Annotated in this window: 93 protein-coding genes and 1 pseudogene (1 of these 94 only partly in view); 38 read left to right on the forward strand and 56 right to left on the reverse strand. The window is 68.3% G+C overall.

Annotated elements, in window-relative coordinates; all coding sequences use genetic code 11:
• The 4 genes from LFM09_RS35365 to LFM09_RS35380 all read right to left on the reverse strand — a co-directional run.
• Positions 1 to 782 carry the beginning of an alpha-galactosidase D gene (locus LFM09_RS35365; protein WP_414100945.1) on the reverse strand. 1,195 nt of this gene lie to the left of the window's left edge, so the window shows 782 of its 1,977 coding nt (coding positions 1-782); the start codon lies at positions 780 to 782; its stop codon lies beyond the left edge, outside the window.
• 23 nt (positions 783 to 805) lie between these two features.
• Positions 806 to 1,894 carry a mandelate racemase/muconate lactonizing enzyme family protein gene (locus tag LFM09_RS35370; protein WP_414100946.1) on the reverse strand — a complete coding sequence of 363 codons (1,089 nt, stop codon included), beginning with the start codon at positions 1,892 to 1,894 and terminating at the stop codon, positions 806 to 808.
• 243 nt (positions 1,895 to 2,137) lie between these two features.
• On the reverse strand, positions 2,138 to 2,593 hold the full coding sequence (locus LFM09_RS35375; RefSeq protein ID WP_414100947.1) for an SRPBCC family protein: 456 nt from the start codon (positions 2,591 to 2,593) through the stop codon (positions 2,138 to 2,140).
• 33 nt (positions 2,594 to 2,626) lie between these two features.
• Positions 2,627 to 3,556: a D-2-hydroxyacid dehydrogenase family protein gene (locus tag LFM09_RS35380; protein ID WP_414100948.1), complete on the reverse strand. Its 930-nt coding sequence runs from the start codon at positions 3,554 to 3,556 to the stop codon at positions 2,627 to 2,629.
• Positions 3,557 to 3,581: 25 nt separating this feature from the next.
• Between LFM09_RS35380 and LFM09_RS35385 the strand changes: the two genes are divergently transcribed.
• Complete coding sequence (locus LFM09_RS35385; RefSeq protein ID WP_414100949.1) at positions 3,582 to 4,037, forward strand: DUF3291 domain-containing protein; 456 nt, start codon at positions 3,582 to 3,584, stop codon at positions 4,035 to 4,037.
• Here the strand turns inward: LFM09_RS35385 and LFM09_RS35390 are convergent.
• The gene (locus tag LFM09_RS35390) at positions 3,997 to 4,560 is read right to left on the reverse strand and encodes a TetR/AcrR family transcriptional regulator (RefSeq protein WP_414100950.1); all 564 of its coding nucleotides are present in this window, start codon (positions 4,558 to 4,560) and stop codon (positions 3,997 to 3,999) included. The two genes, LFM09_RS35385 and LFM09_RS35390, sit on opposite strands and share 41 nt — an antisense overlap.
• Before the next feature lie 53 nt (positions 4,561 to 4,613).
• Between LFM09_RS35390 and LFM09_RS35395 the strand changes: the two genes are divergently transcribed.
• On the forward strand, positions 4,614 to 5,015 hold the full coding sequence (locus tag LFM09_RS35395) for a hypothetical protein (protein WP_414100951.1): 402 nt from the start codon (positions 4,614 to 4,616) through the stop codon (positions 5,013 to 5,015).
• On the opposite strand, the gene LFM09_RS35400 is transcribed toward LFM09_RS35395, so the two are convergent.
• On the reverse strand, positions 4,996 to 6,126 hold the full coding sequence (locus LFM09_RS35400; RefSeq protein ID WP_414100952.1) for a lipase family protein: 1,131 nt from the start codon (positions 6,124 to 6,126) through the stop codon (positions 4,996 to 4,998). The two genes, LFM09_RS35395 and LFM09_RS35400, sit on opposite strands and share 20 nt — an antisense overlap.
• Before the next feature lie 108 nt (positions 6,127 to 6,234).
• Between LFM09_RS35400 and LFM09_RS35405 the strand changes: the two genes are divergently transcribed.
• On the forward strand, positions 6,235 to 7,464 hold the full coding sequence (locus LFM09_RS35405) for a GNAT family N-acetyltransferase (protein WP_414100953.1): 1,230 nt from the start codon (positions 6,235 to 6,237) through the stop codon (positions 7,462 to 7,464).
• Here the strand turns inward: LFM09_RS35405 and LFM09_RS35410 are convergent.
• The 4 genes from LFM09_RS35410 to LFM09_RS35425 all read right to left on the reverse strand — a co-directional run bounded on the left by LFM09_RS35410 (position 7,461) and on the right by LFM09_RS35425 (position 11,068).
• Positions 7,461 to 8,867, reverse strand: a complete 1,407-nt coding sequence (locus tag LFM09_RS35410; protein ID WP_414100954.1) for an FAD-binding oxidoreductase — start codon at positions 8,865 to 8,867, stop codon at positions 7,461 to 7,463. The genes LFM09_RS35405 and LFM09_RS35410 overlap by 4 nt on opposite strands.
• A 96-nt stretch (positions 8,868 to 8,963) precedes the next feature.
• Positions 8,964 to 9,326, reverse strand: coding sequence for a VOC family protein (locus LFM09_RS35415; protein WP_414100955.1), 363 nt, complete (start codon positions 9,324 to 9,326; stop codon positions 8,964 to 8,966).
• A gap of 119 nt (positions 9,327 to 9,445) precedes the next feature.
• The gene (locus LFM09_RS35420; RefSeq protein WP_414100956.1) at positions 9,446 to 10,543 is read right to left on the reverse strand and encodes a calcium:proton antiporter; all 1,098 of its coding nucleotides are present in this window, start codon (positions 10,541 to 10,543) and stop codon (positions 9,446 to 9,448) included.
• Positions 10,544 to 10,663: 120 nt separating this feature from the next.
• Positions 10,664 to 11,068 carry an SSI family serine proteinase inhibitor gene (locus tag LFM09_RS35425; protein WP_414100957.1) on the reverse strand — a complete coding sequence of 135 codons (405 nt, stop codon included), beginning with the start codon at positions 11,066 to 11,068 and terminating at the stop codon, positions 10,664 to 10,666.
• 203 nt (positions 11,069 to 11,271) lie between these two features.
• On the opposite strand from LFM09_RS35425, the gene LFM09_RS35430 reads away from it, so the two are divergent.
• The 6 genes from LFM09_RS35430 to LFM09_RS35455 all read left to right on the forward strand — a co-directional run bounded on the left by LFM09_RS35430 (position 11,272) and on the right by LFM09_RS35455 (position 18,324).
• The gene (locus LFM09_RS35430; RefSeq protein ID WP_414100958.1) at positions 11,272 to 11,898 is read left to right on the forward strand and encodes a D-alanyl-D-alanine carboxypeptidase family protein; all 627 of its coding nucleotides are present in this window, start codon (positions 11,272 to 11,274) and stop codon (positions 11,896 to 11,898) included.
• 90 nt (positions 11,899 to 11,988) lie between these two features.
• Complete coding sequence (locus LFM09_RS35435; protein WP_414100959.1) at positions 11,989 to 12,606, forward strand: TetR/AcrR family transcriptional regulator; 618 nt, start codon at positions 11,989 to 11,991, stop codon at positions 12,604 to 12,606.
• A 61-nt stretch (positions 12,607 to 12,667) separates the two neighbouring features.
• Positions 12,668 to 13,129: a GNAT family N-acetyltransferase gene (locus tag LFM09_RS35440; protein ID WP_414100960.1), complete on the forward strand. Its 462-nt coding sequence runs from the start codon at positions 12,668 to 12,670 to the stop codon at positions 13,127 to 13,129.
• A gap of 46 nt (positions 13,130 to 13,175) precedes the next feature.
• Complete coding sequence (locus tag LFM09_RS35445) at positions 13,176 to 14,591, forward strand: hypothetical protein (protein ID WP_414100961.1); 1,416 nt, start codon at positions 13,176 to 13,178, stop codon at positions 14,589 to 14,591.
• 118 nt (positions 14,592 to 14,709) lie between these two features.
• Positions 14,710 to 17,790 carry a S8 family serine peptidase gene (locus tag LFM09_RS35450; protein ID WP_414100962.1) on the forward strand — a complete coding sequence of 1,027 codons (3,081 nt, stop codon included), beginning with the start codon at positions 14,710 to 14,712 and terminating at the stop codon, positions 17,788 to 17,790.
• Positions 17,791 to 17,826: 36 nt separating this feature from the next.
• Positions 17,827 to 18,324: a hypothetical protein gene (locus LFM09_RS35455; protein ID WP_414100963.1), complete on the forward strand. Its 498-nt coding sequence runs from the start codon at positions 17,827 to 17,829 to the stop codon at positions 18,322 to 18,324.
• On the opposite strand, the gene LFM09_RS35460 is transcribed toward LFM09_RS35455, so the two are convergent.
• Positions 18,316 to 19,461 carry an alginate lyase family protein gene (locus LFM09_RS35460; RefSeq protein WP_414100964.1) on the reverse strand — a complete coding sequence of 382 codons (1,146 nt, stop codon included), beginning with the start codon at positions 19,459 to 19,461 and terminating at the stop codon, positions 18,316 to 18,318. The two genes, LFM09_RS35455 and LFM09_RS35460, sit on opposite strands and share 9 nt — an antisense overlap.
• Positions 19,462 to 19,754: 293 nt before the next feature.
• Between LFM09_RS35460 and LFM09_RS35465 the strand changes: the two genes are divergently transcribed.
• Entirely contained in the window at positions 19,755 to 21,995 is a 2,241-nt protein-coding gene (locus LFM09_RS35465) for a glycoside hydrolase family 3 N-terminal domain-containing protein (RefSeq protein WP_414100965.1), read from the forward strand.
• Here the strand turns inward: LFM09_RS35465 and LFM09_RS35470 are convergent.
• From LFM09_RS35470 to LFM09_RS35500, 7 genes are read right to left on the reverse strand one after another with little or no spacing between them, the layout of a single operon-like run.
• On the reverse strand, positions 21,992 to 22,768 hold the full coding sequence (locus LFM09_RS35470; RefSeq protein WP_414100966.1) for a hypothetical protein: 777 nt from the start codon (positions 22,766 to 22,768) through the stop codon (positions 21,992 to 21,994). The two genes, LFM09_RS35465 and LFM09_RS35470, sit on opposite strands and share 4 nt — an antisense overlap.
• Positions 22,765 to 24,480, reverse strand: coding sequence for a methyltransferase domain-containing protein (locus LFM09_RS35475; protein ID WP_414100967.1), 1,716 nt, complete (start codon positions 24,478 to 24,480; stop codon positions 22,765 to 22,767). The genes LFM09_RS35470 and LFM09_RS35475 overlap by 4 nt, the downstream gene beginning before the upstream one ends.
• A 7-nt stretch (positions 24,481 to 24,487) precedes the next feature.
• Positions 24,488 to 25,645: a glycosyltransferase gene (locus LFM09_RS35480; RefSeq protein WP_414100968.1), complete on the reverse strand. Its 1,158-nt coding sequence runs from the start codon at positions 25,643 to 25,645 to the stop codon at positions 24,488 to 24,490.
• Entirely contained in the window at positions 25,642 to 26,409 is a 768-nt protein-coding gene (locus LFM09_RS35485) for an alpha/beta fold hydrolase (protein WP_414100969.1), read from the reverse strand. Before LFM09_RS35485 ends, LFM09_RS35480 begins: the two co-directional genes overlap by 4 nt.
• On the reverse strand, positions 26,402 to 26,662 hold the full coding sequence (locus LFM09_RS35490) for an acyl carrier protein (RefSeq protein ID WP_036014077.1): 261 nt from the start codon (positions 26,660 to 26,662) through the stop codon (positions 26,402 to 26,404). The genes LFM09_RS35485 and LFM09_RS35490 overlap by 8 nt, the downstream gene beginning before the upstream one ends.
• Entirely contained in the window at positions 26,662 to 30,327 is a 3,666-nt protein-coding gene (locus LFM09_RS35495; protein ID WP_414100970.1) for a beta-ketoacyl synthase N-terminal-like domain-containing protein, read from the reverse strand. Before LFM09_RS35495 ends, LFM09_RS35490 begins: the two co-directional genes overlap by 1 nt.
• Complete coding sequence (locus LFM09_RS35500) at positions 30,315 to 36,113, reverse strand: SDR family NAD(P)-dependent oxidoreductase (RefSeq protein ID WP_414100971.1); 5,799 nt, start codon at positions 36,111 to 36,113, stop codon at positions 30,315 to 30,317. Before LFM09_RS35500 ends, LFM09_RS35495 begins: the two co-directional genes overlap by 13 nt.
• Between LFM09_RS35500 and LFM09_RS35505 the strand changes: the two genes are divergently transcribed.
• Entirely contained in the window at positions 36,093 to 36,935 is an 843-nt protein-coding gene (locus LFM09_RS35505) for a hypothetical protein (protein WP_414100972.1), read from the forward strand. The two genes, LFM09_RS35500 and LFM09_RS35505, sit on opposite strands and share 21 nt — an antisense overlap.
• Before the next feature lie 147 nt (positions 36,936 to 37,082).
• Here the strand turns inward: LFM09_RS35505 and LFM09_RS35510 are convergent, their stop codons facing one another.
• Entirely contained in the window at positions 37,083 to 37,835 is a 753-nt protein-coding gene (locus tag LFM09_RS35510) for a nuclear transport factor 2 family protein (RefSeq protein ID WP_414100973.1), read from the reverse strand.
• 55 nt (positions 37,836 to 37,890) lie between these two features.
• On the opposite strand from LFM09_RS35510, the gene LFM09_RS35515 reads away from it, so the two are divergent.
• The 5 genes from LFM09_RS35515 (at position 37,891) to LFM09_RS35535 (ending at position 39,934) form a co-directional block, all read left to right on the forward strand.
• A complete protein-coding gene (locus LFM09_RS35515; protein WP_414100974.1) occupies positions 37,891 to 38,730 on the forward strand; it encodes an AraC family transcriptional regulator in 840 nt (279 codons plus the stop codon).
• A gap of 63 nt (positions 38,731 to 38,793) precedes the next feature.
• Positions 38,794 to 39,084, forward strand: a complete 291-nt coding sequence (locus LFM09_RS35520) for a hypothetical protein (RefSeq protein WP_414100975.1) — start codon at positions 38,794 to 38,796, stop codon at positions 39,082 to 39,084.
• Positions 39,085 to 39,165: 81 nt separating this feature from the next.
• Entirely contained in the window at positions 39,166 to 39,411 is a 246-nt protein-coding gene (locus tag LFM09_RS35525; RefSeq protein WP_414100976.1) for an RICIN domain-containing protein, read from the forward strand.
• A gap of 132 nt (positions 39,412 to 39,543) precedes the next feature.
• Complete coding sequence (locus tag LFM09_RS35530) at positions 39,544 to 39,756, forward strand: hypothetical protein (protein ID WP_414100977.1); 213 nt, start codon at positions 39,544 to 39,546, stop codon at positions 39,754 to 39,756.
• Positions 39,757 to 39,778: 22 nt separating this feature from the next.
• Positions 39,779 to 39,934, forward strand: coding sequence for a hypothetical protein (locus LFM09_RS35535; RefSeq protein WP_414100978.1), 156 nt, complete (start codon positions 39,779 to 39,781; stop codon positions 39,932 to 39,934).
• Here the strand turns inward: LFM09_RS35535 and LFM09_RS35540 are convergent.
• The 3 genes from LFM09_RS35540 to LFM09_RS35550 form a co-directional block, all read right to left on the reverse strand.
• Positions 39,892 to 40,197 carry a hypothetical protein gene (locus LFM09_RS35540; RefSeq protein ID WP_414100979.1) on the reverse strand — a complete coding sequence of 102 codons (306 nt, stop codon included), beginning with the start codon at positions 40,195 to 40,197 and terminating at the stop codon, positions 39,892 to 39,894. The genes LFM09_RS35535 and LFM09_RS35540 overlap by 43 nt on opposite strands.
• Positions 40,198 to 40,670: 473 nt before the next feature.
• Positions 40,671 to 41,288 carry a hypothetical protein gene (locus LFM09_RS35545; RefSeq protein WP_414100980.1) on the reverse strand — a complete coding sequence of 206 codons (618 nt, stop codon included), beginning with the start codon at positions 41,286 to 41,288 and terminating at the stop codon, positions 40,671 to 40,673.
• An 821-nt stretch (positions 41,289 to 42,109) separates the two neighbouring features.
• The gene (locus LFM09_RS35550; protein ID WP_414100981.1) at positions 42,110 to 42,799 is read right to left on the reverse strand and encodes a TetR/AcrR family transcriptional regulator; all 690 of its coding nucleotides are present in this window, start codon (positions 42,797 to 42,799) and stop codon (positions 42,110 to 42,112) included.
• A 113-nt stretch (positions 42,800 to 42,912) separates the two neighbouring features.
• Here LFM09_RS35550 and LFM09_RS35555 point away from each other — a divergent pair, with 113 nt between their 5' ends.
• A complete protein-coding gene (locus tag LFM09_RS35555; RefSeq protein ID WP_414100982.1) occupies positions 42,913 to 43,620 on the forward strand; it encodes a DUF4386 domain-containing protein in 708 nt (235 codons plus the stop codon).
• Positions 43,621 to 43,636: 16 nt separating this feature from the next.
• On the opposite strand, the gene LFM09_RS35560 is transcribed toward LFM09_RS35555, so the two are convergent.
• On the reverse strand, positions 43,637 to 47,197 hold the full coding sequence (locus LFM09_RS35560; protein ID WP_414100983.1) for a TIR domain-containing protein: 3,561 nt from the start codon (positions 47,195 to 47,197) through the stop codon (positions 43,637 to 43,639).
• A 135-nt stretch (positions 47,198 to 47,332) separates the two neighbouring features.
• On the opposite strand from LFM09_RS35560, the gene LFM09_RS35565 reads away from it, so the two are divergent.
• A complete protein-coding gene (locus LFM09_RS35565; protein WP_414100984.1) occupies positions 47,333 to 48,871 on the forward strand; it encodes a serine/threonine-protein kinase in 1,539 nt (512 codons plus the stop codon).
• 57 nt (positions 48,872 to 48,928) lie between these two features.
• On the opposite strand, the gene LFM09_RS35570 is transcribed toward LFM09_RS35565, so the two are convergent.
• From LFM09_RS35570 to LFM09_RS35585, 4 genes are all read right to left on the reverse strand, one after another.
• On the reverse strand, positions 48,929 to 50,236 hold the full coding sequence (locus LFM09_RS35570) for an alpha/beta fold hydrolase (protein ID WP_414100985.1): 1,308 nt from the start codon (positions 50,234 to 50,236) through the stop codon (positions 48,929 to 48,931).
• Positions 50,237 to 50,238: 2 nt separating this feature from the next.
• Positions 50,239 to 50,571 (reverse strand): ArsR/SmtB family transcription factor, encoded by a 333-nt coding sequence (locus LFM09_RS35575; protein WP_414100986.1) that lies wholly within the window; start codon positions 50,569 to 50,571, stop codon positions 50,239 to 50,241.
• A gap of 209 nt (positions 50,572 to 50,780) precedes the next feature.
• Complete coding sequence (locus LFM09_RS35580; protein ID WP_414100987.1) at positions 50,781 to 51,593, reverse strand: class I SAM-dependent methyltransferase; 813 nt, start codon at positions 51,591 to 51,593, stop codon at positions 50,781 to 50,783.
• The gene (locus LFM09_RS35585) at positions 51,593 to 52,723 is read right to left on the reverse strand and encodes a GTP-binding protein (protein WP_414100988.1); all 1,131 of its coding nucleotides are present in this window, start codon (positions 52,721 to 52,723) and stop codon (positions 51,593 to 51,595) included. Before LFM09_RS35585 ends, LFM09_RS35580 begins: the two co-directional genes overlap by 1 nt.
• A 327-nt stretch (positions 52,724 to 53,050) precedes the next feature.
• On the opposite strand from LFM09_RS35585, the gene LFM09_RS35590 reads away from it, so the two are divergent.
• From LFM09_RS35590 to LFM09_RS35600, 3 genes are read left to right on the forward strand one after another with little or no spacing between them, the layout of a single operon-like run.
• Positions 53,051 to 53,281: a hypothetical protein gene (locus tag LFM09_RS35590; protein ID WP_414100989.1), complete on the forward strand. Its 231-nt coding sequence runs from the start codon at positions 53,051 to 53,053 to the stop codon at positions 53,279 to 53,281.
• 36 nt (positions 53,282 to 53,317) lie between these two features.
• Complete coding sequence (locus tag LFM09_RS35595; protein WP_414100990.1) at positions 53,318 to 53,878, forward strand: hypothetical protein; 561 nt, start codon at positions 53,318 to 53,320, stop codon at positions 53,876 to 53,878.
• Between the two features lie 17 nt (positions 53,879 to 53,895).
• Complete coding sequence (locus LFM09_RS35600; RefSeq protein WP_414100991.1) at positions 53,896 to 54,138, forward strand: SAM-dependent methyltransferase; 243 nt, start codon at positions 53,896 to 53,898, stop codon at positions 54,136 to 54,138.
• 380 nt (positions 54,139 to 54,518) lie between these two features.
• Here the strand turns inward: LFM09_RS35600 and LFM09_RS35605 are convergent, their stop codons facing one another.
• Positions 54,519 to 55,661 (reverse strand): epoxide hydrolase family protein, encoded by a 1,143-nt coding sequence (locus tag LFM09_RS35605; RefSeq protein WP_414100992.1) that lies wholly within the window; start codon positions 55,659 to 55,661, stop codon positions 54,519 to 54,521.
• A gap of 62 nt (positions 55,662 to 55,723) precedes the next feature.
• On the opposite strand from LFM09_RS35605, the gene LFM09_RS35610 reads away from it, so the two are divergent.
• Positions 55,724 to 56,683 (forward strand): helix-turn-helix transcriptional regulator, encoded by a 960-nt coding sequence (locus LFM09_RS35610; RefSeq protein WP_414100993.1) that lies wholly within the window; start codon positions 55,724 to 55,726, stop codon positions 56,681 to 56,683.
• Positions 56,684 to 56,734: 51 nt separating this feature from the next.
• Here LFM09_RS35610 and LFM09_RS35615 read toward each other — a convergent pair whose 3' ends face one another.
• From LFM09_RS35615 to LFM09_RS35670, 12 genes are all read right to left on the reverse strand, one after another.
• On the reverse strand, positions 56,735 to 57,313 hold the full coding sequence (locus LFM09_RS35615) for a dihydrofolate reductase family protein (RefSeq protein ID WP_414100994.1): 579 nt from the start codon (positions 57,311 to 57,313) through the stop codon (positions 56,735 to 56,737).
• A gap of 73 nt (positions 57,314 to 57,386) precedes the next feature.
• Positions 57,387 to 58,067, reverse strand: a complete 681-nt coding sequence (locus LFM09_RS35620) for a GvpL/GvpF family gas vesicle protein (protein WP_414100995.1) — start codon at positions 58,065 to 58,067, stop codon at positions 57,387 to 57,389.
• On the reverse strand, positions 58,064 to 58,414 hold the full coding sequence (gene gvpJ, locus LFM09_RS35625) for a gas vesicle protein GvpJ (protein WP_414100996.1): 351 nt from the start codon (positions 58,412 to 58,414) through the stop codon (positions 58,064 to 58,066). Before gvpJ (LFM09_RS35625) ends, LFM09_RS35620 begins: the two co-directional genes overlap by 4 nt.
• Positions 58,411 to 58,680, reverse strand: a complete 270-nt coding sequence (locus LFM09_RS35630) for a gas vesicle protein K (RefSeq protein WP_414100997.1) — start codon at positions 58,678 to 58,680, stop codon at positions 58,411 to 58,413. Before LFM09_RS35630 ends, gvpJ (LFM09_RS35625) begins: the two co-directional genes overlap by 4 nt.
• Positions 58,677 to 58,865, reverse strand: a complete 189-nt coding sequence (gene gvpJ, locus LFM09_RS35635) for a gas vesicle protein GvpJ (RefSeq protein ID WP_414100998.1) — start codon at positions 58,863 to 58,865, stop codon at positions 58,677 to 58,679. The genes LFM09_RS35630 and gvpJ (LFM09_RS35635) overlap by 4 nt, the downstream gene beginning before the upstream one ends.
• Positions 58,858 to 59,541 carry a GvpL/GvpF family gas vesicle protein gene (locus tag LFM09_RS35640; protein WP_414100999.1) on the reverse strand — a complete coding sequence of 228 codons (684 nt, stop codon included), beginning with the start codon at positions 59,539 to 59,541 and terminating at the stop codon, positions 58,858 to 58,860. The genes gvpJ (LFM09_RS35635) and LFM09_RS35640 overlap by 8 nt, the downstream gene beginning before the upstream one ends.
• Positions 59,538 to 59,861 (reverse strand): gas vesicle protein, encoded by a 324-nt coding sequence (locus tag LFM09_RS35645; protein ID WP_414101000.1) that lies wholly within the window; start codon positions 59,859 to 59,861, stop codon positions 59,538 to 59,540. Before LFM09_RS35645 ends, LFM09_RS35640 begins: the two co-directional genes overlap by 4 nt.
• Complete coding sequence (locus tag LFM09_RS35650; RefSeq protein WP_414101001.1) at positions 59,858 to 60,172, reverse strand: gas vesicle protein; 315 nt, start codon at positions 60,170 to 60,172, stop codon at positions 59,858 to 59,860. Before LFM09_RS35650 ends, LFM09_RS35645 begins: the two co-directional genes overlap by 4 nt.
• 182 nt (positions 60,173 to 60,354) lie before the next feature.
• Positions 60,355 to 61,206, reverse strand: a complete 852-nt coding sequence (locus tag LFM09_RS35655; protein ID WP_414101002.1) for an aminoglycoside phosphotransferase family protein — start codon at positions 61,204 to 61,206, stop codon at positions 60,355 to 60,357.
• A 4-nt stretch (positions 61,207 to 61,210) separates the two neighbouring features.
• Complete coding sequence (locus LFM09_RS35660; RefSeq protein WP_414101003.1) at positions 61,211 to 62,194, reverse strand: methyltransferase; 984 nt, start codon at positions 62,192 to 62,194, stop codon at positions 61,211 to 61,213.
• Between the two features lies 1 nt (position 62,195).
• Positions 62,196 to 63,056, reverse strand: a complete 861-nt coding sequence (locus LFM09_RS35665; RefSeq protein WP_414101004.1) for a DUF4394 domain-containing protein — start codon at positions 63,054 to 63,056, stop codon at positions 62,196 to 62,198.
• 87 nt (positions 63,057 to 63,143) lie between these two features.
• A complete protein-coding gene (locus tag LFM09_RS35670) occupies positions 63,144 to 64,007 on the reverse strand; it encodes a DUF4394 domain-containing protein (protein ID WP_414101005.1) in 864 nt (287 codons plus the stop codon).
• A 152-nt stretch (positions 64,008 to 64,159) separates the two neighbouring features.
• On the opposite strand from LFM09_RS35670, the gene LFM09_RS35675 reads away from it, so the two are divergent.
• Entirely contained in the window at positions 64,160 to 64,597 is a 438-nt protein-coding gene (locus LFM09_RS35675; protein WP_414101006.1) for a hypothetical protein, read from the forward strand.
• Here LFM09_RS35675 and LFM09_RS35680 read toward each other — a convergent pair.
• Positions 64,584 to 67,538: a tetratricopeptide repeat protein gene (locus LFM09_RS35680; RefSeq protein ID WP_414101038.1), complete on the reverse strand. Its 2,955-nt coding sequence runs from the start codon at positions 67,536 to 67,538 to the stop codon at positions 64,584 to 64,586. The two genes, LFM09_RS35675 and LFM09_RS35680, sit on opposite strands and share 14 nt — an antisense overlap.
• A gap of 199 nt (positions 67,539 to 67,737) precedes the next feature.
• Here LFM09_RS35680 and LFM09_RS35685 point away from each other — a divergent pair, with 199 nt between their 5' ends.
• Positions 67,738 to 69,837, forward strand: coding sequence for an ATP-binding protein (locus LFM09_RS35685; protein ID WP_414101007.1), 2,100 nt, complete (start codon positions 67,738 to 67,740; stop codon positions 69,835 to 69,837).
• A gap of 27 nt (positions 69,838 to 69,864) precedes the next feature.
• On the opposite strand, the gene LFM09_RS35690 is transcribed toward LFM09_RS35685, so the two are convergent.
• The 8 genes from LFM09_RS35690 to LFM09_RS35725 all read right to left on the reverse strand — a co-directional run bounded on the left by LFM09_RS35690 (position 69,865) and on the right by LFM09_RS35725 (position 76,156).
• On the reverse strand, positions 69,865 to 70,740 hold the full coding sequence (locus LFM09_RS35690; protein ID WP_414101008.1) for an aminoglycoside phosphotransferase family protein: 876 nt from the start codon (positions 70,738 to 70,740) through the stop codon (positions 69,865 to 69,867).
• A gap of 64 nt (positions 70,741 to 70,804) precedes the next feature.
• A complete protein-coding gene (locus LFM09_RS35695; RefSeq protein ID WP_414101009.1) occupies positions 70,805 to 71,257 on the reverse strand; it encodes a winged helix-turn-helix domain-containing protein in 453 nt (150 codons plus the stop codon).
• Positions 71,258 to 71,267: 10 nt separating this feature from the next.
• Positions 71,268 to 72,197 (reverse strand): ABC transporter substrate-binding protein, encoded by a 930-nt coding sequence (locus LFM09_RS35700; RefSeq protein WP_414101010.1) that lies wholly within the window; start codon positions 72,195 to 72,197, stop codon positions 71,268 to 71,270.
• A 12-nt stretch (positions 72,198 to 72,209) separates the two neighbouring features.
• Positions 72,210 to 72,932, reverse strand: coding sequence for an amino acid ABC transporter ATP-binding protein (locus LFM09_RS35705; protein ID WP_414101011.1), 723 nt, complete (start codon positions 72,930 to 72,932; stop codon positions 72,210 to 72,212).
• A complete protein-coding gene (locus tag LFM09_RS35710) occupies positions 72,929 to 73,807 on the reverse strand; it encodes an amino acid ABC transporter permease (RefSeq protein WP_414101012.1) in 879 nt (292 codons plus the stop codon). Before LFM09_RS35710 ends, LFM09_RS35705 begins: the two co-directional genes overlap by 4 nt.
• A 39-nt stretch (positions 73,808 to 73,846) precedes the next feature.
• Positions 73,847 to 73,981, reverse strand: coding sequence for a hypothetical protein (locus LFM09_RS35715; RefSeq protein WP_414101013.1), 135 nt, complete (start codon positions 73,979 to 73,981; stop codon positions 73,847 to 73,849).
• 49 nt (positions 73,982 to 74,030) lie between these two features.
• Positions 74,031 to 75,302, reverse strand: a complete 1,272-nt coding sequence (locus LFM09_RS35720) for an LLM class flavin-dependent oxidoreductase (RefSeq protein WP_414101014.1) — start codon at positions 75,300 to 75,302, stop codon at positions 74,031 to 74,033.
• Between the two features lie 11 nt (positions 75,303 to 75,313).
• Positions 75,314 to 76,156, reverse strand: coding sequence for an LLM class flavin-dependent oxidoreductase (locus LFM09_RS35725; protein WP_414101015.1), 843 nt, complete (start codon positions 76,154 to 76,156; stop codon positions 75,314 to 75,316).
• Positions 76,157 to 76,332: 176 nt separating this feature from the next.
• Between LFM09_RS35725 and LFM09_RS35730 the strand changes: the two genes are divergently transcribed.
• The 7 genes from LFM09_RS35730 (at position 76,333) to LFM09_RS35760 (ending at position 81,826) form a co-directional block, all read left to right on the forward strand.
• Positions 76,333 to 77,256: a DUF6745 domain-containing protein gene (locus LFM09_RS35730; RefSeq protein ID WP_414101016.1), complete on the forward strand. Its 924-nt coding sequence runs from the start codon at positions 76,333 to 76,335 to the stop codon at positions 77,254 to 77,256.
• Positions 77,257 to 77,264: 8 nt separating this feature from the next.
• Entirely contained in the window at positions 77,265 to 77,663 is a 399-nt protein-coding gene (locus tag LFM09_RS35735) for a hypothetical protein (RefSeq protein WP_414101017.1), read from the forward strand.
• 42 nt (positions 77,664 to 77,705) lie between these two features.
• Positions 77,706 to 78,089 (forward strand): MerR family transcriptional regulator, encoded by a 384-nt coding sequence (locus tag LFM09_RS35740; protein WP_414101018.1) that lies wholly within the window; start codon positions 77,706 to 77,708, stop codon positions 78,087 to 78,089.
• Entirely contained in the window at positions 78,080 to 78,388 is a 309-nt protein-coding gene (gene trxA, locus LFM09_RS35745; RefSeq protein ID WP_414101019.1) for a thioredoxin, read from the forward strand. Before LFM09_RS35740 ends, trxA begins: the two co-directional genes overlap by 10 nt.
• 18 nt (positions 78,389 to 78,406) lie before the next feature.
• Positions 78,407 to 79,990 (forward strand): Na+/H+ antiporter, encoded by a 1,584-nt coding sequence (locus LFM09_RS35750; RefSeq protein WP_414101020.1) that lies wholly within the window; start codon positions 78,407 to 78,409, stop codon positions 79,988 to 79,990.
• Between the two features lie 314 nt (positions 79,991 to 80,304).
• Positions 80,305 to 81,138 (forward strand): gamma-glutamylcyclotransferase, encoded by an 834-nt coding sequence (locus LFM09_RS35755; protein ID WP_414101021.1) that lies wholly within the window; start codon positions 80,305 to 80,307, stop codon positions 81,136 to 81,138.
• Positions 81,139 to 81,142: 4 nt separating this feature from the next.
• Positions 81,143 to 81,826: a phosphotransferase gene (locus LFM09_RS35760; RefSeq protein ID WP_414101022.1), complete on the forward strand. Its 684-nt coding sequence runs from the start codon at positions 81,143 to 81,145 to the stop codon at positions 81,824 to 81,826.
• Here LFM09_RS35760 and LFM09_RS35765 read toward each other — a convergent pair.
• From LFM09_RS35765 to LFM09_RS35775, 3 genes are read right to left on the reverse strand one after another with little or no spacing between them, the layout of a single operon-like run.
• Positions 81,821 to 83,368, reverse strand: a complete 1,548-nt coding sequence (locus LFM09_RS35765) for a hypothetical protein (RefSeq protein ID WP_414101023.1) — start codon at positions 83,366 to 83,368, stop codon at positions 81,821 to 81,823. The genes LFM09_RS35760 and LFM09_RS35765 overlap by 6 nt on opposite strands.
• Before the next feature lie 59 nt (positions 83,369 to 83,427).
• Positions 83,428 to 83,601, reverse strand: coding sequence for a DUF397 domain-containing protein (locus tag LFM09_RS35770; RefSeq protein WP_414101024.1), 174 nt, complete (start codon positions 83,599 to 83,601; stop codon positions 83,428 to 83,430).
• Positions 83,576 to 84,424, reverse strand: coding sequence for a helix-turn-helix domain-containing protein (locus tag LFM09_RS35775; RefSeq protein ID WP_414101025.1), 849 nt, complete (start codon positions 84,422 to 84,424; stop codon positions 83,576 to 83,578). Before LFM09_RS35775 ends, LFM09_RS35770 begins: the two co-directional genes overlap by 26 nt.
• A 132-nt stretch (positions 84,425 to 84,556) precedes the next feature.
• On the opposite strand from LFM09_RS35775, the gene LFM09_RS35780 reads away from it, so the two are divergent.
• From LFM09_RS35780 to LFM09_RS35805, 6 genes are read left to right on the forward strand one after another with little or no spacing between them, the layout of a single operon-like run.
• Positions 84,557 to 85,624, forward strand: coding sequence for an efflux RND transporter periplasmic adaptor subunit (locus tag LFM09_RS35780; protein ID WP_414101026.1), 1,068 nt, complete (start codon positions 84,557 to 84,559; stop codon positions 85,622 to 85,624).
• On the forward strand, positions 85,621 to 86,301 hold the full coding sequence (locus tag LFM09_RS35785) for an ABC transporter ATP-binding protein (RefSeq protein WP_414101027.1): 681 nt from the start codon (positions 85,621 to 85,623) through the stop codon (positions 86,299 to 86,301). The genes LFM09_RS35780 and LFM09_RS35785 overlap by 4 nt, the downstream gene beginning before the upstream one ends.
• A complete protein-coding gene (locus tag LFM09_RS35790; protein ID WP_414101028.1) occupies positions 86,298 to 87,488 on the forward strand; it encodes an ABC transporter permease in 1,191 nt (396 codons plus the stop codon). The genes LFM09_RS35785 and LFM09_RS35790 overlap by 4 nt, the downstream gene beginning before the upstream one ends.
• 10 nt (positions 87,489 to 87,498) lie before the next feature.
• Complete coding sequence (locus LFM09_RS35795; RefSeq protein WP_414101029.1) at positions 87,499 to 87,972, forward strand: hypothetical protein; 474 nt, start codon at positions 87,499 to 87,501, stop codon at positions 87,970 to 87,972.
• Positions 87,972 to 88,661 (forward strand): response regulator transcription factor, encoded by a 690-nt coding sequence (locus tag LFM09_RS35800; RefSeq protein ID WP_414101030.1) that lies wholly within the window; start codon positions 87,972 to 87,974, stop codon positions 88,659 to 88,661. The genes LFM09_RS35795 and LFM09_RS35800 overlap by 1 nt, the downstream gene beginning before the upstream one ends.
• Entirely contained in the window at positions 88,658 to 89,929 is a 1,272-nt protein-coding gene (locus LFM09_RS35805) for a sensor histidine kinase (protein ID WP_414101031.1), read from the forward strand. Before LFM09_RS35800 ends, LFM09_RS35805 begins: the two co-directional genes overlap by 4 nt.
• Before the next feature lie 78 nt (positions 89,930 to 90,007).
• On the opposite strand, the pseudogene LFM09_RS35810 reads toward LFM09_RS35805, so the two are convergent.
• The 4 genes and pseudogenes from LFM09_RS35810 to LFM09_RS35825 all read right to left on the reverse strand — a co-directional run.
• Positions 90,008 to 90,118, reverse strand: a pseudogene (locus LFM09_RS35810) (NAD(P)-binding protein); the annotation flags it as partial.
• A 61-nt stretch (positions 90,119 to 90,179) separates the two neighbouring features.
• On the reverse strand, positions 90,180 to 91,322 hold the full coding sequence (dgoD, locus tag LFM09_RS35815) for a galactonate dehydratase (protein WP_414101032.1): 1,143 nt from the start codon (positions 91,320 to 91,322) through the stop codon (positions 90,180 to 90,182).
• Positions 91,319 to 91,999, reverse strand: coding sequence for an SDR family NAD(P)-dependent oxidoreductase (locus LFM09_RS35820; RefSeq protein WP_414101033.1), 681 nt, complete (start codon positions 91,997 to 91,999; stop codon positions 91,319 to 91,321). Before LFM09_RS35820 ends, dgoD begins: the two co-directional genes overlap by 4 nt.
• A 10-nt stretch (positions 92,000 to 92,009) precedes the next feature.
• Positions 92,010 to 94,037: a hypothetical protein gene (locus tag LFM09_RS35825; protein WP_414101034.1), complete on the reverse strand. Its 2,028-nt coding sequence runs from the start codon at positions 94,035 to 94,037 to the stop codon at positions 92,010 to 92,012.
• Between the two features lie 49 nt (positions 94,038 to 94,086).
• Between LFM09_RS35825 and LFM09_RS35830 the strand changes: the two genes are divergently transcribed.
• Entirely contained in the window at positions 94,087 to 94,680 is a 594-nt protein-coding gene (locus LFM09_RS35830; protein ID WP_414101035.1) for a bifunctional 4-hydroxy-2-oxoglutarate aldolase/2-dehydro-3-deoxy-phosphogluconate aldolase, read from the forward strand.
• Positions 94,681 to 94,706 lie beyond the last annotated feature (26 nt).

The following is a 94,706-nucleotide window of genomic DNA, read 5'->3' on the forward strand; positions in this document are numbered from 1 at the left end:
CACACGTCGGCCTGACGGTGGCTCAGCGCCCACGAGATGAGGAACTCGATCGGGCGGCCGGTGCTCTTGAGCGCGGAGTTCCACGCCTTCACGTCGCTGGTGTTGTCGTAGTTCTCACCGCCCTTGAAGCTGCCCGGGCCGACGCCGTCGAGCTTGAGGAAGTCGACGCCCCAGCCCGCGAGCACCTGCGCGATGGAGTCGATGTACTTCTGCGAGCACGGGTTGTCGAAGTTCATCTTGTAGGCCATGTCCCACCCGTTGGTCTTGCGCAGGTCCGGGTAGACGATGTCCTTGGTGGTGCAGCCGGGAGCGTTGTAGATCGGCGTCTTGCCGTCGTTGTAGGCCTTGAGGTCCAGGCCGACCGCGAGGTACGACCCGAACTTGAGGCCCTTGCCGTGCACGTACTCGCCGAGCCACTTGAAGCCGCGCGGGAACTTCTTGGCGTCGACGACCGGGCGGCCGTACTCGTCGAACGAGCCGAGCCAGCCCGCGTCGACGTTCACGTGGTTGTAGCCGTGCTTCTTGAACTTCGCCGCGAGCACGTCCGCCTGTGCCAGCACGTTCTTCTCGTTGAGCCAGCTGGCGGGACCGTCCGGGTTGACCCCGGGGTAGTTGGTCGCCTGCAGTGTCCAGCTGCTCCAGCCCATGTACGGCTTGGCCGCCGGTGCTGCGGTGTTCTGCTGGCCTGCGGTGTTCTGCTGCTGTGCTTCCGGTGCCTGAGCTGCTGCGGGAACCGCGATCAGCGACGCGAGCAGGCCGGCAACGACACCTAACGCTCTCAAGACCACTCCTTTGTGATTTGGTTTCAGGCGACCCGGAGGTCGTCCATCGCGTCGCGGTCCCAGTCGATGCCGAGACCTGGCGTGTCAGGGGCGAGCGCGTGTCCGTTGTGGACGGTCAGCTCGCCCTTGGTGATCGCCCGCAGCTGCGGGATGTGCTCGACGAACTTCCCGTTGGGCAGCGCGGCGGCAAGGCTGACGTGCAGCTCCATCAGGAAGTGCGGGCAGACGTCGGCGTTGAACGCCTCCGCGGTGTGCGCGACCTTGAGGAACGGCGTGATGCCGCCGATCCGCGCCGCGTCGACCTGGATGATCGAGGCGGCACCGCGTTCGAGGTACTCGCGGAACTGGGCCACTGAGTACAGCGACTCCCCGACCGCGATCGGGATTGTTGTCTTCTGTGCGAGTTTGACGTGCCCGCTCACGTCGTCCGCGGGCAACGGTTCCTCGAGCCAGGTCAGGTCGACGTTCTTGAACGCATCGGCCCTGCGGATGGCCTCCGCAGCCGTCATCGACTGGTTGGCGTCGACCATGATCGCGAACCGCTCGCCGACGGCTTCCCGGACCGCTTCAAGGCGTTCGACGTCCTCGGCGAGGTCGGGCTTGCCGACCTTCATCTTGATGCCCTGCCAACCCTGCTGCGCCGTCTCCTTCGCACCCTTCACGAGCTCCTCGGTGCTCAGGTGCAGCCAGCCACCCTCGGTGTCGTACAGCGGCACCTCCTGCCGGAAGCCGCCGGCCATGCGCCACAACGGTTCCCCGGCGCGCAGGCAGTGCAGGTCCCACAGCGCGGTGTCGACGGCCGCGAGCGCAAGCGAGGTGATCGCACCGACCGTGGTGCTCCGGGTGCAGGCGAACAGGTCGTGCCAGATGTGCTCGATACGGCGCGCGTCTTTCCCTGCGAGCCGTGGAAGGAGGTGGTCCCTGAGGAGCGCGAGCACGGAGCTGCCACCCGTGCCGATCGTGTACGCGTAGCCGAGTCCGGTGCGGCCGTCGTCGGTCGTGATCTCGACGAAAACGGTCTCCTGCTTGATGAACTGCTGCACCGCGTCGGTGCGCAACGTCTCCACCGGAACGTCGACCTGGAACGCCTCGGCACGCAGGACCTTTGCCACGCCAACTCCTCGGATCTCTGATCCTATAGGATATTTGCGGGCATTGAACGCGGGCGTTACGAGGGTGTCAACCGTCGTTTGGCCACGCTCCCACGCCGATGAGAGCGTTTACAACGGGCCAGGCGGACCGGATCTAGTTCCGGTCCTCCGATGTTTGCAGCTCACAGGCATGGTGGCTGCTGTTGGCGCCTGTTGGAGTGTGAGTGAAAATGTGAGCGTTTCTGTCCGGTTGTCAGGGACAGGTCAGCCGGCTTCGGCGGTCCGCTTCAGCCGCTGCAGCGTCGCCTCGATGTTGGCCTGGTTCGTCACCGCGCGGTCCCTGACCCCGGTCGCCAGCATCGTGATCGGCTTGTACCAGCCCGGCCGGCGGTCCCACGTGGACTCGGTGACCCGGCAGCCGTCAGCGGTCGGCTCGATGTCGTACTGCCAGCGCGACACCTTCAGGCCGAGCGACCGCACCTCGAACGCGAACCGCCCCGGGCCCGCGTCGGTGACCGTCGAGACGGTCGACCAGCCACGCCAGCCGCGCCGGTTGATGCCCCGGAACCGCGCGCCCACCTGCGGACCGGACGCGTTGAGCCACTTGCCGCCGGAGTACTCCTCGGCGACCTCGCACCACCTGCGCAGGTCACTGACCAGCTCGAACACGCGCTGCGGAGAGGCGGCGATGTCGATGTGCGCGGAGGCGTCCGGCGTCATGCACCAGAACTTACTACCAGTAGGTAACCGGCGCTAGAGCTCGCGGATCGGTGCGCCCGCGATGAACGCGTGGATGTCCTCCACAGCTTCCTGGAAGTACGTGCGGTAGTTCGCCTCGGTCACGTACCCGAGGTGCGGGGTGGCCAGGACGTTCGGCAACGTCCGCAGCTCGTCGGTCAGCGGCAGCGGTTCGACCTCGAACACGTCCAGCCCCGCACCGGCGATGCGCTTCTCCCGCAGCACCTCCAGCAGAGCCGCGGCGTCCACGATGGCGGCGCGGGATGTGTTGATCAGGAACGCCGAGGGCTTCAGGCACGCCAGGGCGGCGGCGTCGACCAGGCCGCGGCTGCGGTCGCTCAGCACGAGGTGGATCGAGGCGAAGTCGGCCTGCCCCAACAGGTCGTGCAGCGACGAAGCCAGCCGAACACCCTCCGGCTCAACCCGGTCGAGAGTCAGGTTGGGGCTCCACGCCACGACGTCCATGCCGAACGCCTTGCCGATGCGGCCGACGGCCCGGCCGAGGTTGCCGAAGCCGACCAGACCGAGCACACGACCGGCCAGGTCCACGCCGACGGTGCTCTGCCACGGGCCGCCGGAGTGGAAGGCCGCGTTCTCGGTGGCCAGGTGCCGGGCCAGGCCGAGGATCAACGCCCAGGTCAGCTCGGTCGGCGGGGTCTTGGCGCTGCCGGTGCCACACACCGTCACGCCGTGCGCGCGGGCGGCTTCCAGGTCGATCGAAGCGTTTCGCATGCCGCTGGTGATCAGCAACCGGAGGCGGGGCAGCCGGGCGAACAGCGCGGCGGTGAACGGGGTGCGCTCGCGCATGATCACGACGCACTCGGCGTCTGCCAGCGCCGGAGCCGGGTCGGAGAGGTGGTCGCGGACCACGGTCACGTCGAGACCCGACCAGTCGGCGTTCGTGAGAGCGACACCCTGGTAGTCGTCCAGCACCACGCACTTCATGAGGCGATCATGTCAGAGTAGGCGGATGGGGGAATTCCACCTGGCACAGGCCAACATCACGACCGGGCTCTGGGAGTTCGACCACTGGCGGATGCGCGGGTTCACCCGCCGGGTCGACCCCATCAACGAGCTCGCGCAGCAGTCCCCCGGCTTCGTGTGGCGGCCCACGTCGGACCAGATGACGCAGGACATGCTCGAACTCGGACGCGACCCGATGCTGGAGGCCTTCAACCTCAGCGTGTGGGAGTCGGTCGAGGCGTTGTGGGACTTCACCTTCCACGGCGTCCACCTCGAGGCGGTCCAGCGCAAGGCCAAGTGGTTCGACCAGGAGACGGCGCTCGACGTGATGTGGTGGGTACCAAAAGGACATCGGCCGACGACCGAGGAAGGGCTCGCGAAGCTCGAACTGGTCAGAGAAAACGGCCCGACACCGGAGGGGTTCAACTTCCGGAAGCGGTTTCCGGCGCCAGGGCTCCCCTGATGATGATCTCCAGCAGCGGGCGCGGGTCGATCACCTCGCCGCGGGCGAACTGCTGCAGGAACAGGCCCTGCACGGCCGCTCCGAGCGTGTCCGAGACGGCCACCGGGTCGCGCATGCCGAGACTTGCGAGAGCCGGGATCAGCATCGAGGTCATGGTGGCCCGGCCGCGCAGCAACGCCTCGCGCACCTGGAGGTTGGTCGCGGCTTCCACCCACAGCACCATGCGCGCCTTGACCGTGACGACGTTCGGGCCGGTCATGAACTCGTAGAGCCGGCACAGCTCGTCGATCAGGTCTTCGGGTGAGGAGGGTTTGAGCGTCGCCTCGACCGTCGGGGTCTCCTGGCGCAGCATCCAGTCCATGACCCCGTCGAGCAGAGCGGCCCGGCTGCGGAAGTAGTTCGACGCCGACCCTTTGGGCAGGCCCGCGCGGTCGTCCACCCGTGCGTGGGTCAGGCCGCGCAGCCCTTCGGTGCCGAGCAGCTCGACGGCGGCGGCGAGGACGCGTTCCCGGTTCGAGGTCACGCGTCCACTATAGACGTAGTGACTTGACACTACGATCGTAGTACCGTCGGGTCATGACAGCGACAATCGCCCTGGCCGCGTGGATCCTCAACACCGTGATCGGACTGGTGATGCTGCTGCGCCTGCTCATCGCACGAAGACAGGTACCTCGCCTCGCCTACTACCACCTCATCACCGCACTGGTCGGGCTCGGTTTCTGGATCGGCTTCATGGCCATCGGTTCGGCCGTGCTGGCGTGGCTCGGGTTCGCAGTGCTCTTCCTGCACAACACCTTCGGGGACCGCCTGCGGGTGAGGGGCTGGCAGAAGCGCAACCCCACCACCCAGAGGAACGTCTACCTCAAATCGATGATGGCCGCGTTGAGAAGGCCACTCACGGCGGTGCACGCCACGCTCGCGGGAGTGACCTTTTTCCCCGCCCTCTTCGCCGCCGTGTTCAGCAGTTGGGGCGCGTGACCTTCCCGGCGAAGCGGTCGCCGAGCCAGTTCAGAGCTGAACTGCCCCACGCGCTGATCGCACCGATGTGGCCCGCCAGCGGCAGCGGCGTCCACTGCACGTCCGCGCCGAGCGAGCACCACTGCGAGCGCAGCTTGGAACCCACGCTGAACGGGATCAGCTCGTCGATCGTGCCGTGGTAGAGGTAGACGGGCGCGACCGGCTTCACCGCACCGAGCGTGTTCTCCTTCAACCTCTTCTGCCACAACGGGTCCTGGATCACGTCCGGCTGGGTCGTCAGCGAGTTCAGGCGCGTGAACGGTGCCACCAAAGCGATCTCGGCGACGCACGAGTTGCGGATCTGGTCGATGACCTGCTTGCCGCGGGCGTTCAGCACCGAGGACAACGGCAGTTCGGGATAGGCCGCGGCGTACCCCGCCGCCGCCGCGAAGACCAGTCCCGAACCGGCGTTGCCGTCGTTGAAGCGAGCGACCGCGTTCAGGTCGGCCGGCACGCCACCGGCTGCGACGCCGACGACGTTCAACGAAGGCGCGTAGGACTTCCACTGCTCAGCGGCGGAGGAAGCGGCCTGACCTCCCTGTGAGTAACCGAAAACGCCGACCGGTGCGGCAGCGGAAAGACCGGGCAGGGAAGCTGCGGCACGAGCGACGTCCAGCAGGGCGCGGCCTTCCGAACGGGCGACCGCGTAGGTGTGATCTCCTGGCGTGCCAAGGCCTTCGTAGTCGGTGACGGCGACCGCCCAGCCGTTGAACATCGCCTGCGCGAGGAACGCGATCTCGACCTCGGTGCCGTTCTGCAGCTGCTGCGACGGCGCGCAGCGGTCGGCGAGGCCCTGAGTACCCATCGCGTACGCCACGATCGGGCGCGGGCCGTTCGTCCACGGCAGGGGCGAGACCAGGACCATGCCGGACACGACGTTGCCCACGCCGGTCGCCGACGTGGAGCGGTAGCGGATGTCGTAGGCCTTCACGGGTGCGGGCAGCAGCCGGAGCGGCTCTGGATGCCACGCCACCTCCCGGCTGCTGACCAGTTCGCCCGGTGCGGCCGCCGAAGCGGGTGTGACCAGGGTGAATAAGAGCAGAACGGCGGCAAGCACGGCTCGGAGCTGCATCGTTGGACCCCTTTGTGGTAACCGGCGTTACCGCAATGTAGGGCCGAACGTCGTAATGTGGCAATAGGGGTTTTCGCTTTATGGATTCACCCGCACGCCGTAAATCGCTTGATCTTGACGGACGCCCGCCGCTGGACTGTGCCGATGGAGATCCGCCAGACCAGCGCCGACGACCTCGCCACGTTCGTCGAAACGTTTCACGCCGCGCTCGGCCGCTTCCCGGAGGCACCGGCGGACGCCACCGGGGTCTGGTGGGCGGGCATCGAAGCGCATCGAGGCCTGCTCGCCACGCAGGACGGGCGGCCCATCGGCACCGCGACCTCCTGCTCCTTCGAGCTCACGCTGCCCGGCGGGGTCGTCGTCCCCGCGCCCGGCGTGACCTGCGTCGGCGTCCTGCCCACGCACAGACGCCAAGGCGTGCTGACCGCGATGTCTCGCCGCCAGCTCGCCGACCTGCGCGACCAGGGTGAGTTCCTCGCCGTCCTGCTGGCCAGCGAGGCCACGATCTACGGCAGGTTCGGGTACGGGATCGCGACCTACAGCCATCGGCTGACCGTGCAACGCCACCAGGCCGCGTTCCGCACGAACACCGCGGACACCGGCTCGATCGAGCTGCTCACGAGGCCGGGCGCCACCGAGGTCCTGGAGAAGATCTACGACCGCTACCGCCGCGCCCAGCCCGGCGCGGTGTCCAGGCCGCACCGCTGGTGGGAACGCGGTGCGGGACAGCCTCCGATCGCGCCGGCGGATCGCTACGTCGCCGTCCACCGATCGAGCGACGGACTCCCGGACGGTTACGCCACCTACGCACTCGACAACGGCACGCTCACGGTCGACGAGACCATCGCCACCAACGACTCCGCGTTCACCGCGCTCGCCCGGTTCGTGCTCAGCCACGACCTGGTCACCCAGGTGGTGTTCAAGCACTTCCCGCCCGAACACCCGTTGCGCTGGCAGTTCGCGGACTTCAACGCGGGCGTGCTCGGCCCGCACATGGACTGGCTCTGGGTGCGGCTGCTCGACATCCCCCGCGCGCTGACCGCGCGCGGCTGGTTCACCGACGGCGAGCTCGTCCTCGACGTCGACGACCCGTTCCTCGGCGAGCACAACCGCTACCTGCTCACGATCCACAACGGCCACGCGGAGTGCGTCCCGACGGATCGCGAACCCGACCTGTCGCTGGACGTGCGCGACCTCGGTTCGATCTACCTCGGCGGCACCACGCCGAGCACGCTCGTGCGAGCCGGGCACATCAAGGCGCACAACGGAAACTCGGCCACAAGAGCAGATGCGATCTTCCGTGCCGAACGTCCGCCGCACTGCCTGCACTGGTTCTAGGCGAGCCCCTGTGGGAAAGCGAACACCCGGTCCGGGTCGTACTTGCGCACGACCTCCTTCAACCTGGTCAGCGAGGAGCCGTAGTAGGTGCGCGCCCAGTCCGGCATCTGCGGATCGAGGTAGTTGACGTACCCGGTGGCGCCGAACATCTTCGCGAGCTCGTCCCGTGCGACGCCCATCGCCTTGCGCGCGTTGGCTTCCCCGGCCTGCAGGCTCAGCTCGACCTGGATGCTCGCGAGCGCGGTCCGGTGCGGGAACGCCGACGCCGGACCACGGGCGACCGCGCCGCCCATCGCGTCGATCATGTTGTACGAGTTGGGCGTGCTCTTGAAGATCTCGGCGAGCCGCTGCGGGTCGGTGATCGGGCGGCTCAACATCCGGGACGTGGCAACGTAACTGCCGCGCGACTGCGTGCCGCCACCACCGTTCCAGCTCGGCTTGCAGGAGCCGTCGGTGGTCCGGCACCAGGCGAACCGCTCCATCGCGGCGAGGAAGGTCTGCTCCTGTTCACGGCGCGAGGTCGGTTGCGAGCCCACCCGGCGCACCAGGTCGTCGAGCAGCGGTTTGGCGTTCGCTGGAGTACCGACGAAACAGCCCGAGACCTCGACGTGCGGGTTCGGGCCGTTGCCGACGCCGACCGTGGTGGTCATCGCGTCGGGCGCTTTCCCCTGCCAGTCCGGCCAGGCGCTGAGCAACGAGGCCAGCGCCGCCGACGGGAACGTCAAGCTGATCGTCGTGACGTTGCGGACCGGTTCGGTGCGGAACACGAACGACGTGACGATGCCGAAGTTGCCGCCACCGCCGCCGCGCAACGCCCAATACAGGTCGGCGTGCTCGGTGGCGGAAACGTTTCGGTGCACGCCGTCCGGCGTCACGATCCGCGCGCTGACCAGCCGGTCGCAGGTGAGACCGAACTGCCGTGCGGTGACGCCGATGCCGCCGCCCAGCGTCAGACCGGAGATCCCGACCGTGGCACAGGTTCCGGCCGGCATCATCCGGCCTGCCTGCGCCAGCGCCACGTACAGGTCCATCAGCAGCACACCGGCACCGACCTCGACCGTGCCGTCCGGACGGACGTCGATCCGGTTCAGCCCGCGCACGTCGACGATCAACGCACCGTCCGCCGTGGAGTAGCCGGGATAGCTGTGCCCGCCACAACGAGCCGCGATCCGCGTCTTGTCCTGACGTGCGATCTCGATGCAGCGCTGGACGTCCGCCGGCGTGGTCACGCGGGCGATCGCGCTCGGACGTTGCCCGTCGTACTGCGTGAAGTAGCCGAGTTTCGCGTCTCTGTAGGCGGCATCGCCGGGCCGGATCAACTGGACGTCCATTGTGGACCTGCCGAGCAGACCCGTCATCGCTCCCAGCGCGACGGTCTGCAGAAGTGCCCTGCGACGCAACATGGCACGAACGTAGGAGCCGGACGAACAGGGACACAACGGATCTGCGGACCGGTCCTGTTTCCGGCGCTGGGCGTGTGCCGCAACGGATCCCGGCGGTCAGGACGACGTCAGGCAGAAGGGATGACCAGCCGGATCCAGGAGTACCCGCCAGCGTCCGTCGCCGGGCTGATGGTCCGGTTTGGCCGCGCCGAGTTCCAGCGCCAGCTCTTCCACCGCATCGAGGTCGTCAGCGCGGAAATCCAGGTGGAACTGCTGTGGCACGTCCTGACCCGGCCACTGCGGAGCCCGGTATCCGTCAACCCGCTGGAATCCCAGATCACAGCCGGAGTCGTCCGTCAGAGCGACGAACTCGCTCGTGCTGAAGAACTCGCGCATCCCGGTCAGTGCACCGTAGAAGCCCGCCAGCGTCTGCGGGTCGGCACAGTCCAGCGTCACCCCTCGCAGTTCAGCGCCTGGCACCATCGGCTCCTTCGTGTCCGCGCGTCTGTCCCTGCAAGTCGCCGCACCACACGCGATCACAGGCCACAGCCACACCGTACTTGCCGCATCCACCGCTGAAGTAGCGGTTTGTCCATGCCCTACGGGTTCACCGCGAGGAACAGGAACGCCGCCAGCAGCAGCAGGTGCACGCCACCCTGCAGCCGGGTCGCGCGTCCCGGCACGACCGTCAGCACGCTGACCAGGACCGTGAGCAGCAGGAGGATCATCTGCATCGGACCGAGCCCGAGCAGCAGCGGGCCGTCCAGCCAGATCGTGGCGAGCGCGATCGTCGGGATCGTCAGGCCGATGCTCGCGATCGCCGAGCCGTAGCCGAGGTTGAGGCTGGTCTGGATCCGGTCCCGCCACGCCGCCCGCGACGCCGCGATCGTCTCCGGCAGCAGGACGAGCAACGCGATCACGACGCCGACGAACGACGGCGGGAACCCCGCGGCCTTGACGCCGGCCTCGATCGCGGGTGACTCGATCTTCGCCAGGCCGACCACCGCGATCAGTGCGACGAGCAGCAGACCCAGCGACGCGAAGGTGGCCTTGGCGGACGGCGCCTCGGCGTGCTCCTCGGTCTCGATCACGCCGTCCTCGGTGACCGGCAGGAAGAAGTCGCGGTGCCGGACGGTCTGGGTGAAGACGAACAACGCGTACAGCGCAAGGGAAGCGAGTGCGGCGAACGCGAGCTGCGGGCCGGAGAACTCCGGGCCGGGCGTGCTCGTGGTGAACGTCGGCAGCACCAGCGTGAGCGTGGCCAGCGTCATCACCGTGGCGAGCGCGCCGCCGCTGCCCTCGGCGTTGAAGAGCGTGGTGCCGTGCTTGAGAGCGCCGAGCAGCAACGCGATGCCGACGATGCCGTTCGTCGTGATCATGACCGCGGCGAACACCGTGTCGCGCGCGAGCGACGCCGCCTCGGGCCCGCCGGACGCCATCAGCGTGACGATCAGGGCCACTTCGATGACCGTCACCGCGACCGCGAGCACGAGCGACCCGTACGGCTCCCCCACCCGCAGCGCCACGACCTCGGCGTGGTGCACGGCGGCGAGCACGGTCACGGCGAGTACCAACGCCACCAGCGCGACGAGCACTCCGCCGAGGTCACGTCCCCAGGTCAGCGCCAGCAGCAGCACGCCGAGCACGGGGGCGATGGTCGTCCAGGACAGCAGTGGGAAGCGGGAGGTGGCGGCCATGATCACACCCTCGCACGCTCGCCTGCTTGACCGCCATTCGGCGCAACACCCATTTTCGGGTACAACAAAATGTGGAGCGGAGCGCCCCTGCCGCGCCCCGCTCCACATTAATAGCCGGTGCTAGAAATCAAACACCGCACCGGTGTGCGCCAGCATGACGCACGAGTTCGGGTAGGTGTGCACCTGGTGCACGGGCTCACCTCGCCAGAAGCCGAACATCGCCACCTCGACGGGTGCGTAGATGAACGTGCAGGCGCGGCCGTCGGCCTCCATCGCCTGCAGATCTGCACCGGAGGAGGCGAGCGTCGCGCAGGCGAGGGCCCTGCGCGGGTGGCTGTCACCTCGTTCACAGGTCAGGACAGTTGCCTTGAAGGCGTTGTCCTCGATCTCCGAGTACTGGACGGTCAGCACCAACGCGGTGTCACCCCTAGATGACGACTGTGCGGCCGGGGCGGCCTGTGCGGTGCCGGTGAAGGCGAAAAGTGAAGCGAACAGAGCAACGAACGCAAAAAAGCGGCCGAACATGAAAGCGGTCCTCCTGAGACCTCATGAAAATCGGGCCGGTTCTCGGCCGCCGCAGATGTTGCCACCATGTTTCGTCGCTGCGAAAGGGGCCAGGAAACGTTCACCGATCACATTTGCCGACTCCGCCAAAAGCGTGATTGAGCCAAACGGATGTGTTCCGCGCCACGTTCACCGGGACGCAGCTGCCGACGGACTGTTACGGGTTGCTGACACACGACCTCGCACTTGGACGTATTATCCGATTCATGTCCAAGACCTCCAGACGCGTCGTGTTCGGCGTGCTGCTGATCGTCACACTCGTGGTTTCCACCGGCGCCGCGCTGGGTTACCTGGGCAGATTGACGCTCGTGTTCGACCGGCATCCCGGAAAGCCGCTCGCGATTCTCGAAGAAGTCGCCGGACCACCGGACGGACCGAACTGCTCGATCGACGCCCGCTACTTCGACGAGGACCCGGACGGTCTGCGCCCGGACGTGCTGCAGGCCTGGCTTTCCTTACGCGCCAAGGCCTCTGAGCAGGGCGTGAAGCTCTGCCTGAACGATGGCAAGCGCAGCCGCGGGCAGCAGCAGAAGGAGTTCGACGAGGCCGTCGAGAGGTTCGGTTCCGAAGAACTCGCGAAGCAGTACGTGCTGCCGCCGGACAAGTCGATGCACGTGCTCGGACTGGCGGTCGACATTCAGCCGATCGAATCAGCAAAATGGGTCGAGAAAAACGGCAGCACCCTCGGTTGGTGCCGCCGTTACGAAAACGAGCAGTGGCATTTCGAGTACGACGCCAACTACTCCACGGGCGGCTGTCCTCCGATGCTCCCCAGAGCACCCGGCACCTGACGGCCCGCGTAAAGGTCTAGACGCCTGGGGTGCGCACGAGGTTGCGCGGACGTAATCTGGCAACCCCGATTACCGGATTGGAGCACGCAGGTGGCACGTGCCTACGGCGGCATCTCACCCGAGCAGCGCAGAGCCGAGCGCCGGGCGAAGCTGCTGCAGGCCGGCCTGGCGTTGTTCACGAGCACGGGCTTCGCGGCCACCAAGATCTCCGAGCTGTGCAGCGAGGCGGGCGTCTCCACGCGCAACTTCTACGAGGAGTTCGCGACCAAGGAAGACCTGCTCCGCGAGCTGCACGACCTGATCAACGCGACGGCGTTCGCGCAGGTCCGCACAGCTTTGACGAGCCTGGAGACAGCCGACCTGGCCACCCGGATCGGCACGCTGCTCGACGTGTTCGTGCGCAGCGTGACCGCGGATCCCCGTGCGCCGCGCCTCAACTACGTGGAGGCCGTCGGGGTGAACGCGGAGATCGAGCGGCAGCACGTGCGGTGGGTGAACACGTGGGCGGAGTTCATCGAGTCCGAGGCGATGCTCGCGGCGGCTGCGGGGGTGGCGCCGCAGCGGTCGTACCGGCTCACGGCGATCGCGCTGGTGGGGGCGATCACCGGGTTGTTGCGGGAGTGGCAGGCACATGAGCCGCCGCTGGAGGCGGACGAGATCGCCGCCGAGATCCGGGAGCTGATGTTCGCGGCGATCACGCGGCCGTGAGGTGGTCGCGGAAGTCCGCGAACTGATCCCTGCCACGATCGCCCGGCCGTAACGTGAGCTCGTGCAGACCGAGCTGATCCTGCGGCGCGCCCGCTCCGACGAGGCGAGCGCCCTCACCGAACTCGCATTGGCCGCCAAGGCGTTCTGGGGCTACGACGACGACTTCATCGAGTCGTGCCGCGCCGAGATGACCTTCTCCCCCGGCGACGTCGCGCAGCGCCACATCGTGGTCGCCGAGGTCGACGGCGAGATGGTCGGCTTCTACAGCGTCGACGGCGAACCACCGACCGGCGAGCTCGGCAACATGTGGGTGCGGCCCGACCAGATCGGCACCGGGCTGGGCAAGGTGCTGTGGCAGCACGCCATGGCCACCGCCGCCGCCGCAGGTCACGAGCACCTGGACATCGACTCCGAGCCGTACGCGGAGGGCTTCTACCTCAAGATGGGCGCCGAACGCGTCGGGGAGTCGCTGTCCGGGAGCATCCCCGGCCGCGTCCTGCCGCGGCTGCGGGTCGCGGTGTGAGGGCGTGCAGACCAGGCCGATCCCTGCCGCGGCAACGGGTCGCGGTTTGAGAACCCTGACGAGTCTCGTCACGGCGGCCGCGGCCGTGGTCGGGTACGTGGCGCTGATCCTGGCGATCGCGGCGGGCATCGACCTCCGCGAGCGCCTCACCTTCCACGACGCGCCCGCGCAGTACGCCGCGTTCGTCGCCGCCCTCGACCGCGGCTCGGCGCAGGACGCCCGCGCGGTCTCCGACTGGTTCCGCGACAACGCACCCTCGCCCAGCAAGAGCCGCGCCTCGATCTCCCTCGGCGCGGACTCCGCCGAGGACGGCGACTTCGACCTCGCCCGCCGGTTCACCGACGACGTCGCCGCGAAGATCTCCGAAGACCAGGCCACGCTCGACCGGGACACCGCGGACGCGTGGTCGCTCGCCGCGCCGTGGCTGGTGATCGGCGCGATCCTCGTTGGTGTCACGGTGTTTCTGCGGCGACGCCGACGTGCGGCCAACGCCGAGGTCGTCGAACTGGTCAACCAGTTCGTGCCGCCACGACCGGTGTGGCGGCGGCCGGTGTTCATGGTGGTCACCGGGATCGGCTACACGTTGCTCATCGGCGGGTTCATGGGGCTCATCGTGGTCACCAGGGCCAACGCGATCCCTTGGGACGTCAGGGGATTCATCCTCGGCGGCGGTGTGGTCGGCCTCGTGATCTCCTACTACGTGCTGCGGTACTCACGCCCGCGATCGGCACGGGCCGCAGCGCAGGTGCTGCAGGCCGACTGGCGGAAGCCCGTGCTGTACCTGCGAGATTTCTCCCACGACCAGAGCGCGGCGGTCGTCGACGGCGTTCCCGGCGCGCTGGCGTCCGGGCTGCTGACCATCCACTCGCGAGAAGAGCAGCTGGTGGGCGCGCTCGGTGCGTTCGGGCCGGTGATCGCGGTGGGCCGCCCGGGCGAGCCGTTGCCGCACCTCGGCGCCGCACGGTTCTACCTGCCGTTCGACGACTGGCAGCCGGGCGTGCTGAAGCTCATGGACCTGTCCCAGCTGATCGTGCTGCGATTGGGTGAGGGCGAAGGGCTGTGGTGGGAGGTCGAGCAAGCGCGCACGACCCAGCCTCCTGGCAAGCTCGTCCTGCTGATTCCAGGTGGGGGTCACGGGCTGGCCGGGCGGCTCGACGAACTGCTGCCGGCGCCCACCGGGCTGGCGAAGTCGGCGCCGACCGGGCAGTGGACGTCCGCGGTCGTCGCGTTCGATCACGAGTGGCACCCGCGCGTGCACGCCGTGGGCCCCTTCCCCGGCGAGAAGAACAAGTACGGCGCACCGGTCTTCTACGTGGCCCGCGCGATGCAGGAGGCGCTCGGCGTGCGCTGGAGCGCCGTGCGGATCAACAGCGGGATGCTCAAGACGTTCGGCAAGGTGCTGCTGATCGTGCCGGCGTTCTTCCTGATCTTCTTCCTGCTGCGGCTGATCTTCGCCTGGTAGCACCGCGCGGGCCCGGAACGGTCCCGTTGTCTTCCCAGGTCAGGTTGTGTGACAACGCATCCGGAGATCGATAGCGTCGACGCGTCCGCCGCCGAGTCCTGCCAGCGAACGGACAGCCATGCGCAGATTCGTCGCCGCGTTCTCCGCGGTCGCCCTCCTCTCCCTGCCCGCACCGGCACAGGCCCAAGAGCCCCCGAAATCGCCGCAACAGCAGACCGACGTCATCACGCTGATCACCGGCGACCAGGTGTTCGTCCGCGGCACCGACGTCGAGGTGAAGGCCGCGGAGGGCCGGGAGAAGGTCGAGTTCACGCGGGTCACCGACAACGGTGACGTGCTCGTCCTGCCCGTCGACGCCATCGACGACGTGGCGTCCGGGCGGGTCGAGCAGCGGTTGTTCAACGTCAGCGAGCTCGTCAGGGAAGGCTTCGCGGGCAGGCCGTTGCCGTTGATCGTCAGCCACGACGGACCGGCGATCCTGGGCGGCCGTCACCTGAGCAGCATCAACGCCACCGCCATCACCGCGTCCGAGGCGGTCATGGCGTCGAGCTCGGTGAAGAAGATCTGGCTCGACGCCAACGCACGGCTGATCGACGACGAGAGCAACGCCCAGATCGGCGCGCCCGCCGCGTGGCTGGCGGGGTTCACCGGCAAGGGCGTCACGGTCGCCGACCTGGACACCGGCTACGACCCCGCGCACCCGGACTTCCAGGGCGTCGTCGTGGGGCACAAGGACTTCGTGACCGGCGGCGGCACGAGCGTCGACGAGCACGGCCACGGCACGCACACCGCGGGCATCATCGCCGGGTCCGGCGCGGCCAGCAGCGGCAAGTACAAGGGTGTCGCACCGGACGCGAAGCTCTTGGTGGGCAAGGTCTGCGGCCCGTCCGGCAGCTGCCCGAACTCGGCGATCATCGAAGGCATGGAGTGGGCCGCCCACAGCGGCGCCCGCGTCGTGAACCTCAGCCTCGGCGGTGGCGCAACCGACGGCACGGACCCGATGTCGCAGGCGGTCAACAACCTCACCGCGCAGACCGGCACGTTGTTCGTGATCGCGGCCGGCAACGCGGGCACCGCGGGTTCGGTGGCGAGCCCCGGTGCCGCCGATGCCGCGCTGACGGTCGGCAGCGTCACGAAGACCGACGCGCTGAGCTCGTTCTCCAGCCGTGGCCCGCGCGTCGGTGACGGCGCGATCAAGCCCGACATCGCCGCACCCGGCTCGGCGATCATCGCGGCACGGGCGGCCGGCACGTCGATGGGCGCGCCCGTGGACACGAACTACACCAGCGCTTCCGGCACGTCGATGGCCACGCCGCACGTGACCGGCGCGGCCGCGATCCTGGCCCAGCAGCACCCGGAGTGGAAGGCCGAGCAGCTCAAGGCCGCGCTGATGGCCGCGAGCAAGCCGTTGAACCTCTCGGTGTTCGCCCAGGGCGCCGGTCGGCTCGACGTCGGCAAAGCCACCAGCACCAAGCTGACTACGTCACCCGCGAGCCTGTCGTTCGGTCTCATGAAGTGGCCGCACACCGGTCCCATCACCAAGACCCTGACCTACCGCAACGACGGCGACGCACCCCTGGAGCTCGACGTCACCGTGCCCGCACCGTACACAGTGGACACCCAGAAGATCACGGTTCCGGCCAAGGGCACCGCGTCGGTCAAGGTCACGATCACGCCCGGTGCCGAGGGCGAGTTCACCGGCCGGGTCCTCGCGTCGAACAGCACGACGTCGCTGAGCACCGCGATCGGCGGCACGGTCGAGGGCGAGCGCTACGGCCTGAAGGTCACGGCAGTGGGCCGCACCGGCGTCGGCGCCTTCACCATCGGCACCGTCGTCGACACCGCCACCGGCAACGGGGTCGCGCTGATCCTCGGGACCGGCGAGTTCTCATTCCGGCTGCCCAAGGGCACCTACGACGTCCAGGTCGCGCTCGGCGACCCCTACGTCAACGGGCAGGCCGGCGCGCGGTCGATCCTCACCAAGGCCGGCGTCGGGCTGGACAAGGACGTGACGGTCGCCCTGGACGCCCGCACCGCCACGCGGGTCACCTCAGCGGTCGAAGGCGTCACCACCACGGCGGACTCCAACGAGTTCGGGGTCAGCGTCGGCCGTTCGGGCGTCACGTACATCGCCGATCCCACCGCCCCGCTCTACGCCACGCCGACCGGCCGGATCACCGACCGCGTCTACACGTTCCACTTCTCCCCCGCCCTGGTCGCGGGCACCGACCTGTACCGGCCGCTCTTCTGGGACAAGAACGGCATCCCGGACGAGCTGGACCACGTGGCGCGCAGGAAGGACTTCGCGACGGTCCGCGCCGACTACGCCTCCCAGGCACCCGGCAGCATCGGACTGCGCGGCATCCACGGGTTCTACCCCGGCTCCACCGGTGGCATCACGATCCTGCGGAACACGCCGTTGCCGTTGCAGCGCAAGGAGCACTTCTGGGCCTCGCGTGAGGCGAGCTGGAGCAACACCCTGTACTACCAGGAAACCCAGCCGGTGCTGCGCTACGAGACCGAGACCATGCTGCGCCGCACGTTCGACCGCCGCACCTACGACGTGCGGTGGAACCGGGCGCCCGTCGGGCCGGCGACCGGTCCCGTCGACATCGGGTGGGGCGCGTCCCGCAAGGACGGCAAGTTCAACTTCTACGTGCCGGTCCTGTCCACCGCGGGCAACGACACGTTCCTCCAGTCGGTCAACGCCAGGCTCACCGCGAGCACCGCGGTCACGTTGAACGGCAAGGCGATCGGGTCGTCGATCTATCCGGGCTACGGCTCCTTCACCGCGCCCGACGCCGGTGTCTACGAGGTCAAGACGCAGGCCACCCGAGCGGTGCCGTGGACCGCGCTCGGGACGTCCGTCGACGCGGTGTGGCGGATCAACGACCCCGGCGTCAACGGCCAGCTGCCGTTGCTCGTCGTTCGAACCGATTCGACGAAGGAGGCTCGCGCGGGCAGGTTGCACTGCCTGAAGGTCTTCGTGGAGAAACCTGCGAAGTCACGGATCACCAAGCTGTCGGTGGAGGTGTCGTTCGACGACGGCAAGACGTGGAAGCGCGTACCGATCGTGGCCGGGCACGCGTTGGTCACGCACCCGTCCACGCCCGGCTTCGCGTCGGTGCGCGCGGTGGCGCGTGATCAGGCAGGCAACTCGGTCAGCCAGACCGTGCTGCGTTCGTACAGCTTCAAGTGATGAACCAGGCCCCGGGCTCCGTCCGTAACCCCTGATGTGAAGCGATTCGCCGTTCTCGTGCTTGTCGTGTTGCTCGGGGCCTGCTCCTCGCCGCCGGAGGAGACCGCCTCGCTGGAGGAACTGGAGGCCGCGGCCGGTCCAGTGGCCGGCCCGACCCCGGTGCTGCCGAACGACATCGCGAAACTGCAGGTCGAGCAGTCGGCCGCGGTCGGCCCCGTCGTCGCCGACCGCGACCACTACACGCTGTACTTCCACGAGAAGGACGGCACGAACCCGCCGTCGTCGACCTGTCTCGAACCCGAGTGCACCCTGACGTGGGCCCCGCTGCTGGCCGCTGGTGGCGAGTTCGACGCACCCGCACTCGACCGCTCGTTGCTCGGCACGTTCAAGCGCCCGGACGGCACGGAACAGGTCACGGTCGGTGGCCGGCCCGTGTACCGGTACGTCGACGACGAAGAGGCCGGTGACGCCAACGGTCACGGCGTGGACGGCCGGTTCGCGATCTCACCGAGCGGGCAGAAAGCCCTACGGTGAGCCGGCGTGGGTGAGGGTCTCCCACCCGTAGAAGTAGCTCGCGCCCGCCGGCCGCATGCTCTCGGTGTAGCGCTGCGAGGTGTCCATGACCAGGCCGAGCCGGTTGCGGTAGTGGTTGACCAGCACCTCCGTGGTCGGGCCGAACCCGAGATTCACGCTGCCACCGCACAGCCACGACGGCACCGACGCGCCCAGCTGGTACCTGGAGTGGAAGTACGCCGCCTGGGTCAACCGCTGCTGCGCCTCGCCGTAGAGGTTCACGCCCTGGTGCCACGCGGTCTCGGCGACGTGCGCCATCGCCTGCACACCCCAGCCCGTGTGCCCGAAGTCGCGGCACGTCTCCTGGGCCAGGCCGTCGACGAACGTGCTCTGGTCGTGCCAGTAGTCGACGATCTCGGCCTGGGTGTCCTTCGACGGGCAGGTGGACGGCGCCTTCGGGCGTGAGCCGTCCGAGGTCAGGTAGACGTAGCCGGGCACGCGGCCGCGCCAGATCGACACGGCCTTGTCGAACGCCGGCCGGTCGTCGAGGAACACGGCGATGCCGATCGCCGCGTCCATCATGATCAGCTCCCAGTTGCCGTTCGTGCAGCCGCCGCCGTTGCTGATCTCCGGCAGGTACACGGTGCGCAGCACGGACGCGAACCTGGCGCTGTTGGGCCAGTTCCCGTAGGTGTGCTTGATGATCTCGGCCGACCTGGCGAACGACGCACCGGCCCAGCCGGTCTGCAGCCGGGCGTTGTGGTTGGTGTGATCCTTGATCACCGCGGACCACGCGTCCATCACCTCGATCGCCTTCTGCGCGTGGCGGGCGTCGCGGGTGATGTACCAGAGCAACGCCTGCGTGTAGGCCGCCAGCGCGTCGTTGCGCTCGTCGCTGCAGCCGAGGTTCGGGTTGGAGGACGGTCCGCACTCGACGACCGCGCGGGGCTTGGGCGCCCTGGTCAGCGAGGCGAGGGCGTTGGCGCGCATGGAGTCGTACGCGCCCTTCCACGGCTGCTGACCGGCGTTCACCCTCGCTCGCGCCGCGTCGAGCTGGGCTTTGCTGACCAGCACGCCGGGATGGGTGAACACCGCCGCCCGGGCGGGGGCGACCAGCAGGCCGGTGGCGAGCAGAACTACGAGCAGGAGCCGGAACATGACGGTTCTCCTCGGTGCGGAGGCAGGGGTTCACACCAGGGCTCATCCGACCATGACCGGGACCGGCCCAGCCATCAACTGGTCTGGACCAAAACTTCCCCGCCGAAATTCCGGCGCCTTGACTGAACCGGTACAGGCGACCGGTTTGTCGTGTTCAGGGGTAGTTGACCGACGACTCAACCGATCCGTTTGTACCGGAAATCCAGAAACCGGTTTCGCGCGGAACCGGTTTCAGCTAGACATTGTGAGAGCGCTCCCACACGCTGCCGCCGCACGAGCCCTCCGGAGACCACATGGATCGCGACGACGTGCCCTACCTCGATGCCGCTCTGCCGACCGCCGAACGGGTCGCCGACCTGCTCGGGCGCATGACGCTGCCCGAGAAGGTCGGGCAGATGATGCAGCTCGACTCGAGGGAGGACCTGGACGACCACGTGCTGCGCAAGCACGTCGGCTCGATCCTGCACACCTCGCCCGAACGGGTCCTGCGCGCGCATGACCTGACCACGCAGACAAGACTCCGAGTCCCGCTGCTCATCGCGGAGGACTGCATCCACGGCCACTCGTTCCACGAGGGCGCCACGATCTTCCCGACCCAGCTCGGCATGGCCGCGTCGTGGGACCCCGAGCTCGTCGAGCAGGTCGCCCGCGTCACCGCGGTCGAGGCCGCAGCGACCGGTGTGCACTGGACGTTCTCGCCGGTCCTGTGCATCGCGAGAGACTTGCGCTGGGGCCGCATCGACGAGACGTTCGGCGAGGACCCCGTTCTGATCGGTGAGCTCGCGGCGGCCATGGTCCGCGGCTACCAGGGTGACGGACTCCAGGACCCGACCGCGATCCTCGCGACCGCCAAGCACTTCGCCGGGTACTCGGAGACGCAGGGCGGCCGGGACGCGAGCGAGGCCGACCTGTCGCGCCGCAAGCTGCGGTCGTGGTTCCTGCCGCCGTTCGAACGGGTCGCGCGCGAGGGCTGTGCGACGTTCATGCTCGGCTACCAGACCACCGACGGTGTGCCGATCACGGTCAACTCGTGGCTGCTCGACGAGGTCCTGCGCGGCGAGTGGGGTTACCAGGGCACGTTGATCACGGACTGGGACAACGTCGGCCGCATGGTCTGGGAGCAGAAGCTGCAGCCCGACTACGCGCACGCCGCCGCGGCCGCTGTGAAGGCCGGCAACGACATGATCATGACGACCCCGCGGTTCTTCGAGGGCGCGCTGAAGGCCATCGAGGACGGACTGCTGACCGAGGCCGATCTCGACCGCGCGGTCACCCGCATCCTGACTTTGAAGTTCGACCTCGGCCTGTTCGAGAACCCGCGCCGCCCCGACGCCGAACGCCAGCGCGTCATGATCAACCACGCCGACCACGTGGCGCTCAACCTCCAGGTCGCGCGCCGCTCGTTGGTGCTGCTGCGCAACGACGGTGTGCTGCCGCTCGCTGACCGAACGGGCAAGATCGCCGTCGTCGGCCCGCTCGCCGACGACGCGCAGACCCAGCTCGGCGACTGGGCCGGTTCGTCCGGTCAGGCCGACTGGCTGCCCAACGGCCAGCCGCGCGAGATGATCACGACGACCCTGGACGGTCTTCGCGAACTCTCGTCCGGCGAGGTCGTCTACGCGCGCGGTGCCGACATCCTCACGATGGAGCCGGATCCCGCAGGCCCGGTGCTGCCGGACGGCCAGCCCGCGCCGCCGATCGTCACGCCGTGCGCACCGGACGCGAACCTCATCGCCGAAGCCGTCGCGGCGGCCGAGTCGGCGGACTACGTGGTGGCTGTGGTCGGCGACCGGATCGAACTGGTCGGCGAAAACCGCTCCACCGCCACGCTCGACCTGATCGGCGGCCAGATCGCGCTGCTCGACGCGCTCGCCGAGACCGGCAAGCCGCTGATCGTCGTGCTGCTGGCGTCGAAGCCGCTGGTGCTGCCCGCCTCGGCGCGCAACGCCGCCGCGCTGGTGTGGGCGGCCAACCCCGGCATGCAGGGCGGCCGGGCGATCGCCGAGCTGCTGCACGGCCTGATCGAACCCAGCGGCCGCCTGCCGATCTCGTTCGCGGGGCACGTCGGCCAGCAGCCGACGTACTACAACCAGATCCGCGGCCAGCACGGCAACCGCTACGCCGACTACACCCAGGAGCCGGCGTTCGCGTTCGGCGAGGGCCTCTCCTACACCACGGTCGAGTACGGCGACCTGCACGTGGAGACGGCGGTGCTGCGGCCGGACGAGACCGTCCAGGCGTCGATCACGCTGACGAACACAGGTTCACGGCCCGCCCGCGAGACCGTGCAGGTCTACGTCAGCGACGCCGTCACGTCGGTGAGCTGGGCGGACAAGGAGCTCAAGACGTTCCGGCAGGTCGACCTGGAGCCCGGCGAGACCGCGAAGGTGTCTCTGGAACTCCCCGTCGCCGCCTGCTCGATCGTCGACTCCGCGGGACTGCGCGTGGTCGAGCCCGGTGAGTTCGTGCTCCTGGTGGGTCCGAACTCGAAGGATCTGCGTCGGGCCGAGTTCACCGTCAAGCCTCAATTTTAGCTCACACTGAAGCTATTGAGAGAACGAGGAACGATCGTGAGGTAGCGGGGAGGCACCTCCACCGCCTTCGTGATCGCCTTCTTCACCGCCGGGACCAGGTCCGCGTCGACCAGCGCGACCGCGGGCCTGCCCGGCGGGTCGATCAGCATGCTGGCACCCCGTGCGCCGGCCGCGAGAGCCGCGTAGACCACCGCGTTCTGTTCCGGATCCGGTTCCTGAACGTGGTGGTACGCCGTCAAAGCCGCGCCGAGGTCGTCGGTGTGCGGGGTGTACGGCCGTTCCTCCTGCGGTTCCTGGCGCCGCACCCGTGTGTCGACCACGAGCAGCCGCTGCCCCTGCAGGTCCAGGTCTGGTGTTTCCGGCTCGGCGTACGTGTTGCCCGCCAGATCGCGCAGTGCCAACCCGACGGCCGTCCTGAGCGCATCACCCGCGGACAGCCCGCTCCCCTGCGGCAGATCGACGCTGCACATCAACGTCGCCCCGCCGGTGGTCCCGCTCAACGGCTTCGCCCACGCGGGAATCTCTTCGGACGGCAGCAGAGCCCGTTCGGTCGGCCGGTTCACCGACACCAGTTCGAGCTTGCCGTCCTCGCGCCTGTCCCCGGCCACGATCGCGCCCCACTTGGCGTGGACGCGCACCGCACCGCCGAGCAGGTTCAGCACGCCAGGGGCGTACCAAACGCCCTCCGCAGGCCTGCCGAACGTCTGCCGGAACGCGTGCGGCACCAGCCTGAGCTCCGGCGCGATCTCAGGCCGATCCGCGATGTCCATCATGCTTTCTGGGCCAGCAGCCGGTAAGCGTTGCCGCGGTCACTGCGGTGCGCCAGGAACCGGTTCACCGTCTGGTCCAGCGCCATCGCGACGAAGAACGCCGGAATCCCCAGCGACCACACCAGGAAGCTGCGGGTTCGTCGCAGCCGTACCCGTTCCGGACGCCACGGCGCGGGTGTGCGGGGTGCGATGTTGCCGAGGAACAGCAGCACCGCGAGCATGAAGTCGTTGCACAGGTGGGCTTTCGACCGTTCCTTGGCCACGGTGGTCAGGCCGCGGTCGGCCAGCGCGTGCTCCAGGTTGTCGATCGGCATCATGTGCTGGTGCTGCGGCTGGAACCACGGCATCCAGTACTTCCCGAACAGCCTGCCGAGCCGCCACTCCGGGTCCGGCAGCTCGATCAGCAGGTAACCGCCGTCCGCCAGCACGTCCGCGGCGATGTCGAGCTCCTCCCACGGGTCGCGCACGTGCTCCAGGTAGTGGTGCATGCTGATCACGTCGTAGCGGCCCTTGAGCTCGCCCGCGAATTCCTTGAAGCTGCCCCGATAAGCCTGTTCGATCCGGCCGAGCTTGGCCGCGTCCTCGATGGCCGCGCCCTGGTCGAGCCCGTCGAACGTCGTCTGGGGCAGAACCTCCTTGGCTCCCAGGCAGAAGTGCGCGTGCCCGGAGCCGACGTCCAGCCACCGTTCGGGCTTGGTGAACGGCTCGACCATGCGCGCCCGGCCGTAGTACGGGTCGGTCTTGCCGGAGAACACCGCTTCCGCCGACGTCTCGCCGAGACCGTCGTAGAAGTCGCGGTAGTAGAAACCGAGGCCCTCTTCGGACAGCCGCGGGTTCTGCCAGACGTGTCCACATCGGACACAGCGGTCCATCGTGAACGTGCCGGGCTTGCGCTGCACCAGATCCGTGGCGGTGACCCACAGGCGGAGGTCGGTGCTGCCGCAGGACGGGCAGTTGTCGCGCCGCGCCTCGTGGAAGTTCTTGGTGCGGTTCTCCTCGTACCAGGGCGTTGCCTGCTTGAGGTGCTCGGCCTGGCGGCGTTCGGCCGTGGACTTCTTGCCACCGGCGGTCTTCAGCCACAGGTACGGCGTGCGCAGGAACCTCGGCACCCACAGATCACGCGGCTTGAGCGGCGTTCCCGCGAACACCAGGATCGGGTGCGCCCAGTACGCGGCCAGCGCCATCAGGCCCCACGGCCAGGCGGTGATCACCGCTGCGGCAACGGTCGCGTACCCGATGACCGAGCCCGCGATCCACAGCGACGGCCGCTTCCCGAGCCGCCTGAGCGTCGCCGCGCGGTACCCGAGGTCGTACGGGCCGGCCTTCAGCCCCGGCGCGACCGCGATGTCGACCTGGGCGTGCACGTGGTCCTTGACCCGGCGCACGAACGCCACGAACTCCGTCGGGTCGTCCGGGTTGATCTCCTCGACGAACTGCTCGCGCACCAACACGGCCTGGGACGCGCTGATTCCGCGTGCCCACTGGTCGTCGCGGTACTTGGCCGGGTCGAACGAGCCGAGCAGGTCCAGCGCGGCGACCGTCGGGAGGTCGCGCGGGATCAGGTCGGTGAGATCCGCGTCGGTCTGCCACGAGCCCTCGGGATGGACTCCGGTAGCGGTCAGAAGCGAGTGCTCGCCCGCGCCCGTGGCGAGCACTCGCAGCTTGGACGCGCGGGACCGCAGGCGCAGCACGTCCAGAAGGACGACGAGCACCACCAGCCCACTAAAAATTGACACTGTGAGAATCACCCGGCCCCGCTTTCTCCACCTTCTCCAGTCGGTCGGCTGCGGCCGCTGCGCCGCCTGCCGCCAAGAACGACTCCCGCACCAGTTCGGCGGCGGCCGCGTACTCCGGCTCGTCCAGCACGGATTCCAGTGCACTGCGAATATCTGCGGCCCTTGCCCGTGAATAGGTCAGCCGCACGCCTGCTCCAGCCGCCACGACCTGGGCGGCCACGGTCGGCTGGTCGTCCCGGATCGGGGCTACCACCAGCGGCAACCCGTGTGCCAACGCCTCGCAGACCGTGTTGTGGCCGCCGTGCGTGACGACTGCGTCCAGGTGTGGCATCAGCGCCAGTTGGGGCACCGATCGGAGGATGAGGACGTTGGGTGGGGCGGGCCGCGGGTCGCCGACCATCACCACCTGAACGTCGAGGTCAGCCACCGCTTCGAGGGCCTGGCTGAGGAAACGCTCGCCTGCCGGGCCGTTGAGAGTGCCGAGAGAGATGAGGACGCGCCTCTTCTCGTTCAACCTCTCCCACGGGAAGTCCACCCGTTCGACGCGGTGGCTCAGGGCAGGCCCCACAAAGGCCACCTCGTCCCCGAACTCGCCCTCCACCAGCGCCTTCGAGCTGTAGACCAGCACCAGCCGGTCGGAGAACCTGATGTCCCCGCCCGCGAAGTCGTACAGCAGATCGCGCACCCAGGCGTCGACCTTCGGCATCGTCCTCAGTGGATTGATCAGCTCGGCCGACGTGCTCGCCGAAGTGGCCCACGGCAGGTACGCGTGCTGAGCGACCAACGGCCCAGCCAGCGCCTGCTGATCCGCGACGATCATGTCCGGCTCGAACGCCGTCACGGCCTTCGAGACACCGGGCACCATCGCGTGCCCCAGCGGAATCAGGAACTCTTCCCAGAAGAACTTCAGCACCGCCATCCCGCGCAACGCGAGCCACCGCTCTCGTTTCGCGCGGATGTCCGCTTCCAGGTCGTCGTCGATCGCCGGGAACACCACGGCGTTGTCCGGCAACAGGGGCGCCAGGGTTCCGGGATGCCCGACCCACGCCACCTCGTGGCCGCGCGCCAGCAGTTCGCCTCCCACGGAGGCGGTCGGGTTGATGTGGCCGGTCAGCGGCGGCACCACGAACAGGAACCGGCTCATGACGGCAACCAGTCCAGCAGCACGTCGAGCAGCTCGGGCGTCGCCTCGCGGAGCACCGTGTGCCCCAGCCCGGAGACGACGTGCAGCCGGCACGACGGGATGCGCTCCTGCAGTTCCGCGGCTGCCCCGATCAGCTCGGACTCCGCGCCGAACACCCCGAGCACCGGGCACTGCACCTGTGTCAGGTCGAGTTTCGCGCCCGAGCCGAGGTCATCGATCAGCGTCGTGCCGTTCAGCAACGCGTTGGCGTTCACCGCAAGCCGGGCGATCTTGCGTTGGCCGAGGGCCATCAGCTGGTCCTGGGTGCGGTCGAACTCCAAGCCCAGCGCGGCGACGGTCAGCGTGTTCGTGATGTCCTCGAACCACGCGTCGCCGACCACTCCCCCGCACGCCGATTCGACCAGCACGACACCGCCGACTCGTTCGGGAGCCTGGACCGCCGCGTACATCGCGACGACGCCGCCGTAGCTGTTGCCCAGCAGGTAGACCGGCTCGGTCACGCCGATCTCGTCCAGCACCGCGACCAGGTCGAGCGCGCTTTCCTCCGGCGTGTAACCGGATGGCGGCCGTTCGGAGAGACCGTGCCCGCGCAGGTCGAACAACACGGTGCCGAAGCCGCGTGAGGCCAGCGGTGCGGCGAGCGTGTAGTAGAAGCTGGACAGGTTGTCCATCACCAGGCCGTGCACGAAGACCACGGTTGGTGCGTCGGTAGGCCCGAGCCGCTGCACGTGGAAGCGCAGCCCTCGGGCGTGAACGTCAGACACGAGCCGTGATGTGGTCGACGAGCCGTCCGACGGACATCGCCATGATCTCGTCGATGTCCATGTCCGCCAGGAACGCCACGAGGTCGACGCCGTAGTGGGCGTTGAGCTTGTCCGCCAGCGCGACGAACTCGATCGACTCCAGCCCGAGGTCGTCGCTGAACGTGGTGTCACGGGTGATCTCCACGCCCAGCAGGAAGTCCGGCCCGACCACCTCGGTGATCAGCTTGGCGACCTGCTGCAGGACCTCGTCCATCACTTCTCCGTCCTAACCCGGGCGGCGGCGTTGCCTTGTTCTGAAACGACTTCGATCGGGGGCACGGCGAACGCTCCGCGCACTCGGGCGTTGGCGTCCACGGTCAGTTCGGCCGGGTAGATCGGCCCGGCCCCGCGGTCCCACAGCCAGGCGCGCACGGCGTCCTTCACCGCGATCACGCGCAGCAGCCAGTTCCGTTGAGCGGGCACGTCCAGCCCGCCGTAGTGCAGTCTCTCGGCGGCGTTGAGATAGCGGCGCATGATCAGGTCGCGGGTGGCGCTGTCCGCCCAGTTCTCCGCTACGCGCAGCCACTCACCGTCCTGAGTGGACAGCATTTCCGTACCCGGCTTGAGCTTGACCTGCCAGATCCGGTCGTCGGTGGTGAACCGGCGGGTCGTCCAGCCGGTGATCCGGCACCACAGCACGCCGTTCACGGTCAGCTCGGCGTCGGCGACCATCTCCTGGCCGGTCACCGAGCGGATCCAGGCCGTGCACTGAACATCGTCCACAGGTGCGGGCCCGTGGAACGAGACCTGCTCGATCCCGGTCGGCAGCACGGTCTGGTCCACGGTGAGGCTGACCTGCATCCAGTGGCCGATCAGCTGCCCGGCGCTGTCCAGCAACGCGCCCGGCGCCGGCAACGGCGTCAGCACACCGGCGATCCCGTTGTCCGCCAGGCAGTCGATCTTCGTGACGCCCGCGAACGCAGGTCCGTGGAACATCCAGTTGTCCCGGTACAGCTCACCGGCGGTGACCGGTGCTTCGCGGACGCCTTCGAGTTCCTTGCCGACTCGTTGTGCGGTCACCGACGACATGAGCACGATGCCTTCGGCGTAGTCGCCGACCTTCACGACGACGCGGTCGGCACCTTCGGCGCGGGCGGTGATCTTCACGGTCGTCGCGGGCAGCGCGGTGAGCCAGCGCTTCGCCCTGACGTCGGCGAACCCGTGGACGGTGCCGCCGGTGAGCCTGCGGGCGGCGTCGGCGAACACCTCCAGCAGGCCGGTCGCGGGCACGATCGGGAAGCCGTCCGCGAGGTCCGGCCAGCCCGGCGCCTGCGGGAACACCGAGTGGTCGACGAGTTCCGGCATGGTCCTGAGCGAGAACTCGCGGGTGAACCCGGCCTCGTTGGGCCTCAGCGCGCCGACGACCTCGCGCGCCACGGCGTTGGTGTGGGCCAGGAGCTTGTTGACCGCCGCGGACATCGGGCTGTCGTCGGCGACCAGCACGGGTTCGGTGCCGAGCGGGTCGACCTTGATCTTCGGGGTGCCGAGCTGGAGCTTGACCTTGTGCGCGGTGCCGCGCTTGAGCCCGAACGCCCACAACGCCTCCGGCGCGATGTCCGCGTTCACGGCGAGGTGCGGCCGGTCGTTGAGCGTGTCGGCGACGAATCCGGGGAGACTGCCCTGTCCGATTTGGACGAACGCCCGGAAGCCGGCTCCGTGCAGGCGTTCCAGCAGGGGCCGGAACTTCACCGGTTCGACCAGGTGCCGCAGGACCAGCTCGCGGACGTCCTCGGCGGCCATGGGTTCGAGCGAGTTCGCCGACCAGACCGGGATGTCCGAGGTGCGGACCGGCAGCTGGTCGAGCATCTCCTTGGCGCGGCCGAGGTACGGGGCGAGCGCCGGGGTGTGGAAGCCGGTGCGGAACGGCATGAGCTGAGCCATGACGCCGTTGGCCTTCAACCGTTCCAGGACCAGTTCGAGCTTGTCGATCGGGCCGCAGATCACCGACTGGTGGGGGCAGTTGTCGTGACTGATCGTGACGCCGTCGACCAAGTGCGGCTCGGCCGTGTCGGCGGAGCAACCCAGTGCGGCGTAAGCGATGTCGACGACCGCGACCGCGCCGGGCCCGAGGGCGTCGACGAACTGGTCGATCGTCGGGTAGATGCCGCCGACGACCATCGCGGTCCACTCGCCCATGCTGTGGCCCGCCAGCGCGCCGGGCGTGATGCCGAGCGCCATCAGTTCGCGGGCTTCCCGGCGGCCGTCCTGGAGCAGCTGCACGGCGTGGTCGACGACCTCGCCGCTGAACTCGCGCTCGAAGCCCGGGAACAGGAACGCGACCTGATCGGTGCTGGTCAGCAGCGGTTGCGAGGCGAACCAGATGTCGTGCCGGCCGGGCCACGCCTTGCCCTGGTCGACCACGCGCTCGGCGAGCTTGAGCTTGCGGTCGTCGGGGTTGCCGATGGCGAGCCGGAACGCCCGGTCAGCGGTGGACGTGCGGCGGTGTCGAAGCGCTTCGACCAGCTCTTCGGCGGTGTCGGCGGCGAAGGTCATGACCGGCTTGCGCGGTTTCGCGAGGGTGTGGCCGTCGAGGACCGCGTGGGCGTTGATCCCGCCGAACCCGAACGCGTTCACGACCGCGCGGTGCGGGCCGCTCCACTCGCGGGCTTCCTTGACCGGCGTGAACCTGGTGCCGCTCAGCGCGTCGTGCGGGTTCTCGACGTGGAGGGTCGGTGGCAACGTGTTGTGGTGCAACGCGAGCGCGGCCTTGATCAGGCCGGCCATCCCGGCGGCGGGCATCGCGTGGCCGATCATCGACTTCACCGTGCCGATGCCGATCTCGTCGCCGTCCGCACCGAACGCGTTGATCATCGTGGCGAGTTCCGCGGCATCGCCGGCAGGGGTGGCGGTGCCGTGGGCTTCGATCAGGCCGAGCCCGTCCTGGTGCGGATCAAGCCCCGCGCTGGCCCAGGCCCGTTGCACGGCGAGGAGCTGGCCCGCGGGGTTGGGCGTCATCATGCTGGTCGCGCGGCCGTCGCTGGCCGTGCCGATGCCGCGGATCACCGCGTAGACGCGCTCGTCACCGACGTCTTCAAGGCGCTTCAACACGACCATGCCGACGCCCTCGGACAACAGCGTGCCGTCTGCGTTCGCGTCGAACGGCCGGATGCGCTCGCTCGGACTCAACGCCCTGAGCTGGGTGAATACGCTCCACAACGTCGGGTGGTGGCACACGTGCACCGCGCCGGCGAGCATGGCGTCCGCTCGGCCCTCCTGGAGTTCGCGGACGGCGTGCTCGACGGCGACCAGCCCGGACGCGCAAGCCGCGTCGACCGTGTACGCGGTGCCTTTCAGGTCGAAGCGGTTCGCGATGCGGGACGCCGCCAGGTTCGGAACCAGGCCGATCGACGACTCCGGCTGCTCCGGGCCCATGCGGTCGCGGATGGCCCGGCGGACCGTGGCGAGGTCCGCGCCGGCCAGGTTCGGGAAGAGGTCGCGGACCACCGACACGACCTCGTCCGCGAGCCGTACCTTCTGGTCGAGGCGCGCGCACCCCGGTGTGAGATAGCCGCCGCGACCAACGACGACACCGACACGTTCCCGGTTCGGGAGTGCTTGTTCGCCTCCCGCGTCCGCAATCGCTTCCGCGGCCGTGGCGAGGGCCAGCAGCTGGTCCGGCTCCGCGCCGTCCACTGTGGACGGCATGATGCCGAACCGGGTCGGGTCGAACTCCGCCAGGTCGTCGACGAACCCGCCCTTGCGGCAGTAGAACCGGTCGCCAGTGGTGCTGCCCTGGTCGTAGTAGGTGGCCGGGTCCCAGCGTCCGGCCGGGATCTGCCCGATGGCGTCGACGCCGGAGACGATGTTGCGCCAGAACGTCGCGGCATCGGGAGCGCCGGGGAAGACGGCGCCGATCCCGACGATCGCTATGCCTCCCATCGGTAGATCACCTGCACGTCCTGGCTTGAGGCGATCTCGTTCAACAACGCCTGCGCGCCCTGCTCCGGGTCGATCAGCGGGATGCCGCGGCGCGCGTACTCGTCGGCGAGCTCGACCGCCATGCCCGCACCGGCCCAGGGACCCCAGTCGACGGCGACGACCTTCCGTTGAGTGCCCCAGAACCTGGCCATCCGGTCCAGCGCGTCGTTCGCCGCCGAGTAGTCGGCCTGGCCGCGGTTGCCGAACACGCCGCTGACGCTGCCGAACAGGACGAGGAAACCGTCGGTGAACGCCTTGGCGCCGTTGACCTTCGTGGCCCAAACGCGGTCGAACGACTCCTGGGTCTTGTCCGCGATCAGCTTGTCGTCCAGCACGCCCGCGCCGTGGATGACACCGTCGATCTTCCCGAACCTTGCTTTGATGTCGTTCTGGATCTTGGCCACAGCTTCGGCGTCGGTGACGTCGCACTCGTGGTAGCGCACGCTCGACGCCTTGGCGCGCAACCGTTCCATGGTCTGCCGGACTTCGCGCTCGGCCTGGATCCTGCGTGCCTTGGCTGGGACGTCCTTGGTCTCGCCCAGCTCGAACAGCGCCTTGACCAGTTCGGGCTCGGTCGTGGCGTGGGTGAGGCGGTGATCTTCCGGCGCGATGGGGGTTCGGCCGATCAGTTCGACGTGGCAGCCGGTGCGTTCCGCGAGTGCGATCGCGGCCAACGCCGTGATGCCGCGCGCGCCACCGGTCAGCAGCACGACGCTGTCGGCGTCCAGGTTGAGGGTTTTGGGTGCGAGGTCGGCCGGAACCGCTTCGATGACCTGGCGCCTGCCCGCCTGGTAGCCGACGACCGCCGGCCCTGGGCCCATCTCGGCTTCGAGCGCGGTGGCGATGTCGCGGTGGCTTTCCTTGGGGTTGACGTCGACCGCGCGCACCACGAGGTCCGGGTACTCGAGCGCGGCCGTGCGGATCAGGCCGTGCAGCCCGATGTCCGCAGGCAGGCCGTCGGGCATGTGGTCGAAACCGAACGTGCCGCCGCCCGTGGTGACCACGACGAGGTTCACGCCGTTGGTCACGCAGGCCTTGACCTCGCTGAACGCCTCCGGCAGACGTCCGCCGAGCCGGACCACGACGTCGATGCCGGTCAGATCTGCCGGGAAGACCGGTTCGATGCGCGGACGGGTGGTGTGGCGTTCGAGCAGGTCGGCGAGTTCGAGACCGATGCCGTTGTCGTCGATGATCAGCACGGTCTTGCCGGTCAGGTCGACGGGGTCCGCAGGACCGCACGGCACGACCTGGGGAACGAGGCGGACAAGACGGCCGGGCATGGGCGCCGAGGTGGTGGGAGCCCCGGCTGCGAGTGTCAATTGCGGCGCGGCGGTGGCGAGCGCGGGCTGGGACGCGGTCGGCGAAGCACCGAACCACCCCACGATGGCCTCGATCGTCTTGAGCTGCGCCAGCTCGTCGATCTCCCCCGCCGCCCCCAACTCCTGGGCCAGCTCGCCGACGATCTCCGTCCGCTTGATCGAGTCGATCGACAGGTCCGCTTCCAGATCCAGCCCCGGCTGCAACATCTCCACCGGATAGCCGGTGCGGGTGCTGATCGTCTGGAGCACGACGGCCCTGACGTCCTTCACCGGAGCACTGACCGGCGCGGCGGAGCCGAACCAGCCGACGATCCCCTCGATCGTCTTGAGCTGCGCCAGCTCGTCCACCGACCCGGCCGCACCCAGCTCGGCCACCAGCTCGCCGACGATCTCGGTGCGCTTGATCGAGTCGATCGACAGGTCGGCTTCCAGGTCCAGGCCCGGCTGCAGCATCTCGACGGGATAGCCCGTCCGCGTGCTGATCGTCCGCAGCACGACCGCGCCCACGTCCTCCTGCGGCTTGGCCACCGCGACCGGGGCGGCGACGACAGCCTGTTCGATCACCTGCCTCGGCGCCGGGACCTCGGCGGGAGCGGTGCCGAGGTAGCTCAGCAGGACGTCGCGCTGGGCGCTGACCGCGTCGCGCATGCCGTCCAGGAACTTCTCGATGATCTCGTCGCGCCCCAGCCCCGATCCGACCTTCAAGGTCGGGAACTCGGTAGCGGGCCGCAGCCCGCCGGGCAGTGCGTCGCCGTTCGCGTCCCGCACGAGACCTCCATCCACGTACCAGCCCGGCCGTGGCGGCACGACCGTGGCGGGTTCGGCCCTGTCCTCGAACAGCGGTGCGGCGTCCACCTCGACGCCGGCGACCGCGAGTTCCGCGAGCGTGCGCAGGAACGTGACGTGGTCGTCGCAGCGCAACGCCTGGTGCGGGCGGTCGCCGAGGGTCTTGCCCACCAACGACGTCAGCACGCCACCAGGCCCGGCCTCGACGAAGATCCGCGCGCCTGCCTCGTACATCGACTCGATCTGGTCCACGAACCGGACCCGGCCCGCGAGCTGCGCGGCCAGGCCGGCCAGCACATCCATGTGGGGTTGAGCGCTGACGTTCGACCACACCGGGAAAGCCGTCTCACCAATGGAAATGGCCGACAAACGGGCCGCGAACCGGTCACGGGCACCCGCCATCAGCGGGCTGTGGAACGCGGCGGCCACCGGGATGTCCTTGACGCTCAGTCCGGCCTCTCGAAGCGCTTCGACGGCATTCTCGACCGCAGCTGTCGGGCCTGAGATGACGACCTGCTCGGGTGCGTTGTGGTTGGCCACCACGACATCCGCCGGTAGAAGCGCCTCGACATCTGCCAATGGCGCGGACACCGCCGCCATCGTGCCGGGATCCTCGCCGACCGCCTCCAGCATCGCCTCGGCCCGCGCCACACTCAACGAGAGCAGGTCGGCAGCCTCGAACACACCGGCGGCAGTGAGGGCGACGAGCTCGCCGTAGCTGTGCCCGCCGGCCAGATCCGGCCGCACCCCAACGGATTCCAGCAGAGCCGTGACCATCAGCCCGGCGATGCCGAGCGTCGGCTGGGCCATCCGCGTGTCGGTGATCGCGGCGCGTTGCGCGGCGACATCCTCCGCGGTCAAAGCAGTCGGCGGGTACATCACCCGCTCGTACTGAGGATCAACGAACTCCTGCAGCCGCGGGAAAGCCGTGACCAGGTCGAGCAGCATGCCGGGCCGCTGGCTGCCCTGACCGGGGTACAGGAACGCGATCTTCGGCCGCTCTCCCCCACGCAACCGGACGGCCTCCGAAGCTCGCCACACCTCAACATCCGCGAGCGCCGCACGCAAACCGGCGTGATCACTGACGACGAACGCCGCCTGGACCGTTCCGCTGCCACAGGCCGCGGCCAGTGAGCGCAACGGCGTGCGGTCGTCGACCAGCCCGGCGAGACGAGCGGCTTCCCGTTGTGCGGCAGCCTGATCATCACCGCGGATCAGGAACAGCTCGGCGGGCCAGACGGTTCGGCCGTGGCGCGGCTCGTCCGCACCGGCGTAGCCGGAAAGCACGGTGTGGAAGTTGGTGCCGCCGAAGCCGAACGCGCTGACACCCGCGACCCGTTGCGAGACCGGCGCGGCCCAGGTGCGGTGGCCGAAGGCGAACGGGCTGGTCTCGGCGTTCCAGAAAGCGTTGGGCTGCTTGACGTGCAACGTGCCGGGCCGCACTCCGGTGTGCACGGCCAGCGCCGCCTTGATCACGCCGGCCAGTCCCGCCGCGCACTTGGTGTGCCCGATCTGCGACTTCACCGACCCGATCGTGCAGGTGCCGGCCTCGACCCCGGCGAACATCTCGGTCAGCGACGCCAACTCGGTCCGGTCGCCCACCACGGTTCCCGTGCCGTGCGCCTCGACCAGCCCGACCGACGTGACCGGCAACCCCGCCGATGCGTAAGCTCGGCGCAGAGCCCGCTGCTGGCCTTCCGGACGCGGCGCGGTGAGCCCCATCGACCGGCCGTCACTCGACGCGCCGATGCCCTTGATCACCGCGTACACCCGGTCGCCGTCGCGTTCGGCATCGGCAAGCCGCTTCAGCACCACACACGCGACACCTTCGCCCAGAGCGATGCCATCGGCGGCCGAGTCGAACGTCGCGCAACGGCCCTTGGCCGACAACGCCTTGACCGAGGCGAACATCTGGTAGTCGTGCGCGCTGTTGTGCAGGTCGACCGCGCCGCACAGCACCATGTCGCTGGTGCCGCCGACAAGTTCCTTGCACGCCACGTCGAGCGCGGCGAGGCTGGACGCGCAGGCCGCGTCGACCGTGTAGTTCGCGCCGCCGAGGTCGAGCCGGTTGGCGACCCGGCCGGAGATGACGTTGCCCAGCACGCCGGGGAAGGAGTCCTCGGTCAGCGCCGGCAGGTGGTCGTCCAGGCCGCGAATTCCCAACGCGGGCAACGCTGTGCGGACGGTGTAAGCGTTTGCGAGGTCGGCGCCGGCCTCGGCACCGAAGATCACCGACGCACGCTCGCGGTCGAACACACGCGTCGCGTAGCCAGCATCCTTGAGTGCTTGCGCCGCCACCTCCAACGCCAGCAGCTGCGCCGGTTCGATCGAGGTCAGCGAGGCGGGCGGGATGCCGTAGACGAGCGGGTCGAACGCCGTGCGCGGGATGAACCCGCCCCACTTGAACGGGCTGTTGTAGCGCTCGGGCGACCAGCGGTCCGCGGGGATCTCGGTGATGGAGTCGGTGCCTGCCAGCACGTTCGACCAGAACTCGGCCACGTCCCGCGCGCCCGGCATGATCGCGGCCATGCCGACGATGGCGACGTCCAGCGGTTCTCGTTCGACGGTCTCCGAACTGCTCTCGGGCAGCACGCCGGAGCAGATGTCCTCGTGCAGCTGGGCGATCGTGGTGCGCTCGGATCGCAGGGTCGCGACCTGGCCGATCATGAACATGCCCTCGCGGCGCTGTTCGTCTTCGTCGACCGCGACCAGCCCGTCCTCGCCGCGAACGAGTCCGCGGCTGGCCAGCCGAAGCCGGCCCAGGTTGAGCTGTTCGAGCCGCTCCCAGCTCTCCTGCTTGGGCAGTCCCGCCAGCTCGGCCCGCGCCTGCTCGAACGTGTCCACATAGGACGTCTGTGCGCAGCGAACCGCGTGTCCCGGCGAGGTCTCCAGCAGCGCGGTGTCCTCGCACTCCAGTGCGACCTGCTGGAACACCGGCCGGATCGCACCGTGCTCAACAGCTTCCTCGGTGAACAGGTAGGCCGTGCCGACCAGCACGCCGATCGCCGCGCCGCGGGCGGCAAGCGGTGCGGTCATCGCGGAGATCATCGCGGCCGAACGGGCGTCGTGGATGCCGCCCGCGAACAAGGCGACGACGTCCTTCTCTCGGCCGCGCAGCACGTCGATCTGCTGCTGCCACAACGTGAAGCTGGTTCGAGGGCCCGTGTGCCCGCCGCACTCCGAGCCCTCGAAGACGAACTTGCGCGCACCCTCGTCGAGGAACCGGCGCAGCAATGCGGGCGACGGCACGTGGAGAAACGCTTCGATCCCAGCGGACTCCAGCTCACGTGCCTGCGCGGGCGTGCCACCGGCGACGATCGCGTACCGCGGCCGCACCGCCAGCACGGCCTCCAGTTGCCGCGCCCGCAGCTCCTGCGGCGCGAACCCCAGCAGCCCAACGCCCCACGGACGGTCGCCGAGCTTCGCGGCGGTCTCCTCCAGCAGCTCGTGAACCGCCGGACCCTCCATCAACGCGAGCGCGAGGAACGGCAGCGCACCGCCCTCCGCGACGGCCGCCGCGAACGCCGGCTGGTCGCTGACGCGGGTCATCGGCCCCTGCGCGATCGGGTACCGCAGGCCCGGCACGCGGTTGCAGAACGGCCCACCGGCCCGGATCGAGCGGTGTTCGCCCGCCTGTGCCACATTGTCCCGAATGGCGCGCTGAATCGCGCCGACCACGCCTCCGACGGTCCCAAACGAGACGCGATTGAATTCCGCGAAGGCGCCTTCCTGCCCTATTTCAAGCGTGTTCCGACGAACATGTACACGCAACCCGTCGTTCACGACGGTGTCAGCTCCGTCCATCATCCGGACGACGTTCACAATTTCTCGCGAAATGTGTTTTCGAGCCTCACCGACCAGTGCGAGCTGGCCTTCCAGCACCACCCCGCGCGCACCGCCGGCGATCGCCGCGGCAGCAGTGTCGGGACCGATCGAACCAGCCGCCCAGACCGGCAGATCGGTCACCGCGAGTACCTGTTGAAGCAGGACGAACGCGGGCGAACCACCCACTCGGCCGCCGGTCTCGGCACCCTTGGTGATCAACCCGGTGGCACCGAACTCGATCGCCGCAACGGCCTCGTCCACCGAGGTGATCATTGCCAGGATTCGACGTTCGCCCAGCTCAGTCAGGTTCGGAACATGTCGAACGAGATCAACCACCACGGTGTCGACGGCCTCGGGCAAGGCAACCGTCAACGGCCCGTGCAGGCGCACCCCGAAGGCGCGCGGGTGACGCGCGGTCACCCGCCGAAGATCGGCCGCGGCGTTCGACCCGAGGTCGAGCACGCCGAGGCCGCCCGCTCGTTCGGCCGCGACCACAAGGGCAGGGTTGGGGGTGCTGAGCGGGCTCAGGCACAGCACCCGATCTCGATCCGACGGCATGTTCACTGCGCTCGCTTCCTCACCGTGCAGGGGTGGGGAGAAAGGAATTCAGCTAGGGTTCCTACTGACCGGTACGGTTAGTGCGCGCTCACCGTACGCACAAACCGCAGGCGCCGTCGAGAGGGGTGATGAAACTTTCTCACATGCGTAACCTGACGAATGGCCCCAGATGGCGGGGCCCATTACGCCAGTTCGCGGATGGCGCGGCGTGCTATGGCCGCAGTGGGCTCAGAACAGGCCGTTGCCGTGCGGCAGTTCGGCCGGGATCGGCGCGATGACGTCCCAGTGCTCGACGATCTTCCCGTCCTGCACGCGGAACAGGTCCCAGTACGCCACCGGTTCCCCGAACTCGCCCTCCGACTGAAGCAGCACCAGATCACCTTCGGCGACAACCTTGTGAACGGTCTTGTAAACCAGGTTCTTGCCCTGCCCGGCCCACTTCGCCGCGGCGGCGCCGAACCCGGTGAGCCCGTCGGCGGCCTCCGGGTTGTGCTGCAGGTAGGTCTCGGTGGAGATGTAGTCGGTCAGCACGGTGTAGTCCGCGTCCTGCAACACACGTTGCGCGAACCCTCGGACGAACGCACGTGAGTTCTCGGTGTCGACGTTCGCCGACTGGGTCGGACCGTCCGTCTGGGACCGTCCGCTCGCCGTCTCCTCGACGACGGGCGTGAGCGCGTCCCAGTGCTCGGCGAGCTTGCCGTCCGCCACCCGGAAGAGGTCGAACGCGACCAGCGGCTCCGGCCCGAAACCGCGGTAGATGCCGTGCAGCGCAACGAGATCACCATCCGCGATCACGCGCGCCAGCTCGTAGTGGAAGCCCTCCGGCAAGTTCGCGACGAGCCCCCGCAACGCCTCAGGCCCGTCACCGATGAGTGCGCTGTGCTGGCGGTAGTCCGGTGCGACCCAGCGGTCCACAGCGGACGGATCCTTGTCACCGAAGAGTTCGCCGGCGGCCTTGAGCACGAGTTCCTTGTTGTCCATGGCTCATACGATCTCCCGGCAGCGCACCGGAAACGAGGTAGGATCACGCCTCACCATGGTCAGAAGTGGACACGTCGCCAGCTTCGGCTTCAGCAACCCCGACCGCGGCCCGCTGGGTCTCGAAGTGCTCGACCTCGCCGTGCTCCGCCGCAGGCTCACCGAAGACACGCTGACGAAGGTGCACCGCACCGACTTCCACCAGCTGTTCCTGGTCACCGCGGGCCAGGCCACCACCATGGTCGATTTCGTGGACCACCCGTGCGAACCCGGCACGTTGCTCCACATCAGCCCCGGCCGCGTGCTGCGCCTGCCCACCGGCGACGCGGAGGCGTTCATGGTCCTTTTCACCCCGGCGTTCCCGCCCCCGCTCGACGGCACCCGCCAGCTGCTCACGCCGTTCGGCCCGGCGGCCCGCACCATCCCCAAGGCGGAGCAGGCGGTCTTCACCCGCGCGGTGCGCGATCTGCTGCACGAGTACCGCCGCAACGTGCTGACGAACGAGCCACCGGACCTGCTCCGCCAGCTGCTCGGCGCGTTGCTGCTGCGCGCCGCCCGCTTGCCGATCGACGTGGAGCTGGGGCCCGGCGACGCTCGCTTCGAGCGCTTCCAACAAGAGCTGGAGCGTTCGTTCGCGACCACCCGCAACGCCGGCGACTACGCGGCCAGGATCGGTTACTCGACACGCAGCCTCAACCGCATCTGCCTCGCCGCGACCGGCCAGTCGGCGAAGGCGTTGATCGACGCCCGTGTCGTGCTGGAGGCCAAGCGCCTGCTCGTGCACACCGACCTGTCGTCGGCGGCGATCGGGCACCGGCTGGGGTTCAGCGAGGCCACCAACTTCACCAAGTTCTTCACCCGTGAGGCGGGCATCTCACCCGGCGCCTTCAGGGACTGAGGAATTGCTCTCGGAGCGATTCGGCGATAGTCGACAGGGCAACGCATGCGCTAATTTCGGCGGATGAATTTCACGCACGAGGGGGTCGTCGTGAGAGAAACACCGGATACCGCCGCACTCCTGTTGGGGAGGGTGCGGGCGGAGGTGCTCCGTTCAGCCGACCGCAATCCGACGATGGGTGAACTAGCCCACCTGACCAGCACCGCGCGGAGCGTCACGACCTATCACTGCGAGATGCTCGAGGAAGCAGGACTGCTGGTCAGAGAGCGGCAAGGGCAGTCGGTGCGGGTCCGCCGCACGATCATGGGCAGCGCACTGCTCACCCTGCTCTCGTCTCATTTCAAAGATTCTTGAAAAGCTAGCCGCGACTCGGCCCAAGAAATAAAGTGCATCGAGTTCATTTCAACCACGTCCTGGGCGACCATCGTGAGAAAAATGCTCGCACTCTTCGCCGTGCTCATCTCGGCCATCATCGCCGCGCCCGTACAGCAGTGGGACTGCGTCAACCAGGCCGGCGCCTACTGGGAGGCCTACACCGCGGGCGGCGGCTACGTCTACGTCGTCAACCGCAACAGTGGCAAGTGTCTCGAAATCCAGAGCTCGGCCACGCACAACGGAGCCCCGGCACAGCAGTACCGGTGCGAGGCCCTTCCCACCATGAACTGGGCTCTGCCTTTCTGACCGGTTGACGACACCGTCCGCGGCCCCGGACCAACCGGGGCCGCGGACGGCTGTCACAGAACCGGCCCTCGCCCGGTCTCGACTGATGACCGGACGGCAACGGACGCCTCCGGTGGGACGGGAAGGCGTGACATGAGCGGCGACTGGCGTGACCTCGAACGCGAGGTCGAGGACGAACTGAGGATGGCGAAGGCCAGCCGTCCCGACGAGGAGATGAGCGCGCCGATCGAGGACTGGCGGTTCGACCCGACGGACGTCCAGCGCTACGAGGTCGGGTTGCACAGCCTGCTCGACGCGGTGGAGGCCGAGCACGACGGCTCGCAGCAGGGTCCGCTCGCCCCGTGAACGCCAGATGGGAGATCTTGTGATGAGCAAGCACGTGCTGGAGCCCGCCGCGCAGGAGTTCGCGGACGCGACGGCGAAGCCTCCCCTGCTGTACGAGCTCGGGGCGGCCGGCGCGCGGAAGGTTCTCGACGACGTTCAGGCGGCGCCGATCGACAAGTTGCCGGTGGACGAGAAGTAGGCGGCGTCGCTCGACAGCGAGCGCAGCGGGTTGGCGACGGCCGCGACCTTGTACCCGTGCTGGTGCAGCCTCGTGATGACGTTGCTCCAGCTCGAAGCGTCCGCCCACGCTCCGTGCACGAGCACGATGGTGGGCTTCTGCACAGGCTTGTCCACCTGGGCGACAGCGCCCAGCGTCGGGCTGACGCTCAGGGTCAGCAGGACGACGGCGAGGATGCAGAGCGCCGTGGCGCGGCGAGCAGCGGAACCGAATGTGATGGTCATGGTTCTGGTCCTGTTCTGGGTGACGATCGACTCGTCCAGGAAGACCAGGCCTCCGCTCGCCGCGTGACATCTCGGCCCCGCGGACCGTTCGCGACGTGGCCGCGTACGAACATCCCGCCCTCGTTCACGTCGACGGTGATGCCACGCGCTAGGACGAGGATCCCGCGCGCATTGTCCGGCGCACCATGAAGTCCAGCATCGAGCCGCACATCGTCAAGAGCTGTAAGGCGCCGCCGGGACAAGCTCTACCTGGTCGACCAGTTGGCGCCCTTCCACGTGCTCCGGAAGCTCTAGACGGTCCGGCGATCCCGATCGGCACCGCCAGGCGAAGGGTCACCTCGAGGAGTCGGTCGAGAAGGTCAAGTGGTCGACCTTGCCCTCCGTCTCCAAACCCTTGTCACCAGTGCGCGACTGGCGAACGATCTTCATCCCGTGAACTCGTGCGGACCGGACAGCGGAGCCTGTCCGGCACCTCATTCGCAGGCCGCCAGCACCAGGCAGAGCAGGTTGCCTTTGTCGTCGACGATCTCCCAGCCCGTGACGTACTCCGCGTCGTGCACGGGGAAGACGAAGGCGTTCGCACCGGTTTCCTGGTCCAACACCACGTTCGTCCAGTTGTCCTGTCGGCGGCTCGGTCCTCTGGCCCGGATGTCGCCTCGCGCATCACGCACGAAGACGGGCGTGCCGTCCTCGTCATGCGGGAGCGACGCGCGCATGGCCTCGTCACCCCACAAGACGGCGTAGTCCTCGATGAAGTGGCTGTCGTCGTAGCCGGGGACGTTCCAGTCCGCCGCCGCGATCCTTGAGGGCTCGGTCAACGGGATCACGACCATGGTGACGGTGTGCCAGGACGCGTCGGGGTCCTCGCCGTCCGGGGTGTAGGGGCAGGAGCCCACGTGCACGGGGTGGCTGCCCGCGGGCAGGCGGTGGTTGAACCCGCCCTCGGTGCGCCACGGGGTCTCCCAGGTGATCGGGCTGTCGAGCACGACGAGATCACCGGCGTGGTCGAACCACACTGGCCTGGTCGCGACGGAGTACGCCGGCCGGGCGGGCGCGTACTTGTCGGTCAACCGCCACAGCAGTTCTTCCATTTCCATTGGTGTCGTGTTCCCTTTCGGTGTCGAAGGTCGGCGGGTAGGTCGAGCATGCGCGGCGCCCTGTGGTCACCCCGTCGCCAGATTGACGCTACGTCGACGGCGACCGGAGACTGGCGGTTGAGAAGGGGAGTATTCCTTCGCACCGATGTCGTCAACACGGACCCCGCGTCGAGCGGTCGAACCGGCTTCCGCCGCTCAGGGAAGAGGTCCCGGTGTCGGTGGCTTCGCGACTCGTTCCCGTGCACGATCAGAATTTCTCGGCGCACCACGACCATCAGCCTGCCCGCTGCCAGCATGATCATTAGCACATCACAGACCACGCTCCCGGCAAGCGCTTCGCCCGCGCTAGAGGTGCGACTGCGGCACAAGCCGTTGCCAGCGACCAGACCACTGCGACCCAGATTCTTCCTGCCGTCGTGGGGATGCAGTACTGCTTCGTCACCGCAGACGGCCGTGTTGCCTGGCCGCGTGTCAAGACCTCCACGTTGTCTTCCTTCGACGCATCTGCCTTCCTGGTCCTCCGTCTGCATGTGGCACCCGTGAGCCTTGCAAGACAGGCACTGCGGCTGTGGATGAAGCGGACACGACGGTGGCGGCTTCGGTGGAGGCTGATGGTTGGCCGGTAGCCAAGATGACCTCCAGGACTGACTTTGGCCGCAGTCCAGTTTCACTCCACTTAGTACGGTGGGCAGCGGCAGGATGCACACAAGTGCCTACGACACAAGCATCTCTCGCCCGCTCCACGTAGGCAGTTCCTGGCCGATGTGGCGAGGAGGCTGTCGCCGGGCTTCAGGTTCCCGAAGCACGTGGGCAAGCTAGCCGCGGAGGCGTTCAAGCCCGTTCAGGAGCAGGTCGAGGGTGAACTCGAACTCGATCTGGCTGTCGCACCACCCGAGGTTGGGATCGGTGCTGTCGTGGACCTCGGCTGCCATCATGGCGGTCAGGTGCGGCACGGCTGCGGCCATCGCGGCAAAGTCTGCTTCCGCGGCATCAGCCTCCATGCTCCCGCCGGCTGACTCCGGACTGAAGATCTCCTGCGCGAACCCGAGCGGCAGGCTGCCGAACGCGTGCAGCGCCCGGTGCGCGAGGTGGTAGGAGAAACCGGCACCGACGAGAGTGCCCACGATCCCGTCGTAGTAGCTGTACACGCTGGCGGGGACGGTCCGGCGCGAGCCGAGCAGCCCAGGTACCCACGGGTGACGCAACATGACCTGACGCGCCGCGAGGAACTGCCGCCGCAGCCGCGTGCGCCAGTCCTCGTCACCGCCACTCGGGTCAAGGCTGCCGACCTCGGCACCGACCTCGGCGATCACGGTCTCGACGACGCCGTCGAGCAGGGCCTCTTTGTCGGGCAGGTGGTAGTAGAGCGACATGGCCTCGACGTTGAGATCGCCGGCGAGGCGACGCATCGTCAACGCCTGAATCCCCTGTGCATCGGCCAGTGCGATCGCCGCAGCCAGCACGCGCTCGCGGCTGAGCGGCTTCCTGGACGCCTTCGCTGCCACCAGCCTCCCAACTCTTGCACTCACCTTACATCGTATGGTCACCTTACAACGTAAGAATCGCGAACCGGATTCGATCACCGCCATGAGCCGATGCGGCCTCCGAAGGAGCCACCATGCACGCGCTGATCCGTACCGCACGCACGACCGGGCTGCTCTACCTCGGCCTCGCCATCACAGGGTTGGTCGGTTTCCTGTTCATCCGGTCACAACTCTTCGTGGCCGACGATCCCGGCGCGACATTGGCCAACCTGGTCGAGCACGAGTTGCTGGCCCGGGCCGGCGTCGCCTTCGAACTGCTCATCGTCGTCACCCAGACCCTTGCCGCCGTGTGGTTCTACCGCCTTTTCCGCACCGCGGACCCGCTCGCCGCCGGCGGCATCGCCGCGTTCGGTCTCATCAACGCGGTCGTGATCCTCGTCAGCGCGGGCCTGCTGGGCACGGCGCTCCACGTCGCGCTCGATCCGGTCGGGGACGCGGCAGCCACCGTCCAACTCCTGTACCTGGTCAGCGGCGACATGTGGGGCGTGGGCGCACTGTTCTTCGGCCTGTGGCTCATCCCCATGGGCCTGTGCGTGCTCCGCTCGGGCTGGATGCCACGCGCCCTCGGCTGGATCCTCGTCGTCGGCGGCGTCGGATACCTGCTCAGCGCGTTTGTCGGATACCTCGCCCCCGACGTGCCGGTGGTCGCCGACGCTCTGGTCTTCCCCGCGACCGTCGGCGAGTTCTGGATGATCGGCTACCTGCTCGTCCGCGGGGTCCGCAGCCAAGCACTGCACGAAGCATCGTCAACCGAGCGCACGCCGACACCGGCTGCGAGCTGACCGGTCGCGCAAGACCTCATTCGCTCACGTGCCGAATCAGCTGCCGAACAGCCTCATCGTGGCCGCGGATCAGGGAGAGGTCCGCGGCCAATTCCGTGCGCAGTTCGCCAGAGACCTTCACACCTCGTGCCATAGAGAGGCCCAGGTGTGCGGCGAGAGCGCTGATTGCCACGTGTTCCGCGGTTCCCGGCTGCACTGCTCCTCTGTTCCAGGTCATCCGTTCGACGTTCATCTGTCGCATGGCGTTCGCCGGGCTGCTGTAAGCGTGCTGGTCGCTGTCTTTGGCTCCGCCCACGTGTTTCAGGAGACGTGGCGGCTCATCCCATGGCTCGTGGATGAGCGGTCTGCCCGCCAATGCGTCGGTCACCGCGGTGAGGACACCTTCCGGCTCGACGCCGAGCTTCAGCATGTCGAGTCCCGCACCGACGATGTTCGCGATCGGGCTTCCCGATCTCCACATCATGCTGTGGTCCGCGATGTGACCGGCGTTGGCGATCAGAACGGCTTGCAGGTGGTGCCCTGCTTCGCGCAGTGCGTTCGCCATGTCGAACGTGACAGCACCCGGCGCCACCTGCGCGTCAGCGACCTGGCCGAGTGCCGCCAAGGCTGTTTCCAACTGCTCTGGCCGCACGGCCGATCGAAGCAGGCAGCGTCGCAGCTCGTCGCTTCGCGGCAGGTGCTGGATCCCTGCCAGTGCGCAGGTGTAGACGACTTCGTCGCCACCTTCAGGGAAGGCGGCGGCGAGCTCGCTCAACGCTTGGACGTCCGAGGAGTCTTCGGCGAGCATGGACAAGAATCCGTTCGAGCCTCGGTCAGCGCCGATGTCCGAGCGGAGCGCCGTCAGGCAGCCGGCCACGTCGCCGAGCACGGTGTCGAACACGTGCCGAACGGGTTCGGGCCACGAGGATCTGGGGCTCGCCAGCCTTCTCAGCAACGTGAGCTCGATCCACCGCCCAGGTGGATGTGTGTCGCGGAGTTCCGTCAGCTCGTCGTACAGGTGATGGCTCGCCGCGGTGGGCCGTGTGGGCCGGGACGGGTAGCGCCAGGTGCAGCTCTGCAGCAGCCATGCGTCGTCAAGGCCGAATCTCTCTGCGATCGCCATGCATTCTTGTGCCACAACGCCGAAGCCGAGACGGGCTGCTGTCGTCGCCATCGTCGTCACGTTCTCAGCCAGGTACGCGAGGTCTCCTTGCTCGGCGTGGATCCTCAGGTTCAGGAAGCCGACGTTGACGAGGTGCTCGGCCACCTTCATCTCGGCGGCTCCGTCCGCGGCGCGGTCGGCGCACCAACGGGCCTGATCGACCATGCCCGCGTCGAGCGCGCAATGTCCCAGTTCCTCGTGCACCATGCTCGAGATGCCAGGTTGGCCTGATCGGTGAACGAGCGTCACAGCCGCCAGCGCGGCAAGCGTTGCCGCACGCACCCGTCCGAAGCCGCGCAGCACTCGCGACAACGTGCGCAGCGTGAGCGCGAACTCGATCATGGCCTCGGCGCTGTCTGTGGCGTGCTTTGCGCCCAGCATCTGGAATGACGTGTAGTCGGCTTCCTCGATGAGCGTCGAAACGGACAGTGCCGCGTAGCACGCGTGTTGCGCGGAGGCGTAGGCGTCGGTGAAGTCCTGTTGTTGGGCCAGCGCTTCCGCGCGCAGGCGAGCCGGCGATGGGTCGGCGGGGTCGGGGTCGAGCAGTTTGAGGGCTTCATCAGGTCTGCCGTCGAACACAGCGATCTCGCCCTGGCGGAAGGAGAAGCTGTGGTCGACCTGCCCGGTCGCCGCGGTGCGAGCGGCGCGGAACGCGGCGGTCAGCGACAGCAGCGACCTCAGGTCGCCGAGCCGGAAGCGCAGCGTCATGAACAACGAGTTGTTCATGACGTGGCGGGCGTCGCTGAACAGCTCGCGGTCGAGCAACGAGAGGTAGTAGCCGATGTCGTGGTCGAGGTCGAGCACCGACTCGACCTCCACGTCGGGGTCGTAGTCGGCCATGCCGTCGTGGTCCATCGCGGGAAAGTAGAGCTTGCCGCCCTCATAGAGGACGTCCAGACGTCGGTAAACCAGTTGAAGGTCCCCGTCTGAGCAAGACCGCAACACCGCTTCGCCGGTGATCTCGTGGGTCTCGTATCGGCCGTCGTCACGGCGGTGCACCAGGCCGAGCGCCAGCAGGCTGCCGGGCGCCATCCGAAGCCCTCCGCGGTCACCGTCCTCGCTCGCGAAGGCTTCCCCGATGGCCAACCAGTCGTCGAGCAGCAAACGCCGCCGCGACGCCGCCAGGGCCAGCAACATCTGCTGCTCGGCGCCTGTGACGTCCCGGATCACCTCGACCAGGGCCGCCTGCTGGAAGGCAGCCCTGCTGTGCATCGACTGCACGAACTGGGGATTGGCCGCCAGCCATTCCCGCGCGCCGTTGTCCTGAACGCCGTGTGCTACCGCCCACCGCGCGGCGGTGCGCATCAGCAGCGGGTTGCCGCGAAGAGCGGCAGTGACAGTCGCGCAGTCGGCTACCGACCCGCCAACTCCCAGGCCGGACCAGAAGTCCGGTGAGTGCTCGGGTCTGATGGAACCGAGGTCCAGCCGTTCCCGGTGCCGAGCGACCTCCGGATCGTCGGTGAGCGCGGGAGCGAACCGTGCCGTGAGCAGCAACCGCGTCGATCCGCAGTTCAGCAGTCGCCGCAGAAGAGCCTCCACTCTCAGGTCGGCGATGGTGCGGTGCACCGGGCTGCTGATGTCCTCAAGGCGTTCGGAGAGCCCGTAGAGCTTCTCGAAGCCGTCGAGCACGATGAGAGCGCCGTGCTGCTCGATCTGCTCGATGGCGTGATCCACATCGGCGATCTCGACCTTCGAACACTTGGCCGCGAAGGTCTTGAGGCTGTCGCTCAGCGAGGCGTAGTGGTCAGTCTCAAGACTCAATCCGTGCCACAACTTGTTCTTCGCAGTCTGTTGGAAGAATGTCCAGGCAAGCGCGCTCTTCCCTTGGCCACCGGGAGCGATCAGACACATCATCCGTCGCGTCTGGCTGGTGAGCCACGTGGCCAACGCGCTCAACTCGTCCACACGGCAGGTCAACGCCACTTCGCCCAGCAGGACATGCGGATTGTGGCTGTGTACGACCGAACTGATCGCCACGGGAACAGGCCACGCGCGATCGGTGTCGGTACTTGCCACCTTGCGCACGACGAGATCCACGAGGTCCTCATGAGTGGTCGAGCGCAGGTCGACGTAGCTGATGGTGGGCGCCAGACCAGGTATGACGGTGTCATCGAATCGGACCGGCAGGATGTACTCACGCTCCTCGAACAACGCGCGAGCTTGAGCGCTTCGTCGCTCGTGCCGGGTCCACACGCTGTTCGCGTAGCTCGCCGACACGAAGATCACGCAGTAGGCGGCGGCGTTCCGGTACACGTGATCGAGGTGCTCCACGAGGTCCTTGCCCCACAGGTCGGCCCGCTCGAAGTCGTCGTCGAACACCCTGATTCCGCGTTCCCGCAAGAGAAGCGCGATGCCCTGGACGTAGACCCGCTGCTCCCCCGAATAGGACAGACACACGTCATAGGCGAAGTCAGAGGCTTCACGGTCGTGCGTCATCTCGCCATGGTAAGAGCGGCTGGTCCACCTGTCGGGGATCACGTCGCCGCAGGTCACCGGATCGGCGCAATCCAGCGAAACGCTCGCGGGCCAACACGCGATGGACCTGGCGAGCAAGTCCCCTGGGAGGTCGTGGTGGCACTAGCGCCGCTGCAAGACGATGATCCGCGCCGGATCGGCGATCACCGTCTCGTCGGCAGGCTGGGCGCCGGCGGCATGGGCGTCGTCTACCTCGCGCACGCCGCGGACAATTCGCTGGTCGCGATCAAGCAGGTACGCGCCGACCTGGCGGACGACGCCTTTAGGGCGCGGTTTCAGCGAGAAGCCTCGACGCTGACCCGCGTGCAAGGCGAATTCACGGCGAATGTCCTTGCGGTAGAAACGGAAGAGACACCTCCGTATCTCGTGCTCGAGTACGTTGACGGCCCATCGCTCGCCGACTACGTAGACCGATCTGGACCGCTGCCGCCGGAAGCTCTGTTCGGGTTCGCTGTGGGACTTGCCGCCGCGCTGCGCGCGGTGCATCGAGAAGGCGTCGTGCATCGCGATCTCAAGCCCGCGAACGTGCTGCTCGCCGAGACCGGTCCCAAACTCATCGACTTCGGCATCGCCCAGTTCACCGATTCCACCCGGCTCACCAAGACCGGCCTCGCGGTCGGCACGCCCGGTTTCATGGCACCCGAGCAGCTCACCGGAACCGCCGGTCGCCCTGCCGACGTCTACTCGTGGGCGTTGACCGTGGCCTATGCCGGCACCGGACGACCGCCGTTCGGTGTGGGGCCGCTCGAGGCTGTCCACTACCGGCTCCTCAACACCTCGCCAGATCTGGCCGGGATGCCCGAGGACCTGATGCCTGTGCTGACCTCCGCGACGTCCAGGGATCCACAGGCGCGGCCGACGGCCCAGGAATTGCTGTCGACGCTGACAGGAGAGAGACCGACACGATCTGACGACGCCGTGAGGCAGGTGGTGCAGCGGACGTGGTTGCAGACGCGAGTGTCTGAACCTCCGCGCAAGCGACGGCGGCCCGTGCTTGTCGCAGCCGCCTCCGCCTTGCTGGTGCTGGTGCTGGTCGCCGCTGGCATCTACTTCGCCGGTCGTCCGTCCCAGGTTCAGTCGCATCAACAAACCTCGCCGACGACCACGACACCAACCACCACAACGACCACGACACTTCCTGCAACACGCGTGCTCACGTATCAACCTTGGGCACCCGAAGGCCTGGCACCGAACGTTGCGGTCTCCTCCGTGGAGAGCGGGTCGTGCACATCCGGCTCGAGCATGGCGCTCAGACGTGAGGCTTTCCGTTGCACTGTCGGAAACATGCTGCATGATCCGTGCTTCGCCAGCCCGTTCACACAGGACGTGGTCGCCTGCCCCGACTTGACGCCCGACCGGGTAACGATGATCAACCTCACGGAGCCGCTACCGTTCGACCTCGTGATGGCACCCCAGGAACCACGTGCCTGGTTGCTCGAACTGGCCGACGGCCAACGCTGCAATGCCGCGGGCGGAGCCACTACGACCGTGGGCGACCTCAGGTTGAACTTCCACTGCCAGAACGGCTTCGTCTACGGCGACCCCGACCCGGCATCGCGGTTGTGGACTGTCCACTACCAGGCGAACGGCAGCAACATCATGGAGTCTGTTCCGGTCGCGGTGGTGTATCAGTAGTCAGGCCCTGTTCGTTGAGCCAGGGTCCGGGATCACCTGGGTGGCTCGGGGAGCACTTCAGCCCAGAAGGTACGCGCGGGCCTGCTCGGCGACCGGTTCCGGCGCCATCCAGAACGCCGAGTGGTCGTGGTCGGCCAGCGTCAGCACGGTGACGTTGGGCAGGATCGAGGCCAGCGCCTCTGCACCCTTGCGGATGAACTCCTCGCCGTTGCCGCCGACGGCCACCGCGATCGGCGCCTCGATCGACCAGCGATCGGTGGGCAGCGGTTTGCCGTCCTGCAACCCCTGAAGGATGCGGCCGTCGTAGGCGTAGGTGTGGGCGTACTCGGCCATCTCGTCCCAGGACGGATCCTGTTTCATCGCCGGGATGTACTCGGCCGGCAGGCGGATCATCTCGGTCATGAAGTACTCGACGGCCTCGCTGCGTTTGCCCGCCGCGACCAGCGCTTCCACGTGCTCGACGTAATCGGCGGGCGCCGGAGGCCGGGAGTCGTCGACGATCAGCGGCGGCTCGTAGAGGTAGAGCCCGGTCACCTTGTCTCCCAGGGCGCTTGCCGCGTCGAGAGTCAGACCTGAGCCACCGGAACCGCTCATCAGGGCCGCCGAACCGCCCAGGACCTCGATCAACGCGGCGATGTCCTCGATCTCGCGGGCCGGGTCGTAGGGCTGCGGGTCACCGCTGGCGCCGCGCCCGCGGCGGTCGAAGGTGATCACGGTGAAGTGCGCGGACAACGCCTCGGCCAGACCGGCGACTCCGGTGCGGTCCTCGGCGACGTTGCTGATCACGATGACCGCGGAACCGGAACCGGTCTTCTCGTAGGCGATCGTGGTGCCGTCGGCGGAAGTGATCGTGGACATGATCGTTTCTCCTTCGTGCGAAGTTGGTTCGAGCAGGCCGGCGAGCCGGCCGAGCGCTTCGGCGTAGCCATCGGCCATCTGGAGTTCGACGGCCCGCTGCAAGGCGGCACCGTCGGGAAAGGTCGCTGCCACCTCGACGGTGCAGCCGGTGCCAGACGCGGCGAAGGTGACCGAAGTCGGGAAGGTCCCCGTGCCATCGGCTTCCCACTTCTCGTCGGCAAAGCTGTCCTCATAGGACAGTTCGACGCGGGGTACGACGGTGCCATAGGTGGCGATGATGCGGACCGGGTCGGCCGATTCGTCCACCGGCGCGATCCGGAACCGCCAACGCCCACCCGGCCGCACGTCCATCTCGTACACGGTCGCGTCCCAGCCCTCAGGTCCCCACCAACGACTGATCGCCTCGGGGTCGGTCCAGGCCCACCACACCCGGTCGGGACCCGCGGTGTAGGTGCGGCTGATGTGAATGGTGTTGCGCGACCGGTCGATCGCGATGCCGTCCGGCATGTTCACACTCCCTGCTGGTTCGTGTCGTCGTCGAGGAAGGCATCGAGGCGGTCCATCCGGGCCGACCACAGCTCGGCGAATCCGGCTGCCCAGTCGCTCAGCTCACGCATCGCTTCGGGGTGCAACCGGTAGATCCGCTGCTGGGCCTTCTTGGTCGCCTCGACCACGCCCGCCTCGGCGAGAAGCCGCAGGTGCCGAGACACCTGCGGCTGGCCGAGCTCCAGCGCGCCGACGATCTCCCCCACCGACCGCGGGCCGCCCTTGAGCAACTCGACGATCCGGAACCGGTTCGGCTCCGCGATCGCCGTCATTCGCTGTTGCACGTAGCTGACCATGCCACGAACATACACCGTGCCATATATACACACAAGTAGATATACCCACCTGGCACGCCTCCGTGCGTCGGCCAGCCGAAGGGGCACGTGATCTCTGGTGCGCGGGCCACCCACTCAGTGGACCGGGAGCCGAACCGCCCGCTGTTCCAGCGACCTCCACCCGCCTGACGAGGCCATCCGCCGGTCCTGAGTCGCGCTTCCTCGCGACCTCACGGCTTCGTTCCAATGTGGACTGTTCTCGCGGTGAGCAGCGCGAGGTCTTCGCAGTTGCCCAGCCACATCGGCGAAGTGCGGTCGAGCAAACTGTTCCACGCGGCGCGATCGTCCTTCGCCAGGAACGCCTGGGCTCGTCCGACTCGTGCGGCAAGCTCCGCGAGCACCACCTCTTGCACAGCCGCGGCGAGCGGGGCGGGAAGGTCCAGCAGCGTGCTGCGGCTGGTGACCTGCTCGAGCCCGGCCGACCGCAACAGGCCCGGCCATCCGCGCACCTCGCGCACGACCCCGGGCCTGCTGTCGAACCACGCCGTGAACCACTCGTTGTGCGCGGCGTCCAGCCGAGCTTCCAGTCCAGGCCTGCCCACGCCGACGTCCCACGGCAGGCACCGCGCCGGCAGACCGCCCTCGCCGAGTGCGAGCACACCACCGGGAGCCAGGAGCCCCGCGAGCCCGGACACGGCTTCCTGCCACGACAAGGCGTGGTGCACGCAGGCGCCGGACCAGATCAGCGACACGGGTTCCGGCAGTGGTACCGGCCCGTCGTCGAGATTGTGGAGCACCGTGCGCACGCGATCGCCCACTCCGGCTCGCTCGGCGCGTTCGCGCACCATCGCGAGCATCGCCTCGTCGTTGTCCACCGCGTAGACGCAGCCGGCGCGTTCGGCCAGCCGCACCGTGCTGGTCCCGGATCCCGGTCCGACGTCAGCGACCACGCCGGCGACCGGCAACGCGTCCAGGAGTGCCTGCTCGGCCGGCGCGAACACCGCCTCGGCCGCAGCGGGATCCGCGGTCGACGGGCCGGTCATCAGGCGTGCTCGTGCAGGTCGGTGAGATCCCATTCCGGCAGCGGGTCCTCCAGCGTGCGCCAGAGCACCGGGCCGGCCGTGAACTCCTCGTCTGTGAGCAACGCAGGCTCCAGGCGGCGGCGTGGTTCGTCGAGGTCGAGACCGACGCCGATGAAGACGAGTTCCTGCCTGGCCTGCGGGGAGTCCAGCAGCTGTCCTGGTTCCAGTGTGAGGTTCGGACCAGCCTGGGACCACACCGCGAGCACGTCCGGCCGCGTGGCGATGTGACAGAAACCCTTGCTGCGCAACACACCGTCCCAATCGGACAGCGCCGCCATCAGCCGGGCGGGGTGGAACGGCCGCGACGCGCGAAACGCGACCGAGCGGATGCCGTACTCCTCGGTCTCCGGGGTGTGCCCGCCCGCCAGTTCCTGGGCCCAGCCAGGAGCTTGAGCGGCGGTGATCGGGTCGTAGCGGCCGGTGTCGAGCACCTCGGCCAGGTCGACGACGCCGTGGCTGGTGTGCAGCAACCGGGCAGCCGGGTTCAGCCTGCGCAGCACGGCGTCGAGCCGCGCCAGCTGCTCGGTCGTGACCAGGTCGGTCTTGTTCACCACGAGCAGGTCGGCGAACTCGACCTGGTCGACCAGCAGATCCGCGATCGTGCGCTCGTCCTCCTCCGCAGCAGCCAGGTCGCGGTCGGCCAGCTGATCACCGGTGGCCAGCTCGCGCAGGAACCCGGCCGCGTCCACAACGGTCACCATCGTGTCCAGCAGGGCGTGATCGGACAGGCTCGTGCCGTCCTCGAACGTCCAGTCGAAGGTCGCGGCCACCGGCATCGGCTCCGAGATCCCGGTGGACTCGATCAGGATCGTGTCGAACCGGCCCGACCGCGCCAGCTCACCGACGCTGTCGAGCAGGTCCTCCCGCAGCGTGCAGCAGATGCAGCCGTTGGTCAGTTCGACCAGCCGCTCCTCCGTGCGGTCCAGGCTGCCTTGACCCGCGACGAGCGCGGCGTCGATGTTGATCTCGCTCATGTCGTTGACGATCACCGCGACGCGTCGTCCCTCCCGGTTGGCGAGGACGTGGTTGAGCAACGTGGTCTTTCCGGAGCCGAGAAAACCGGACAGCACGGTGACGGGCGTTCGAGTCATATGCACATGATAATCATCTTCATCACCGCGCGGGATCGTCAGAGTTCGACGACCGCGAGTTCAGCGGCTAGACCGTCGAGTTGGGACAGGAGATCCTCACTCACGGCCCCGATGCACCCCCCTTCAGGCCCGCATCGATCAGGTACAGCTCGCCTGCTTCGACGACCAGCACCCGTTGACCCGTCCAGAACGATGAAGGCACTGGACACTCCAGCAACCGCTGCGCCGGCCGCACGGCCTCACTGTCGTCCCACCCATCGCAGACGTTCTCCAGTGCAGGGCTCCGATGGCACATGTAGCCGCATTCGCCCCGTAGAAGATGTCCGCGTGACCGAGCACCTGCCGGCCGCCGACGGCCTCGATGTGGCGCGGGCCGAGATTCGCGCACCAGTCCACTCCCCTGGCGATCCCGTCGAGGCGAACGCCTCGTCGATCTCCACCACGAATTGCGCCGGACAGCCGTCGGGCAGCAGTACCTACGCCCAGCGCGAAACAACTCGACATGGGAGCGACACCAGAACAGGCCCGGCAACCCTGGACTGTGATGCGCGTCACTAGAAGTGAGGGGGTGGAGCTCAAAGGGAGACGAGCCACATGGGAAAGATCCTGAGACGCATCGCCGCACTGGTGGCGCTGCTGACCACGACCGGGCTGCTCGCGCCGTCCACGTCCGCCGCAGCACCGTACTGCGGCATCACCTGGGGCTCACTGCCCAAAGCGGGGCCCAGCTACGCACACACGACGGCAACCATCGACAACGTGCGCGCCGGCCGGCACGACTGCTACGACCGGCTCGTGGTCGACATGACGGGCGGCCCGGCCCCGGAGTGGTACCACGTCTCGTACGTGCCAACCGTGCACCAGCAGGGCAGCGGGTTCCCCGTCCCACTGGCGGGAGGCGCGTTCCTCGACGTGAGAGTCGGCTCGGCGGCGCACGACGTGCACTACAACCCGACCTACAGCCCGGCAAACCCGATGCAGGCGGTCAACGTCGCCGGCTTCACGACCTTCCGGCAGGTCGCGTTCCTCGGCACGTTCGAAGGGCAGACGCAGTTCGGGCTGGGAGTCCGTGCCCGCTTGCCGTTCCGGGTCTTCACGCTCACCGGACCGGGTGCGAACGCACGTCTGGTGATCGACGTCGCACACCGCTGGTAAATCCGGCAGACATCGCCTTGCCCCGGCCATCACACCGGGGCCAGGCCGAACAGTCGCCACGCGTCCCGCCCGCCGCCGAGGCGTCCTCGCCCGCACGGCTCACCGACCCGGAAACCCTCGGGCTGCCGGACTTCTCGCAGCCGATCGCCGCGCTGATGTTCGCGGTGCCGCACTTCGTGCCGGCCACCGGCGACCCGAACGGCGTCATCCACTCCTACCTCGACGCGATGTCGCCCGGCGGTTCGGTCAGTGGACGTTGACTCGGACGAGGCGCCATGGACCAGTCCGTGCGCAGCTGCTGGTTCGCCTGCGCAACGTTGCCAGCCGCGCAGATCCCACTGCGAGGGTCCACGATGTCGCCGCTCTCCGCGGCGGGAAGCTGCCACCAACCCGAGCAACCGTTGACGCACGGATGATCGATCTGGTTGAGCGACCAACCGCCGTGAGGATTGGCGACAGGCTGCTGCCAGGTCATGGTGCCTGTCCCATCGCACAATTCGCACCCAGATCCTGGCGGCATGCAATCACCTTGCCATCTTCAATTTGCAGCCGAGCAGGAGTGCACCCAAACGAGCTAACGGCGTGCAGAGTTGACTATCAGCGGACCTGATGACAGCACCCCGCCCGGCATCTGCGTTGGTCAGGAAAGGCCGCGGAAGAAGATGCGGATGTCGCCCGCGAGCAGCTCAGGCTCCTCCATTGCGGGGAAGTGACCACCCTCGGTGAACTCGCTCCAGTGGCCGATCGCTTTCCACGGGTCCATCGCGCGGCGCACGAGCGGGTGGGTGTCGAACACGGCCCATCCGGACGGCACGCCGGAGGCCATGACCAAGTCGAGTCCGGAGTGCTCGGACTCGTAGTAGAACTGCGCGCTCGACGCGCCACTGCGGGTGAACCAGTACAGGCTGATGTTCGTGAGGAGCTGGTCGCGGTCGACCGACTCGTCCGGCGTCCGACAGTCGCCGCTGGTCCTGGTCTTGAACTTCTCGGCGATCCACGCGAGCTGACCGACCGGCGAGTCGGTGAGCGCCGCGCCGATCGTGTCGGGACGGTGGTCCTGCATCAGGAGATACCCGTGATCGGCCGCATCCTCGGTGCGCACCGCCTCGATCTGGGCGATCTCGTCATCGGACAGGCCTTCGGGGAAGGGGAACTTGTCGCCGAGCAACCCGAGCAACCGGGGGTCGCAGCCGATGTGCGTGCCGATGACGCGCTCCGGGTAGATCGCCGCGAGGCGACCGGTGGTGCCCGAACCGATGTCGGTGCCGTGGGCTGCGAACCTCTCGTAGCCGAGACGCGTCATGATCTCGGCGTAGGCATCGGTCGTCCGCGCCATTTCCCAGCCGGTCCCGGACAGCGGGGTGGAGAACCCGAAGCCGGGCAGGGACGGGACGACCACGTGGAACTCGTCGGTCAGCAGCGGAATGAGTCGCTGGTACTCCACGAACGATCCCGGCCAGCCGTGGTTCAGGATCAGCGGGATGGCCTCCGGGTTCGCCGATCGAGCGTGGACGACGTGGAACGTCTGGCCGTTGACGGCTGTCGTGAACTGTTCGTGCTCGTTGAGCTTCTCCTCCTGCGCACGCCAGTCGAATCCGTCGCGCCAGTACTCGGCGAGCTCCTTCAGGTACACCAGCGGGATGCCGCGACTGAAGTCGGTGCGATCGTCTCGGCCCGGCACGGGGATCGGCCAGCGCGTGTGTGCCAGCCGGTCGCGCAGGTCGTCGAGGTCCGCCTGCGGGATGTCGATGCGGAACGGCGTGAGTGCGTTGTTCTCGTCCATGACCTCGACGTTTCCAGGTAATGCGGCAGGATTGCTTCCGCAATTGCTGGAATGATCGAGACATGTTGGAGACCTCGGCCCGTCTGCTCGAACTGCTGTCGTTGCTCCAGCTCAAGCGCGACTGGACGAGCACCGAGCTCGCCGCCCGGCTCGATGTGAGCCCGAGGACCGTGCGCACCGACATCGGCAAGCTGCGGTCGCTCGGGTATCCCGTCGACGCGCGCCCCGGCGTCGCGGGCGGGTACCGGCTGGCCGCCGGCACGGCGATGCCCCCACTGCTGCTCGACGACGACGAGGCCGTCGCCGTCGCGGTGGGACTGGGTGCGGTCGCTACCCGAAGGCTCGGAGTCGAAGAGACCTCCCTCACCGCGCTCGCGAAGCTGGAGCAGGTGCTGCCCTCGCGTCTGCGCCGACGCGTGGAGGCAGTGCGCGAGGCGATGAGCGTTGTTCCAGGAGCTGGGCCGCCGCTCGATCCCTCGGTTCTCGGCGCGGTCGCCGCCGCGATTCGCGGCCACGAACGGCTCCGGTTCGGATACACGAAGCCCGGGGGCGACGAAGAGGCGCGCCACACCGAACCACAGCGGCTGGTGAGCTGGGGAGCGCTCTGGTACCTGCTCGCGTGGGATCTCGACCGTGACGACTGGCGGGTCTTCCGTGTCGACCGCATGGTCCCGCACGCACCGACGGGTGCGCGGTTCCGGCCGCGCGTGATCCCGGATGACAGCGTCGTCGAGTACGTCGTCGCACGCGTCAGCAAGGGGGCCTGGAAGTACCGCGCCCGGGTACTGGTGCACGCTCCCGCCGCCAAGGTCGCCGCGAAGATCCACATCCCGGTCGACATCATGGCGGTCGACGAGTCCACCTGCCATGTCGAGGTGGGTTCCGACGACCCGGACCGGCTCGCGCTGTGGATGGCACAGCTCGACGTCGACATCGAGGTGATCGACGGAGACGAGCTCGCGGTGGCGTTCGACCGCCTCGCGACGAGGTTCCGCCGCGCCGCGGGTGGCGCATCCACGTGAGTCTCGGCCATCAGCCATGTCGGACCGATCGACCTCGACGAGGACGGCCGGTCAGGATCCGGCTTGTCGCTGTCCCGCCAACCGGTACCGCACGTGTGTGACTGCCGGCGACGACATCGAGAACTCCTGCTCCAATGGCACGGACACGCCGTCGAACAAGCGAGCGCCACCACCGAGCAGCAGCGGCACGACGTTGAGCTGCACGTGGTCGAGCAGCCCCGCCAGCATGACCGCCTTGCTGGTCTCAGCACCCATCACGATCACGTCCCGGTCGCCAGCCGCTTCCACCGCCTGCCTCACAGCGGCGGCCACATCGCCGACGAACGTGAAGGAAGCCGACCGAGCAGGCAGCGGTGGCCGTTCGGTGCGGGTGAGCACGAAGGTCGGCACCGGGTAGGGCGTGTCCTCCCAGTGAGGCAGGCCGAGGTCGAACGTGCGGCGGCCGCACACAACCGCGCCCGCCGACGTCGTCACCCAGGCGACGATCTCCCGGTCGAGAGGTGCGGGCGAGCCGAACATCCACGAGTGCAGCGCCTCGCCGCCCTCACCCATCGGGTTCTCCATCGAGACGTTCGGGCCGGTGACGTAGCCGTCCAGCGAGATGCTCTTGTGCACAATGACGTGTCCCATGCGCAGGTAGACCAACGGGCGTCCGGCAACTCATCGCCGGACGCCAGGGTGGTGCCGCTTCAGTCACGGTTCGCTACCAGCCCCAGCGGGACGTGGACTCTCGTGGTGCCAGATCAAGAAAGTGGAACGCGGGCAGTGGACCCGTGCACGTCGCCGTGACGCCCTCCATCGCCGCCACCACCGCGCGCACCGCCTCGACCTGGTCCAGAGGCAACAGGTACGCGCGGAGTTCCTCGGTGTGTTCCGGCGCTTCGAGCACAGCCACCGCGCGGGCCGCCGCGGACACCGGCGCCAGCAGGGCGTCGGCCTGGTTTCGGCGCCACGCAACGATTCCGCGGGCGATCAGTTCGCCCTGTGCGATGACGTCCGCGCCGCGGCCCGTGTACGCGCCCGTGTCGTAGACGGCGCGCAACGCGGTGTCTTGGTCGAACACCAGGCGCACGTGCATCTCCGCCACGCCGTCGAGGTTGTCGAGGTGCCGGCGCAGCGACGACGGGGTCAGCGCGAGCACGGCGGTGCGGGCGGCGGCTTCGTCGGCGGCGGTGGTGCCGATGCGCAGGGGCAGTACCGGGCCGCCTGGCAGCAGTTCGCACAGGCCGGCCAGGTCGTCGATCACTTCCTGTGCTGCCAACGATCCGTCGTCTCGCCGGTCGCTGACGACCACCGCGAGGTCCTCCAGCTCGACCAGGCGGAACGGTGAGCCGACGGGCAGCCAGCGGCCCGCCCGCACCACGGCGTGCAGACGCAGGCTCACTGCTGGGACTCCTCCACCGGGGCGGCGACCTGGACCGGTGCCGGGGTGACGACCGCCGGGGTGACCATGGCGGGAACGGCGGAGGCCAGCAGGCCGTAGGTGCCGGCGATGCCTTGCGAGACCGAGGGTGCGGGGAGGCCGCGGCGGGTCAGGTCGAGGCGGTGCATCGCTTCCAGGTAGCGGATGTAGGTGTCGACGCTGGCGATCACGACCTTGATGTCGATGGTCAGGATCTCGATGCCGATCAACGAGACCCGCACCGACGCGTCGATCACGAGTCCCTTGTCCAGCAGGACGTTCAGCACGTCGGCGAGGCCGCCGGAGTTCGGCAACGCAGGAGCGGTCATCGTGATGCCCTCATTTCGTCCACCAGGTTCGTGATGTCGACGGGGAGCCGGACGCCGGACGTGTCCGGTTCTCCTAGTGCTTCGCGCAGCGCAGCGAACTGGCGTTGCAACGAGATCAGCGCTTGGCCGAGGTTCTCGATCTCCTCGGCGGTGAGGGTGCCCGCGTCCACCCGGCGCAGCGCCTGACGCTCGAGCAGCTCGCACACGATCTCCAGCACGGCCACGACGATCCGGCCGAGTCCGCGGCCCGCGTCCTGCGCGGTCACCTGTCGCCGCCGACGCCGATCAGCAACAACCTCAGGTCCAGCCGGATCAACTCGATGCCCGCCAACGTGATCACCACGTCGCCCCGCACGACGGCACCCCGGTGCACCACCCGGTCGAGCAGGTCGACCAAGCTCGCGGCGCTGTGCTCGGCGGCCCTGTGCTCAACGACCCTGTGCTCAGGCATCGGCGAACTCCACCCTCGTGAACGAGTACGGCGGCCACGGTCCGGTGATCTCCACCGACAGCCCCAGTTCCCCGGTCAGCCGGTGGGCGTCGGCGTGAAAGTCCTCTTCGGACTCCGCGTCGACCAGGTACGCCGCTTCCAGCAGCAGGTCGCCCCCGAGCTCGCGGCAGGCGTTCTCGGCCGACCGCCGGACCAACGCCTCGTGCACGGCCGCGGCACCGCGCCGGACGGCATCGGCGGCGGCGAGCCGTTCACGACGCTGGGTCAGGTATGCGGTGCCCGACAAGGCATCCAGGTTCACCGGCGCACGTTCGGCGGCGCGCACCCGGACACCCCATTCCCGTCGGCCGCCCACCCGGTCCAACCAGGCCCGCGCCTCCTCGTGGCGCGCGCTGAGCAGCCGCACGGCGGCGTCGACGCCGTCGAGCACGGTGCCGAACCGCAGCGGTAGCACCGGTTCGCGCTGGAACACGGTGCGCACCACGGCGTCGTGGTAGCGGGCCAGCACGGCCAGTGGGCTGTCCTCGGTGGGTTCGTCGAGTTCAAGCCCGGTGAACCGCTCGACCTCGACCTCGGCGACGACGAGCGCCAGGCCCCGGTGGCCGATCAGGTGCGGCCCGGCCAGGTCGATCGGTCGATCACGGGTGATCGCGTAGGCGTACAGGCCGAGGCTCATGGTCGTTTCTCCTCCAACGCCCGCTCCAGCACCGCGAGACGGTCCCGCAGCTCGGCGTTCTCCTTGGCCAGCTCCTTCACCGAGGCCGCGCTCTCCACGGCCCTCGGCGCGAAGAACGGGTCGTTCTCCCACCAGTCGATGCCCATCTCGCGGGCTGTCTGGGCGGACGCGATGAACAACCGCACCCGCAACGTGAGCAGCTCGATGTCCACCACGCTGACGGCGATGTCACCGACGATCACCACTCCCTTGTCCAGCACGCGTTCCAACGTGTCGGCGAGCGAACTGGGCCTGTTGTCCACCTGGAACCGTCCCGTCACATGTCGGTCGTGCCACGGGTGTACCTGCGCAGGCGCTCGCAGCCGCACAGCTCACCTGCCGCGTCGAGGTCGACGCGATAGGTGGCCATGACGCTGGTCGTCGCAGGCACGCGTTCGAGTTCGAGCACATCGATCAGCACGGACCAGCCGCCGTCCGGCAGTGCGCGTATCCCCGACACGGCTTCCGGCGCCCGTCCGATCAGAGCACCGAACTGCTCCGTTGCAGCTCGAATGGCGAATGCTGCCGAGACCTTCTCACGTTTTCCGGATGGCGAACTCTCATTTGATTCGTCAGCCACCCTCCTCACCATAGGGGCACGGCGGCGCGTAATGCGAATGCGTTCTCACGGAAAGAATTCACATCTTCACGGACAGCAGTCGAACACGTCGAACGCTGGACCAGCCGTCGCAACCCGCCGGAGACTGAACGGCGCCTTGCCTTGCACCTCAAGCCAACCCAGCACCCTCAAACGTCCACAGTGGACACATGAGGTCAGTAAAAAGATTGCGCCAATTGCGCCAGAGTGTGGTCCGCAATTCTCGCGAGGAACGGGTTGTGCTCGCGATAATGGGGCAATTCCTCCACCGCGAGTTCCAGCGCCCAGCCCTGCGCGCGCAGCCAGGTCGCGTCGTCGAAATTCAGCTCCCGTTTGAACGCTTTGCGACCGCGTTCATCGAGGTACATCCACGCCGCCATGAGGTCGCCGGCCGGATCACCGACCCCAGCGCAACCCCAGTCGATCACACCGGTCAGCTCGCCATCGGTGAACAGCAGATTGCCCTGGTGCAGATCAGCGTGCAGCCACCGGCCCGGCCCTTCCCAGCGCGGCGCGGCGAGCACGTCCTGCCACAACGCCGGCAACCTCGGATCGCCGCCCAGCAAAGCGATCGCCGAACGCACCCGCCCATCGCTGTCGGACTGGTCGAGCCGGCCGCAGTAGGTCGTCCACGGCTCCCCGGCCGTGTCGACCTCGTGCAACGCCTGGATCACCTCGGCCAGCCGGATCGCGGTGTTCTCGTCGACCTCGTCGACCGCGGCGAGGCTGCCGCTGAGCCAACGGACAACTGACCAGCGGTAGGGGTAGTTCTCGGTGGGCTCGCCCAGCTCAAGCGGTTCCGGAACCGCCACCGGGAGGTGCGCGGCGAGGCGCGGCAGCGTGACGAAGTCGCGTTCAGCCTGGTCCTTGGCCCATTCGATGAGCGGAAGACGGACCGCGAGCTCGTCGCCCAGGCGGAAGATCGCGTGGTCCGTGCCGCCGTGTTTCAGCTGGGTGATGGGCAGGCCGCGCCAGTGCGGGAACTGCGTGCGGACCAGTTCGTCCACAAGCGACACATCGGCCCGCATTCGATCACTCCAGGGACGCTTCGACGACGTGGAAAGCACTCGCCGTCGCCCGCGCGCCCCGATAACGCAGACCGGCCCGCGAGAACAACGCCGCGAACTCATCCTCGTCGCGTTCCTTGCCCCCGAGCAACAAGAACATCTGCAGATCCATCAGTGACACGAAAAGATCGTCGGTCCGCAACGCCTCCACCACGAACACCCGCGCACCGGCGTTCCCCGCCTCGGCGCAGCGCGACAACATCTGCACGCACGTTTCGTCATCCCAGTTGTGCAGGACCAGCCGGAACAAATAAGCGTCCGCGGCGGGCACCGACTCGCGTGCGTCCCCGGCAACGATCTCGCACCCCAGTTCCGGGTCGACATCGGCAAGGGCGGCGGGGATGTCGAACAGCGTGCCGCGCAGGCCGGGATGGCGGTGCAGCACCGAGCGCAACAGGGCTCCCTGGCCCCCGCCGATGTCGACGAGGTGCCGAACGCCGCCGAGGTCGAGGGTCGAGGCCACCACCGGGTCGGCAGCGGCCAGGGACAGGGTCATCGCCCGGCCGAAGTCCTCGGCGACCTGCGGTGAGTCGCCGAGGAAGCCGAAGAAGTCGTTGCCGTGCACCGAGGGGAACGGGCAGGCGCCGGACCGCACGGCGTCCGTGAGCCCAGCCCACACCTGCCACATCCACTCGGGCTTCAGGAACGCGTTGACGATCGCGGCGGTGGCGTCGCCACTACCAGACCGCAACAGCAGGGAAAGGTCGTTGTGCGCGTAGGTGTCCGGGCCGACTCGTAGGAAGACGCCGAGCCCGGACAACGCGCGGAACAGGCGGGCGGTGAGGCCCGGATCAGCACCGGCCGCAAGGGCGATCTCGGCGGCCGGAGCGGGCTGCTCCCCCACCAGATCGGGCAGCCGCAGTTCGAGGGCGGTGCGCAGCAGGTGTCCGGCGTGCAGGTGCACGAACAGCGGGTGCATGGTCTCGAACGCGGTCGGCCGGCGGTCCATGTCAGCTGCCGGTCAGCGTGATCGCCAGGTCCGCGATCGGCACCGGGAACCTGCCGATGCTGGTCGCGGTGCCGTTGAGCAGGTTGACGCTGTAGAGCGTGGCGCTGCCGTTCGCGGCGAGGAGCGTGGCGAACCCGGCCGAGGAGACCGCCTTGCCGCCGCTGAGCGTGCTGTAGATGTCGAAGCCCGCGTTGGCCGCCGCGTCCACGGTGAGCTTGCCGGTGGCGGTCAGCAGGCCGTTGTTGGCCGGCGACTGGATCAGCACCTCGTCGGTGCCGGTGCCGATGTCGAACAACGTAGTCGCGGTGTCCGCGTTCAGGTCGTTGTTCGTGTACGCGGCCGCGGTCACGCCCCTGGTCGGGCCCAGTGCGGGCGGAGTGGAGAGGACGGCGTCCTCGGTCGTGGTGTGGTCGGCGAGGTTGTGCCGCAGGTTCTGGCCGGTGTCGCTGGTGACGCGGAGACGGTCGACCGCCGGGTTGAAGTCGACACCGAAGTTCGTGCCGTACAAGGGGACCGTGAGCTGCGAGACCTTCGTGACGACCACGTCCGCGACCTGCGGCGGGGTTTTGACGGTGTAGATGCCGCCGTTGTTGCCCACCAGGTACATCAGGCCGTTCTGGACCCGGAAGTCCAGGCCGATCGCCGTCGTGTCACCCGAGAAACCCAGGATCTCCCGCACCCAGTCGAGCTGCTGGGGCTTGTCCGTCGTGAACGTGGCCATCAACGTGCCGTCGGACGAGATGCCGAACGCCCGCAACCCGGTCGGCTGCGCGGCGCTGCTCCCGCCGCCCCCGACCACGGCGGCCAGCACCGACACCACCACGGCCGCCGCGGCGACGCCCCTCTTCGCCTGTACCTTCATCGAGCCCCACTCCCCGTAGGAAACACGTTGCGGCACAAGCTATTCGGCGGGACTGGACGTCGACTGGACGGCCGTGGTGAGAGCGCTTCAGCTGCCGCTGAGCGAGATGGCCAGGTCGGTGATCGACAGCGGGAACCTGCCGATGTGGGTGGCCGTGCCGTTGAGCAGGTTGACGCTGTAGAGCGACGTGCTGCCGTCGGGCGTGACGAGGGTGGCGAACCCTGCCGCGGAGACCGCCTTGCCGCCGCTCAGGGTGCTGAAGATGTCGAAGCCGGCGTTGGCCGCCGCGTCGACGGTCAGGCTGCCGGTCGGCGCCAGGGTGCCGTTGTTGGCAGGCGACTGGATCAGCACCTGGTCGGTCCCGGTCCCGATGTCGAACAACGTGGTGGCGGTGCCGGGGTTCAGGTCGTTGTTGGTGTACGCGGCCGCGGTGACGCCCTTGGTCGCTCCCGGCGTCGGCGGGGTGGACAGCGTCGTGTCGGCGACGGTGGTGTGCGTGTTGAGGTCGTGCCGGAGGTTCTGGCCGTTGTCGCTGGTCACGCGGAGCCGGTCGGCGGCGGGGTTGAAGTCGACGCCGAAGTTCGTGCCGTACAGCGCGATCGTGAGCTGGGAGACCTTCGTGATCACCGGGTCGGTGGCGGGCGGGGTCGGGAGCTTCACCGTGTAGATGCCGCCTTTGTTGCCCACCAGGTACATCAGGCCGTCCTGGACCCGGAAGTCCAATCCGATCGCCGCCGTGTCACCCGAGAAACCCTGGATCTGCCGCACCCAGTCCAGCACCTGCGGCCGATCCGTCGTGAACGTGGCCATCAACGTGCCGTCGGACGAGATCCCGAACGCCCGCAACCCGCTCGGCTGCGCGGTACTGCTCCCGCCGCCGCTGACCACCGCGGCCAGCACCGACACCGACACCGCCGCAGCGGCGACACCCCTCTTGAGCTGTGCCTTCATCAATCCCACTCCCCTGTAGGAAACGTTGTGGCACAAGCTATTCAGCAGGACTGGACGTCGAATGGACGTCGAATGGACTTACTGCGCAAGCATCTTGCGGAGGTCCTTCGACAGGTATCAGATGGGAGAAGCAGAGTTCGAGGGGGAAAACGATGAGGTTCACAGTCCTGGGATGCGCGGCGCTGATCATCGCCGGGCTCACCACAGGCACCGCGAGCGCGACGGACGAGACGACGTGTTCGACCCCGGTGCTGACGTCGGCACCGGTGCAGCTCGACAGTCCCGGCCGGTGGTCTTACACCTACCGGGTCTCGTGGTGCGTGGAAGGAGGCAAGATCACCGCTATCACCCCGCACGTCACACACGAGGAGAACGGCGACGCGTGCGTCTGGGTGGCCAACGCCGAGGAGTCGCAAACCCCGGTGCTGGACGGCAGCGGCGCGTGGAACGCGTTCAACATGGCCGAGTTCTCGTGCAAGAACGGTGACGGCACGGACGGGATCGCGAATCCGTGGGGCACCATCACGGTGTGGCCGAACGGCACCAGCAGCGTCCTGCGCAAGGGCATCGGCGACGTCATCGTGGAGTGAGCACGGCGGCCGCTTGTTCTTGCAGCGCACGGTAACCCGCGCGTTCGGCCAGTGCGAGCGCCTGCCTCGCCGGCTCCACGTCCGCGGTGACCGTCGCCAGGCCGATCAGGATCTCGATCTCCGGGTAGCGGTCACCGGTGCTGCGGACCAGGTCGAGCGCCTGACGGTAGCGGCGAACCGCCTCCGCCCGGTGTCCGCGCCGGACGTCGACAGCGGCCAGCACGGCGAGCGCTTCCACCTCCGGTCGCGGATCACCGGTCTCCTGTGCCAGCGCGAGACCGGTGCGCGCGTGGTCGAGTGCCTCCGCGCCGCGGTCCAGGTCGAGGAACGTCGCGGCCAGCCAGCTGTGCGCCAGGGCCTCACCGCTGCGGTTGCCTGCCTCGTGGTGCAGGGAGATCGCACGGGTGAGCAGGTCGACCGCTTCGGCGTGCTGTCCGCGCGCGCGTTGCGTCTGGCCGAGGTTGCCGAGGTTGAGCGCTTCGCCGTAGTGCGACCCGATCTGCCGATATCGGTCCAGGGCCAGGGTGTAGTGCTCGGCGGCCTCCTCCAGCCGGCCCATCTCCCAGTGCACGAGGCCGAGGTTGGCGAGCGCGACGGCCTCCCCCGCCGTCTGACCGATGCCGCGGCTCAGCACCAGGCAGCGACTGAACCGGAACGCAGCGGCGGCGAGGCGACCGGACTGCCAGTAGACGCACCCGAGGTTGCCGAGCACCGCCGCCTGCGCCTCGACCCACCCTGCTTGGCGCGCAGCCAGTTGGGCGTGGGTGTAGTGGTGGACGGCTTCGGGATACCTGCCCTGGCGGAAGTACAGGTCGGCGAGGCTGAGCCGGGAGGCCGCGCGTTCCCGTGGCCCGCCCGCCTCTTCGGCGCTGCGCACGGCCGCTTCCGCGACGGCCAGCCATTCCACCTGACGCGTGCACATCCAGAAGTAGCCGCGCAGGCCGTCGGCGAGCAGCCAGGTCGTGGGCCGCGGCCCGGTCCTGACCGCCGCGACGAGATTGCCGAGCTCGGAGTCCAGCCAGTTCGTCGCCTCGGTGACGCCGCCGAACGTCCGGGATCCCTTTGACGGAAGCCGCAGCATGTGCGGGTAGAGCTGGCGGGCGGCGCCGTCCACCCCGCTGAGGTACCAGTCGTACAAGCGATGGAGGGCTACGTCCAGGTCGGCTTCCTCGCTCTCGGCTCGTTCCGCGGCGTACCGGCGAAGCAGGTCGTGGAAGCCGTACCGGCCGGGTCCGTGCGGTTCGACGAGGTGCGCGGCGGCGAGCCGGTCCAGCAACCGTGAGGCCTCAGCGAGATCCGTGCCGGCGAGCGCCGCGACCGCCTCGGTTCCGACGTCCGTTCCCGGCACGAGGCTCAGCAACCGGAACAGCCGCCGCGCCTCCGCCGGCAGTTCCGCGTAGGAGAGGTCGAACGCGGTCCTCACCGCGGTGTGCTCGTCACCCTGCACCGAAAGAGCCGTCAACAGGTTGCTGTCCCTGAGGTCCGCGACGTGGTCGTCGATCCCGCGAAGGGGGTGATCGGCGAGGTTGGCGGCCGCGATCCGCAACGCCAGCGGGAGATGCGCACACAGCTTCGCCAGCTCTGCGGCCGCCACCGGTTCGGACCGGATCCTCTCGGGCCCCAGCACGTGGGCCAGCAGCTCCAGGGAGTCCTCGGGGCTGAGCACGTCGAGCGTGACCTGACGCGCGCCGTGCAGCGCGACCAGCCCGGTCATCCGGTCGCGGCCAGTCACGACAACGCAGGCCGGACCGGCGGGCAGCAGCGGCCGCACCTGGTCCGGACCGGCGGCGTTGTCCAGCAACACCAGCATTCTGCGGTCCGTCGTCAGGGTCCGGTACATCGCCGCCGCCGTCTCCACGTCGACGGGAACCCGTTCGGCGGGCACCTCCAACGCCGACAGGAACTGCGCGAGCACCTCGATCGGCGGCGCCGCCCCACCCCTGGAATGCCCGCGCAGGATCGCGTAGAGCTGCCCGTCGGGGAACCTGTCCCGCACGCGGTGCGCCCACTGCACGGCCAGCGCCGTCTTGCCCACTCCCGCCGTGCCCGAGATGGCGGTGATCGTCAAACCGTCCGCACCCGAGGGTCCGAGCTTGTCCAATGTGGACAGCTGTGAGGCCCGCCCGGTGAACCCAGGCGGCTGCGCGGGCAGCTGCCTGGGCACCCGCAGCGCCGGCCGGGACCGCGGACTCGGGCCGACGACGTCGTCGTTGTCGTGGAGCAACGCCGCGTGCGCCGCCCTCAGCTCTGCACCGGGGTCGACGCCGAGCTCCTCCACGAGCCGGTCACGCACCTCGTGGTAGGTCTGGAAGGCCATCGCCCTGCGCCCGACGGCGTGGTAGGCGCGGATCAAGCGCGCCTGCGAGGCCTCGTCCAGCGGCTGGTCCGCAGCGGCCTCCGCGATCGCGGGAAGCACGTCCGCGGCGGCACCGATCTCGATCATCGCCTCCGCGTGCCGCGCCAGCACCTCGCGGTGTTTCGCCACCAGCGCCACGACTTTCGGGTGCGTGGCGAGCGCGGGCAGGTCAGCGAGCGGCCGGCCGTGCCACAACGCCAGTGCCTCCCCGAGCCTGGCCGCGACCTGGTCACCGGACGCCTGCGCGACGAGCCGGTGGAAGGCCATCAGGTCGATGTCCACGGCGTCCGGGTTCAGCGCGTAGCCGCTGTTGGCGTACGGCAGGACTTCGCTGCCGGAACGGAATCCGCGACCGGGCTCCAACAGCCGGCGCAGGTGCTTCACGTGCGTCTGCAGCACGTTCGCGGCACTGCGCGGCGGCCTGTCACCCCACAGCTGGTCCATCAGGTCGTGGGTGGCCACCGACTCACCCTCGGCGAGCACGAGCAACCCCAGCACGGCCCGCCGGCCGGGTGGGCCGAGTTCGAGCTCCGTGCGGTCGTGCCACGCCCGCGTCGAACCCAGCACCTGGATCCGCACAGACATCGTTGCCACTGGCTTGAAACTAATTCACCCATAGGGGTCTCACAAGGACTGTTCCGCGCACTGCCGACCGGTCTGATCGGTCGAACGGCGGCGGCCGGACGCGGCCCGGTTCACTGAGCGGCCGCATCTCTCAGCCGATCGAGGGAAGGTTCGTTCAACGACGGTGAGAGTCTTCCTTGAGCGGATACGGTCGGCTGCCATGCTCCCCCCGTCGGACGGTTCGACCCAGAACGTGCTGCGTGGCGCAGCTACGTCGGTTGTGCAGGCCGGTGCCATCTATCTGAGCGAGCACACCGCACCGTTGCCGATCCCACGTGAGTTGCCTTGCGACGTGCGTGGGTTCACCGGTCGCACCGACCACCTGGAGCGCCTCGACGGTCTGTTGAAAGCCGATGGCCGGGCTCTGGTGATCTCCGCGATCGCGGGTACCGCAGGTGTGGGCAAGACAGCGCTGGCCGTGCATTGGGCACACAGCGTTCGCGAACACTTCCCGGACGGTCAGCTGTACACGAACCTGCGCGGCTACGACCCTGTCGACCCGCCTGCGGAACCAGGGCTGGTGCTGGAGGGTTTCCTGCGCACGCTCAACGTGCCGTCCTCCCAGATTCCCAGCGATCTCGAAGCGCGTCAGCGGCTGTACCGCTCCGCGCTGGCAGGCAAGCGGGTGCTGATCGTTCTGGACAACGCGGCGACCGCGGAACAGGTACGTCCGCTGCTTCCTGGCAGCGACACGTGTCTGGTCGTCGTGACGAGCCGCAGTGCGCTGGCGAGCCTCGTCGCTCGCGAGGGCGCTCACCGCGTGACGATCGACGTCCTGTCACCCGCCGAGGCGATAGACCTTCTCACCGCCACGTTGGGAGACGGTCTGCCATCGGCGACGCTGGAGAACCTGGCCGAACTGTGTGTGCGGCTGCCCCTGGCGTTGCGGATCATCGCGGAACGGGTGGCCGCCTCGAACACACCGATAGCGGACCTCGTCGCCGAATTGGCCGACGAGCAGTCACGGTTGGAGACGCTGTCACCTGATGACGACACCAACACGGTGCGCGCGGTCTTCTCGTCGTCCTACCGCGCTTTGGCACCTGATGACGCGAAGGTGTTCCGGCTGCTCGGCCTGCATCCCGGACCGGACATCAGCGAAGCAGCCGCGGACGCGCTCACCGGAGGGTTGGCCCGTCGGTCGTTGCGGAGGCTCGTCAGCGCGCATCTGCTGGAGGCGCACGGCACCCGCTATCGGTTCCACGACCTGCTGCGGCTCTACGCCGCCGAACGTGCTCAAGCCGATGAAGCGCCTTCTGCCCAACAGGACGCGCTGGAACGACTATCGGCCTGGTACGTCCACACAGTCGCCCATGCTCAGCGCATCGCCGATCCCCACTACCGCCGGATCGAGCCAGATCCGTTGCCACCTGGCATCAACCCGCTGACCTTCGCCACCAAGAACGATGTCACCACGTGGTTCGACCAGGAGCACACCAACCTCGTCGCGATCACCCGCTGCGCTGGGGATCGGAGACTCGACGTTCAGGCCTGGCAGCTGCCAGCATTGCTCACGCGGCACTACATGAAGGGCCACCGCTGGCTGGAGTGGAAGCCGACGACCACCGTCGGCCTCGAAGCTGTCCGGCGCGTCGGCGACCAACGCGGCGAGGCGGAGATCCTCAACAGCCTGGGCATCCTGCACGCGCAGCTCGCAGAGTTCGAAACGTCATACTCCTGCCACGAGCGCGCCCTGAATCTGAGACGCCTGGCAGGCGATCGCACAGGCGAGTGTGTCTCCCTCAACAACATCTGCTTTCCACACAAGCAGGGCGGCCGACTCGAGAGTGCCTACAGGTGCCTCCGAGAATCCCTGGCGATCACACAAGAGATCAGCTACGCGAGCTGGCAGCGCACCGTATTGATCAACTTGGCTCACACCTGCGGTGAACTGGGCAGATGGAACGAGGCGCTCCGCTGGTACGAACAGCTGTCTGTGCTTCCTCCCGATCAGGTTGATCCAGATGACGGCATTCCTCTCGTGACCAGAGGTGAGATCTACCGAGGCCTGGGACAAGTGCAGGACGCCGTCCGATACCAGGAAGCGGCCTGGAACAGCATTCGTGGCCGAGGCTTGCCGATGGACAAGGTCTACGTGCTGAACTACCTCGGTCGCGCCTACCGTGACGCAGGTCGAGTGCACGAAGCCGTCGAAGTTCACCAGCAGGCCGTCGCCATCTGCCAACAGCACAACGCGAAGCGGTTCCTCGCGATCAGCTTGCAGGATTTGGCCGACGCCGAGGAGCGCATCGGCCGGTGACCGAACAGCCTCGCCGGGGAGGAAGAACTACTCCACCCAACCTGGGCACAGCTGATCCAGCGTCCAGCGCGCGATGCCAGCGAGGAACGGGTTCGTCTCGCGGTAGTACGGCAACGCGAGCACAGCGAGGTGCAGCGCCCAACCCCGCGCACGAGCCCAGGTGGCGTCGTCGAACTCGCTCATCTCCCGCTGGAACACCCGCCTGCCGCGCTCGTCGAGGTACAGCCAGGCCGTCATGAGATCCCCCGCCGGATCGCCGACTCCCGCACAACCCCAGTCGATCACGCCGGTGAGCTCGCCGCCGGTGAACAGCAGGTTGCCCTCGTGCAGATCGGCGTGCAGCCACCGGGCGGGCTGGTCCCAGCGCGGCGCGTCGAGCGCTTCCTCCCAGACGGCCGTGAGCCGCGGATCTCCGCCCAGCTCGGCGATGCAGCCGCGGACGGGTTCGTCGTGGTTGGAGGCGTCCAGGCGGCCGCGGTAGGTGGTCCACGGCCGGCCGGTCGCGTCGATGCCGTGCAGTGCGTGGATCAGCTTGGCCAGCCGGATCGGGGTGTCCTCGTCGACCGCCTCGACCGGTGCGGTCGAGCCGCTGAGCCAGCGGACCACCGACCACTGGTACGGGTAGGTCTCGGTGGGCTCGCCCAGCGCGAGCGGTTCCGGGACGGCGACCGGGAGGTGCGGCGCGAGCAGCGGTACCAGGGCCGCCTCCTTGCCCGCTTCGTCCTTCGCCCAGTCGATGCGCGGCAGCCGGACGGCCAGGTCTTCGCCCAGCCGGTACATCGCGTTGCTCGTGCCGCCGCCGTGCTCGACCTGGCTGATCGGCAGACCGTGCCAGCGCGGGAACTGCGTGCGGATCAGTTCGTCCACAAGGGACACGCCAATGGCGGCTTCGCCGTCGTGCATCGATCAGCTCCCCAGAGGTCCGGTGTCTCGATGCAACACCGGACCTCTGGGCCGGGCAACTCAATTATCCGGCGCGCCGGTCGGCGAGCTGCACGACGTTCGGTGAGCGTTCGACCCGCACCCGGCCGCCGGAGGCCACCAGGTAGCCGACGCCGCGCACGGTCTGGATCACCTCCGCCGCGTCGCCGAGCTTCTGCCGCACGCGCCGGACGTGCACGTCGACCGTGCGGGCGCCGCTGTAGTGGTCGTCGATGCCCCACACCGCGGACAGCAGCTCACGGCGGCGGTGCACGCGGTCGGGATGCTCACACAGGTGCAGCAGCAGTTCGAACTCCAGCCTGGTGAGCTCCACCGGCTCGTCCCGGAGCAGCACCTGCCGGGTGTGCGGCAGGATTCGGACGTCGACGTCTTCGACCACAGCCGATGCCGCGTGCACCAGGCCCGCGTCCTTCAACGCGCCGAGCAGCCGCAGCGCGGTCTCCTCGTCCTCGGTGTCGATGGTGATGCTGAATCGCATGACGGATCCCTCACGTCTTCGGCAGGCCGACGGGGTTGATCTCCGAGGTGGGCACGGCCTCGTCGGACAGGCCCCAGCGCTTGAGCACCTCCGCGTACTTGCCGTTGGCGATCAGCTGGTTCAGCGCCTCCTGGACCGGGGTGATCAGGCCGTTGTCCTTCTTGGTGGTGACGGCGATCTTGCCCTGCACGGAGGCGCCACCGGAGAAGTTGCCGATCACCTCGGTCTGCCCGGACGTGGCCGCGTGGTAGGCCGAGGTCGGGTTCGGGCCGAGGTAGGCGTCGATGCGCCCGGACTGCAGGGCCAGGTAGTAGTCCGACGAGTTCTGGAAGTACTTGATGTCCGTGGCTTTCAGGCCGGCGGCGACGTTCTTCGCGCTCCAGTCGACGAGGATCTTCTCCTGGTTGGTGCCCGAGGTGACGGCGATGACCTTGCCCGCGACGTCCTTGGGCTCCGCGACCTTCCACGTGCCGCCCTTCTTCGCCTCGAACGCCAGTGTGTCCAGGCGGTAGGTGGCGAAGTCGTACTTCTCCTTGCGCGCCTCGGTGACCGTGATGTTCGACAGGCCGACGTCGAAGTTGCCGCTGTCGAGGCCGACGAACAGGTTCTCCCACGACGCGACTTCGAGCTTGGGCTTGAGGCCCAACACGTCCGCGACCAGCGTGGCGATGTCGGTCTCCACGCCGATCACCGTGCGGTCGTCGGTGGCGTAGAAGCGCAGTGGCGGTGCTGTGCCGGCGGATCCGCCGATGACGAGCTCGCCCTTTGTTCGGAACTTCTCCGGGACCTTCGACGCGATCTTGTCGTCCTTCTGGGCCGTCACGCGGTTCTGGTCAGGCCCCAGGTTCACGTTCAGACCACCGGGCGCCGCGGGCTCGCTCTCGGCCGTTCCACAAGCAGCGAGAACGAGGACCAGAGCGGCGAGAAGTGGTTTACGCACAACAAACTCCTTCTAGAGAACCTTGGACAGGAACGCGCGGGTGCGGTCGTGGACCGGGTTGTCGAGCACCTCGGCAGGAGTTCCCTGCTCGACGATCACACCCTGGTCGAGGAACACGATCCGGTCGGCCACCTCGCGGGCGAAGCCGATCTCGTGCGTGACCACGACCATCGTGGTGCCGGACCGGGCGAGGTCGCGCATGACGTCCAGCACCTCGCCGACCAGCTCAGGGTCCAACGCTGACGTCGGTTCGTCGAACAGCACGACTTTCGGTTGCGTGGCAAGGGCTCGCGCGATCGCGACGCGTTGCTGCTGGCCGCCGGACAGCTGGCGCGGGTAGGCGTCTTCCTTGTCCGCCAGGCCGACTCGGGCGAGGAACCGCCGCGCGTCCGCCAGCGGGGCCACCTCCGCGATGTTCTGCAGTGCGGTGAGGTGCGGGAAGAGGTTGAAGTTCTGGAACACGAACCCGATGTGCCTGCGCTGCTTGAGAACATCGCGTTCCTTGAGCTCGTGCAGCTTGCCGCCGCGCTGCCGGTAGCCGATCAGGTCGCCGTCGATCGTGATGAACCCCCGGTCGAGCTTCTCCAGGTGGTTGATCGTGCGCAGCAACGTCGACTTGCCCGAACCGGACGGGCCGAGCACCACCACGACCTCTCCGGCCGCGACCTCCAGCGACACCCCGCGCAGCACCTCGTTGTCGCCGAAGCTCTTGTGCACGCCCAGAACCTCGATCATCGGCGGTCTCCTCGGGCGAAGTAGCGCTCGACGTAGTGCTGGCCGATCGAGAGCAGCGTGGTCAGGATGATGTACCAGACGGTGGCGACCATCAGCAGCGCGACGACCCGCGCGTTGCGGCCGTAGATCACCTGCACCTGGTAGAACAGCTCGCCGATCGCCATCACCGACACCACCGACGTGCCCTTGAAGAGGCTGATCACCTCGTTCGCGGCGTTCGGCAGGATCGCCCGCATCGCCTGGGGCAGCACGATTCTGCGGAACTGCCGGAACCGCGGGATGCCCAGCGCGGCAGCGGCTTCCAGCTGACCGCGGTCGACCGAGATCACACCGGACCGCACGATCTCCGCGGCGTACGCGGCCTGGTGCAGCGCCAGACCGAGCACGGCGGCGCCCATCGGGCTGATCAGCTGCACGGTCTCGAAGCTGACGAACTCCGGCCCGAACGGGATGCCGAGGCTGAGCCGTTGGTACAGATAGGAGATGTTGAACCAGAACAACAACTGCACGATCAACGGGATCGACCGGAACGCCCAGATGTAGGTCCAGCCGACCGCCTGCAGGAACGGGCTCTTCGAGAGTCTGAGCACGGCGACCACGATGCCCAGGGCGAATCCCAGCACCGTGCCGAGCACGGTCAGCACGATCGTGGTGCCGACCGCGGTCAGGATCGACTGCGCGGTGAAGTAGCGGGCGAACGTCGGCCAGTCCCAGGCGGGGTTGGTGACCAGGCCGTGGACGAACTGCGCCACGAGCACCAGCACGGCGACGACGCCGACCCACCGCCACGGGTGGCGGGCGGCGACGACGGGTGACGAGGCCAGATCGTCCGATCTGTCCTTTGTGGACGGAGACGTGAGGGTGCCAGAAGACATCGCGAGTCCTTGTCGGGCAAGCGGGGCGAGGGGCTGAGATCAGCCGAGACAGGCGGTGCTCGACACGCGCCCGTGGTCGATGTGCCTGCGGGAGGACAGGAACAGAGCGAAGTAGGCCATTCCTGCCCTCCCTTCCCTGCGCTCGATGAGAGCACTTTGCAGAACGCGGCTCACGTTAAGGAGCGTTGCGTCGCCCGAGCAAGGACGTCCACGTGGTGAACAACTATCGGATACCGAGGTGATCCCGCAGGGTTGGACCGGTGTAGTCCTCCCGGAACACGCCGCGCTCCTGCAGCAGCGGCACGACGGTGTCGGCGAACTCGTCCAGCCCGCCCGGCGTCACGTGCGGCACGAGGATGAACCCGTCCGCCGCGTCCTGCTGCACCAGGTCGTTGATCTCCGTGGCCACGCTGTCCGCCGACCCGACGAACGTCTGCCGCGCGCTCACGTCGATCACCAGGTCGCGGATCGACAGGTTCTTGGCCGCGGCCTTCTCCCGCCACTCCTTCACGGTGGCCGCCGGGTCCTTGAACATCCGCACGCTCGCGCGACCCTTGGCGATGGTGTTCTCGCCGGTCAGCGGCTCGACTTCGGGCAACGGGCCGTCCGGGTCGTAGCCGCTGAGGTCGCGGTTCCACACCTGCTCCAGGAACCGGATCGCGGTCGCGCCGCTCACCTGCTGCCGCCGCACGACCGCCGCCTTCTCCTGGGCGTCCGCGTCGGTGTCGCCGAGGACGAACGTGGCGGCCGGCAGGATCACCAACTGGTCCGGGGTGCGCCCGTACTTGGCGAGCCGGCCTTTGACGTCGTGGTAGAACTTCTGCCCCGCCTCCAGCGTCCCGTACCGCGAGAAGATCGCGTCGGCGGTGGCGGCGGCGAACTCCCTGCCCTCGTGGGAATCCCCGGCCTGCAGTATCACCGGACGGCCCTGAGGTGACTGCGGGACCCCGAAGGTGCCGCTGATGTCGAAGTGCTGGTCCCGGTGCTCGAAACGGCCGATTCCTGTGTCGAAGAGTTTCCACGCCGTGCGCAGGAACGACTCGGCCCTCGTGTAGCGGTCCTCCTGCGCGAGAAAGCCGCCGCGCCGGAAGTTCTCGCCGGTGAACGCGTCCCACGACGTGACGACGTTCCACGCGGCACGGCCGCCGGAGAGGTGGTCGAGCGAGGCGAACTGCCTGGCCACCTCGTAGGGCTCGTTGAAGGTGGAGTTGATCGTGCCGGCCAGCCCGAGCCGGTCGGTCACCGCGGCCAGCGCGGCGAGCACCGTGAACGTGTCCGGCCTGCCGACCACGTCGAGGTCGTAGATCTGGCCGCCCTGCTCGCGCAGTCGCAACCCCTCGGCGAGGAAGAAGAAGTCGAACTTCGCACGTTCCGCCGTCTGTGCCAAGTGGACGAACGAGTCGAACTCGATGTGACTGCCCGCCTGAGGATCGCTCCACACGGTGGTGTTGTTCACGCCGGGGAAGTGCGCGGCGAGGTGGATCTGCTTGGTCATCTCGCGCTCCTTCAGGCGTACTGGTTGGCGGGCTTGGGGAGGCCGAGGTGGCCTCGCAGGGTCGTGTGCTCGTAGGCGTCGCGGAACAGGCCGCGCCTGCGCAGCACGGGGATGAGGCCGCGGGTGATCTCGCGGAGGTCCGCGTGGAACCGGAAACCGGCGAATCCTTCTTCCTGCCAGGCGATCAGCTGGTCGGGGTCGGGCACGCCGTCGACGTCTCGGAAGACGAGCTTGTCGGACACCGAAGCGTTGTCCGAGAACACGATGTCCGCGAAACCCGGTTCGGTGGCGGCGATCGGCGGGTGGCCCTGCGGCGGGCGTGGCGTGATCGACGGGCCGCGCACGCTGAACCATCGGCCCTCGAAGTCGATGTAGTGGAGCTTCTCACGGTCGACGAACCGGCCCGTGGCGACATCGCGGATCTCGGCGTCGTCCTCCCAGCTGTCCCACAGGCGGGTGATGACCTCGGCGTGGTCGGTGGCTTCCGCCCACAGGTCGGCGAAGTCGTCGCGGCGGCCGAAGTGCTTGCCGTGCAACGAATCCGTGGCGAGCTGCACGCCAGCCCGACCCTTGCTCACGTAGTCGAGCGTCGCGATCGCCTTCGACAGGTGGAACGGCTCGGTGTGCGTGACCACCGCTGTCGGCACCAGGCCGATGTTCGCGGTGAGCGGTGCGACGCGGGCGGCGGTCAGCACCGCGTCCAGTCCGGGTTCGCCGCCCAGCGAGTCGTCGAACGTCACGAAGTCGAGCGTCGCCTCCTCGGCCTCGCGCACTCGGTCCACCCAGTGCTGGGCGCTGAACGCCTCGTCGCCGGTCGCGCGCAGTGCGACGGCCAGGTGCAGTGGTGACCCCACCGGTCCCCCTCTCGTCGGGTCTTCGCATTCTGTGCGCGCGGTGGGGGTGACCGCTGGGACGGCCACTGGGTGGGAAACGTCGCCAGAGCGGGAATATTTGGTGCTTGCGCTTCGAACGGTCGTGGTGTCACGATCTTCGGCATGTCGACTCGAAAGGGCGTGCGCGCCCTCGCGCTGTGAGTGCACCGGGCGGGCTTGAGGCCCGCTCCTCCACCCTTCGCCAGCTCCGCACCGAATGGCTTCGCCATGCGCTGAGCACGGCACCCGCTGATCGCCCAGCGGCCGAAGAGGCCGTGGCGCAGCTCTACGCGGCCACTGGCAGACCTCCACCGGAGTTCATCTGGACGCGCTCGCCAGCGCAAGCCGCGAAGTCGTTGCCTGCCAAGGGTGTTCTCCGGTTCGATGGCGAGTGGCAGACCGTCGAGGCACAGATCGCGGCGCTGGCAGCCGACCTCCGCTATCGGCTGATCAGGTGCGCCGACTGGTTCCGAGACGCGCACGAGGTCAGCCAGTACCTGCGGACGCGCCTGCGGGAATGCCTTGTGCCGATGGTGAAATCAACCATGCCGGCGTGGCTCGGGCTGGGCTGGACCGGTCAGCACGAAGCAGCGTGGCTGGCCGAGCTCGACGTGCATCGTCGTGTTCTCGGGGCCCGCTTCAACCGGCACGACCGGGCACTGCTCGACGTGTGGGCGACGCTCGCGCGCTCCACCGGCTGGTGGTGGCCGCGCGAGGACGTCTGCGTCATAGCCGAGCGACCGACAGCCGTGCACGTTGATGAAGATTCGTTGCCGCACAACGACGACGGCCCCGCGGTGACGTTCGCGGACGGCAGCTGCGCGTACGCCTGGCACGGCAGTCCGCTGACGCCGATCTCCTCCGCGCCCGACCCCGCCAACCCGGGCTTCCACCTGACCTTGCACGACCTGCCCGGACCCGCCCGCCTGCTGGTGGCCGTCAACGGTTCGGTCGAGCGTGACGGCACCCGGCGCCGCTACGGCCTGCGCGTGCCCAGGTGGTTCCAGCACCCCGTCCAGGCCGTGGCCTGGACCTACGGGCTGGAGCCGGACCAGTACCTCCAACTCCTTCGACGCACCTGAAACACACCATGAACCTTGCTGAACTCGTCGACCTCACCAGCGTCGACGCGCTCGACCACCTCGAGCGCGAGTCCACCATCCCCGTCGTCGACGGCCTCCAGGCCCAGGGCGACCTGATCGTCATCCCTCTCCAGATGCTCGGCCACGCGCCGGAGGAGAACGCCTCACGGTGGGTGCCGGCGAACGGCATCCACCTCGTCACCGGCGGAAGCGGTCGCAACCCCCACGTTCTCGTCGCCCATCCGGGCACCTGCAGGTGGTCGGACGCGCAGGACCGGGACGTCGGCGTCGTCGAGAACACCGCGCCCGTCTACCTGCTGCATCCCGAGCACGGCGGCACCGGCATCGCGCCTGGCCGCTGGGTCGTGCGGCGGCAGCGGGAACTCTCAGGCCTGGTCGCCGACTGAAGGGTTGCCTTGACGTGAGCGTCAAGGTTTAGCGTTCGGTCCATGAGGATCGGCGAACTGGCCAAGCGAGCCGGCACCACCACCCGTGCGCTGCGCTTCTACGAGTCCCAGGGGCTGCTGGAGGCGCAGCGCACGGCCAACGGCTACCGCGAGTACGACGAACACGACCTGCGGCTGGTCACGGAGATCCAGTCGCTGCAGGCGGTCGGACTCAGCCTGGAGGACGCCAAGCCGTTCGTGGACTGTCTGCGGGCCGGGCACGAGTCCGGCGACTCGTGCCCTGACTCGCGGGCGGTCTACCGGCGCAGGCTCGCCGAGGTCGACGCATGCCTGGAGCGGCTCCAGACAGTTCGGTCCTTCCTGCTCTCCCGACTTGCGTACGACCCGTGCCTCGTCGACGAACCCAAGGAGTTCAAGTGCAGCTGACCGACGCCACGTTCGCCTCGCAGGTGAGCACCGGCACCGTGCTGGTCGAGTTCTGGGCGCAGTGGTGCGGGCCGTGCCACATGCTCTCGCCCGTGCTCGACGAGATCGACCGCGAACGCGACGACCTGACCGTTCTGAAGATCAACGCCGACGAGAACACCGCCACCGCCCGCGACTACCAGATCATGTCGCTGCCGACGATGTTGCTGTTCCGCGACGGCGTCCCGATCAGGCAGATCGTGGGAGCGCGCCCCAAGTCGCGGTTGCTCGCCGAATTGGATGACGCGCTGAGCGCGTGAGCCGCTTATCTTGAGCGCATGCTCGGTCTCGAACTCGTAGTGGTGCTGGGCGTGTGCATCCTGGCGAGCACCGTCGCGTCCGGACGGTTGCGCCTCGCCGCCCCTGTGCTGCTTGTCCTGTGTGGCGCGGTCCTCGGCTTCGTGCCGGCGCTGGAGTCGGTCAGCCTGCCGCCCGAGGCGATGTTGCTGATCTTCCTCCCCGCGCTGCTGTACTGGGAGAGCCTCAACACCTCGCTGCGGGAGATCCGCAGCAACCTGCGCCCGATCATCCTGCTCAGCACGCTGCTCGTGGTCGCCACGGCCGGCGCGGTCGCATCGGTCGCCCACGCCTTGGGCCTCGACTGGGGCCCGGCGTGGGTGCTCGGCGCAGCCCTCGCACCCACCGACGCGACGGCCGTGTCCGCCATCGCCCGCGGCATGCCGCGCCGCACCACCACGATCCTGCGCGCCGAGTCGTTGATCAACGACGGCACGGCGCTGGTGATCTACGCGATCGCGGTCGCCATCACGGCCGGCGAACAGCAGTTCAGCACCGGCGCGGTCGGCCTGCGGCTGCTGCTGTCCTACGCGGGCGGCGCGGTCGCCGGTCTCGCGATCGCGTGGCTCGCCGTGCAGGTGCGCAAGCGGCTCGACAACCCGTTGCACGAGAGCGTGGTCAGCATCCTCACGCCGTTCTCGGCGTTCCTGCTGGCCGAGGTCGCGCACGGCTCCGGCGTGATCGCCGTGGTGACCTGCGGGCTCACGCTGGCACGAGTCGGGCCGCGGATCGTGCCCGCCGACACCCGGCAGGTCAGTTACGCGTTCTGGGGCATCGCGACGTTCCTGCTCAACGGTGCGTTGTTCGTCCTGATCGGACTCCAGGCTCATGCGGCGGTGCGTTCTCTGGACGGGTCCGAGATCTTGACCGCTTTCGGAGCGATCGGGCTCGTGGCGCTGACCGTGGCCGGCACCCGGTTGCTGTGGGGCTACACGACTCCTTACGTGATCCGGGCCATCGATCGCCGTCCGCAGCAACGGCTTCGGCGCGTGGGCGCCCGGCAACGGCTGGTGTCGTCGGCAGCCGGGTTCCGCGGGGCGGTGTCGCTGGCGGCCGCTCTCGCTGTGCCCGAGACGGTTCAGGGCGGAGCGCCGTTCCCGTTCCGCGACGAGATCATCCTCATCACGTCCGGTGTCGTGGTGCTGACCCTGGTCGTGCAGTCGCTGATGCTGCCGTCGATCATCCGCTTCTCGCAGCTGCCCGAGGACACCGCGCTGGACGAGGAACTGCGGCTCGCCCAGGCGACGGCGTCCGAGGAGGCTTACGAGGCACTGCCCTCGCTCGCCGACAAGGTGGGCGTGCGCGACGTCGTCTACAAGCGCGTGCTGGCCGAGTACGAACACCACCTGGAGGTCAGGCGGGCCAAGGAGGCCGGTGACGACGAGGTGGTGCAGTCCGAAGTCGAGTACAACGCGCTGCGGCTGGAGCTGATCGCGCACAAGCGGGCGACGGTGGTGCGGTTGCGGGATGAGCGGGCCATCGACGACATCGTGCTGCGGGCGGTGCAGCGGCGGTTGGACGTGGAGGAGGTCCGGCTTTCGCGGCGCGAGGTCGACGAGGACTGACCTAGGCTCGGTTCCATGATCACACCGCGGGACCGCGTGCTGGGCAGGATCGCCGACCACCTCGCTCAACAGCGCCCTGGGCATCCGCTGCGGGTCGCGGTCGACGGGATCACCGCTTCGGGCAAGACGACGCTGGCCCGTGAGCTGACCGCGGCCGTTGCTGCTCGCGGGCGGGCTGCGGCGCACCTGTCGATGGACGGGTTCCACAACCCGCGTGCGATCAGGCATCGCCAGGGCCGGGACTCGGCGGACGGCTACTACCTCGACGCTTACGACTTCGAGGCGTTCTCGCGGCTGGTGCTGGAGCCGCNTCGATGGACGGGTTCCACAACCCGCGTGCGATCAGGCATCGCCAGGGCCGGGACTCGGCGGACGGCTACTACCTCGACGCTTACGACTTCGAGGCGTTCTCGCGGCTGGTGCTGGAGCCGCTCGGGCCCGGTGGGGATCGGAAGTACCGGGAGCGGATCATCGACCTCCGCTCGGACACGCCGATCGAGGAGCCGCCGGTTCTCGCTGCCGAGGATCTCGTGCTGGTGGTGGACGGGAGCTTTCTGCAGCGCGAGCTGGTGTGGGACGAGGTGGTCTTCGTCGACACGCCGTTCGAGGTGGCACGGGAACGCGGGACGCGCAGGGACGCGGAGTTGCTGGGCGGGCTCGAACAGGCCCGTCGGGCCTTTGACCAGCGGTATCACGCTGCCAGTCGCCACTACCTGGCCGAGGTCGGGCCTGTGGATCGGGCTTCGGTCGTGCTCGGCAACGCAGACCTCGCGAACCCCGCGTTGCGGCGGATCGGCGGGCCGGCGGACGCGGTGGTCAACCTCTTCTCGTACGGCACGTTGCAGACGCCGTCGGTGCAGGTCGAGCACTTCGGGCGGGAGCTGCGAGGCGTCCAGGACGTGCTGCCGGGGTATCGGCAGGACTGGGTGACGATCACCGATCCGGCCGTGATCGCGGTCAGCGGGACGGACCGGCATCCGATCGTCCGGCACACCGGTGACGCCGCGGACACGACCGCCGGGACAGTGCTGGAGGTGACTACCGCGGAGCTCGCGGCGGCCGACCTCTACGAGGTGGACGACTACAGGCGCGCGCTCGTGCGGCTGGGTTCAGGAGTGGACGCCTGGGTGTACCTCGCTGTTGGCTGAGGGGGTGACGGACAGGTTGCCGGGTGGCGGGATCAACGCGGTGGTTCGGGTCGGTGAGACGGTTCGCCGGCCGCAGCACCCCCGTTCGCCCTACGTGCACCGGCTGCTCGACCACCTCGACCCCTGGCCTGGCGCGCCGCGGTTCCTGGGGATCGACGAGGAGGGTCGCGAGATCCTGAGTTTCCTCGACGGGGACGCGGCTTGGCGCCAGGAGGACCAGGCGCGAGTGAGAACCGAGGCGAGCCTGAGGAAGGTCGCCGCTCTCACCCGGCAGCTGCACGACCTGACCGCGGGCACGGAGCTCGCTGGGGGCTCAGAGGTGGTGTGTCACAACGACCTCGCGCCCAAGAACACGGTCTACCGCGGCGACGAGCCGGTGGCGTTCGTGGACTGGGACCTTGCCGGGCCTGGTCGGCGGGTGCACGACATCGCGCACATCTGCTGGCAGTACCTGGACCTCGGGCACGCCACGGTCGACGTGGCCGAGGCGTCCAGGCTGATCGGGGTGATCTGCGACGGCTACGGCTTCGAGGACCGCGGCGAGGTGATCCCGGCCATCCTCTGGTGGCAGGACCGGTGTCGCCGTGGCATCGAGGCCGGTGACGACCCGGCGATGATCAGGCTGAAGGAGAGCGGAGTACCCGCCGCGATCGGCAAGGCGCACGACTGGGTGCGCGAGCACCTATGAGACCAGCGAAAGCCCGCGTCGAACCGGTTCGACAGCAGCCGGCACAGCCGATGGCACCTCGACCTCCTCGCCGCCGATCTCACGGGTGATCCAGGCGCCGGACTCCACCATGACCTTCAGGGTGCGCACGTCCAGCGCGTTGATGCGGCCGTAGTACCACTCGTCGGTCGCCAGGGAACCCATCCGGTCGCCCAGCCGCTTCTTGATCTCCAAAACACGAGAGAACAACGTCGAAACCAAGGCAGCGCGGTCGTACGGGCCCTGCAGCCCCTCGCGGATGCGGTCCTCGATGCCGCGCGGCACGCCCTCGGAGTCCGGCATCAGCATCGTGGTCCACGCGCGGGACTTCTCGCGGTACTGCAGCTGCTGCATGATCCCTTCGTGCTGGGCGAAGTCGGCGGCGCGGAAAGCCTTGCCGCGCCAACGCTTCTGCAGGTTCACGGCCAGCGACAGCGCGCTCTTCAGGCCGGTGTTGAGGCCGCGGCCAGGCCAGAAGTGCAGCGAGTTCGCCGCGTCGCCCAGCAGGAAGCCGAACGTCGAGGGTGCGAGCTGGGCGGTGAACTTCGACATCTGCTGCATGCCCAGCGTGAACGAGTTGATGCCCACGACGTCCGCCACGCCCACGCCGAAGAAGCGCAGGCCGTCGAGGATTCGCGGCCACAGGTAGGAAAGCTTGTCGACGGACGGCTTGAACACGGCGCGGTGGCGGTCGCACACGAAACGACCGCCCGGAGAAGGACGCATCGAGCAGCCGAACTTGCCGATGCACGCGACCGGGCCGCACTCGCCCAGCGCGACGATCTCGGAGGCCTCCTCAGCGGTCAGACGCATGTTGATGAAGCCGCCGCCGAGCGAGTTGAAGAGGAACCTGTTCTGCGCCACCGTCAACGGCACGGTGTGCTCGTCGGGCGCCTTGGCGTTCACGCGGATGCCGAGCACGCGCTCGTCCAGCGGCGAACCGTCCACTGAGAACAGTTCGCGGCTCGGCGTGCCGAAGTGCGACGAGAGCGCGTCGCGGGTCGCGGAACGGGCTCCGTCGGCGATCGCGAGCACGTGCCGGTCGTCCCAGCGGGCAGGAACCGCGTAGGCCTCGGGGACGAGCTCGATGCCGTGGGAGTCCTGGGCGAGGTCGAGCAGGGCGTCCTCGATCCAGCGGATCTTGATGTTGCGCGGGCGGCCCTTCGACTCGGGCGAGTCCGGGCCCAGCGGCCACATCTCGGAGAACTTGCCGGGCGTGAAGAGGCGTTGCTGGACGGCGACGGGCAGTGCGGCCCAGACGTTGCTCTGCAGCGTCACGACCTGCTCGCGGCGGTTGTTGCCCTCGGCCGGGCCACGCCACACCACACGGCCGTCACGGCGCATCCAGCGGCGGTCGTACACGCGCAGCACGACCTGGTCCCCCAGCAACGACTTCAGCGTGCAGGCGAACGCCAGACCGACCGGGCCGCCGCCCGCGACGTCGACCCGCAGCGGTGCCCTCCTGCGCAGCTGCGTGATCGACGCACCCTGCTTCGGCAGCAACACGGTCATCTCGTTCGCCATCGCCCTGTCCCCCTCGATCATGTTCGTCGGCGGGAACACGTGCTGAGACGGACGGCGGTTCAACAGATTTCGAGGAATTTCCGCCAGGCGGTCGCGCCGAAGGTCAGGACGTCTCCGGAGGGGTTCTTCGAGTCACGAACGAGCGCGTCGCGGGCCAGCGACACTTCCACGCAGTTGTCGTCCTCGGTCGCGCCGCTGTAGCTGCTCTTACGCCATGCGCGTTCCTGCGTCATCGAGGTCCTCTCGCGGTCGGCCAGCGTATTCCGCCAGCTTGCTCCGCGATTGTTCCTCATCCAAGGCGACCTCATCCAAACGGTCGAACAGCAGGCGAGTACGTGCGATGGCGCCTGGATCCTGCACGAACACCTTGGCCAGGTCGGTCGAGGTGAACGCGACCGGCAGCGCCTTCTCGTACTCCCACAACACGCAACTCGTGGCGACCAACGCCGCGTCCGCCGGCACGATCCGGATCGTGTACCCCCTGAACAACAACCGGGCGTACTGATCCTTCATGATCCGGTCGCCGCCGACCTGCGTCTGCAGCGCATGCTCATGGACGTAGAACAAGCAAGTCGGCCGATTGTGTCGTTTCAGGATCGACTGCCGGTCCATGCGGAACTGAACCACCGTGGGGATTCGGTCCTCGGCAATGTACCCGCCCATCCGGTACAGGCTGTCGGCGTACTCCGGCGTCTGCACCAGGCCCGGCACCGCCTGCGTGTCGTAGCTGGTGATCGTCCTCGCGGTCGACTCCGCCATCGCAAGTGTGCGGAGGTTGTCCGACACAAGGACGATGTACTCCTCGAAGGCGTTCTTGTAGCGGCGTTTGAAGTGTTCGAAGTAGTCGGTGTCCTTGCCGCACATCGTCAGGTACTGCACCAGGTCGATCTCGCTCGGCCGCGCCTTGCCGTGCTCGATGTTGGACACCTTGCTGGGATCCCAGCCGAGTTGAAGGGCCAGCGCGACGCCCTTCAGATTGGTGCAGGACTCCCGCAACCGGCGGAGTTCGTCACCGAGATCCCTGCTGTAGGCCGTGGACGGCGTGCTCGTGGTCATGCTCCGAAGCTAGGGCTTGGTAGCAAACCACGAATCTGCTCATTCGGGTGAAAACGGAATGCCGGCGATCATCAGGAAACTGCCAGGAATCTCGCAGCCTGTCTACAGGTGCGAAGACGACGATCCCAGGCCATGACTCGACGTCGCAGATCCTTGTTGATCAACGGACTGCTGGTGGTGGTGCTCCTCGGCGCCGGTGTGGCCGGCTACCTGGTGTTCTTCGGCTCCTCCGGCAACGCCCAGCCCACCGCCGCGCGCACCGCCGCGGCCGCGAACCGCGACGTCAGCGAGGTGGTCACGGCGTCGGGCACGGTCCAGAGCTCGTTCAGCGCCTCGGCGTCGTTCAGCACCAACGGCACGGTCACCGAGGTCAACGTCAAGGTCGGCGACGTCGTCACGAAGGGCCAGCAACTCGCGAAGCTCGATCCGACGCAGGCGCAGCTGCAGGCCGACATCGCGCAGGACAACCTCGACACCGCCGCGCTCAAGGGCACCGCCACCACGGCGTACCGGCAGGCAGAGCTCGCTCTCAAGCAGGCGCAGGACGCGCTCGCGGCCACCACGCTGACCGCGCCCGGCGACGGCACGATCACGTCGGTCACCGGTTCCGTGGGGCAGAAGGTCGGTAGCAGCGCCACGACCGGGTTCGTCGTCGTCACGGACCTGAAGAACCTCGTGTTGAAGGCCAACGTCTCCGAGACCGACGTCAGCAAGCTCAAGGCCGACCAGGCCGCGACCGTCACGGTCAACGCCATGGCCGCGCAGCCGATCCAGGCCAAGGTCGCCCAGGTCGATCTCACCCCTACGACGTCGAACAACGTTGTGCAGTACGGCGTGACGCTGACCTTGACCGAGCCGCCGGCCGGGCTGCGGCCAGGTCAGTCGGCAAGCGTGGAAGTCACCGTCGCGCAGGCGTCCAACGTGCTCGCGGTGCCCGCAGCAGCCGTGCAGACCGTCAGCGGTGCCAGCAGCGTGGCGGTGATGGAGAACGGCGCGGAGACCCGCAAGACCGTCGAGATCGGCGTGCGCGGCGACCAGTACGTGGAGATCAAGTCCGGGCTGACCGCCGGTGAGGAGGTCGTGTTGCCGCAGGTGACGACGTCGACCAACACCAACCGCCAGCCGCAGCAGGGCAACTTCCCCGGAACGGGCACCGGCGGCCAGCGCAACAACGGCGGCCTCACCGGGACCGGTCGATGAGCCCGGTCATCGAGGTCCAGAACCTCCGCAAGGCCTACGGCGCGGGCGACACGGCCGTGCACGCGCTGCGGGGCCTCGACCTGACCGTCGAGAAGGGCGAGTACATCGCGATCATGGGCGCGTCGGGCTCCGGCAAGTCGACGCTGCTCAACATCCTCGGGTGCCTCGACGTGGCGACGTCCGGGAAGTACCTGCTGGACGGCATCGACACGGGCGAGTTCGACGAGGAGCAGCTCTCGTTGCTGCGCAACAGGAAGATCGGGTTCGTCTTCCAGTCGTTCAACCTGGTGCCGCGCACCACGGCACTCGCGAACGTCGAGCTCCCGCTGGTGTACGCGGGAGTTCGGCGTGCGCAACGTCGTGAACGCGCGATGGCCGCTCTCGAACTGGTCGGCCTCGCGGATCGCACCCACCACCGGCCCAACGAACTGTCTGGCGGCCAACAACAACGCGTCGCCATCGCGCGTGCGTTGGTGACGTCGCCCGCGATCGTGCTGGCCGACGAGCCGACCGGAAACCTGGACACCGAGTCCAGCCGCGAGGTTCTCGGGATCCTCGACCGACTCAACGCCAGCGGGCGGACCGTCGTGCTGATCACGCACGAGGACGAGGTCGCAGCACACGCCATGCGCACGGTCCGTTTCGTGGACGGCCGGGTTGCGGGGGTGCTGGTGTGAGAATCGTCGAGATCGCCGCGTTCGCGGTCCGCGGACTGACGGCGAACAAGATGCGGTCGGGGCTCACGACGTTGGGCATCCTGATCGGTGTCGCGTCGGTGATCCTGCTGATCGCGGTCGGCAACGGCGCGTCCAGCGCGGTGCAGCAGAGCATCGCCGGACTGGGCACGAACATCCTGACGGTCAGCCCGCAGCGCGCCCAACCGGGCAGCACGGCCAAGCCGCTGACCACGGCGGACGCGGCGGCGCTGGTCGGCCCCGACTCCCCCGCCGTCAAGTACGCGTCGCCCGTCGTGACCGCGCAGGCGACCGCGGGCTACGGCGACACGACGCACGACGTCGCGCAGTTCATCGGTTCGGATCCGCGCTACTTCGACACCACGAACAGCGCCGTCGCGCAGGGGAACCTGTTCTCCGACAACGACGTCCAGCAGGCGCGCAAGGTCGTGGTGATCGGCTCGACCGTCGCCACGCAGCTCTTCCCCGGCACCGATCCGGTCGGGAAGTCCATGCTGGTCAACAACATCCCGTTCACCGTCATCGGTGTGCTTGCAGCCAAGGGTTCCAGCGGGTTGCAGGACGCCGACGACATCGCGGTGGCGCCGCTGACGACCACGCAGAACGCGCTGACCGGCTACGGCGGCCTGACCCAAATCGTGGTGCAGGCGCAGTCGGCCGACGCGTTGCCTGATGCGCAGGCTCAGGTGACGACGATCCTCAACGGCCGGCACAAGATCACAGGTGTTGCCGACTACCGGATCCTGTCGCAGGACCAGCTGCTCTCGACGCGCACCGCGACGACGGAGACGTTCACCGTGCTGCTGGCGTCGGTGGCCGCGATCTCGTTGCTGGTGGGCGGAATCGGCATCACGAACATCATGCTGGTGACCGTCACCGAACGGATCCGCGAGATCGGCATCCGCAAGGCCGTGGGCGCGCCGCGGTCGTCGATCCTCGGCCAGTTCCTGATCGAGGCGACGCTGCTGAGCCTGTTCGGCGGTTTCTTGGGCGTCGCTGCGGGCGTGATCGGCAGCCGGTTCACCATCGCCGGCATCCAACCCGTGCTCGTGCCGTCGTCGGTGCTGCTCGCGTTCGCCGTGTCGGCGTTGATCGGCCTCTTCTTCGGCAGCTACCCGGCTTCACGTGCGGCGAAGCTCCGCCCCATCGAAGCGCTCAGGCATGAATAGGGAGAGTTCTGTGACCAACCCACTCGACCAGCCGTTGGAGAACGACATCACGGCTGAGCTCGCGGAACGCAAGACCGGCGTCGGCAAGACCACTCTCTTCTTGGGCGTCGCGGTGCTGGCCATCGTGGCGTTCGTCGGCGGGGTGTTCGTGCAGAAGTCCTTTGGTGCTAGCGAGACACCGACTCGTCCTCAGGCCGGCCGCCAGTTCAACGGAACGCCGCCTTCTGGTGCCCAGCAGCGGCCCAACGGAGGGCGTGGCACTGTCGGCACGATCGACCACATCGAGGGCACGACCGTCTATGTGAAGACGCAGAGCGGCGAGATCGTCAAGGTGTCCACTTCGGACACGACGAAGGTGCAGATCACGTCTGAGGGCGAGCTCGGTGATTTGAAGGCGGGCCAGCAGGTCACCGTGCAGGGCCAGACCGGTTCCGACGGCACGGTGACCGCGCAGACGCTGACCCAGCGGCCTCCCAACGGCTGATGCAGGATCAACGCGTGGAACGTGGCCGGTTGCTCGTCGTCGAGGACGAACCCAGCATCCGCGAGCTGCTGTGCGCCAGCCTGCGGTTCGCCGGGTTCGCCGTGACCAGCGCCGGAACGGGTGCGGAGGCCCTGGCGGCGGCTCGCTCGGACACGCCCGACCTGGTGCTGCTCGACGTGATGCTGCCCGACCGCGACGGGTTCGAGGTGGTGCGGCGGCTGCGTTCCGGCGGGGTGCAGGTGCCGGTGCTGTACCTGACCGCGCGGGATGGTGCGGACGACCGCATCACCGGCCTGACGGTGGGCGGCGACGGGTACATCACCAAGCCGTTCAGCCTGGAGGAGGTGATCGCGCGGGTGACGGCCGTGCTGCGGCGCACCCGGCCTGGCGCTTCGGACTCGCTGACCTGCGGCGATCTGTCGTTGGACGTGGAGAGCCACATCGTGCGGCGCGGCTCGCGGATCGTGGAGCTGTCGCCGACGGAGTTCCGGCTGCTGCACTACCTGATGCGCAACTCCGGGCGGGTGCTGTCGAAGGCGCAGATCCTCGACCAGGTGTGGTCGCACGACTTCGACGGCGATGTCGGCGTGGTCGAGTCGTACATCTCGTACCTGCGACGCAAAGTGGACTCGGTCGAGCCCCGGCTGATCCACACCGTCCGCGGCCTGGGGTACATGATCCGGCCATGACGTTGCGCGTGCGGCTGGTGGTCGTGCTCGTCGCCCTGGTGGCCGCGGGCTTGTTCGGCACGTGGCTGATCGGCTCGCAGGTGATGGAGCGCTACCTGCTGGGCCAGCTCGACGTGCGGCTGGACCGGGTGGTGTCGGCGCCGCGGCCGTTTCCCATGCGGGAGAACATGATCCTGCGTTCTTCCGATGGGGTGCTCTCCGGAACTGCTTTTGAGGGCCTGCCTGCTTTCGGGACGTTGACGCCCGGCGAACACGTCACGGTGGGTTCGCACCGGTTGGTGATGCGGCAGTTCGACGGGGCCGAGCTGATCGCTTCCGTGGACCAGTCGGAGGTCGACAACGCCGTCGGCGACCTGCGGGTGGCGTTCCTGCTGATCAGCCTCGGGGCGTTGATCCTGGTGGGGATGGCCGGGTACGTGCTGGTCCGCTCCTCCACGCGGGCGTTGGAGGAGGTCGAGCAGGTAGCCGGCGAGATCGCGGCCGGTGATCTTTCGCGACGGGTGCCGGTGCGGCAGCCCGGTTCGGAGGTGGGGCGGCTGGCTTCGGCGTTGAACACGATGCTGGGGCAGATCGAGCAGGCCTTCGCGGTGCGGGTGTCGTCGGAGAACCGGATGCGGCAGTTCGTGGCCGACGCGTCGCATGAGCTGCGGACTCCGTTGACATCGATTCGAGGGTATGCCGAGCTTTATCGACAGGGGGCGGCTTCGGATCCTTCTTCGGTGTTGCAGCGCATCGAGGACCAGGCTGCTCGGATGGGGGTGCTGGTCGACGATCTGCTGCAGCTGGCCCGGTTGGACTCCGCGCAGCCGCTTTCCTTGTCCACTGTGGACCTGGTGGTGCTGGTGACCGATGCCGTTGTCGAGGCTCGGATGCGGGATCCTTCGCGGGTTGTGTCTTTGACTCTGTCCGGGCCTGTGGTGGTGCAGGGTGATGAGGCTCGTCTGCGGCAGGTGCTCACCAATCTGCTCGACAACGCGTTGACGCACACGCCTTCTGGTTCGCCTGTTGAGGTTCGGCTGGGTGAGGGCGTGATCGAGGTGGCCGATCACGGGCCTGGGATGTCCGCTGAGCAGGCCTCGCGGGTGTTCGAACGGTTCTACCGCGCGGATTCCGCTCGTGGGCCTGGCGGGACCGGGTTGGGGCTGGCGATCGTGGCGGCGTTGGTGGCGGCGCACGGGTGGCGGATCGAGCTGGACACCGCGCCGGGTGAGGGCGCGGTGTTCCGGGTGCTGTTCACGGCAGGCTCGCACACTCCTCGATCCGGCTGATCAGGCCGTTCTCGAAGCGGAAGTACACGGCGGCGTCGAGCCGGAACCTGCCGCCGTCCTTGGTGGCGACGTTCACGCCGGCGACGACCCCGCCTCGTAGACGACAGACGGGATGCCGTGAACGTGCAGCACGCGGGCGAGGGTGAGACCGCCGAGCCCGGTACCGATGATCGTGACTGAACTGTGCATGCGGCAAGGCTCACCCGAGCCGCTGGCGCCGACCGCACACGCCGCTGTCAGGCGCTGTCAGTCACCACTCGGCGAACCCGCCGTCGTCGTGCCGCCAGATCGGCGACCGCCACGCGTGCCCGACCTCCGCGGCCCGCCGCACGGCCTCCTCGTCCACCTCGACCCCCAGCCCGGGCCCGGTGGGCCGCGCGATCCAGCCGTCGACCACCCGCACCGGCGCCATGTCCACCAGGTACGTGGGGTCGGTGCCGTGGTAGTGCATGCCCGCACTCTGTTCCTGGATCAGGAAGTTCGGCGTCGTGAACGCCACCTGCAACGACGCCGCCAGCGAGATCGGCCCGAGTGGACAGTGCGGCGCGATCGAAGCGCCGTAGATCTCCGCCAGCGAACCGATTCGACGCAGCTCGGAGATGCCGCCCGCGTGCGCAGGATCGGGCTGGACCACAGCCACGCCAGCATCCAGCACCGGCTTGAACTCCCAGCGCGAGTAGAGCCGCTCCCCCGTCGCGATCGGCACGGTCGAAGCGGAAACGACCGACGCCAGCACCTCGGCCGGCAGCTCGGGCAGCACCGGTTCCTCCACGAACATCGGCTGCACCTCTTCGAGCATGCGCACCAGACGTCGTGCCATGGCGGGAGAAACCCGGCCGTGGAAGTCCAGCGCGAGATCACCGCCAGGCCCCAACGCTTCCCTGGCCTGACGTGCGCGCACGAGCACCGCCTCGGCGTCTGCGGGCGACGCGATCGGGCGCATCTCCGCGGTGGCGTTCATCTTCACCGCGCTGAACCCCTCGGAGACCTGACGGGCCACCGCGTCGAACACGTCAGAAGGCCGGTCGCCGCCCACCCACGAGTAGGCCCGCACCCGATCACGGACCGGGCCGCCCAGAAGTTCGTGCACCGGCAGGCCGCGCGCCTTGCCGGCGATGTCCCAGAAAGCGTGGTCGTAGCCGGACAACGCGGACGACAACACCGGTCCGCCGCGGTAGAAGCCGCCGCGGCGCAGGACCTGCCAGAGGTCCTCGACGCGCAAGGGGTCCTGGCCGATCACCAGTTCCGCCAGCTCGTGCACGGCCGCGCGGACCGTCTCCGCCCGTCCCTCGACCACGGGCTCGCCCCAGCCGGTCACCCCCTCGTCGGTGCTCACCTTGAGAAACAACCAGCGGGGCTCGACGAGAAACGTCTCGACCGCCGTCACCTTCATGAACTGTCCTTTGCCGCGGACCAGCCGCCGTCGACCAGAATCTCCGCGCCCGTCACGAACGACGCCGCCGGAGACAACAGGAAACCGATCACCGAGGCCACCTCGGCCGGGTCGCCGAGGCGTCCGGCCGGGGTGGCTCGGGCACTGCGTTCCCGATCCTCGGTGGAGACCCGGTCCCATGCCGCCGTCAGCACGGGACCGGGCAGCACTGCGTTGAAACGGACCTCAGGTCCGTATTCGACGGCGAGCTGGCGGGTCAGCGCCACCAGCCCGCCTTTCGAGGCCGCGTACGCGCCGTGGCCGGGGATGCCGAAGTGCGCGTGCACCGACGAGACCAGCACGACCGAGCCACGACGCGCTCGCAGCGAAGGCAGGCAGGCCTGCACGCCGTGGAACGCACCGCCGAGGTTGACGCCGATCTGGCGGTCCCACGACGAAGCGGAGGTCTGGTCGAGCGGGGCGACCTGCACCGTGAAGGCGTTGCTCACCAACGCGTCCACACCGCCGTCGCTCAGCTCGACCGCCCGCTGCCAGGTCGCCGGGTCGCTGACGTCACCCTGCACGGCCACATCACCGTGCAGGTCGATGCCGATGACCCGATAGCCGTTGTCGGTCAGGTGTTTCGCCGTCGCGGCACCGATTCCCGCTGCCGCACCTGACACCACTGCGCACTTCATGCACGTTCCCCTAGAGCGTCTGCCGGTAGACCTTGTTGTCCGGTCCGCGTACGACGGTCCACGCGGAGCCGTCGGGTCCAGCAGTAGCACCGACCGCGCCCACGAGCGAGTTGCTCGGGAACTCGCCGCGCTTGAACCAGCCGCCCCACGCGCCGGCAGAGGAGTTCACCTGCCACAGCGTGTAGTCGCTGGCCCGCGCGAACAGGTAGATCCGGTCCTGGTACTCGACCAGGGTCGGGCTGCCGGAGATCACGCCTCCGAGTGACGTCCAGGAGCCACCGGAGACCGGCCGCACCCACACGCTGTCGTCCGCGGTCCGCACGGCGACCTGACCGCCGGCCACGCTCGGCCGGCCGTAGATCGGGGCGTCACCAGGGGCGCCCAGCGAGGTCCACGAGCCGGCCTGGTACTGCCAGACCTTGCCGTCCGCACCACGCGCCACCAGGGTGCCGTCGGACGAGACCGAAGGCGCGTCGGTCAGCTTGCCACCGAGCGACCTCCAGGTGCCCCAGCGTCCGTTGTGGAGGGTGCGCTGCCAAGCCCTGTCGTCCGTGCCGCGAACGGTCACCTCGACATCGGAACCTACCGTGCGCACCGCGGGCTGACCCTTGATCGCCTTGCCCAGGCCGGACCAGCGACCGTCGCGAAGCACCCGCAGCTCGCCGCCGAGACCGCGGGCGAACACCAGCGCCTCGTCACCCACCCGAGCGATCGCGGGCGACGCCGTCGCGTTGTCACCGACAGCCTCACCGGGCACGAGGTCGGTGCCGCGCAGCTTGAACATCGCGGTGCCGTGCGGAGGAACCGTCACGGTGTACGAGCCGGACGCGGTGCCGCGGTCGGCACGGGCCCTCAGGTCGCGCACGGAAACATCACCGCGAAGGCCCGCGTCGGCGAACTGCACCGTCATCTCGGCGGGAACGTCGCGGCGGTTCAGCAGCACGACCGAGCGCTCACCCTTGCGCGACAACACCTTGCTGTACACGTCGGTGTCGCCGGTGGTGGCCACCCGCACGCCCTGGATCGCCAGCGGGTCCTGGTTGACCGCGAGGATCTCCGGGTTGGTCAGCGTGGAGATCATCGACGGCGGCAGCGTGCGCGGGTCCGAACCGATGATCAACGGCGAGGACATCTGCGACCACATCACGAACTGCGACGTGGACTCCTCCTCGTTGAGCTCGTAGGCGCCTTGCTGCGTCTTGCGCATCGGGATCAGGTAGTCCGGGTCGTTGTAGTGGCCCGGCCCCTGCGCCTCGGGGTGATACGCGTTGCGGTCCATGTTGCGCAGCACGTCACGCCAGATGCCCTCGTAGGGCGTGCCGAACGCGACATCCGTGCTGGTGCGCCAGGAGTCGGCGTACAGCGGACCGAACGTGTAGGAGATGCCGGCGACCTGGTCCGGTTCGTGCGGGACGCCCCACTCGTCGGTGACCGGGTTGCACAGGTTGAGGATCATCGGCCGGCCGGCCTTCTGCACGGCCCTGCTGAAGTCCGCGAACGCCTGCGCGGGCTTGAGGTTCGCGAAGATGCCGCACAGGAAGTCGATCTTGATGGCGTCGAACTTCCAGTCAGCGAACCGGCGAGCGTCCTTCTCGTAGTACCCGCCACCGCTGCCGGCTGCGCAGTTCTTGCCGTCGGACGGACCGGCGTCGGTGTAGATGCCGGCCTTCAGACCCTTGGCGTGCAGGTCCCGCACCAGCTTCGGGAAGCCGCCGGGGAACTTCGCGGGGTCCTCGACCAGGTTTCCGCCTGCGTCACGGGGAGTCGGCGCGTTCCAGCCGCCGTCGATCCACACGGTGTTGTAGCCCGCGTTGCGCAGGCCGCTGCTGACGAGGAAATCCGCGACACCGCGGACGTCCTTCTCGTTCGGCGCGCCGAGGCCGAAGTACGTGTTCCACCCCATGTAGGGGGTCTTTGCAACACCACTGTCGTAATAGGTCGGCGCTCCTTGGTCGTCACCGGCATGAGCTGGTGTCGCACCCAGTGCGATCAACGGGGACATCAAGGCGATGGCCAACGCGACTCTGCGAACGGACATGCGGGGCAGCCTACAATAATTCGTAATTTATGTGTAGTAGTCTGACTGCGTGAGCTACCGCTACGAGATCACCCGGGCAGTCGTGCGGCAGGGCATCATCGCGATCATCCGCACGCAGGACGCCGACTCCGCCGTCAAAGCCGCCGTTCCACTGCTGGACGCGGGCCTGACATCGCTGGAGCTCCCGCTGACGAACCCCCAGGCGCCGCAAGCGATCCAGCACCTGCGAGAGACCTATCCGGACGCGACGATCGGTGCGGGTTCCGTGCTGGACGAGGCTTCCGCGGTGGCGGCAGTGCGTGCGGGCGCGCAGTTCCTGGTGGCACCCAACCTCGATGCCGCGGTCATCCGCGCCGGGCACCGGTACGGCGCCGCGGTGCTGCCGGGAGCGGGCACGGTGTCCGAGATCGTGCAGGCGCTGGAGGCCGGGGCTGACGCCGTCAAGGTGTTCCCGGCGCCCACTCCTCAGTGGGTCAAGGACGTGCTCGCCGTGCTGCCGTACGCACCGCTCGTGCCCACAGGTGGTGTGGCACCGGCTGATGTGCCCGCGTGGCTTGAGGCCGGCGCGGTGGCGTGCGGGGTCGGGTCGGCCCTCGCCCGCACGCCTCTCAGCGAAATCCAGGCCCTAGTAGTGCTTTGTTAGGTTAGTCGGTGGTTGTTGTGGCGTAG

Source organism: Lentzea alba, assembly GCF_047445655.1.
GTDB lineage: Bacteria > Actinomycetota > Actinomycetes > Mycobacteriales > Pseudonocardiaceae > Lentzea > Lentzea alba_A.

Excerpts from the sequence above, each read along its gene's own strand:
- LFM09_RS35375 (WP_414100947.1), bottom strand. The coding sequence starts at position 2,593 with ATGACGCCGGACGCCTCCGCGCACATCGACATCGCCGCCTCTCCGCAG.
- LFM09_RS35380 (WP_414100948.1), bottom strand. The coding sequence starts at position 3,556 with ATGAAGTGCGTGGTGCTGGACGACTACCAGGGTGTCGCTCTCACGAAC.
- LFM09_RS35385 (WP_414100949.1), top strand. The coding sequence starts at position 3,582 with ATGGGGGAATTCCACCTGGCACAGGCCAACATCACGACCGGGCTCTGG.
- LFM09_RS35395 (WP_414100951.1), top strand. The coding sequence starts at position 4,614 with ATGACAGCGACAATCGCCCTGGCCGCGTGGATCCTCAACACCGTGATC.
- LFM09_RS35400 (WP_414100952.1), bottom strand. The coding sequence starts at position 6,126 with ATGCAGCTCCGAGCCGTGCTTGCCGCCGTTCTGCTCTTATTCACCCTG.
- LFM09_RS35410 (WP_414100954.1), bottom strand. The coding sequence starts at position 8,867 with ATGTTGCGTCGCAGGGCACTTCTGCAGACCGTCGCGCTGGGAGCGATG.
- LFM09_RS35420 (WP_414100956.1), bottom strand. The coding sequence starts at position 10,543 with ATGGCCGCCACCTCCCGCTTCCCACTGCTGTCCTGGACGACCATCGCC.
- LFM09_RS35425 (WP_414100957.1), bottom strand. The coding sequence starts at position 11,068 with ATGTTCGGCCGCTTTTTTGCGTTCGTTGCTCTGTTCGCTTCACTTTTC.
- LFM09_RS35450 (WP_414100962.1), top strand. The coding sequence starts at position 14,710 with ATGCGCAGATTCGTCGCCGCGTTCTCCGCGGTCGCCCTCCTCTCCCTG.
- LFM09_RS35460 (WP_414100964.1), bottom strand. The coding sequence starts at position 19,461 with ATGTTCCGGCTCCTGCTCGTAGTTCTGCTCGCCACCGGCCTGCTGGTC.
- LFM09_RS35465 (WP_414100965.1), top strand. The coding sequence starts at position 19,755 with ATGGATCGCGACGACGTGCCCTACCTCGATGCCGCTCTGCCGACCGCC.
- LFM09_RS35470 (WP_414100966.1), bottom strand. The coding sequence starts at position 22,768 with ATGATGGACATCGCGGATCGGCCTGAGATCGCGCCGGAGCTCAGGCTG.
- LFM09_RS35480 (WP_414100968.1), bottom strand. The coding sequence starts at position 25,645 with ATGAGCCGGTTCCTGTTCGTGGTGCCGCCGCTGACCGGCCACATCAAC.
- LFM09_RS35490 (WP_036014077.1), bottom strand. The coding sequence starts at position 26,662 with ATGGACGAGGTCCTGCAGCAGGTCGCCAAGCTGATCACCGAGGTGGTC.
- LFM09_RS35495 (WP_414100970.1), bottom strand. The coding sequence starts at position 30,327 with ATGGGAGGCATAGCGATCGTCGGGATCGGCGCCGTCTTCCCCGGCGCT.
- LFM09_RS35510 (WP_414100973.1), bottom strand. The coding sequence starts at position 37,835 with ATGGACAACAAGGAACTCGTGCTCAAGGCCGCCGGCGAACTCTTCGGT.
- LFM09_RS35515 (WP_414100974.1), top strand. The coding sequence starts at position 37,891 with ATGGTCAGAAGTGGACACGTCGCCAGCTTCGGCTTCAGCAACCCCGAC.
- LFM09_RS35520 (WP_414100975.1), top strand. The coding sequence starts at position 38,794 with ATGAATTTCACGCACGAGGGGGTCGTCGTGAGAGAAACACCGGATACC.
- LFM09_RS35525 (WP_414100976.1), top strand. The coding sequence starts at position 39,166 with ATGCTCGCACTCTTCGCCGTGCTCATCTCGGCCATCATCGCCGCGCCC.
- LFM09_RS35530 (WP_414100977.1), top strand. The coding sequence starts at position 39,544 with ATGAGCGGCGACTGGCGTGACCTCGAACGCGAGGTCGAGGACGAACTG.
- LFM09_RS35535 (WP_414100978.1), top strand. The coding sequence starts at position 39,779 with ATGAGCAAGCACGTGCTGGAGCCCGCCGCGCAGGAGTTCGCGGACGCG.
- LFM09_RS35540 (WP_414100979.1), bottom strand. The coding sequence starts at position 40,197 with ATGACCATCACATTCGGTTCCGCTGCTCGCCGCGCCACGGCGCTCTGC.
- LFM09_RS35545 (WP_414100980.1), bottom strand. The coding sequence starts at position 41,288 with ATGGAAGAACTGCTGTGGCGGTTGACCGACAAGTACGCGCCCGCCCGG.
- LFM09_RS35555 (WP_414100982.1), top strand. The coding sequence starts at position 42,913 with ATGCACGCGCTGATCCGTACCGCACGCACGACCGGGCTGCTCTACCTC.
- LFM09_RS35560 (WP_414100983.1), bottom strand. The coding sequence starts at position 47,197 with ATGACGCACGACCGTGAAGCCTCTGACTTCGCCTATGACGTGTGTCTG.
- LFM09_RS35570 (WP_414100985.1), bottom strand. The coding sequence starts at position 50,236 with ATGCCGGACGGCATCGCGATCGACCGGTCGCGCAACACCATTCACATC.
- LFM09_RS35575 (WP_414100986.1), bottom strand. The coding sequence starts at position 50,571 with ATGGTCAGCTACGTGCAACAGCGAATGACGGCGATCGCGGAGCCGAAC.
- LFM09_RS35580 (WP_414100987.1), bottom strand. The coding sequence starts at position 51,593 with ATGACCGGCCCGTCGACCGCGGATCCCGCTGCGGCCGAGGCGGTGTTC.
- LFM09_RS35585 (WP_414100988.1), bottom strand. The coding sequence starts at position 52,723 with ATGACTCGAACGCCCGTCACCGTGCTGTCCGGTTTTCTCGGCTCCGGA.
- LFM09_RS35595 (WP_414100990.1), top strand. The coding sequence starts at position 53,318 with ATGGGAAAGATCCTGAGACGCATCGCCGCACTGGTGGCGCTGCTGACC.
- LFM09_RS35605 (WP_414100992.1), bottom strand. The coding sequence starts at position 55,661 with ATGGACGAGAACAACGCACTCACGCCGTTCCGCATCGACATCCCGCAG.
- LFM09_RS35610 (WP_414100993.1), top strand. The coding sequence starts at position 55,724 with ATGTTGGAGACCTCGGCCCGTCTGCTCGAACTGCTGTCGTTGCTCCAG.
- LFM09_RS35615 (WP_414100994.1), bottom strand. The coding sequence starts at position 57,313 with ATGGGACACGTCATTGTGCACAAGAGCATCTCGCTGGACGGCTACGTC.
- gvpJ (WP_414100996.1), bottom strand. The coding sequence starts at position 58,414 with ATGACCGCTCCTGCGTTGCCGAACTCCGGCGGCCTCGCCGACGTGCTG.
- gvpJ (WP_414100998.1), bottom strand. The coding sequence starts at position 58,865 with ATGCCTGAGCACAGGGTCGTTGAGCACAGGGCCGCCGAGCACAGCGCC.
- LFM09_RS35640 (WP_414100999.1), bottom strand. The coding sequence starts at position 59,541 with ATGAGCCTCGGCCTGTACGCCTACGCGATCACCCGTGATCGACCGATC.
- LFM09_RS35650 (WP_414101001.1), bottom strand. The coding sequence starts at position 60,172 with ATGGTGAGGAGGGTGGCTGACGAATCAAATGAGAGTTCGCCATCCGGA.
- LFM09_RS35655 (WP_414101002.1), bottom strand. The coding sequence starts at position 61,206 with ATGCGGGCCGATGTGTCGCTTGTGGACGAACTGGTCCGCACGCAGTTC.
- LFM09_RS35660 (WP_414101003.1), bottom strand. The coding sequence starts at position 62,194 with ATGGACCGCCGGCCGACCGCGTTCGAGACCATGCACCCGCTGTTCGTG.
- LFM09_RS35665 (WP_414101004.1), bottom strand. The coding sequence starts at position 63,056 with ATGAAGGTACAGGCGAAGAGGGGCGTCGCCGCGGCGGCCGTGGTGGTG.
- LFM09_RS35670 (WP_414101005.1), bottom strand. The coding sequence starts at position 64,007 with ATGAAGGCACAGCTCAAGAGGGGTGTCGCCGCTGCGGCGGTGTCGGTG.
- LFM09_RS35675 (WP_414101006.1), top strand. The coding sequence starts at position 64,160 with ATGAGGTTCACAGTCCTGGGATGCGCGGCGCTGATCATCGCCGGGCTC.
- LFM09_RS35680 (WP_414101038.1), bottom strand. The coding sequence starts at position 67,538 with ATGTCTGTGCGGATCCAGGTGCTGGGTTCGACGCGGGCGTGGCACGAC.
- LFM09_RS35685 (WP_414101007.1), top strand. The coding sequence starts at position 67,738 with ATGCTCCCCCCGTCGGACGGTTCGACCCAGAACGTGCTGCGTGGCGCA.
- LFM09_RS35690 (WP_414101008.1), bottom strand. The coding sequence starts at position 70,740 with ATGCACGACGGCGAAGCCGCCATTGGCGTGTCCCTTGTGGACGAACTG.
- LFM09_RS35695 (WP_414101009.1), bottom strand. The coding sequence starts at position 71,257 with ATGCGATTCAGCATCACCATCGACACCGAGGACGAGGAGACCGCGCTG.
- LFM09_RS35705 (WP_414101011.1), bottom strand. The coding sequence starts at position 72,932 with ATGATCGAGGTTCTGGGCGTGCACAAGAGCTTCGGCGACAACGAGGTG.
- LFM09_RS35710 (WP_414101012.1), bottom strand. The coding sequence starts at position 73,807 with ATGTCTTCTGGCACCCTCACGTCTCCGTCCACAAAGGACAGATCGGAC.
- LFM09_RS35720 (WP_414101014.1), bottom strand. The coding sequence starts at position 75,302 with ATGACCAAGCAGATCCACCTCGCCGCGCACTTCCCCGGCGTGAACAAC.
- LFM09_RS35735 (WP_414101017.1), top strand. The coding sequence starts at position 77,265 with ATGAACCTTGCTGAACTCGTCGACCTCACCAGCGTCGACGCGCTCGAC.
- LFM09_RS35740 (WP_414101018.1), top strand. The coding sequence starts at position 77,706 with ATGAGGATCGGCGAACTGGCCAAGCGAGCCGGCACCACCACCCGTGCG.
- LFM09_RS35750 (WP_414101020.1), top strand. The coding sequence starts at position 78,407 with ATGCTCGGTCTCGAACTCGTAGTGGTGCTGGGCGTGTGCATCCTGGCG.
- LFM09_RS35755 (WP_414101021.1), top strand. The coding sequence starts at position 80,305 with ATGGACGGGTTCCACAACCCGCGTGCGATCAGGCATCGCCAGGGCCGG.
- LFM09_RS35765 (WP_414101023.1), bottom strand. The coding sequence starts at position 83,368 with ATGGCGAACGAGATGACCGTGTTGCTGCCGAAGCAGGGTGCGTCGATC.
- LFM09_RS35770 (WP_414101024.1), bottom strand. The coding sequence starts at position 83,601 with ATGACGCAGGAACGCGCATGGCGTAAGAGCAGCTACAGCGGCGCGACC.
- LFM09_RS35775 (WP_414101025.1), bottom strand. The coding sequence starts at position 84,424 with ATGACCACGAGCACGCCGTCCACGGCCTACAGCAGGGATCTCGGTGAC.
- LFM09_RS35780 (WP_414101026.1), top strand. The coding sequence starts at position 84,557 with ATGACTCGACGTCGCAGATCCTTGTTGATCAACGGACTGCTGGTGGTG.
- LFM09_RS35785 (WP_414101027.1), top strand. The coding sequence starts at position 85,621 with ATGAGCCCGGTCATCGAGGTCCAGAACCTCCGCAAGGCCTACGGCGCG.
- LFM09_RS35800 (WP_414101030.1), top strand. The coding sequence starts at position 87,972 with ATGCAGGATCAACGCGTGGAACGTGGCCGGTTGCTCGTCGTCGAGGAC.
- LFM09_RS35805 (WP_414101031.1), top strand. The coding sequence starts at position 88,658 with ATGACGTTGCGCGTGCGGCTGGTGGTCGTGCTCGTCGCCCTGGTGGCC.
- dgoD (WP_414101032.1), bottom strand. The coding sequence starts at position 91,322 with ATGAAGGTGACGGCGGTCGAGACGTTTCTCGTCGAGCCCCGCTGGTTG.
- LFM09_RS35820 (WP_414101033.1), bottom strand. The coding sequence starts at position 91,999 with ATGAAGTGCGCAGTGGTGTCAGGTGCGGCAGCGGGAATCGGTGCCGCG.
- LFM09_RS35825 (WP_414101034.1), bottom strand. The coding sequence starts at position 94,037 with ATGTCCGTTCGCAGAGTCGCGTTGGCCATCGCCTTGATGTCCCCGTTG.